Origin of the sequence: Pantanalinema rosaneae CENA516, assembly GCF_050753385.1 — a bacterium.
GTDB lineage: Bacteria > Cyanobacteriota > Cyanobacteriia > Leptolyngbyales > Leptolyngbyaceae > Pantanalinema > Pantanalinema rosaneae.
The window spans coordinates 1-103,142 of the sequence record NZ_JBLZFZ010000022.1 but is presented as its reverse complement, the minus strand read 5'-3'; the positions used below and the strand labels follow the sequence as shown (position 1 = coordinate 103,142).

87 protein-coding genes are annotated in these 103,142 nt (G+C 49.5%); 51 read left to right on the top strand and 36 right to left on the bottom strand.

Going from position 1 to position 103,142, the window contains the following annotated elements; genetic code table 11:
- The 3 genes from minE to minC form a co-directional block, all read right to left on the bottom strand.
- Positions 1-550 (bottom strand): cell division topological specificity factor MinE (gene minE, locus ACN4EK_RS14785; protein WP_431658735.1); only part of this gene is annotated, 550 nt, incomplete at its 3' end.
- Between the two features lie 23 nt (positions 551-573).
- Positions 574-1,380: a septum site-determining protein MinD gene (minD, locus tag ACN4EK_RS14780; RefSeq protein WP_431658734.1), complete on the bottom strand. Its 807-nt coding sequence runs from the start codon at positions 1,378-1,380 to the stop codon at positions 574-576.
- A 176-nt stretch (positions 1,381-1,556) separates the two neighbouring features.
- Positions 1,557-2,390 carry a septum site-determining protein MinC gene (gene minC / locus ACN4EK_RS14775; RefSeq protein ID WP_431658733.1) on the bottom strand — a complete coding sequence of 278 codons (834 nt, stop codon included), beginning with the start codon at positions 2,388-2,390 and terminating at the stop codon, positions 1,557-1,559.
- A 260-nt stretch (positions 2,391-2,650) separates the two neighbouring features.
- Here minC and ACN4EK_RS14770 point away from each other — a divergent pair, with 260 nt between their 5' ends.
- The 8 genes from ACN4EK_RS14770 (at position 2,651) to ACN4EK_RS14735 (ending at position 9,698) form a co-directional block, all read left to right on the top strand.
- A complete protein-coding gene (locus tag ACN4EK_RS14770) occupies positions 2,651-3,694 on the top strand; it encodes a glycerate kinase (protein WP_431658732.1) in 1,044 nt (347 codons plus the stop codon).
- Between the two features lie 86 nt (positions 3,695-3,780).
- A complete protein-coding gene (locus ACN4EK_RS14765; RefSeq protein ID WP_431658731.1) occupies positions 3,781-4,509 on the top strand; it encodes a MotA/TolQ/ExbB proton channel family protein in 729 nt (242 codons plus the stop codon).
- 13 nt (positions 4,510-4,522) lie between these two features.
- Positions 4,523-5,110, top strand: a complete 588-nt coding sequence (locus tag ACN4EK_RS14760) for an ExbD/TolR family protein (protein WP_431658729.1) — start codon at positions 4,523-4,525, stop codon at positions 5,108-5,110.
- Between the two features lie 129 nt (positions 5,111-5,239).
- Positions 5,240-5,842, top strand: a complete 603-nt coding sequence (locus ACN4EK_RS14755; protein ID WP_431658728.1) for a vWA domain-containing protein — start codon at positions 5,240-5,242, stop codon at positions 5,840-5,842.
- 164 nt (positions 5,843-6,006) lie between these two features.
- A complete protein-coding gene (locus tag ACN4EK_RS14750) occupies positions 6,007-6,609 on the top strand; it encodes a vWA domain-containing protein (protein WP_431658727.1) in 603 nt (200 codons plus the stop codon).
- Positions 6,610-6,612: 3 nt separating this feature from the next.
- Positions 6,613-7,221: a salt stress protein, Slr1339 family gene (locus ACN4EK_RS14745; protein WP_431658726.1), complete on the top strand. Its 609-nt coding sequence runs from the start codon at positions 6,613-6,615 to the stop codon at positions 7,219-7,221.
- A gap of 91 nt (positions 7,222-7,312) precedes the next feature.
- Positions 7,313-8,659 carry a helix-hairpin-helix domain-containing protein gene (locus ACN4EK_RS14740; RefSeq protein WP_431658725.1) on the top strand — a complete coding sequence of 449 codons (1,347 nt, stop codon included), beginning with the start codon at positions 7,313-7,315 and terminating at the stop codon, positions 8,657-8,659.
- 43 nt (positions 8,660-8,702) lie between these two features.
- Positions 8,703-9,698, top strand: coding sequence for an NAD-dependent epimerase (locus ACN4EK_RS14735; protein WP_431658724.1), 996 nt, complete (start codon positions 8,703-8,705; stop codon positions 9,696-9,698).
- A 14-nt stretch (positions 9,699-9,712) separates the two neighbouring features.
- Here the strand turns inward: ACN4EK_RS14735 and ACN4EK_RS14730 are convergent, their stop codons facing one another.
- From ACN4EK_RS14730 to ACN4EK_RS14715, 4 genes are all read right to left on the bottom strand, one after another.
- Entirely contained in the window at positions 9,713-9,943 is a 231-nt protein-coding gene (locus ACN4EK_RS14730; protein WP_431658722.1) for a hypothetical protein, read from the bottom strand.
- Positions 9,944-10,082: 139 nt separating this feature from the next.
- Positions 10,083-11,048, bottom strand: coding sequence for an RsmB/NOP family class I SAM-dependent RNA methyltransferase (locus ACN4EK_RS14725; RefSeq protein WP_431658721.1), 966 nt, complete (start codon positions 11,046-11,048; stop codon positions 10,083-10,085).
- 21 nt (positions 11,049-11,069) lie between these two features.
- On the bottom strand, positions 11,070-12,107 hold the full coding sequence (mnmH, locus tag ACN4EK_RS14720; RefSeq protein WP_431658720.1) for a tRNA 2-selenouridine(34) synthase MnmH: 1,038 nt from the start codon (positions 12,105-12,107) through the stop codon (positions 11,070-11,072).
- A gap of 163 nt (positions 12,108-12,270) precedes the next feature.
- Positions 12,271-13,338 (bottom strand): 3-deoxy-7-phosphoheptulonate synthase, encoded by a 1,068-nt coding sequence (locus ACN4EK_RS14715; RefSeq protein ID WP_431658719.1) that lies wholly within the window; start codon positions 13,336-13,338, stop codon positions 12,271-12,273.
- 207 nt (positions 13,339-13,545) lie between these two features.
- Between ACN4EK_RS14715 and ACN4EK_RS14710 the strand changes: the two genes are divergently transcribed.
- A complete protein-coding gene (locus ACN4EK_RS14710; protein WP_431658718.1) occupies positions 13,546-14,853 on the top strand; it encodes an FAD-dependent oxidoreductase in 1,308 nt (435 codons plus the stop codon).
- 23 nt (positions 14,854-14,876) lie between these two features.
- Here the strand turns inward: ACN4EK_RS14710 and ACN4EK_RS14705 are convergent, their stop codons facing one another.
- Positions 14,877-15,323: a DUF4112 domain-containing protein gene (locus ACN4EK_RS14705; RefSeq protein WP_431658717.1), complete on the bottom strand. Its 447-nt coding sequence runs from the start codon at positions 15,321-15,323 to the stop codon at positions 14,877-14,879.
- Positions 15,324-15,478: 155 nt separating this feature from the next.
- Between ACN4EK_RS14705 and ACN4EK_RS14700 the strand changes: the two genes are divergently transcribed.
- Together ACN4EK_RS14700 and ACN4EK_RS14695 are read left to right on the top strand one after the other, a co-directional pair.
- Positions 15,479-16,081 (top strand): hypothetical protein, encoded by a 603-nt coding sequence (locus ACN4EK_RS14700; protein ID WP_431658716.1) that lies wholly within the window; start codon positions 15,479-15,481, stop codon positions 16,079-16,081.
- A gap of 29 nt (positions 16,082-16,110) precedes the next feature.
- Positions 16,111-18,450, top strand: coding sequence for a hypothetical protein (locus ACN4EK_RS14695; RefSeq protein WP_431658715.1), 2,340 nt, complete (start codon positions 16,111-16,113; stop codon positions 18,448-18,450).
- Here the strand turns inward: ACN4EK_RS14695 and ACN4EK_RS14690 are convergent.
- From ACN4EK_RS14690 to ACN4EK_RS14680, 3 genes are all read right to left on the bottom strand, one after another.
- On the bottom strand, positions 18,428-19,189 hold the full coding sequence (locus ACN4EK_RS14690) for a Mut7-C RNAse domain-containing protein (RefSeq protein ID WP_431658714.1): 762 nt from the start codon (positions 19,187-19,189) through the stop codon (positions 18,428-18,430). The two genes, ACN4EK_RS14695 and ACN4EK_RS14690, sit on opposite strands and share 23 nt — an antisense overlap.
- A 6-nt stretch (positions 19,190-19,195) precedes the next feature.
- Positions 19,196-20,707, bottom strand: a complete 1,512-nt coding sequence (malQ, locus tag ACN4EK_RS14685; protein ID WP_431658712.1) for a 4-alpha-glucanotransferase — start codon at positions 20,705-20,707, stop codon at positions 19,196-19,198.
- A 107-nt stretch (positions 20,708-20,814) separates the two neighbouring features.
- Complete coding sequence (locus ACN4EK_RS14680) at positions 20,815-21,384, bottom strand: signal transduction histidine kinase (STHK), LytS (protein ID WP_431658711.1); 570 nt, start codon at positions 21,382-21,384, stop codon at positions 20,815-20,817.
- A gap of 212 nt (positions 21,385-21,596) precedes the next feature.
- Here ACN4EK_RS14680 and treS point away from each other — a divergent pair, with 212 nt between their 5' ends.
- Entirely contained in the window at positions 21,597-25,010 is a 3,414-nt protein-coding gene (gene treS / locus ACN4EK_RS14675) for a maltose alpha-D-glucosyltransferase (RefSeq protein ID WP_431658710.1), read from the top strand.
- Here treS and ACN4EK_RS14670 read toward each other — a convergent pair.
- Positions 25,007-25,942 carry a hypothetical protein gene (locus ACN4EK_RS14670; RefSeq protein ID WP_431658709.1) on the bottom strand — a complete coding sequence of 312 codons (936 nt, stop codon included), beginning with the start codon at positions 25,940-25,942 and terminating at the stop codon, positions 25,007-25,009. The genes treS and ACN4EK_RS14670 overlap by 4 nt on opposite strands.
- 297 nt (positions 25,943-26,239) lie before the next feature.
- On the opposite strand from ACN4EK_RS14670, the gene ACN4EK_RS14665 reads away from it, so the two are divergent.
- Positions 26,240-27,181, top strand: coding sequence for a hypothetical protein (locus tag ACN4EK_RS14665; protein ID WP_431658708.1), 942 nt, complete (start codon positions 26,240-26,242; stop codon positions 27,179-27,181).
- Positions 27,182-27,210: 29 nt separating this feature from the next.
- Here the strand turns inward: ACN4EK_RS14665 and ACN4EK_RS14660 are convergent, their stop codons facing one another.
- The 4 genes from ACN4EK_RS14660 to ACN4EK_RS14645 form a co-directional block, all read right to left on the bottom strand.
- Positions 27,211-28,890, bottom strand: a complete 1,680-nt coding sequence (locus ACN4EK_RS14660) for an alpha-amylase family glycosyl hydrolase (RefSeq protein WP_431658707.1) — start codon at positions 28,888-28,890, stop codon at positions 27,211-27,213.
- A 377-nt stretch (positions 28,891-29,267) separates the two neighbouring features.
- On the bottom strand, positions 29,268-29,846 hold the full coding sequence (locus ACN4EK_RS14655; protein WP_431658706.1) for a DUF6658 family protein: 579 nt from the start codon (positions 29,844-29,846) through the stop codon (positions 29,268-29,270).
- Positions 29,847-30,104: 258 nt separating this feature from the next.
- Positions 30,105-30,746: a hypothetical protein gene (locus tag ACN4EK_RS14650; RefSeq protein WP_431658705.1), complete on the bottom strand. Its 642-nt coding sequence runs from the start codon at positions 30,744-30,746 to the stop codon at positions 30,105-30,107.
- A gap of 122 nt (positions 30,747-30,868) precedes the next feature.
- Complete coding sequence (locus ACN4EK_RS14645; RefSeq protein ID WP_431658704.1) at positions 30,869-31,081, bottom strand: hypothetical protein; 213 nt, start codon at positions 31,079-31,081, stop codon at positions 30,869-30,871.
- A 619-nt stretch (positions 31,082-31,700) separates the two neighbouring features.
- On the opposite strand from ACN4EK_RS14645, the gene ACN4EK_RS14640 reads away from it, so the two are divergent.
- The 6 genes from ACN4EK_RS14640 to ACN4EK_RS14615 are packed head-to-tail and all read left to right on the top strand — an operon-like array spanning position 31,701 to position 38,446.
- Positions 31,701-33,434, top strand: a complete 1,734-nt coding sequence (locus ACN4EK_RS14640; RefSeq protein WP_431658703.1) for a carbamoyltransferase family protein — start codon at positions 31,701-31,703, stop codon at positions 33,432-33,434.
- Positions 33,431-34,672: a glycosyltransferase family 2 protein gene (locus ACN4EK_RS14635; RefSeq protein WP_431658702.1), complete on the top strand. Its 1,242-nt coding sequence runs from the start codon at positions 33,431-33,433 to the stop codon at positions 34,670-34,672. Before ACN4EK_RS14640 ends, ACN4EK_RS14635 begins: the two co-directional genes overlap by 4 nt.
- 21 nt (positions 34,673-34,693) lie before the next feature.
- The gene (locus ACN4EK_RS14630) at positions 34,694-35,701 is read left to right on the top strand and encodes a radical SAM protein (protein ID WP_431658701.1); all 1,008 of its coding nucleotides are present in this window, start codon (positions 34,694-34,696) and stop codon (positions 35,699-35,701) included.
- Positions 35,702-35,704: 3 nt separating this feature from the next.
- Positions 35,705-36,547, top strand: coding sequence for a class I SAM-dependent methyltransferase (locus tag ACN4EK_RS14625; protein ID WP_431658700.1), 843 nt, complete (start codon positions 35,705-35,707; stop codon positions 36,545-36,547).
- Positions 36,534-37,376 carry a glycosyltransferase family 2 protein gene (locus ACN4EK_RS14620; RefSeq protein ID WP_431658698.1) on the top strand — a complete coding sequence of 281 codons (843 nt, stop codon included), beginning with the start codon at positions 36,534-36,536 and terminating at the stop codon, positions 37,374-37,376. Before ACN4EK_RS14625 ends, ACN4EK_RS14620 begins: the two co-directional genes overlap by 14 nt.
- 2 nt (positions 37,377-37,378) lie before the next feature.
- Entirely contained in the window at positions 37,379-38,446 is a 1,068-nt protein-coding gene (locus ACN4EK_RS14615) for a glycosyltransferase family 9 protein (RefSeq protein WP_431658697.1), read from the top strand.
- A gap of 71 nt (positions 38,447-38,517) precedes the next feature.
- Here ACN4EK_RS14615 and ACN4EK_RS14610 read toward each other — a convergent pair whose 3' ends face one another.
- The 4 genes from ACN4EK_RS14610 to ACN4EK_RS14595 form a co-directional block, all read right to left on the bottom strand.
- Positions 38,518-38,805: a hypothetical protein gene (locus tag ACN4EK_RS14610; protein WP_431658695.1), complete on the bottom strand. Its 288-nt coding sequence runs from the start codon at positions 38,803-38,805 to the stop codon at positions 38,518-38,520.
- Positions 38,806-38,996: 191 nt separating this feature from the next.
- Positions 38,997-39,566 (bottom strand): WGxxGxxG-CTERM domain-containing protein, encoded by a 570-nt coding sequence (locus ACN4EK_RS14605; RefSeq protein WP_431658693.1) that lies wholly within the window; start codon positions 39,564-39,566, stop codon positions 38,997-38,999.
- Between the two features lie 312 nt (positions 39,567-39,878).
- Positions 39,879-41,516, bottom strand: coding sequence for an aromatic ring-hydroxylating dioxygenase subunit alpha (locus ACN4EK_RS14600; protein ID WP_431658692.1), 1,638 nt, complete (start codon positions 41,514-41,516; stop codon positions 39,879-39,881).
- A 46-nt stretch (positions 41,517-41,562) separates the two neighbouring features.
- The gene (locus ACN4EK_RS14595) at positions 41,563-41,772 is read right to left on the bottom strand and encodes a hypothetical protein (protein ID WP_431658691.1); all 210 of its coding nucleotides are present in this window, start codon (positions 41,770-41,772) and stop codon (positions 41,563-41,565) included.
- A 343-nt stretch (positions 41,773-42,115) separates the two neighbouring features.
- Here ACN4EK_RS14595 and ACN4EK_RS14590 point away from each other — a divergent pair, with 343 nt between their 5' ends.
- Both ACN4EK_RS14590 and fghA read left to right on the top strand, forming a co-directional pair.
- On the top strand, positions 42,116-42,931 hold the full coding sequence (locus ACN4EK_RS14590) for a tetratricopeptide repeat protein (protein ID WP_431658690.1): 816 nt from the start codon (positions 42,116-42,118) through the stop codon (positions 42,929-42,931).
- A 104-nt stretch (positions 42,932-43,035) separates the two neighbouring features.
- On the top strand, positions 43,036-43,917 hold the full coding sequence (fghA, locus tag ACN4EK_RS14585; RefSeq protein WP_431658688.1) for an S-formylglutathione hydrolase: 882 nt from the start codon (positions 43,036-43,038) through the stop codon (positions 43,915-43,917).
- Position 43,918: 1 nt separating this feature from the next.
- On the opposite strand, the gene gloA2 is transcribed toward fghA, so the two are convergent.
- The gene (gloA2, locus tag ACN4EK_RS14580; RefSeq protein WP_431658687.1) at positions 43,919-44,308 is read right to left on the bottom strand and encodes an SMU1112c/YaeR family gloxylase I-like metalloprotein; all 390 of its coding nucleotides are present in this window, start codon (positions 44,306-44,308) and stop codon (positions 43,919-43,921) included.
- Positions 44,305-44,898 carry a hypothetical protein gene (locus tag ACN4EK_RS14575; protein ID WP_431658686.1) on the bottom strand — a complete coding sequence of 198 codons (594 nt, stop codon included), beginning with the start codon at positions 44,896-44,898 and terminating at the stop codon, positions 44,305-44,307. The genes gloA2 and ACN4EK_RS14575 overlap by 4 nt, the downstream gene beginning before the upstream one ends.
- A gap of 193 nt (positions 44,899-45,091) precedes the next feature.
- On the opposite strand from ACN4EK_RS14575, the gene ACN4EK_RS14570 reads away from it, so the two are divergent.
- Positions 45,092-46,261, top strand: a complete 1,170-nt coding sequence (locus ACN4EK_RS14570; protein ID WP_431658685.1) for a ferrochelatase — start codon at positions 45,092-45,094, stop codon at positions 46,259-46,261.
- A 203-nt stretch (positions 46,262-46,464) separates the two neighbouring features.
- Here the strand turns inward: ACN4EK_RS14570 and ACN4EK_RS14565 are convergent, their stop codons facing one another.
- Positions 46,465-47,484 (bottom strand): AraC family transcriptional regulator ligand-binding domain-containing protein, encoded by a 1,020-nt coding sequence (locus ACN4EK_RS14565; protein WP_431658684.1) that lies wholly within the window; start codon positions 47,482-47,484, stop codon positions 46,465-46,467.
- Between the two features lie 66 nt (positions 47,485-47,550).
- Entirely contained in the window at positions 47,551-48,060 is a 510-nt protein-coding gene (locus ACN4EK_RS14560) for a helix-turn-helix transcriptional regulator (protein ID WP_431658683.1), read from the bottom strand.
- A 610-nt stretch (positions 48,061-48,670) separates the two neighbouring features.
- Here ACN4EK_RS14560 and ACN4EK_RS14555 point away from each other — a divergent pair.
- The 10 genes from ACN4EK_RS14555 to ACN4EK_RS14510 all read left to right on the top strand — a co-directional run bounded on the left by ACN4EK_RS14555 (position 48,671) and on the right by ACN4EK_RS14510 (position 61,944).
- Positions 48,671-50,134 (top strand): bile acid:sodium symporter family protein, encoded by a 1,464-nt coding sequence (locus ACN4EK_RS14555; RefSeq protein ID WP_431658682.1) that lies wholly within the window; start codon positions 48,671-48,673, stop codon positions 50,132-50,134.
- Between the two features lie 76 nt (positions 50,135-50,210).
- Entirely contained in the window at positions 50,211-52,580 is a 2,370-nt protein-coding gene (locus ACN4EK_RS14550) for an arylsulfatase (protein WP_431658681.1), read from the top strand.
- Positions 52,581-52,800: 220 nt separating this feature from the next.
- Positions 52,801-54,135 (top strand): DUF1254 domain-containing protein, encoded by a 1,335-nt coding sequence (locus tag ACN4EK_RS14545; protein ID WP_431658680.1) that lies wholly within the window; start codon positions 52,801-52,803, stop codon positions 54,133-54,135.
- A 176-nt stretch (positions 54,136-54,311) separates the two neighbouring features.
- Positions 54,312-55,103 carry a DUF2092 domain-containing protein gene (locus tag ACN4EK_RS14540; protein WP_431658679.1) on the top strand — a complete coding sequence of 264 codons (792 nt, stop codon included), beginning with the start codon at positions 54,312-54,314 and terminating at the stop codon, positions 55,101-55,103.
- 197 nt (positions 55,104-55,300) lie between these two features.
- A complete protein-coding gene (locus ACN4EK_RS14535) occupies positions 55,301-55,612 on the top strand; it encodes a hypothetical protein (protein ID WP_431658677.1) in 312 nt (103 codons plus the stop codon).
- 84 nt (positions 55,613-55,696) lie between these two features.
- A complete protein-coding gene (locus tag ACN4EK_RS14530) occupies positions 55,697-56,284 on the top strand; it encodes a hypothetical protein (protein ID WP_431658676.1) in 588 nt (195 codons plus the stop codon).
- A 68-nt stretch (positions 56,285-56,352) separates the two neighbouring features.
- Positions 56,353-57,516 (top strand): guanitoxin biosynthesis MBL fold metallo-hydrolase GntH, encoded by a 1,164-nt coding sequence (gene gntH / locus ACN4EK_RS14525; protein ID WP_431658675.1) that lies wholly within the window; start codon positions 56,353-56,355, stop codon positions 57,514-57,516.
- Between the two features lie 180 nt (positions 57,517-57,696).
- A complete protein-coding gene (locus ACN4EK_RS14520) occupies positions 57,697-59,514 on the top strand; it encodes an iron uptake porin (protein ID WP_431658674.1) in 1,818 nt (605 codons plus the stop codon).
- A gap of 112 nt (positions 59,515-59,626) precedes the next feature.
- Entirely contained in the window at positions 59,627-60,043 is a 417-nt protein-coding gene (locus tag ACN4EK_RS14515; protein WP_431658673.1) for a YidH family protein, read from the top strand.
- Between the two features lie 281 nt (positions 60,044-60,324).
- Positions 60,325-61,944 (top strand): alpha/beta hydrolase, encoded by a 1,620-nt coding sequence (locus ACN4EK_RS14510; RefSeq protein ID WP_431658672.1) that lies wholly within the window; start codon positions 60,325-60,327, stop codon positions 61,942-61,944.
- Positions 61,945-62,042: 98 nt separating this feature from the next.
- Here ACN4EK_RS14510 and ACN4EK_RS14505 read toward each other — a convergent pair whose 3' ends face one another.
- Entirely contained in the window at positions 62,043-62,588 is a 546-nt protein-coding gene (locus tag ACN4EK_RS14505) for an NADPH-dependent FMN reductase (protein ID WP_431658670.1), read from the bottom strand.
- A gap of 416 nt (positions 62,589-63,004) precedes the next feature.
- On the opposite strand from ACN4EK_RS14505, the gene ftsH reads away from it, so the two are divergent.
- Positions 63,005-64,924 carry an ATP-dependent zinc metalloprotease FtsH gene (ftsH, locus tag ACN4EK_RS14500; protein ID WP_431658669.1) on the top strand — a complete coding sequence of 640 codons (1,920 nt, stop codon included), beginning with the start codon at positions 63,005-63,007 and terminating at the stop codon, positions 64,922-64,924.
- Between the two features lie 63 nt (positions 64,925-64,987).
- Here the strand turns inward: ftsH and ACN4EK_RS14495 are convergent, their stop codons facing one another.
- Entirely contained in the window at positions 64,988-65,698 is a 711-nt protein-coding gene (locus tag ACN4EK_RS14495) for a M23 family metallopeptidase (RefSeq protein WP_431658668.1), read from the bottom strand.
- Between the two features lie 171 nt (positions 65,699-65,869).
- Here ACN4EK_RS14495 and ACN4EK_RS14490 point away from each other — a divergent pair, with 171 nt between their 5' ends.
- Both ACN4EK_RS14490 and ACN4EK_RS14485 read left to right on the top strand, forming a co-directional pair.
- Entirely contained in the window at positions 65,870-66,664 is a 795-nt protein-coding gene (locus ACN4EK_RS14490) for a DsbA family protein (protein WP_431658667.1), read from the top strand.
- 86 nt (positions 66,665-66,750) lie between these two features.
- Positions 66,751-67,206, top strand: coding sequence for a PPC domain-containing protein (locus tag ACN4EK_RS14485; RefSeq protein ID WP_431658666.1), 456 nt, complete (start codon positions 66,751-66,753; stop codon positions 67,204-67,206).
- 4 nt (positions 67,207-67,210) lie between these two features.
- On the opposite strand, the gene ACN4EK_RS14480 is transcribed toward ACN4EK_RS14485, so the two are convergent.
- The 4 genes from ACN4EK_RS14480 to ACN4EK_RS14465 all read right to left on the bottom strand — a co-directional run bounded on the left by ACN4EK_RS14480 (position 67,211) and on the right by ACN4EK_RS14465 (position 70,224).
- Positions 67,211-67,453, bottom strand: coding sequence for a hypothetical protein (locus ACN4EK_RS14480; RefSeq protein ID WP_431658665.1), 243 nt, complete (start codon positions 67,451-67,453; stop codon positions 67,211-67,213).
- A 115-nt stretch (positions 67,454-67,568) separates the two neighbouring features.
- A complete protein-coding gene (locus tag ACN4EK_RS14475) occupies positions 67,569-68,516 on the bottom strand; it encodes an RluA family pseudouridine synthase (protein ID WP_431658663.1) in 948 nt (315 codons plus the stop codon).
- An 8-nt stretch (positions 68,517-68,524) separates the two neighbouring features.
- Complete coding sequence (gene cobA / locus ACN4EK_RS14470; protein WP_431658662.1) at positions 68,525-69,301, bottom strand: uroporphyrinogen-III C-methyltransferase; 777 nt, start codon at positions 69,299-69,301, stop codon at positions 68,525-68,527.
- Between the two features lie 98 nt (positions 69,302-69,399).
- Positions 69,400-70,224: a sirohydrochlorin chelatase gene (locus ACN4EK_RS14465; RefSeq protein WP_431658661.1), complete on the bottom strand. Its 825-nt coding sequence runs from the start codon at positions 70,222-70,224 to the stop codon at positions 69,400-69,402.
- 296 nt (positions 70,225-70,520) lie between these two features.
- Here ACN4EK_RS14465 and ilvB point away from each other — a divergent pair, with 296 nt between their 5' ends.
- The gene (ilvB, locus tag ACN4EK_RS14460) at positions 70,521-72,356 is read left to right on the top strand and encodes a biosynthetic-type acetolactate synthase large subunit (RefSeq protein WP_431658660.1); all 1,836 of its coding nucleotides are present in this window, start codon (positions 70,521-70,523) and stop codon (positions 72,354-72,356) included.
- A gap of 67 nt (positions 72,357-72,423) precedes the next feature.
- Here ilvB and ACN4EK_RS14455 read toward each other — a convergent pair whose 3' ends face one another.
- Positions 72,424-73,749: a PhoH family protein gene (locus ACN4EK_RS14455; RefSeq protein ID WP_431658659.1), complete on the bottom strand. Its 1,326-nt coding sequence runs from the start codon at positions 73,747-73,749 to the stop codon at positions 72,424-72,426.
- A 107-nt stretch (positions 73,750-73,856) separates the two neighbouring features.
- Entirely contained in the window at positions 73,857-76,436 is a 2,580-nt protein-coding gene (locus ACN4EK_RS14450) for a sensor histidine kinase (RefSeq protein ID WP_431658658.1), read from the bottom strand.
- A 981-nt stretch (positions 76,437-77,417) separates the two neighbouring features.
- Here ACN4EK_RS14450 and ACN4EK_RS14445 point away from each other — a divergent pair.
- The 4 genes from ACN4EK_RS14445 to ACN4EK_RS14430 all read left to right on the top strand — a co-directional run bounded on the left by ACN4EK_RS14445 (position 77,418) and on the right by ACN4EK_RS14430 (position 82,278).
- Complete coding sequence (locus tag ACN4EK_RS14445; protein ID WP_431658657.1) at positions 77,418-79,694, top strand: hybrid sensor histidine kinase/response regulator; 2,277 nt, start codon at positions 77,418-77,420, stop codon at positions 79,692-79,694.
- A gap of 286 nt (positions 79,695-79,980) precedes the next feature.
- Positions 79,981-80,613: an alpha/beta hydrolase gene (locus ACN4EK_RS14440; RefSeq protein ID WP_431658656.1), complete on the top strand. Its 633-nt coding sequence runs from the start codon at positions 79,981-79,983 to the stop codon at positions 80,611-80,613.
- Positions 80,614-80,737: 124 nt separating this feature from the next.
- Complete coding sequence (locus tag ACN4EK_RS14435; RefSeq protein ID WP_431658655.1) at positions 80,738-81,487, top strand: alpha/beta hydrolase; 750 nt, start codon at positions 80,738-80,740, stop codon at positions 81,485-81,487.
- A 158-nt stretch (positions 81,488-81,645) separates the two neighbouring features.
- On the top strand, positions 81,646-82,278 hold the full coding sequence (locus ACN4EK_RS14430; protein ID WP_431658654.1) for an acetoacetate decarboxylase family protein: 633 nt from the start codon (positions 81,646-81,648) through the stop codon (positions 82,276-82,278).
- Positions 82,279-82,283: 5 nt separating this feature from the next.
- Here ACN4EK_RS14430 and ACN4EK_RS14425 read toward each other — a convergent pair whose 3' ends face one another.
- The gene (locus tag ACN4EK_RS14425; RefSeq protein ID WP_431658653.1) at positions 82,284-83,075 is read right to left on the bottom strand and encodes a CsgG/HfaB family protein; all 792 of its coding nucleotides are present in this window, start codon (positions 83,073-83,075) and stop codon (positions 82,284-82,286) included.
- Between the two features lie 209 nt (positions 83,076-83,284).
- Between ACN4EK_RS14425 and ACN4EK_RS14420 the strand changes: the two genes are divergently transcribed.
- The 4 genes from ACN4EK_RS14420 to ACN4EK_RS14405 all read left to right on the top strand — a co-directional run bounded on the left by ACN4EK_RS14420 (position 83,285) and on the right by ACN4EK_RS14405 (position 87,054).
- Positions 83,285-84,277 (top strand): coiled-coil domain-containing protein, encoded by a 993-nt coding sequence (locus tag ACN4EK_RS14420; protein WP_431658652.1) that lies wholly within the window; start codon positions 83,285-83,287, stop codon positions 84,275-84,277.
- A gap of 37 nt (positions 84,278-84,314) precedes the next feature.
- Positions 84,315-85,394: a coiled-coil domain-containing protein gene (locus tag ACN4EK_RS14415; RefSeq protein WP_431658651.1), complete on the top strand. Its 1,080-nt coding sequence runs from the start codon at positions 84,315-84,317 to the stop codon at positions 85,392-85,394.
- A gap of 12 nt (positions 85,395-85,406) precedes the next feature.
- On the top strand, positions 85,407-85,706 hold the full coding sequence (locus tag ACN4EK_RS14410) for a hypothetical protein (RefSeq protein ID WP_431658650.1): 300 nt from the start codon (positions 85,407-85,409) through the stop codon (positions 85,704-85,706).
- Positions 85,707-85,953: 247 nt separating this feature from the next.
- On the top strand, positions 85,954-87,054 hold the full coding sequence (locus tag ACN4EK_RS14405; protein WP_431658648.1) for a DUF6745 domain-containing protein: 1,101 nt from the start codon (positions 85,954-85,956) through the stop codon (positions 87,052-87,054).
- 57 nt (positions 87,055-87,111) lie between these two features.
- Here the strand turns inward: ACN4EK_RS14405 and ACN4EK_RS14400 are convergent, their stop codons facing one another.
- Positions 87,112-87,615 carry a chemotaxis protein CheW gene (locus tag ACN4EK_RS14400; protein ID WP_431658647.1) on the bottom strand — a complete coding sequence of 168 codons (504 nt, stop codon included), beginning with the start codon at positions 87,613-87,615 and terminating at the stop codon, positions 87,112-87,114.
- A gap of 296 nt (positions 87,616-87,911) precedes the next feature.
- On the opposite strand from ACN4EK_RS14400, the gene ACN4EK_RS14395 reads away from it, so the two are divergent.
- From ACN4EK_RS14395 to ACN4EK_RS14365, 7 genes are all read left to right on the top strand, one after another.
- Positions 87,912-89,597 (top strand): methyl-accepting chemotaxis protein, encoded by a 1,686-nt coding sequence (locus ACN4EK_RS14395; RefSeq protein WP_431658646.1) that lies wholly within the window; start codon positions 87,912-87,914, stop codon positions 89,595-89,597.
- Between the two features lie 17 nt (positions 89,598-89,614).
- The gene (locus ACN4EK_RS14390) at positions 89,615-90,307 is read left to right on the top strand and encodes a chemotaxis protein CheW (protein WP_431658645.1); all 693 of its coding nucleotides are present in this window, start codon (positions 89,615-89,617) and stop codon (positions 90,305-90,307) included.
- Entirely contained in the window at positions 90,308-92,605 is a 2,298-nt protein-coding gene (locus tag ACN4EK_RS14385) for a hybrid sensor histidine kinase/response regulator (RefSeq protein WP_431658643.1), read from the top strand. It abuts the gene before it with no gap.
- An 11-nt stretch (positions 92,606-92,616) separates the two neighbouring features.
- Positions 92,617-93,639 (top strand): chemotaxis response regulator protein-glutamate methylesterase, encoded by a 1,023-nt coding sequence (cheB, locus tag ACN4EK_RS14380; RefSeq protein WP_431658642.1) that lies wholly within the window; start codon positions 92,617-92,619, stop codon positions 93,637-93,639.
- A gap of 306 nt (positions 93,640-93,945) precedes the next feature.
- Positions 93,946-94,662: a DUF928 domain-containing protein gene (locus ACN4EK_RS14375; RefSeq protein ID WP_431658641.1), complete on the top strand. Its 717-nt coding sequence runs from the start codon at positions 93,946-93,948 to the stop codon at positions 94,660-94,662.
- A 42-nt stretch (positions 94,663-94,704) separates the two neighbouring features.
- On the top strand, positions 94,705-96,954 hold the full coding sequence (locus tag ACN4EK_RS14370) for a CHASE2 domain-containing protein (RefSeq protein WP_431658639.1): 2,250 nt from the start codon (positions 94,705-94,707) through the stop codon (positions 96,952-96,954).
- Positions 96,955-96,993: 39 nt separating this feature from the next.
- Positions 96,994-97,800 carry an MBL fold metallo-hydrolase gene (locus ACN4EK_RS14365; protein WP_431658638.1) on the top strand — a complete coding sequence of 269 codons (807 nt, stop codon included), beginning with the start codon at positions 96,994-96,996 and terminating at the stop codon, positions 97,798-97,800.
- Positions 97,801-97,814: 14 nt separating this feature from the next.
- On the opposite strand, the gene ACN4EK_RS14360 is transcribed toward ACN4EK_RS14365, so the two are convergent.
- Positions 97,815-100,301, bottom strand: a complete 2,487-nt coding sequence (locus ACN4EK_RS14360; protein WP_431658637.1) for an endonuclease MutS2 — start codon at positions 100,299-100,301, stop codon at positions 97,815-97,817.
- A 103-nt stretch (positions 100,302-100,404) separates the two neighbouring features.
- Positions 100,405-102,873 carry a tetratricopeptide repeat protein gene (locus ACN4EK_RS14355; RefSeq protein ID WP_431658636.1) on the bottom strand — a complete coding sequence of 823 codons (2,469 nt, stop codon included), beginning with the start codon at positions 102,871-102,873 and terminating at the stop codon, positions 100,405-100,407.
- Positions 102,874-103,142 lie beyond the last annotated feature (269 nt).

The following is a 103,142-nucleotide window of genomic DNA, read 5'->3' as shown; positions in this document are numbered from 1 at the left end:
AGATGTGTATAAGAGACAGGTTGGTGGAGGCATCAACCGAGGGGGGAGGTGAGGAAGACGTTGGGTGGGAGTCAGGCTCTAGAGCCACGGCATCATTCAACCCTGGAGTCGGAGATTCAGGGGTAGGGAAATGGTTTAAAGTTTCGGGAGGTGGGTCGATCGCAGCCGCTTCTGTAACGTCAGTCGTGGCGGCTGGAATCTCCGAGTCGATCTCATCCAGAGAAAGATCCAGGACGACAACATCTGCCAGGGTGTCATCCGCTGGCTCTGCCGGTAAAATTTCTTCTGGGGTTAATACCCGACGAATGGGCAGGTTGGCAATCAGCGCCGTAGCCCGTTGGGAACTTTCGAGGGAGAACTCCATGCCATCGTCATCTAGCTCCACGTAGCGAGACACCACTTCTAGAATCTCTTTTCGCATCGATTCCACCAGAGAAGCCGTCAGGTCAGCCCGATCGTGCGCCAGGACGATCTTCAGACGATTCTTCACTTGTTGGCGGCTAGTATCGCTCGATCGGAAAAATAAACGTTCTAGAAGTTCAATCAACATGGAGCATGGGGGAATGAAGGAGGCTAGAAAATCTTAGTAGAAAACATTTTGCGTAGACGGCTAAAGAAGCCTTCATTATTCGCAGATAAATCAGGGAACTCGATCGTTTCGCCTTCCAGTCTGCGGGCAATATGATCGAACGCCATTCCCGCCATTGAAGGCTCTTCGGATAACACCAGGGGTTCGCCACGGTTTGTAGACACGATCACCCGCTCATCATCCGGCACAATGCCAATTAATGGAATTGCCAGAATCTCCTGCACATCTTCCACCGACATCATGTCGTTTGCCTGCACCATTGCCGGACGCAAGCGATTGACAATCAGGTTAATTTTTTTAATATTGTTGGCTTCCAGTAACCCAATCACGCGATCGGCATCTCGAACCGCCGCAATTTCGGGTGTCGTCACAATCAGCGCTTCCTGAGCGGCAGAAATGGCATTTTGGAAGCCCATCTCAATGCCTGCCGGACAGTCTACCAGCACATAATTATAGGCTCGGGCTAACACGGTCACCAGCTTTTTCATCTGATCCGGTTTCACCGCATCTTTTGTCCGATTTTGAGCCGCCGGGAGCAGTGCTAAATTGGCATGGCGTTTATCTTTGACCAGGGCTTGTTCCAAACGACATTGCCCTGCCAGGACATCGACCGCCGTATACACCACTCGGTTTTCCAGACCCAGCAACAAATCCAGATTCCGGAGACCAAAATCGGCATCAATGACCACGACTTTACGACCGCGACGCGCTAAAGCCATGCCCAAATTAGCTGTAGTGGTGGTTTTGCCCACCCCTCCTTTTCCAGATGTAATAACAATAATGCGATTCATGAAGTCAGGAGATGGATCACTAAACGACTGACCGACTCTTGGAATGAGCGTTCCCTGTGCCTAATTCTAATTCTTATACTCCATATCCTTTCAGTTGAGACAGGAAAGAATATGGATCAAGGAACAAAGATTAAAAACCTATCAGAGTTTATTAAATATAAGTCTGAGTCTCTTTGTTAGCCTCGGCTGGCAAGTTGCGATCGATAGAAGTCGATCGCTCTGGCAATCCGAATATTGCCTTGTGCGGTGACATAGGCGACTTCCGGGAAATATTGTGCGGGGGGAGTTTCCGGTGCTCTTGCCACAAAATCGGCAATGCGGATCTGGGTCGGTTCCATTTGCAATGCCATGATTAAACAGCGAGCATTTCCTTTGGCTCCAGCATGGGCAATACCGCGTAGACGACCCCAAATCAGAATATCGCCATCTGCCACGATCGAACTCCCGGGATTCAAGTCACCCAGAATGATCACAGTGCCATTGTGGTGAATATCGCCGCCCGATCGCAGCGTGGTTTGTAGATATAACGGTTCGGCTAATGCCTGGGTGGCTTCGGGTGGAGCTTGGTTTAACTGGGCGACTTGGGACTGTTGTTCCACGGAATACCCGGCTGTAGCGGCTGCAACGGCTGTTTGACGACGACTGGTATACACCCGCTTCAGGCGGAGTTGGGCTTCACTCAGGGCATCGGCGATCGCTTGCAACTGCCTGCCGTCCAACAGTCGATCTCTAGCATGTAAATACACAACGGTATCGGGTTGCCAGAAGCGTTCTCCCGCATCCAAACGTTGCCGAATCTGTTGCCAAATATCTGTCCAACTCAGGGCGGTTGCTGGATTTTCGACCTCCGCGTCTCCGGCGGGTGGCAACATCAGCAGCAACTTGCCGCCTTCGCTCTTGAGGCGTACCTGCTGGTCGCGGTGGTGGTCACGCGATGGATCAGGTTCCCCGTCCGGCATATTGTCTACTGGAGCCAGAGGTACAGAGGACGAAGCAGCATCAGAAGTCATAAGCCAAATGTTTCAGGAACTATCTTCCTTGTGATTTTATGCTAGCCAGGGCAATTTGTGGAGTGAAGACTAATACAAATAGACTACCGTGAACTATCGACATCAACACCACCAGTGATTGCCTGCATCTAGGATAACTGTAAGTATCTGGCGATTATAACCGTGATCGTCAGAACTCAACGATCGCCCAAACACCCCAAACTAGCCTTATTATTCTCCTCACCTCCCCATCTCCCCATCTCCCCATCTCCCCATCTCCCGTGTCCTCCCTCCTCTACCCTCTCCTCCAAAACCAACCCATCCCTGATGCGATCTGGCAACAACTAGCCGCCCAAGTGTTGAGCGATCGCGATCGTGCCAGCGCCTTGGGGATCCATGCGGAGAATGTGATAGAGCAGGTACGGCAACGGGCAGAGTTGCTGCAAGCGGTTTACCCAGCCTTTAGCGAATTCAGTCGGCGGTTAGGCGGTCAGCCGGAGGATTACCTGGATACGCTCTGGAACCTATGGCTACCCCTGGGATTGGATCTGGCAACGCAACGGCAACGGGTACAGCGTCCCTTAGTGCAGGGAATTTTAGGGGGGCAGGGAACCGGGAAGACGACTTTGGGAGCGGTGTTGACCTTAATCTTGCAACAGTTGGGCTATACCACCCTGAGTTTGTCGCTGGATGATCTATACAAAACCTATCGCGATCGCCAACAACTGCAACTCCAAGAGCCACGATTAATTTGGCGGGGCCCACCGGGAACCCATGATGTTGAGTTGGGGATACAGGTCTTAGATCAACTTCGTCAACCTGTACCTGGACAACCAATCTTAATTCCCCGATTTGATAAATCGCTGCATCAAGGGGCAGGCGATCGCATCGCGCCAGAAGCCGTGAGGGATGTAGATATCATTTTGTTTGAAGGGTGGTTTGTGAGAGTGCGACCGATCGCTCCAGAGTTATTTGAGACAGCGCCACCGCCGATTATGACGGAGGACGATCGCGCCTTTGCCCGTGATATGAATATCAACCTACATGCCTACTTACCTCTGTGGGAACGGTTAGACCGCTTCATGGTACTGTTGCCGATCGATTATCGACTGAGTAAACAATGGCGACAGCAGGCAGAACAACAGATGATTGCCAGTGGCAGATCCGGCATGACTGAGGCGGAAATTGACGCGTTTGTCGATTACTTCTGGCGAGCGCTCCATCCAGAATTATTTATCCCGCCTTTACTCCAGCAGGCTGACCTGGTGATTGAGGTTCAACCGGATCATTCTCCCAGCGCCGTGTATGGAAGAAAAGTTGAATGACACCTGAAGTCACTAAAATTGAAATGCCTTGATCGGCGATCGCTGATGTTAAGGTGTACCGAATGTCTACGGGGGGTAAACAGACTGTGAACGTCGTGGAACTCTTAGTCAGAGGTGGAGTAACGATTATTCCGTTGTTGCTCCTATCCCTACTGTCGCTCTCAATTATCTTTGAGCGTTTATGGTTCTGGTTTGGCGTGTTTAACAAAGAACGAGAAACTGTAAATCGGGTGCTGGATACGGCTCGGCATGATTGGCAGGCGGCAGCGGAAGTTGCGAGACGCGCCTATGATCAACCGATCGGACGCATGTTATATAGTCCTTTGCAACTGAAGAACTCTGATCCGGAATTATTTCGGTTAGCCCTGGAAGCTAGAGCCGATGACGAGTTAGCTGCCATGCGACGGGGAGACAAGATTCTGGAAGCGGTGATTGCCCTGGCTCCCTTGTTGGGCTTGTTGGGAACCGTAATTGGGTTAATTATTTCGCTGGGATCGATCGATATTGGCAGAATTGCTACCGAATCGACTCGGGGGGTGACAACTGGGATTGGTGAAGCGCTGATTAGTACGGCAACTGGGCTCATTGTGGCAATTTTCACCCTTGCCTTTTACCGCTTGTTTCAAGCCTTTTTGTTTAACCAGATCAAGATTTTCCGCAAAGCGGGTAACGATCTAGAACTGCTGTATCGCCAACATTGGCTGCATGAACGCCAACTGCTTGATCAGGATCATCAGTTGCCGAAGCCAGAATCGGATTATTTAGAACCGCCAGACCTGCGATCGGACAGTTTCGTTGACAAACCTGAGGAGTAGGACGGCTTTTGTCATGAAAATTCATCTTGATACTCCGGCAGAGGATGTGCAAATTCAAATTGTGCCGTTGATCGATATCATCTTCTGTATCCTCACCTTCTTCATTTTGGCGGCGTTGCAGTTGACGCGACAGCCTGCGATCCAGGTTGATCTGCCCAAAGCCAGTACCGGCACGACCCAGACCCGCAACACCTTACTGGTAACGATCGACCAGGCAGGACGCACGTTTATTGATAAACAACCGATCGATCGCGGTCAACTGGCTCAAGTTGTACAGACCTATTTGCAGGAGAACCCGGAGGGTATTCTGGTGCTGAATGCGTCGCAAATGGCGTTTTACAATGATGTGGTGCAGGTGTTAGATACGCTGCGATCGGTGGGCGGCGATCGGGTGGCTCTGGCAACCACTACATCATCGACGGTGACTCCCTCCCCAACCCCAGGTAGCTCGATCTTCAATCCCTTAAATCCGTTTGGAAATGGGACTTCGACCTCCCCCCTCAATCCGGAGCAACCCTATCAATTTCCTCTACCGACTAATCCGGATGCTGGGGGCAGTAGTCCGGCTGTGCCAACGGCTCCGGCTGATTCTGAGCCGTAATTCAAACTCAGTTTCAGAAAACGCGATCGCCGTAACTGTATGTAACGATAGCCTCCAATTGTCGGACGCAAACGCTGGTTTTCGTTTACGTTGGAGGCAATTATACAGTGGCTTATAGGAGCTTTCTCCGTGAAAGACCGAGACTATACCTTGATTATCGATCGTAGTGGCAGTATGTCTACTCCCGATCAAGCTGGAGGCAGAACTCGTTGGATCGCTGCCCAGGAATCAACGTTGGCACTTGCCCGAAAATGTGAACAATTTGATCCCGATGGCATTACCGTATATGTGTTTGCAGGTCGCTTCAAGCGCTACGACGATGTGACCTCTAGCAAAGTTGAACAAATCTTTATGGAAAACGATCCCAATGGCACCACCAATTTGGCTAGTGTCTTGCAGGATGCCATCAACCATTATTTCCAACGGAAGGCGGCAGGTAAGACTAAGCCTGCGGGTGAAACGATTCTAGTGATTACCGATGGCGAACCCGACGATCGTCGAGCTGTGATGGAAGTGATTATTGCCGCGACTCGCCAGATGGAGCGAGATGAAGAACTAGCGATTTCCTTCATCCAGGTGGGTAATGATGCGGCGGCGACGAAGTTCTTAACTGCCCTGGATGACCAACTGGAAGGCGTAGGAGCCAAGTTTGACATTTGTGACACGGTGACAATTCAAGACATGGAAGATATGAGTCTGACGGATGTGTTGCTGAATGCGATCGCAGATTAGGTGGGGAGATGGGGAGATCTTCTGCTTACCTGACCTCTTTACTTCCTCATTTCCTCACTTCTTCACTCTCTTTACTTCCTCATCCTCCTCACCTTCCCCATGCTCCTCACCCTCCCAACTCTTCCTCTAACCGTAAATTTAACTAACTAAGAGAGTTTTTCGTCATGCAAAACCGGGACTACACCTTAATCATTGATAAGAGCGGTAGCATGTCTACGCCGGATCAGCCTGGGAATAAGAGCCGCTGGTTTACCGCCCAGGAATCGACGTTGGCAGTAGCTCGTAAATGTGAACAATTTGATCCCGATGGGATTACGGTGTATGTGTTTTCGGGACGGTTTAAGCGCTACGACAACGTTACTGCCAGTAAGGTCGAACAGGTGTTTATGGAAAATGATCCATCTGGTACGACTAATCTGGCAGGGGTGTTGCAAGATGCTGTAACCCAATACTTTCAACGTAAAGCGGCGGGACAAACTAAACCAGAAGGGGAAACGATTCTGGTGATTACAGATGGCGAACCCGACGATCGCAAAGCCGTGATGGAAGTGATTATTGATGCCACTCGTCGGATGGAACGGGATGAGGAACTGGCAATTTCCTTTATCCAGGTCGGTAATGATGCCAGCGCTACCAAATTCCTTAAAGCGTTGGATGACCAGTTGCAAGGAGTGGGTGCCCAGTTTGATATCTGCGACACGATTACAATTGAAGATATGGGAGACCTGAGCTTGAGCGAAGTGCTGCTCAATGCCATCAGTGATTAAGCTATGGATCCGCTCGATCGACTCTTGTCTGATTTGGAAGGCAAACCACCCCAGGCGATACCATCCTCACCACCACCGGCTGTGGTTCCCCCCGGTAATTCTCCTCCGGCGGCTTCGGGGTCGGTCGATGATCTGTTAGCCCAACTGGAACCGAAGTCTAATCATCATACCGATTCAACCCCTCGCTCCCCATCTTCCCGCCCTGCCTCATCTTCCCCATCCGCTCTGCCGCCGTTGCCTTCCCCCACCCAACCGCCTGCCCACATTGCCCGATCGCAGCCTGCCCCACCTCTGCAACCAAAACCGCTTCCTCTAGAACCGATCGAGCGATCGTCTACCGATCCGTTGTTAGCTCAACTAAAAGCGGACTATGCCGAACGCGATCGACTTGAGGCGCAGCAACGGCAGCAGCAACAACGGGAAGCTCAACGGCAGCAGGAACAGTTAACTCGGCAACGGCGGGCGGCATTGGCGGAGCAAGCCAAGCAGTGGTTAGCACAACTGGCTCCCAATTCCGATGAGTGGTTGTGGTTTGAGGAGTTTTCCCAACGGTATCCCTCTAAACTGGAAGCCGCGATCGATTATCTGGATGCAGTTTATCGTCAGAGTTAAGGCGATCGCTTTTTACCAACTATATGTAGACTGTAAGGGCAGGTTTTGCCTGACTATCTACTATATATAGTTATCTGTCCTGTCTATCCCTATGGTTAAGATCATTCACCGCACTTCTCTAGGTATGCAGCCGGTTTACGACATCGGTGTTGCCTCAGATGACCACAACTTCCTACTGGCAAATGGATTAATTGCCTCTAATTGTTTTAATAAATCCCACTCGACCGCCTACGGGTATGTTACCTATCAGACCGCCTACCTGAAGGCGAACTATCCCGTCGAATACATGGCAGCGCTGCTAACTGCCAATAGTGGCGATCAGGATAAGGTGCAACGCTACATTAGTACCTGTCTGGCAATGGGCATTGAAGTGGAACCGCCGGACATTAACCGATCGCGGATTGACTTCACCTCGATGGGCAATAGCATTTTGTTTGGCTTGTCCGCTGTGCGGAATGTGGGCATGGGGGCGATCGAGGCGATTCTAGCTACACGGGAGGCGGCGGGATCATTTAAGTCGTTGGCGGATTTATGCGATCGGGTGGACTCGCGTACCGTCAACCGGCGAGCCTTGGAAGCGTTGATTCACTGTGGAGCGTTTGATCAATTAGAACCCAACCGCAACCAATTGATTCACGATCTGGAATTAGTGTTGGATTGGGCACAATCTCGGGCTAAAGATCGGGCAACAGGGCAGGGGAATTTGTTCGATTTATTCATGGATCCGACGGCAAGCACAGCAACTCCCAGCTTTGAGTCTGCGCCTAAAGCCCCCCCTGTGCCTGACTTCCCCCAGCAAGAAAAGCTGCGGTTGGAAAAGGAGATGTTGGGCTTTTATATTTCCGACCATCCCCTCAAACCGTTACGAGAATCGGCACGCATTCTGGCTCCAATCAATCTCGGTGATCTAGAGCAGTACAGTGAAGATGCGACGATTAGTGCGATCGTGCTTGTCACCAGCCTCAAACCCGTCACCACCAAAAAAGGCGATCGCATGGCGATCGTGCAGATCGAAGATTTGACAGGTTCTGTAGAAGCGATCGTGTTTCCCAAAAGCTACGAACGGGTTAAGGATACCCTGCAAGCCGATGCCCGGTTGATGCTGTGGGGCAAGGTCGATCGGCGGGATGATCAGGTGCAATTCATTATTGATGATGCCGAACCGATCGAAGAAATTCGCATGGTGATGGTGGAACTGGAACCCAAAGTTGCTGGCGATATCCAGAAACGGCAGCACTTGAAGGAAGTATTACTCAGTCAACAGGGGGAGAGGGACAAAGCGAAAGTGCCAGTGGTGGCGATCGTCAGTGCCCACGAAAAACGCCATTTCGTCCGGTTTGGGGCGCAGTTTCGGGTACAGGATGACCAGGCTGCCGCCAATGCGTTGTTAAAAGCTGGCTTTCAAGCCCGAGTTTCCTCTTTAGTGGGGACAAATTAAGCTTAGATGGATCAGGTATAGATCGACAGCATTCAACGAGCGCATGAAAATTTTGGTGACTGGGGTGGCTGGTTTCATTGGGTTTCACCTGGCGAACCGCCTGTTACGAGATGGCTTTCAGGTTTACGGCATTGATAATTTAAATCCGTATTACGAGGTCAGCTTGAAGCAAGCCCGGTTAGCCCAACTGCAACCACAGGCTGAATTTACCTTTCAAGCGTTAGATTTAAGCGATCGCGCGGGTATTGCCCAACTATTTCAAACCCATGCCTTTGATTATGTCGTGAATCTAGCGGCACAGGCAGGTGTGCGGTATTCGCTAGAAAATCCCTGGGCGTATGTGGATAGCAACATTGCTGGTTTTATCAATGTGCTGGAAGGATGTCGTCAGACCCAGGTAAAACATCTGGTGTTTGCGTCTTCTAGCTCCATTTATGGGGCAAATCCCAAAGTCCCATTTGCCGTCAGTGATCAGGTCGATCACCCGATTTCGCTATATGCGGCTACCAAGAAAGCCAATGAATTGATGGCGCATACCTACAGTCATCTCTACCAGTTGCCGACCACTGGATTACGTTTTTTTACGGTCTATGGGCCCTGGGGACGACCGGATATGGCGTATTTCAAGTTTGTTAAGGCGATCGTCGAAGGTAAGCCGATCGACATTTATAACTACGGCAAAATGAAACGGGACTTTACCTATGTGGATGATGTGATTGAAGGGATTGTGCGGGTGTTATCCCATGTGCCTGCTGCCAACTCCAGTCCGGATCTGCCAACGGCGGCTCCCTACAAGCTGTATAACATTGGCAACCACAGTCCGGTGGAATTGATGGAGTTCATCACCGTGATCGAACAGATCTTAGGCAAGACGGCCGAGAAGCGCTTACTGCCGATGCAACCGGGAGATGTGCCAGCTACCTACGCCGATGTGGATGATTTGATGCGGGAAGTGGGCTTTAAACCCAGTACCCCGATCGAAGTCGGCATTCAACGCTTTGTCGATTGGTATTGCCAGTATTATCAGGTGACAATTTGAGGCGATCGCTCAATTTAGCAACCAATGCGTCCACCCTGGCTGAGAACGATGGCATAAAACCGGGCTAATTCCGGTTGCCGGAAATGCTGGAAATCCTGAGTGGGCAAAGCATCGTTGGCAATGGACTTGGGCATAAGTGGTCGTACAACGGTGGATCGGCGACGCTGGAGTGACCAAGACGGCTGATCAGCGATCGATGGAGCCGCAGGAATCACGGCATTGGAGAACTGAGAAGGGGTAAACACGGCAAAACTCCTAGACTCTAGCTAAGTAATCTACTTAAACCCTACCGACTTACCGGATTAAATTCCGATACGTTGAGTATGCCACAAATTTGCGGATTTGTTGCCGGAAAACAACTGTTTGTCGATAGAGATTGTGGGTTTAATTAGAAGAATTGATTAAGCTGGTTCCCGGGTGAGTGAGGAAGCTGTCCGGTAGTGCCTGGGGCTGCCCGATCGTTGTGTTCTGCAACAACATGGTGAATGCTCCGGCTCCCAATCCTTGCTGGGGAAACATGCGGTAGCAAGGCAGGGTAGTGAGCTGGGATTGATAATCGGTTAAATGGGGGACTGTTACCGCCTGGAATTGGGGAAATCGTTCCAGAAACCACTCTGCAACCTGTTCATTTTCCTCGGGCGAGTAGGCGCAGGTCATATAGGCTAAGTAGCCCTGGGGCGCGACTACCTGGGCAGAGTTGGCGAGAATGCGTTTCTGCCGATTGGCATTGTTGTTAATCGTGACCGGATGAAAGCAACCGGGCGCTTTTCCCCCTTTGGCGATTAACGATTGTCCAGTACAGGGGGCATCGACTAAGACAAGGGATGCCGTTTGGGGAATTTCGGCTGCCAGGATTTTAGAATCACAGCGAGTCACTAAAGTAGGCTGAATCCGACAGCGTTTGAGATTACTGATTAATGCCGCCGATCGCTTCCCAATCACTTCATTACTAATCAATAGCTGGGGTTGCAGAGCCGTCCAGGCAAAAATACTTTTCCCACCCGGAGAGGCACACATATCGACGATCGCCGTCCGTTGCAACTGAGAAATGGCTAACAGGACGGAAACCGCAAATACAGAGGAGAAATCCAGACAATAAAAGGCTCCCTGGTCATGTAAAGGATGTTGTCCTGGCTTTTGTCCGAGGGTCAGACGATCGATAAACTCAGGTTGCCAGGATAGGGGAGACTCTAGCTGAAATGGTGGGGTTTCTGGCTTCTCCTGACACCATAAAATACAGGGATTAAACGGTTTTGGAGCAACCAAACTATGAATGAATTGATCACAGTCTACCGAGTTGGTAAATAGTCGTTGACCTAGTTTCGTTAATAACCGAGAGGGTTGTTCCATAACTAGAAAACAAATTATCAATTAAGCCGTTAAGGGATTTTGGGTTCGCTGTTTGGCATGTTCAATCAACATTTGAGCGCTAGCCATAGCGGTTAGCCCAGCTACATTAATCGATGCGATCGCGACCTGGCGACGGTTTAGATCATATAAATAAGTCTTGTCGTAATAATCCAAAACGATCGCGATCGCGGCGGCTAAATCGCCCTGACGAATCGCGGCAACCGCTTGTTGAGTGCGTTCGTGCCCTAATCGTTTGTTTAAGCGTTCCGTTGCCAGAATTAATTGATCGGGATCAGATGCCCCGTATCCGTTCAGCAATAATTTAATCCGTTCAGAGCGCGATCGCTCAATCTGAAAAATCGGGGCAGCAAGCATCTGGTGAAACAGTTCGTTGGGAATCCGGCAGGTTCCTACCATCCGACCTTCAGCTTCGATCCAAATTGGACGAGCGGGATCAAAGTTTGCCCAGGCGATCGCGAGCAAATTTTCAAAATGTTCGGTAGAGGGTTGGGGCGGCAGACCTAATGCCCCGTAACTACTACCCCGATGGTTTGCCAGCGCTTCCAGATCGAGAATTTGCTCACCCTGAGCGGCTAGAACTGCCAGAATTTCGGTTTTGCCCGTTCCAGTCATGCCGCCAAGCGTCCAGATTGGACGAGGGATTGCCAGGGTATCGCGCACCCATTGCCGAAAGCCTTTGTAGCCCCGATCGAGCAGTGTCACCTGAAACCCTGCCGTTTCCAGTAACCATGCCATGCTGCCACTCCGCATCCCACCGCGCCAGCAGTGAATTCGCAATTGGCGATCGGGAGCCAGGTGTTTGGCTTGTCGCACAAAGGTTGCCAGCTTCGGGCCAACCAGATCTAGACCCAGTTCGATCGCGGCTTCCCGCCCCTGCTGCTTATAACAGGTGCCTACCTTTGCCCGCTCGTCATTGTCAAATAAGGGAAAACTGGTGGCTCCAGGGATATGACCTTGCTGATACTCGGCGGGACTGCGGACATCCAAGATTAATCCTGAGGTCTGCAAAAAATCAGATGTGGCTAGACTGACGGACATGCGTTCCTACTTGCGAGCCTGGTTGACTAGGATCTAATAGACTCAGGCTCACGACTTTGAGTGTGATCAAATGCTGCTACCAACAAGGGGATCTGTCCCCAATTTCAGATCTACGAATCTCTTGAACAATTGGGGACAACATGGCGGTAATGACGGCGGAGAATTAGGGGATCAGTTGTAAGCGATCGCTACTGACTGCTGCCGCCAGGGTGTGTAACATGTCCGTGGTGGTCGCAAAATCCACACAACCATCGGTAATGCTTTGTCCGTAGGTCAGTTGGCTCAGATCCTTGGGAATGCGTTGATTGCCAGCGACCAAATGACTTTCAATCATCACGCCCATAATATGGGGTGAACCTTCCGCAATCTGTTTGGCAATATTTTGCAAAACCACAGGTTGTTGGCGATAGTCCTTACCAGAGTTGTCGTGGCTGCAATCGACCATGACGCGAGAATTTAATTCATGTTGATTCAGTTCAACGACCGCTTTTTCAATATAGGCGGCTGTGAAATTCGCTCCCTGTTTGCCTCCCCGCAGAACTAAATGACCATCTGGATTTCCGGTCGTAGTGACAATACTGGCAAGCCCGTGGGCATTAATCCCTAAAAAGCGGTGAGGATGGCTGGCGGACAACATGGCATTAATCGCAATGCCAAAGCTGCCATCGGTGCCATTTTTGAAGCCAACCGGCATGGATAACCCGGATGCCATTTCGCGGTGAGTTTGGCTTTCGGTGGTGCGTGCCCCGATCGCCGTCCACGATACTACGTCAGCGATGTACTGAGGAATAATGGGGTCAAGCAATTCCGTGGCGGCAGGTAATCCCATGTGAGCCAGATCCAGCAGCAATTCACGGGCGCGGCGCAGTCCCGTATTAATGTCGTAGCTGCCATCTAAGTGGGGATCATTGATTAATCCTTTCCAGCCCGTGGTGGTTCGAGGTTTCTCAAAATAAACCCGCATGACGATCTCAAGCTGATCTGCCAGTTCGGAGCGTAACCGCGCTAGTTTCTCTCCATACTCATGCGCTGCCCCCACATCATGAATGGAACAAGGTCCAACAATCACTAACACTCGACGATCTTGCCCTTGCAGAATTTGGCGGATGCGATCGCGGGTGGCAGCGACCAGATCCGAGGCGGCATCGGTCATGGGTAGCTCACTGTGAATAAACGCCGGACTCAGTAAGGGGCGGGTTTCAACAACATGGAGATCAGAGGTCTTGTGCATACGGTTTCAGATGGAGGACTGGACAGGTGACGTTCCCACAGTAAATGGCAAAAAGTCTGCCCCTTGCAATTTTAGCTGGAAGCGATTTTGTTCGCATTCCTCTATCACTATTTACCCATGCTGGTCGGCTAATGCCACCGATCTTTTATCGCTGATGGCAGTATTCTAGAATCGATCGCGTCGGACTCTAGCAGCAGGAACACCCTAATGAAGCGAGTGGTCATTGTCGGTGCGGGTCCCAGTGGTGTATTACTGGCACATTACCTGCTGCGGCAGGGAGAACAATATCAGGTGGCGTTATACGATCGTCGCCCTGATCCCCGGCAGACAGACTTTTCTACGGCAAGAACCTTTCCGATCTCGCTCAACGATCGCGGGATGGATGCCTTAAAGCCAATCCCCAGTGTGGCAGCAGAGATTGATGCAGTGAGTGTGAAAATGGTCGGGACGGTGTTTCACCAGACGAATGGAAAACGCCGGGAAACCAAGCGGAAGCAGCCATTAATTACCCTCGATCGCACTCGTTTAGTGATTGTGTTATTGGAACAGTTAGCGCAATTACAACCCGATCCCCGCCTGACGATCCGGTTTAACTGTCAGTGTACTGAGTTAGATCTAGCCGCTAAAGTCGCTACCTTTCAAACTGTTCATACCGAGTCGCCTGAGACCTTTACGGTCGAGTATGACTTATTAATTGGGGCAGATGGGGCGAATTCCACGGTACGAGAACAACTGGTTGCCGCCCATCAGGTTGAAGTGGAACAGAAGTACGTCCCAAATGCCTATAAATCGATCGTCTTGCCGCCACCCGATCCTAAATTAGGCATTGAGTTGGAACCAAACAAAATTCAGACCTGGCGCACATCAGATGGCACATTAGTCATGTTGTTGTCTCAACGAGATAGTTCGCTCAGTGGAGTGATTCTATTTCCCTATCATCGCAATCCCCTGAGCGATCGCACCACTCCAGAAGCCTTGCTTGAATTCTTTCAACAGCGGTTTGCCGAAGTGGGACAGATGATGTCTGTTGATGATGCAGCAATGATTTTGGAACATCCGGTTGCCCGAGTTCTAACCATCCGATGCAACCGTTATCACTATGGTGACAGTGTGTTAATTATTGGCGATGCGGCTCATGCGGTATCCCCAGCGTTGGGGCAAGGGTGCAATTCGGCGTTGGAAGATGTGGTGATTCTGGATAATTTGCTACGAGAATATGGTGATGATTCGGGACAGGCGATCGCCCAATTTACGGAACGGCGACTGACCGATGCCCATGCCTTAACGGAAATCAGTGATTATGCCTTTCCAACTACAACGCGGTTATTTATTGAGTTTATTTTGCGAGAACAATTGGCAAAGGTGTTGCACCCATTATTTCCGAAAATTTTCCCTCCACCCCTGGCGGAATTAGTGTTTGATAGCACTGTTCCCTACTCACAAATCCTCAACTCCTACAAAGACTGGATTGCCCGAGTCAAGCGATCGAATGAACAGTTCTTTAGTCAATCGTAGGTAGTTAATTCTGGCGATCGAGTCTAACGAATCCCGACCTCTTCTAATTTCTTAGAGTGATCAACTGAATTGACCACATTCGCACTTGTGAGATCAAGGGGATCTGCCTTACCCAGTTCTGGCGCTACGGTTTGGAGATGCTGTTCTAGAAGGGCTAAGTTACGAATATTAGACTTAAAAAAGGCATCAAATAGGTCGCCAATTAACGGGACAGTTCCGACAACGGCTTCTAAACCAATATTAAAAATCATCCAGGCTAGAACGCTGGTTGGCAACTTAAATCGAGCCGCTAAGAAAATTAAGTAAGTTGAGAAACCGGCACTAATTAAATCCCCAGCCCCCGGAACTAAACTAATAATCGGGTCTAGCCCAATCCGAAACTTGGTACCCGGAATCCGAATGGCTGCGTCCATGAACCGACTCAGCCTGCGAATGCGATTGAGAGTAGCTAATCGTTCAACAGTATTCATAATGGAATATTGTCAGAAATCTGATTCGGAATCCTGTACCTGAAGGAAGGAAAAAGTTCCTTCCTAATACAGACGTTTTTCTAGTGACTGAGCTTTATATTAGGAAACTCCAGAATCAAAGGTTTTTCAAAGATTTGGAGTAGGAGCCAATTTTTATGGCAAAGAAGAAAAAAGGGAAGAAAAAGCGGTCTAAAAAGCAGAAACAAAACTCTGGTCAGATGAATATTTTGGGAACTGAAGCGGGTCAGTTAGGCACTGCTTTAGTGGGAGCGGCAGTTGGAGAAATTGTTCAGGCGGCGATCGCCAAAATTGCTGAATCTGCTCAAACTGATGGCAGGTTAGATAACTTGGGTGATTCGGTCAAACAGGCGGTCGCTACAGTGAAACACGCTCTGGCTGATGGTAAGCCTTCGGTGCAGGGGACAGTGGATGCGGTGAAGGAAGTAGCTGAAGAGTTACAGCCTGCCGTGGCTCAAGTCTTTAATGGGATGACGGATCGCGTTGATGAGGCAAAAGACGCTGTAGAACAAGTGACAGCAAACACGATCGATACGGCGAAACAGACAGTCCAGCACAATCCAGTTCAAGGAGTAGTTGAGGAGTTACAACCAGTGATGACGAACGTGATTGATGTCATCAGCGATCGTGCCACTGATACCAAAGAAGCTGTCGAATCAACGTCTGTAGACACGATCGACGTTGCCAGGAAAGCCTTGAAAAAAGCGAAGCTCGGTAAGAAAAAGCATAAGAAGTCTTAATCATGCTCGACTCCCATCCTTCCCTAATTATGACGTTAGTTGTAGGGTTACTAATCGCCTTTGCCCTGCAACTGCTGCTGGCGAATCTAGGCATTGCGACTGGCATCACTTTATTAAGTGCGGCATCCTCCGATCGTGCCAATCAGGATGATGATCCGAATAAAACCGAGTCTGGTCGTCCAATTGGGTTGGTTCTGGGTGGTGCTACGTTGCTCAGCGTGAATCTAGCGTTATTTGTCGCCTGTTTCTTGGCAGTCAAGCTGAGTATGGCGACGAGTGCTTGGCTGGGAGCAGTATTAGGGGTCGTGATTTGGTCAGCTTACCTGTTGTTATTGGGTTGGTTAGGGGTATCTGCGATCGGGTTTCTACTCGGTTCGGTGGGAGAAGTGATTGGCTTAGGCTGGCAGGGGCTCAAGACGATGACTCAGTTTGTGGTTGGGCGACAACCCGATGCGATCGAGGAACGCTTACAGCAACAAATTACGGCTGAACTGGCGATGATTCGAGAGACGCAACAGGCTTTGAATGCTGCGAATCTGGAGAGTTTACAGACGTTGTTGCAACCTGCCTTAGCTGCCGGACAAGTGGCTCAACCAGCGCCATCTAATTTGGATACGGATATCCTGAATTTCCTCAAATCTGCCCAGGCGAATGAATTAACATTGGAGGAACTCGATCGACGATTACAGCGTTTAGAACAACCCCAGAATCCTGAGCCATCTAAATCATGGGCGATCGATGTCAAGCCACTGCTACAGGCAGTGCGTAGTCGGATTGATTTGTCTGATCTGGATGTGCAACGAGTGATCGATTATTTGCGGGTTTTCCCCGATCAGATTGGTGAAACATGGGAAAAAATTAGTGCATTCGTGCTACCAACCAGCACTATTCAGGATGATGTCGAAGAGTTTTTACTGAATGCAGATTTAACCCAGCTCAGTCGTAAAACAATTAAATCGGAGTTTAGAGCCGTCATTTATGATGTCGATGCGAATCCCCATTTGATCCACCAACAATTATCTCAACTCACCTCTGATCAGTTGACGACCATCCTGGAACAACGCCAGGATTTATCGGCTCGGAAGATCGCTAAAATCGTCGATCGCTTAGAGGCAGTCCGGCAAGAAGTGTTAGCGGCTGTCACTCACACGATCGCCCAGGCTCGCTTCCAGCAAATGAATCAGCCGATCCTGGATTATCTTAGAACAACCACGATCACAGCGCTAAAGCCAAAGCTGATTTACAAGCAGTTCCGGCGTAGTTTAGAGCAATCTGGTACGACGATTCGGGAGTGGACACCGCAATTACAATCCCTCGATCGTGATTGTTTACGTCAGCCCTTGTTAGAACGGGAAGACCTGGATCAAGCCATAGTCGCATCCCTACTCGACCAACTGGAAACTAGCCGCGATCGGTTGATCAGCGAAATTCAGGATTTGCAAATCCAGGTGCAAGCTCAGGCGGAAACCCTCTGGCAGGACTGGTCAGATTACTTCAAGCACAGTTCGGAAAAGCTCAATACTCGTAATATCAAGCGGCAATTAAAAACATCGCTGAAAACTGCGAAAGTAGACCCTAACCTGCTGAAGCCCTATTTACCGGACTACGATCGCGAAGCAATGCAGCAGTGGCTCAGCGATCGGGGTGATTTGACAGAACAGCAAATTCACCGAGTTTGCGATCGAGCAGAAAAGGTGTGGCAGTCTATATTTGAGCCAGCAGAATCATCATCTCAGTGGTCGATCGCCAACCTGACTGAGCAGGTGACTCAGGCTCTCACCCATTATCTGCAACAGACCTTACAACAGAGTGAACTAGCGGCATTAGATGTGAATGCTATTCAACAGGATTTTCTGAAGGTCTTGCAGTCCCTCTCGGTTCCGGCAGGGGTTTCTTCCTTGATTACGTTGGTTGATTGGCAACAGGTGATTCATCACCTCATACAGCAGCATAGTCTGCCAGCCACCAGTGTTACCGCCTTAATACGTCCACTTCAGCAGGCTGTTTATACAATTAGCAAACCACCGCGACGCTGGGCTGTCAGAGCGGCAGCCACCTTACCAGAGACCGCCGTAGATACAGTGCGGCAATTGGGAACTGAACTACCAGAAGCGGTGATGCAGCCGGTCATCCAAAAGTTTGATCAAACCCGATCGCAACTAATTCAGCAAGTAGAACAGTTGCAACAGCAGGCACAGCAACGAGTGGAAGCACTGAAGCTGCAAGCCCGACAGCAAATGGCAGTAGCCCGGAAAACGGCGGTAACGGCGACCTGGTGGTTATTTGGTACGGCGGTAACTTCGTTGATTACCTCCGCGATCGCCGGATTTCTAGCTGTCACGCAATTTATACCAATGCTGGTGCATTAGCGGCTTGCCGGACGCGATCAACAAAGTTTTGTAATCGTTGATAGTGTGTACCTTGCCAATAGATCTGACTACAGGTTTGACATTGGGAAAATTCGTCGTAATACTGTTGGGTCAGAGGTTCCAGTTGCGACTGAATCGTGGCTTTATCCACCAGGTTTAATTCCCCACTACAGCGTAAACAACGGGTCATGGGAGCGATCGCATCAAATAGCTCAAACCGTTGCAGTACCTCAACCACCTGACTATAGACTTCATGGTGTCGCACCAGATAGCCACGGGTGACAATCCGGCGTTTGAGTAATCCGCGATCCTGGGTTAACAAGATGCGATCCTCTTGGCTAGAAATCTCAGCGAGGAGGGGATCATCTGCCTGATTGTGATACCAGGTATCAAATCCCAACAACCGCAGGGAGGTAGCCAGTTTGCCTAAATGGACATCCGCCACAAACCGCAATGGATGGGAGAACGTGGGTCGAACTCGTGTCACCGTGGACACATCTAAGGCGGTAAAGGCGGGATACACACTAATGCGATCGTTCGCTTGCACTAAATAATCAAAATCAATCGATTCGCCATTGACGAGAATCAAATCCACTTCTGGGTGGGGCACACCTAAGGATTCGATCGCGTCTTTAATGGAGCCAGCGTCTTTGAATTGATAAACAATAGTGGTTTGTCGTCTATCTGGGGACAGAAAATCTTTTAGGGAGCCATAAAACCGGAAATAAGCTTGGTTCATGGTGAATCAACGACTATAGAGTTTGGTGAGATGTAATAGTCTCTGGCTTAAGGTCTCAGTCAGGAGATTAGCATGTTGATAGCGCCAGCGCCAGTTTCCGGCATATTGGCTGGGGTCATTCATCCGGGCTTGACCATCTAATCCTAAAATATCTTGCAATGGGATGATTGCCAGGTTAGCAACGGATGCTAAAGCAGTACGAATTAACACCCAGTTAATCTCCTGAATCTGGTCTGCCTGGTCGTAGCCTAAGTAATGGGCGAGAAATTGCCGCTCGGCTACACTGGCGGTTGCCCACCACCCGATCGCCGTATCGTTGTCATGGGTTCCCGAATACACGACAGAATTCCTGGGGTAATGGTGCGGCAAATGAATGCTGCTGGCATCCTCGCTAAAGGCAAACATGAGGATTCGCATACCAGGGAACTCAAACCGATCGCGGAGGGCTTCCACTTCCGGCGTAATAATCCCCAAATCCTCTGCCAGAATTGGTAGGCTACCGAGGGTATTCCCTAGGGTGGTAAAAAACTCTTCACCCGGCGCTTTCACCCATTCGCCATTAATCGCTGTCGTTTCCCCCGCCGGAACTTGCCAATAGGCTTCAAACCCCCGAAAATGATCGACTCGCACCAAATCGACATATTGTAGAGTCGCTTTAAATCGTTTAATCCACCAATCAAAATTGGTTGCCTGCGATCGTTCCCAGGCATAGACAGGATTACCCCAAAGTTGACCCGTGGCACTAAAGTAATCGGGTGGCACACCGGCGATATAGGCAGGTTCTAAGGTTTGGGGATCGAGTTTAAATAAATCGGGATTTGCCCAAACATCGGCGCTATTGTGACAAACGTAAATAGAGACATCGCCAATAATTTTGATGTTTTTCTGATTGGCATAAGCCCGTAAATTCGACCATTGTTGAAAGAATTTAAATTGTAAAAATTGCTGGAACTGGATTTGCTCCCGTAACGCGATCGTTTGCGCCTGTAAAGCAGCAGGTTCCCGCCGCGCGATCGCGGGTTCCCAGTGATTCCAGCTTTCGCCAGCATTAGCTTCCAGCAGTGCCATAAATAACACAAAGTCATCTAGCCACCAGGCTTGTTCCTGACAAAACTGCTCAAATTGAGTTTGCTGTTCACCCGTTAAAAAAGAGGTTTGAAAGCGTTTAAAGGCAACGTGTAAAAGTTGATATTTGTAAGGAATTACGCGATCGAATTCTACGCGATCAGGATTGCTATTCAGTAAGGGAGAGAATTCCTCTGGTTGAATGAATCCTTCTTCTATCAGTTGTTCCAGGCTAATTAATAATGGATTGCCCGCAAAGGCACTGAAATTCATCGTGTAGGGCGAGTGTTCGTACCCGGTTGGGCCCAAGGGTAACACCTGCCAGGCGGTTTGACCACTACGGGTTAAAAAGTCAACAAATTGATAAGCGGTCTGACCCAAATCCCCGATACCACCCGTACCCGGTAATGAGGTTGGATGTAATAGCACTCCACTAGCACGTTGAAAACTCATAGGCATGAATGAATTTAGTTTTGTTTACATGAAAAGGTTGGCGATCGTTCTTTAGAATAACCGCCAACACCCCATACTCAACCGTAGAAAATTGAACTTAGCAATGCTTAAGCTGATGCCAAATTGTAAACTCCCCAATCTTGAATCCCCCGTTGACTTAATACGTCAGCCGCTCGATGAATGTCGTCGTCATTGCCTTCGATCATGACCAAGTCGTTACCGTTCTGTAAGCGATCGCTGTAGGTCGAGGCGTTGCTTTCTGGAATCCCCATGTCTTTCAAGGTATTGACCAGATTCGCGGTTGCCGCTGCACTCACCCCTGTACTCGCTGCACTCGCTACCATAGCGGTTGCGACACTACCAGCCGTGAGAATTGGTCCAATTCCGGGTAATGCTAGAGCCGTCAGTCCAACTAAGACGGTGCCCCAGGCACTATGCGCCAGTGTATCTTTTACGACCCCGGTTGGGACTTTCGCGTTCTCTTCCCCAATCCGATCGGTGACTGTTGCCCCACCCACGTCCGTTTGCTGCCCGTCGCTGTGCTTGGCAACGATCGACACCTGTGTCATGGGAAACCCAGAATTTTTTAAGTCAACCAGGGCTTGTTCTGAAGCCGTCCGGGTGGAAAAGACTCCCATCGCCCGTTTATGGTGACTAACTTGTTGACTGACAACCATGCTATCTCCTTGCGCTACCTGCACCGATGCTGAACCGAGAGCAATGTGTGTCGATCGAGATTCAACAGCTTTAGTATGAGCAAACCTTGACTGAATGTACTTCTCCCTAAGTAGGAATTTAGTGCCTATTCAGTCCTGCCCAAAGACAGAGCTGATTGCGATTAAGTCATGTATATAAGCTATGCAGATGCAAGGACTCTTACCTGCGTTGGATGGTAAGTCAGCAGATTTCCGCTATTTTGTTAGCGGAACAAAATCTCGCGTGGGTAGGATTGATTTTGAAAGACGATTCCCTCTGGTTTAAGAACGCCATTATCTACGAAGTTCCGGTACGTGCCTTTGCCGATAGTAACGGAGATGGCATTGGTGACTTCCGTGGCTTAACTGAAAAACTAGACTATTTGCAAGAGTTAGGGGTAACGGCAATCTGGATTTTGCCGTTCTTTCCGTCGCCTTTGCGGGATGATGGCTATGATATTGCCGACTACACGAATGTCAATCCGATCTATGGCACTCTAGAAGACTTTAAGGATTTGCTAGAGGCGGCCCACCAGCGAGATATTCGGGTAATTATTGAATTAATTGTTAATCACACTTCTGATCAGCATCCCTGGTTTCAACGGGCGCGTCGTGCTCCTAAAGGCAGTTCGGAGCGGGATTTCTATGTCTGGAGTGATACGCCAGAAAAATATCAGGAAGCCCGCATTATTTTTCAGGATTTTGAGTCATCTAACTGGTCATGGGATCCGATCGCGAAAGCCTATTACTGGCATCGCTTCTATTCCCACCAACCGGATTTGAATTATGACAACCCGGCGGTGCAGCAGGCGGTGTTTGGGGTATTAGATTTCTGGCTGAGTATGGGCGTTGATGGGCTACGCATGGATGCTGTGCCCTATTTATACGAACGGGAAGGGACAAACTGCGAAAACTTACCCGAAACCCATGATTTCCTTAAGCAACTGCGGCAGCATGTCGATACTTATTTTCCGAATCGTATGTTACTGGCGGAGGCAAATCAGTGGCCCGAGGATGCAGCAGCTTATTATGGGGATGGCGATGAGTGTCACATGAATTTCCATTTTCCGTTAATGCCTCGGTTATTTATGGCATTACGAATGGAAGATAACTTCCCAATTATGGATATCTTGCAACAGACTCCCGAAATTCCAGATAACTGTCAGTGGGGGCTGTTTTTGCGGAACCACGATGAATTGACGCTGGAAATGGTGACGGATGAAGATCGGGATTACATGTACCGGGTCTATGCCCAAGATCCAGAGATGCGATTGAACTTGGGTATTCGGCGGCGATTAGCCCCATTGTTAGGGAACGATCGTCGTCAAATTGAATTACTCAATAGTTTACTGTTATCCCTACCAGGAACTCCCGTCTTGTACTACGGTGATGAAATTGGCATGGGCGATAACATTTACGTTGGCGATCGTAATGGGGTGCGAACTCCGATGCAGTGGAGTGCCGATCGGAATGCTGGCTTTAGTCGGGCGAATCCCCATCGCTTGTATTTACCGTTAATTGTGGAATCGGAATATCACTATGCCACGGTGAATGTGGAAGCACAACGAGCTAATCCCAACTCGTTGCTGAATGCGATGAAGCGGCTGATCGCGACTCGGAAACGGTTTCAAGCCTTGGGTGAAGGGGACTTTCAGCTCCTGCACCCCGCGAATCGGCGGGTATTAGCCTTTACTCGTACCTTTGACGATGAGCCAATCCTGGTTGTTGCCAACCTGTCGCGGTTTGTGCAGACCGTTGAACTGGATCTGACGGTGTTTCAAGGACGGATTCCCGTGGAGATTTTCGGACGCACCGAATTCCCGGAAATTAAAGGATCATCCTACTTCCTGAGTCTCAGTCCCTATGCCTTTTATTGGTTTACACTCAAGCCCCAACCCAGTTCGCTGCAAGTTCAACCCCAGGCTGATCTACCGACGTTAGTCGTGACTGGACACTGGCAAACGATCGTCACTCAAGCAAACTTAAGGGGTCAGCTAGAATCGCTGTTACCTAACTACCTATCACATTATCAGTGGTTTGGGGGCAGAGTGCGATCGATTCGGAGCACACAAATCACCCACACGATCGCAATGCCTTACCAGAATCAGCAAGCCTGCTTGCTACATCTCCAGGTGGATTACATGGATGGTGATCCCAAAACCTATTTGCTGGGTTTGGGGTATGCCGAGGGTGAGCAGGCACTGCGATTATTAAGTGATCAGCCGCAAGCGATAATTGCGCGATTACAAACCTCCGATCGCACTGTAGTTGCAGTGTTATTTGATGCTCTGGTTGATCAGTCATTTGCCATTACTTTGCTAGAGGCAATTGCCTATAACCACGCCTATACAGGGGCAACGGGAAAACTGGTTGCGACTGCCACTCCTTTATTTGATTTACTGAGTCAGCGTAATCTCCAACTGGATACCACGCTCTTAAAAGGCGAACATAGTAACACTTCAATTTTGTATAGTGATGCAACAACCACGGGGGCAACGCCGCAACTAATTCTCAAACTGTTCCGTAAAGTAGAAGCGGGTATTAACCCCGATTTGGAAATGCGACGCTTCTTAGATCGCCATCGGTTTGAGCCTATTCCCTCAATCGCGGGTTGGTTGGAATATCAACAGGTAGAATCGGGGGAAACTGTGACGATCGGGATGCTTCAGGAATATATTCCAGATGCCTGGAACACCTGGGATTACACCCTGGATCAATTACGGAATTACTTTGAACAGGTCGCGGTTCTGGATATTGCTGAAGTACCGCTACCGACGGAACCACTATTGCGATTACAGGTAGAGGATATCCCCTCTCTCGCCCGCGAAACGATCAGTTCCTATTTGGCGAATGTGCAACTGTTAGGACAACGTACCGCCGAATTGCATTTAGTGCTGGCATCCGATTCCGATCATCCCGACTTTGCCCCCGAACCGTTTACCTCGTTGTACCAGCGATCGATCTATCAATATGCCCGTAACCTGATTGGACGTGTCTTTCCAGTATTGAAGGATCGCCTGCATACCTTACCCGATGCGGCTCAACCCCTGGCGAAAACGGTTCTAGAGCATCAACAGAATTATTTAGATCAGTTTCGCTTGATTCTGGAGCAAAAGATTACTGCCTTGCGAACTCGTTATCATGGGGATTATCATTTGGGTCAGGTATTATATACCGGCAAAGATTTCATTATTATTGATTTTGAAGGTGAAACAACGCGTAATTTGAGTGAACGACGAATTAAGCGATCGCCCTTACGAGATGTAGCTGAAATGTTGCAATCGTTCCACTATGCCGCCAATTACGCGTTACGCAGTGAGGTGGAGAGTGGCATGATTCATGCGGAACAATATGCCCGGATGCAATCATGGGTGCAATTCTGGGAGTATTGGGTCAGCGCTGCCTTCTTCAGTACTTATCTAACTGTGGCGAGTCAAGATAATTTTCTGCCCAAGACCCATCAGGAACTGCAAGCGTTGCTAGATAACTATCTGCTAGAGAAAGCGGTCTATGATCTGGGCTATGAACTAAACCATCATTCCGATCGGGTAGAAATTGCTCTGCGTCGCATTCTTCAGCTTCAGCCATTAACGGCTGGAATCGTTTAAGCGTGTTCCAGGCAGAAGCTTAATCGCCGTTGTTGGATACTTTGGGGGGGAAGTAGGGCGGCCGTTCCCTGTTGACAAGCCGTTTCTAAATTGGCAGGCATGGTTGTAGCGGGTTCCATCACCAGGACATAATGATCCTGCCACCCCCCATAGCTTTGAAAGACCCAAACAAACGGAAAATCGGTCGGATCAAAGCGCATTATCAATGCAGAGTACGATCGATGGTGTCGAATGCCACACTCACCAACGGCTAAATCAGAACTGTAGTAAAACTCTTGCAAGTTTGAGGCTGGGGCTGGCGTATACTGCACTTGAATTTCTCGTCCGTCAGCGGTAAAAGCGTTAGGAAAACGAGTTTTGCCAGCCCGACCAATGATTTTACTGAACTCTAAAAACGCAGGTTCAATCCAACAATCTGGCAGGAGAATTTCGTCCCCAGCTTCAATCGCGATCGCGGCATGTTGTTTTAACAGAAATGGTATGGTTCGAGTGGATTGATTATGGAATTGATAGAGAATACTCGCTTCCGGTCGTTTAGGGTCTAGTTGAATAATTTTTTCTACACAAACAGGGATATTTTGACATTGATACTGAAGTTTAATACTGAAGGTCGTTGTGGCAATGACTTGCCATCTTTGTGACCATAATTCACCATGATCAACTAAGTGATAACCCTGAAATTCTCCGGCAATATCATTAGGGAAAACCTCATCCCAGCCTCCCGTCCAATATTGATCAAAGCTAGTTCCAATCGGGAGCGATCGTGTGTTTGCCGGGTTATAGCCTGAGGGATGCCAAAGCCATTCCCGTCCAGTTTTTAAATCTTGAAGTTGATCAATGCGTCCCCCTAAATCAGGTCGAATCGTTAGCTTAATTTCTTCGTTTTCCAGGATAAAGATTTTTTCTGAGCGCTCAATAATCCCGAGTACCATGCGTTAATCTAAGCCTAAAATTTCATACCTGGGTAGTAGAATACGCTATCAAAAAGCAAAAAACTCTACTCCCTAAGTGATATTTTTGTGTTGAGATTGTACTGAGTTTAGTTAACTTCGACACGTAACGAAACCAAAATGGGCAAAATTAGTTAGCCTGATGAAGGTTGACATGAGTTGTGCAGGATTTAGGTGTGTGGAAATAAATGGTAACTTAGCTTTAACAGCATAGAATTTTGCTTGAAAGCGGATATCTGCCAACTAATAGACTCTTAGCGAACAGTAAGGTTTTTACCAATGCCAACGCCTGATGCGGGAATGCCAGATTGGTATTCTTCTAATAATGCTGCGTCTCAAACGGGTGCTAATCCGATTAAGCCTATCGCGGAAATGTCGGAACTACAAATTATTGAGACACCATTTCCAGTTAATTTCTCTGGACAATCAACGCTGACAACCAAGCAGAGTCGGCGACATCATCCTAGAGGCTTTTATTTTTGGTGGGGATTATTGTTCAGTATTGGTTTGGCTCTCTTCCTAAGTCCAGAATTTATTCAGTCTGCGCTCAAGGGGAAGTTTGATATGCCCTTATTCTCGGAGGGTGTAGAAAAGCGCTGGCAGGAGACAAAAGCGCTGTGGCAGGACAAAATTATTGAAGTATCCTCCCCGGAATATTCCGTTAATCGCTTATTTGGTCAGGCGGGGCAGCTAGGCCCTGGGGCGATCGCGATCGGTAATGCTGAAGGTACGCTCAATCCCAATGGCTCACCGACGCGGTTTTACTACGGTCATCGCGATCCAGGCAACTATGCGACGAATCGGGGATTTGCGAGTTGGCAAGCTTCACCCGTCAAAACGGTGCTGGAAGCGGATCAAAAAGCAATTCATCGAATCAAAAATCAATGTGTGCCCTACACGATCAAGAGTTTTGAACAGCAGGGATTAACGTTAACCTCCCGCTTGTTAGTCGAGAGCTGTGATATTTGGATTCAAGCTCCCAGAGCCGCTGTTGATTTTGCTAAAAATCTCGATCGTTGTCAAAGTAATGGACAATTTGGTGACAATGCGATCCTGTGTGCCAGGGTCAGAAACTTTATCAATCCCGCTACTGGTAAGTTTGAAGTTGCCGCTATTTTTCGTCCTCCTGGGGCGTTAGAAGCGGATCAATATCGCCGGATGTCAGAAATCAGCGCCACGTTACGCCGCTTTTCTGTCTCCGAATCACAGGTGGTTCAGTAATTTATCTTGGAACAGTGGCAGTCATGGGGTTATAAATCTGATTGCCAAACGTATACTTGAGCCTGGTATGGGTTTAAATCAATGTGCAATTGGCGATCGCGAGATGTCACTTGCACATTGGTGATCCATTCACGCCAGATCCCATCATCGGGAATATGCGGAATCCAATAGTTTTGGAGATGTTGATCTGACCAGTGGGTAATCACGAGCACCCGCGCACCAGCATCATGCCAGCGATCGTAAACAAAGACTTTGTTAGTGAGGTCTTCATGAAGAAACTGAATATTACTCGTTTGCAACGCTGAGTTCTGTGTTCGTAATGCAATCAAGTGTTTGTAATACTCCAGCAAGTCGTGATTTAGGGGTTGTTGTAATAATGACCAATCGAGGTTGGCAGGTTGATTCGGCTGGCTTTGGGTAAATGAGCCGAACTCTTCACCCATCCAAATCAACGGAGTCCCTGGTGCGGTTAGGAGAATGGCAACACCAAGTTTGACTCGTTGAAAAGCGGCTTGGGCAAAAATGCCCTGTTCACCTAGCTCTGCCAGTAGATAATTATGATCATGATTACTGAGATAGTTAACAACTTTTGTTACTCCTTCAGGATAGCCCTGGCGGTTGACTTCGAGGATAGTTTTGAGTTGTTCTACGTCAAAGGTTTGTCCGGTTAAGTGGGGAATCAGGAAGTGATAAAAGCTGTCATGCCAGCACCCATCCATGGCTCCATTGGGGCTAACAATGTTAGGAGTTTCTGGAATATGTTCACCAATGTTGAAGAATGGCTTGCCACCAGCCGTTTGTTTCGCTGTTTCAGCGATGTGATATAAAAAATCATCATTGGCTAGTTCTTTCAGAGCATCATAACGAATGCCATCAATGTGATAATTCTGAATCCAGAACTGCACCACATCTGTCATTAATTTCCAGGCAGGACGAACTCCTAAAATTTCATCCTCATATTCATAGTTAAACTCTGGGCCCCAATAATCATTCGGGTCGGCATCGGGATGGTGACGATCGTGATAGTACCAATAATCCCGATCGATCTGAAGTAAAGGGGATGCCTCAGAGGAATGATTATACAATTGATCAAGAATGACGCGAATGCTTCTAGCATGGCATTGATCAATGAGTTCTTTGAGGGCTTTAGTCGAACCAAATCGAGGTTTTGGTGCAAACAAGTAGCTAGGAGTGTAGCCCCAGTCATATTCACCTGGCGCTTCATTGACAGGCATCAGTTCGATCGCGTTAATGCCTAATTCCTTCAGGTAGTCGAGTTTGGCGATCGTATGGTGATATTGACTACTGTTGGTTGCTTCTCCAGAATGATCTGCAAAATCAGAAATAAATAGTTCGTAGATGACTAGCTCATGATCTTGAGGTAAGGGAATATGATCATATTGCCAAACATAGTCATCGATGATTTTTTGTTTATCCTTAACACGGATGATACTGTTGCCAGTGTCAGCGTCAATTTCCGTGGCATAGGGATCGTTAATTTCTACCCACTCGGATGGCTGTTCAGAGTCATGATAGGATTGCACCCGAAATTGATATTGGTAAGTTCCATCTTGAAGATCAACGGTTGTCCGAAAGTAGCCTTGTTGGTCTTTTTCTAGATGAATTGCTTCCCAGTTAGAAAAATTCCCAATCAAATCTACTGCTTGATTGCGAGGAGCAAATAACTGAAACTCAATTTTAGCGGTCATACAGTGAGTTAATTGATTAAATCAAGATACAAATTTAATTGAATGGCACTGACTTAAGAACACGCTTAACTCTGATCGCCCCTTTTTTGATATGCCCGTAGGGCTTTAAGCCCCCAACTTTGGGGGACTTTGAGGTTCGGCTCCCCCAGAATATAGCCTGACGGCATTGTAGAAAGGGGGTTGGGGGGCAGTTCGGATTGTTATTTCAGTGACATTCAGCTTTAATTGATTTTTTCTTATTGTTGGCGCTAAATGCTGACGGTTAGCTGCTGCGATCGAATAAAACAGATTTTGATGAATTCACATTCCTAAGAGTTTGGCTAACTAAAAGGGAGCGGTAATTACCCACTCCCTAGTTACGCTTGACGTTAAGCTGTTTAGCGATTGCTACCTTGACGATAGGGGTTAACCTGCTCCAGTTCGGAATGATTGCGAGTATCTTTGGCAGGCTGATTTAAGAAGCCAGAGGCATCCTTAAAGGTCTGTCCCGTTTTTTCCAACAGCCTGGCATCAGGATTAGTCCGATCGACGATCGGTTGCCGTTGGGCTGGAATTTGACCGGGATTCATCAATCGTTTCTGTTCTCCAGGGCTAGCAAACTCATTCCTACTGTTAGCAGATTCCACCCGACTCGAACCGGGATATTGAATGCGGCTGGAGTTTTCATTGGTATAACTTGCTGCCAGCAGTTGGCTGGATGGTTGCATTAAACTTGCCCGATCGCCCGATTTTTTTGCCTTGGCATCTGTGCTCATTTTGTATTGGCTGTAGGTGTCACCACCCATTTTATGGGGATTATTTTGTCCCCCCATTTGTACCGGAGGATTGTTAGGGCGTGCTCCCAATTCATTACCGCTACTACAAGCTGTGGCAATTAGTAATACCGCCCCCATCATAAAAGCGGTTACCAGTTTGCCAAAGTGCAATTGCTGAAAGGCAGCCATTAATTGTCTCATCAGATACTCCTTGATTGTCTGCTCAACTAAGCAGCAGTGAGATGCTGACAAAAGCAGAGTTTAACGTCAAAAAACATCCCACAAGGAGGCTTTTGTCTAATCCCAATTGCTACTTAGAGATAAATAAGCGGATATTTTCTTGACGCTTATAGCTTACAGACGAATACTATGGCTTCCCTCTTGCATAAGTTGCATCCTATTCTTACAGCAGCTTGTTGTTTACCCTACCTATAGGTAGAGCAGAAGATATTGCCGTTATTACTCTTCTCGAATCCATAATGCTAAACCACCTCCCCGACCCCGGGCGGCAATTAAGTCAGGGGTGACTAGAAAAAATGCGAAGAATGGGAGTTTAGCGATCGATTGTTGCTCAAATGTCTCCGGTTTAGATTTACCCCCTCGAATGTCGCTGGAATAAAGTGATCGTCCTAATAGTGTGATGTGCAAATGAGTAAAATCAAATGCCAAAATATTCTTTTTACCTAAGTAATTAGCAGGTCCCGTGAAGCGTATCTTCAAGGCACCCAACTGAATTTGATTGCTGATAGTGATGGAATTAGACAGAGGAGCGGAGGCGTTGGAGCGATCGCTAAACCCAATGTAAGCAGGAGTAAAACGCGGCAAATAAAAACCTTTACCAAGAGCAATTCCCCCGCGTTGGCGTAGCTTACGGGTGCCCGTAGCCAAGCAGAGTCGCCACTGCCCTAATAAGGGCGCTAACGGATAGCTTAATCGCTGTTGTTTTGCTGCCTTCTCTGCCTGAAGTAGTGCTTCTACCACACTGGCTGCCTTAGGACGTTGGGAAGTAGGTTCAGAAGGATGGGTAACTCGATAGGCGATCGCCGTTTGCTGAAGTATTTCGAGATAGTCTACGGTGGTTCGAGTAACATCGGTAGTCATTGCCCAGGCTCCCAATCATCTATCAGCGATGCTCATCTCAATAGTCTAACAACTATTCTACGAACTGATAGAAAATTCGAGCGAAGGGGGCAAGCCGTTGCAAAATTTAGCCCCGGATGCGATTAAACATTCAGGCTGTATTCTGACAATTTTTTGACCTGTAGAGGTAAATTTCGACAAGCCGCTGCCATTTGAGCGAACTCATAGGCTAACTCAAATGACTTACAACTATGGAGGGCTTGGCGATAAGGATAGTCCTCACAACCAGGATGTAATTCAATCCCTTGGCTGGTTAAATAAACTGTAAAAATTGGTTGGTGTACAGACGCTTGCACAGCATTAACTCCTAGCATACCCAGTCGTGTTTTAAGGTGAATCATAACGAGAAACTTTTATCTGTCAAAAAAGTGTATTGCCTGCTACAAAATTCGCTTTATTTTCCTCACAATTCAAATTAATTAGGCTCTCCATTTCCATACCAATTTATTGGTGAACCCAATATAACTGAGGCTATTTAATTGCACCTCTACCCCTTGAGAGAAGCATGATAAGAAAAACAATTCCCTACGGTTAGGAGTTAAAGAGATGCGAATGGAATAAATTGCTCCAATGGCTTCTATCAAAAAGGTTGATGCCAATTCTGCCGAGACATAAGGCAGGTTTTGAAAGTGTTTTCAGAAAGTAAATTATTTGTAATTTAGGCAACTCTAAATTACTAATTTGAATCTGCCGTAGATCTCGCTTTCAAAAAAGTAAATTTCTCACAATTTGCCCAGTCGATTCTATAAAACACTACAAAAAGAGACTACTTCCAGGGATAGAGAGCAAATCCTTAATTTATAGAGATACTAAATCCTATACAAGAGCCGATCGATGCTTGATAACTGACGCATTGGTTAAGTTGTCTATCTCTTGAGCGGCTAATTTTCTCGTTCTATCAACGGTAGTGTCCCCGTGTATACATTAGGTATTAATGCAGCCTACCATGATCCCGCCGCTTGCCTGATTCACAATGGGCAGATCATCGCAGCGGCTGAAGAGGAACGATTTACCCATATCAAGCATGGTAAGCGACCCATTCCATTTTCCACCTATGAGCTACCTTTCCATGCGATCGCCTACTGTTTGCAAGCCGCCAATATTCATTTAACGGATGTGGATCACCTGGCTTATTCCTATGATCCGTTTCTTTTGTTGGGCAAATATCGGCAGGATGCGACGCTGACTCTACCCCTAGAACCGAGTGCCCATCCAATTCCAGCAGAGTGGGAAGCGGCTTGGGATCCGTTATTTCTCTCGTCGATCGTGAATGCACCGCGCCATTTGGTGGGTGGCTTTCCCCATCATTTACAACCTGGATTTCAAGGTGCAACACTAACACAGTCCGATCGCTGGCACTTTATTCCGCATCATCTGGCTCATGCGGCGAGTGCTTTCTTGGTTTCACCCTTTGAGCAAGCCGCCGTTTTAACCCTGGATGGACGGGGCGAACAGGCGACGACTAGCTACTGGTTAGGGGACGGTCATCGCTTAAAGGCGCTGGGGCAGGTGAATATGCCCCATTCCCTGGGGTTGCTGTATGAGCGAGTCACCGAGTATTTAGGCTTTCTGTCATCTTCTGATGAGTATAAGGTGATGGCATTGGCTTCATTTGGGCAGCCGACCTATGTGAACCAGTTCCATGATCTGATTGAACTGGGCAAAGACGGACAATATCAGATCCGATCGCACTCTTTAATTGAGCAATTTGGGTCGCCGCGACGACGAGGAGAGCCGTTAGAACAACGTCATTTTGATCTGGCTCACTCCCTGCAAGTTGTCCTGGAAAAGACCGTATTAGAGATTGCTCACTGGCTGCATGAAGCCACGGGTTCAGATAACCTCTGTTTAGCCGGAGGAGTTGCCCTCAATTGTGTGATGAATGCTCGTTTACGCGATCGCAGTCCGTTTCGTCAGATTTGGGTACAACCTGCCGCCGGAGACTCTGGAACCGCCTTAGGCGCAGCCCTATGGATTGATGCCAAACTGCGATCGCCATCATCGCCGCACTCCCAAATGCACCATGCTTTCCTGGGGCCTGCCTACTCAGATGATGAAATTGTAGCCTTTCTCCAGTGGTCGAAGTTGCCCTATCGGCGGTTGAATGACATTGCAACTGAAACGGCGGCTATTTTGGCACAGGATAAGGTGATTGGTTGGTTTCAGGGACGGATGGAGTTCGGGCCGCGGGCACTGGGAGGGCGATCGATTCTAGCATCTCCGATTTCCCCCACCATGCAAGCTCGATTGAATGAGATTAAAGACCGAGAAGATTTTCGTCCTGTCGCGCCGGTAGTCTTAGAAGAAGCGGCAGCCGATTGGTTTGTTAACGCGGGGGTGTCTCCGTTTATGTTGTTTGTCTATGATGTGCAGCCAGATAAAGCCGCCAGAATTCCCGCCGTCCGACATACGGATGGAACGGCTCGAATTCAAACGATTAATCGGCAGCAAAATCCCCTGTATTACGACTTGATCAAGGCGTTTCAGGAACGGACTGGAGTTCCCGTTTTAGTCAATACTTCCTTCAATACGCGGGGAGAACCGATCGTTTGCTCTCCCAGAGATGCGATCGAGTGTTTTTGGACATCACCATTAGATGCTCTGGTTATTGGTTCATTTCTGCTGGAAAAACCGGAGCATCGGGTATGACGATTCAAGTGTCTGTGATTGTGCCAACCTGTAATCGTCTAGAGTTACTGAATCGGTGTTTAGCCGCGTTAGTTGAACAGACGTTTGATCCATCGGCGTATGAAATTATTGTGGTGGATGATGCGGCAAGTCAGGCGACCCAACGGCTGGTGAACGATTGGGCGGAACGGGCGGGGAATGTCCCTGGAACCCATAAAGGATATCCGGCTCTCCAGTACATTCCGGTTACGGCAACTCATGGCCCGGCAGCAGCGCGAAACCTGGGGTGGCGATCGGCGATCGGGGAAATTATTGCCTTTACCGATGATGATTGTATTCCCGATCGACAGTGGTTGAGGGCTGGAGTCGAGAAATTTCAGCCTGACGTGATCGGGGTGTCGGGGCGATTAATCATGCCGCTCATGACTGTCCCTACCGACTATGAACGGAATGCTTTAGCCCTGGAACGCTCTGCCTTTATCACCGCTAATTGTTTCTATCGGCGGGAAGCGATCGCCCAAGTTAATGGATTTGATCAACGATTTACCCTACCCTGGCGGGAGGATAGCGATTTATTATTTACGCTATTAAAACAATTCGATATTGATACGCGATCAGATGATCACCTGAGTCAATTTCCCTTTGTGCCGGGGCAGGGTTGGATCACTGAATCACCGCAAGACCAACGGGTGCAGCCTACAGCAGTTTTCGCCCCCCTAGCCTCCCAATTCTGGGGGGAACAGGAGCCAACGTCTCCCCGAATTGGGGGATTTAGGGATCTGGCAGAATTGACAAGTGTGGTGCATTCATTTAAGAACGGTTGTAAATTAGTGTACGCTCCAGATGCGATCGTGGTGCATCCAATTCGTCCTGCTGCTTGGGGGGTGAGTCTGAAGCAACAGCGTAAAAGTTTTTTTAATGCCCTGCTCTACAAAAAACATCCAGAATTGTATCGCCGTTGGTTAGCTCCAGTCACTCCCTGGCATTACTATGGCATTGTCGGCGCATTAAGTTTGACATTGGCAGCGCTATTATTTATTGGACTAAATCCTGCTAATCAGGTTGCGATCGGGATTGCGATCCTTGCCTCACTGATCTGGTTAATCTTGACGACTCGCTTTTGTCTCCGTCGGTTACAGGGAACTTCCCATAACTTTTCTCATGCGGCTGAAATGGTTGTGACTTCGGTATTGATTCCACCTTTATCTCTGTTCTGGCGACTATTGGGAGCGATCTCATTTCGCGTGGTCTTCTTCTGACGCTGATTATAGTAAACGACTATGGTAAATATTCCGCTTCCGAGCTATGTGCAAATTGAACCCGTTGGGCAATGTAATCTACGTTGTCGTATGTGTGCAATTCAGTTTCGAGATGATGAACCTGTAGATGGTTCACTGGCTTTGATGCCTTTCACAACCTTTACTCAACTGATTGATCAATTTACGACTTTAAAGACCTTGCATCTACAAGGACTGGGGGAACCAATGATGCATCCCCAGTTTTTTGACATGGTGGAATATGCGGTAGGTAAGGGCATTCAGGTGACAACCAACTCGAATCTGACCTTGCTGGGAGAAAAGCAGGCAGAGCGGTGTATTACCAGTGGTTTACATAGCCTGCATGTGTCGATCGATGGGGCAACTTCTGCCACCTATGAGCGGATTCGGGTGGGGTCTAACTTCGATCGCGTGATTAGTAATCTAGAGCGATTGCAATTAATTCGCCAATGCCAACAGAGTAACTATCCTCAAGTGCAGTTAATCATGGTGTTAATGCGGCAAAATTTGCATGAATTATCTGATTTAGTCAGATTAGCCCATCGGTACTCGGTAGAACGTTTATTTGTTCAACATCTATGTCATGACTTTGGTGAATCCACTTTGCCTGATCACTACCAACCCATGCGGCAGTTTGTCCAGTCAGAAACTTTATTGGAAGCTGATCTACAGCAGATTGAAGCTGAATTTGCCCAGGCACGATCGCTGGCGCAAGCGTTAGATGTAGATTTACGCTTACCTCGGCTGCAACCACGATTACACTCCCCCGAAACCCCCGGACGCGATCGCTGTGATTGGGCATGGAAGGGGGCTTACATTAGCTATCAGGGATTGGCGATGCCCTGCTGTATGATCTCTACTCCCGATCGCCTGAATTTTGGCAATTTGCTTCAGCAAGGCGTAGAACCAACCTGGAATGGCGAAGGGTATCAAGCGTTTCGGCAGCAGTTGGACTCTGATATGCCGCCGGAGGTTTGCCGCTCTTGCTCGATTTATTCCGGCACATTTTGACCTATGACTAAAAGGTCTATTGAGAAGTCAACGGCGATCCTAGGTGTAAAACAAACTAGGGATGCGCGATCACCCTTGTATCTGGATGAACTCACACTTCAGACTCTACTCGCTCAACAGGGACCTTCTCTGGGGCTATGGCGGGCGGCTGAAATTGCCGCGTTACGAGAACAACACTTTGAACCGCCAGTGTTAGATCTAGGATGTGGCGATGGGTTAGTTATGGCAATGGTACTACCCCGAGTAGAGCTAGCGGTTGAACCGGATCAAGTTGCCTTAGAACGAGCGATGCAACAGGGACTTTATTGTCAGTCCCTCGCCTATCCCATTGAACTGGCTCCCATTCCAGCGGCAAGTATCAGTACCGTTGTCAGTAATTCGGTGTTAGAACACATTCCTAACCTGGATGCAGCATTAGAAGCGATCGAGCGGGTGTTAAAACCCGGTGGTAGATTGATCTTTACGACTCCAACAGCGGCATTTAGCCAGTGGTTAGCCTTGCCATCTAGCCACTATGCCGACTGGCGCAATCGGCAGTTATGTCATCTTAATCTCTGGTCTAGCGATCGCTGGCAGGCAGAGTTGACGCGGGTGGGGTTGCAGGTGGAACTAATTCGTCCCTATCTACGGCGAGAATGGGTGAGTATTTGGGATGGCTTAGAGTTATTGCAACAAATTCATCTAGGGCAACGACGAGTTTTTGGTCAAGTTTGGCGACGACTACCCACCTCAGTGATTCAGGCGTTGGCTGCTCGTCTAGCTCGCTTAGATCTTGCGGCTCCCGCACCCGGAGGCGGACAGTTAATTGTGGCTCGTAAGCCTGGAGGGACGGATGGCGATCGTTGATATTTTGTTGCCCACCTGTGAGCGCTTATCTTCCCTGATCTTGACACTGGCGGGAGTCGTCAGTCAAACCGTGACCGATCGACATGTGATTCTGGCAGATCAGAGCTTGGAGCCAGTCATTAATTCTCCCGTAATTCAAACCCTACTCCGTTTGATTGAAAGCCGGGGTGGTTCCTATACCTATCATCATCGCTTACCCTCTCAGGGTATTGCTGAACAGCGAGAGTTTTTGCTCCAGCAAGCCTGTGCGGATGTCGTGCTGTATCTGGATGATGATGTGTTCATGGAACCCTGGGTAGTTGAGCGTCTTCTAGCCACCCTGCAAGCAGAACAATGTGGATTTGTTGGTGCATTTCCCACGGGGCTATCCTATCGCGATGATATTCGTCCTGAGCAACAGCAGGTGGAGTTTTGGCAGGGAGCGGTGACTCCAGAGATTGTGCAGCCGAAGTCGCCAGCCTGGGAACGGTTTCATCTCCATCGAGCGGCAAATTTATATCATGTGAGCCAGACCCTGCCACCGGGAGAATTCCGACGTTACAAAGTTGCCTGGGTTGCCTGCTGTATTTTGTACGATCGCGCAAAACTCTTGCAGGTGGGAGGCTTTTCCTTTTGGGATCGTCTACCCCGTTATCACTCGGGCGAAGAGGTGTTAGTCCAAAATCTGTTAATGCGACGCTGGGGAGGCTGTGCGATCGTGCCGTCCGGTACTTACCATGCTGAAGTTGCCTCGACGGTGTTAAATCCTCAAGGAACAGTGGATGGTCATGCGCTGGAGCTATTACCAGAAATGGTGGCTCGTTATGTGCCGGAGACACTGGAAGTCTGAGAATGACTGATCCATTGCTGCCAGGGTTACTCGATCACTTGCCTCAAGTTCCCAAGAAAGTCGTCTTGGTCAGAGCCTCCCGCATTGGGGATTTTGTTTGTGCCACTCCGGCATTTCGCGCCTTACGACATGCCCTCCCTACTGCCGAAATTAGCTTAGTTGCCATGCCATTTATGGCGGAATTAGTCGAGCGATCGCCCCATCTCGATCGCTTGATTGCATTTCCTGGGTTTCCGGGTATGGCAGAGCAGTTTTTTGCCGCCGATCGTGTTCTTACGTTCTTACAACAGATGCAAGCAGAGCGCTTTGATCTGGCGATTCAACTGCATGGCTCAGGAGTATATTCCAACCCCTTCACTCTGATGATGGGAGCGCAAACCACGGCAGGATTTATTCGCCCTGGTGATGCGGCGGGCTGCCTGGATGCGGCGTTTCCCATGCCCGAGCATTGGCATGAAATTCGTCGAGTTTTAGCGATCGTCAACTTTCTGGGAATACCAAGCTGTGGTGAAGAATTGGAATTTCCATTAGCGTCAACCGATCGCCAAGTGGCAGCGCAGTTATTAACGAATTTGGCGGATCCCTTGATTGGGTTACATCCCACGGCGGGAGATGTCAGTAAACAATGGTCAGTCGATCGCTTTATCCAGGTAGGACGACGCTTACAGCAACGATGTGGTGGCACAGTGGTGACGATCGGGAGTCAAGCTTCATGGCAGTTAGCCGAACAGGTGACTCAAGGTATTGGTCAGACCGCCGTAAACCTGGCTGGCAAAACATCTTTGTCCGTGTTAGGAGCCGTTCTTGATCATTTGTCAGTTTTAATCACTAACGATTCTGGCCCAGCTCATATTGCCTATGCTCGCCAGATCCCAACCGTGACATTATTTGGTCACACTCAGCCAGAAGTTTGGGGCGCACTCCGCTCAACTCCTCAAGTTAGGCATTGTCATCTTAAAGCAACACCCTCTACTCCTCCTGATTCTTGTCCCCATAGTAGTAATACTACTAGCTTAGATCGAATCACAGTACAGCAGGTTTTGGAAAGTGCTTTAGCAGTAATGCTTTAGTCCTTTAAGGCGGGAATTAACCTCCCTTTCTTGCTCAGCACCAGCACTGTCAACTGGAATGCTTACCGGATTTAACCGTGATTTGCCGCATTCGGATTGGCGGGATTGGCAGCATGAGGATCGGGAGTGTTTGCCGAGGGAATATCCGTCGCAACTGGCTCGGAGGTACTGGGAATATGGAATTCTGTATCGCTGGGAGCCGAACCACCCGAAGCATTGGGTTCTTCTCCGGCTGCGGCATTCTCGGCTTCCGCTAAGGAGATTTTAGGATTGGCATTGGTGGCTGCCGTTCTCGCCCCAGCATTATCAGCAACCGCTTCTAGTTCGGTTTTAGTTTCAGTTGATGATTTATCTGTCACATCGGTTCTCCTATAAACTATTTGTTATACAAATGCCCAACAAATCTATGTGGCTACGGTGAACAACAGATTTTGCATTGCCTCAAGATCTTCATGTTGTGATCAAATCAGGATAAATCTCTAACGCTTGAGATGTTGTCCACCGTAGGTAAATAAGGATTCGGAGCGGGGTTGCCGGATAGCTAACGAACTTATCGAATGCCAGTGCGAGTCGTTACATCCGGGTTCTCATAAACAGGACGCTGTTCTGCTGGTTTGCGAGCCAGCCCAGCTAAACCGATTAAACCCAACAGACCCAGCCAACCCCAGTCAAAATCACGATCGCCCTGGGTTTCTGTGCCCTGGACGGTGGTTGTACCGGGAGTTGTCGTTGTGGTGCCAGTGGTACCAGTCGGGGCGGTTGTGGTACCACTGGCACCGGGCGCGGTCGTCGTGCCAGTCGTCCCAGGAGCCGTTGTGGTGTCAGTCGTGCCATAGGGAGAGGTGGTTGTCCCTGTGGTATCCCCAGGGGTAGTTGTGGTTCCCGTGGTAGCGCCAGGAGCCGTTGTTGTGCCAGTAGTCCCAGTGGTGTCAGTTGTCCCGGTTGTTCCAGTTGTATCTGTATCAGTTCCAATGGTTGCCGTACCACCGACTGTTGGTGAAGTTGTTGTATCCGTTGTGCCACCTGTTTGAGCAATAGATGCTAAAGTTGGTGACAAAACGGCGAAACTGACTGCACAGGCGCTTGTCCAAAGAATTTTCGTAACATTTAATGGCTTCATAGGTTTCCTCTTAAAGGCGATCGCTGTTAAGCAGAATAACCAGCCAATTTGGCGCTCACTTCCCCCTTAAGAAGCGATTCTTAATGAAGCGTACTTGTAGTCTGGAATACAATGTAAATCTATGGCTCACGCCCACAACGGGCTAAATTGAATGGCACTGACTTAAGGACATGCCTCACTCTAGTCGCCCCTTTTTCTGGTATACCCGTAGGGCTTTAAGCCCCCAATTCTGGAGGACTTTGAGGTTCGGCTCCCCCAGCATTGGGGGTTAGGGGTCGTTTGAATTATTATTTCAGTGACATTCGGCTAAATTTAATCATTCCGAGCATGTTCAAATTCGTACACATAAAAGAGCCGAATCAACCGTTTCAGCCCATAGCCAATGCTGACGCAGAAAATTGCTGCCCCGATCGCCCACCAGAATCCGGCGGGGGGAGCAGTCGCCAGCCGTGAAGCGTTCTCTGGCATTAATGGGCTTCGCATCGCGATCGCTCTGGCATCCAGCATGATTCCAAGCATAAAACAGCCGATCGCGGCTCCATAGGCAATGACTTGCCAGCGACGAATCGCCTTGAGGGCAGTTTGGCAACTGTGGCAATGTTGGGTATGGGTTGTCCAAACATCAAACAAGCGTTGTTTATCCATTTCGGCAGGGGGTAATTCTGGAGGACAACCAGCCCAGGGAATTCCACCACCCGCCCGATGCTTTAACCATTGGCGGAACGTAATCACCATCTTGTCCTGGGGATTCGGGGTAAAGACGGCATCGATCCAGTGATCGGGTTGGCGTTGCGCGAGAATCTTTTCCTGGTAATGGAGAAACACCATGTCTTGATGTAAGAATAGCGAAGCTAAAATATGTCCCAACCAGGCAGGCATTGGTAAGGTGAAGAACGCCAACCCTGGGGGTACTTTTCCCGCTTGGTTTTTGATTAAAACTTGACAGCCAATATGTCGGCACCAACCCGGACGGGTGGGCGTGGCATAGAGAACAAGAATTAACTTTCCTTCATCCGTATAGGTCGTCGTAATCCGCATTAAACAAGGGGGCTTGAAGTCGTGGATGGCAGCGGCGATCGCGGGTGGGGTAGGTGTAGTGACATAGGCAACGCCATCTTGGGTTGATAGATCTCCAATCCGCACCAGGTCAAAATATCGCGGATCCTGGTAACGGCTCCCCATAATGCCATGATGCGACACGGGCACATGGGCGGGATCGGCAACATTTTCCATGAACGAGTCCCAGCCATAGGGCAGATCACGGATATTCCAAAATAGTTTAACCACGCGATCGGACGGCTCTGCTAATTCGGGAATTAACCGGGGAGAGCGGGTACGACTCTCCTGAAGGGCTTGCTGTCCCGATTCTGCCCAGACCCAGAGGAGGCCCTGCCGTTCCTGGGTGGGGTAGACCCGAGCGCAGGATTTGGGATTGGCACAATGGCGGGCTTCCGTTTGGGCATCTTGACTTTGGGGAATGCGAACACACTGCCCCTGGGCATTAAATCGCCAAGCATGGTAAGCACAGAGTAATGTGCCATCGGGTTCCACGCGTCCTTCCGATAGGGGAGCCAGCCGATGGGGGCAGGCATCCTCAAAACAATGCCACTGCTGGGAACTATCGCGCCATACCACTAAGTTCTTACCTAATAATTGCAGGGCATGGGGACGGGAGGGATCGAGAAATTCAACAACGGCGATCGGATACCATTGTTTTGTCCATTGGAATTGATCGGCGACTGCCGTTTGCCATGCATCTGTTGCTACCTGTGGTAGAGGCTGGCTGGTTGGCGGTTCTCCAGACAAATTGACTTCAGTGGTCACAGCGATGTCTCCGAGTTGCAGACTTTGATGCCAAAAAATAGCAACTCTTTCACTATAAACGCGATCGTAGGCAACGTTGGTCAGTAGCCGACAAATAGCCAAATCCGCCGTAGCGGTAGACAGCACCCCTACAGACGGATAGGTTCAGGTGGGATTTTCTCTACCGTTAGAATTATTTCGGAGGTGGAGCCGCTTGGGGCAACACAGGTTTGTGATCGTCAGGAATCTGCGATGGAACACCGAGATATTTGCGGGCAGACTCTTCAGCAATCTGTTGATCGTTAGGATGGGTGAACTGCTCTTCATCCAACAGGTTATTACTGTGGGCTGCCTGATCACGCGTGGGAGGAGCGCCGTTTTTCCAACGGTATCTAAATGCCATGATTCTCTCCCTATCAATTAATAACAGCTTTGGCACCAGTCATCTAGTGCTATATATAGCTTATCTAAATTGCTTATTTGCACTATCTTGCTAGAGTGTGAACCAATCCTCAGTCATTAGTAAAATTATGTCTCAAACCAATGATTGATTTACTGTATTCTTAGAGTCCTTCCTAAGCTCAGTGCTAATTTCCGAAAGAAACTTTAAATTAATAGAAACTAAATAAATTTGATACTGCATTTGAATCAAATTTGGTTGTTCATGTCTTTCCTTGATGAGAGGAAAGAATTTAGAATCACCGCTTTAAACAAAGTTTATTGAGATATAGGGATGGCTGAGTCCTATGGATAATCATCACACTCACCTAAAAGATTTAGAAACCGTTCAGACATCGACCTCTGAACTGGAACATACTCAAACAGACCTTGCTTCGGAAGCAATAGATCTGACCCAAGAAACCTCTGCCTCCGAACCTGTCACCACTACCTTGACGACGGCTAGTGCCGGGATAACCGGGGCGGTCATTGGTCACTTAATTGGTAAACATACGGTTGGTGGTCGTGTGGGAGCCACGATCGGGGCTGTAGTGGGTAGTGTAGCAGGAGCCGCTTTAGGTAAAGAGGTGAGTCAGAATGACACGGTTGACTCTCTAGCTCATACCGCTAAGGAAGCTGTTGGAGATACGGTTGAGCAGGTTAAGACGGTGGCTGAAGATACCTGCGATCGCGCCAAGGATGTTGTACCAGGGATGAAAGCAACGGCTCCCGATCGGGATCAATCTGAGCCAGAGGCAGCGATCGGATCTACGGATTCTGCTAAACACGTTGAACCCTCGAGAGCCAGCATCATACCATCTGATCTTCTCTCAACCCATTCCGATGTCGTCGCGCAAACCCACTACCATGTTGGTTTAACCTTGGGGCGACAGGGAAAACTAGAGCAGGCAATTCAAGAGTTTCAGGAAGTGCTGGATGTGATGCCGGAATCTGCCGAAACCTATTACAACCTGGGAGTTGCCTTAAACAAGCAAGGGGATGTAGAACAAGCGTTGGATCACATGTATCAAGCCCGCGAGTTATGTGTAGAACAGGACAAAGTTCAAGGGGTGAGAATTGTTGACCAGGCGATCGCGGCAATCCGGCAACATTATCCTGTTTAACCAGCAACGATGGGAGCGAATAGGAGCCAGAGCAGTGATGGAATCTGGCTTCTGTGGTTGACCCGATCTGCTATGATTTCTAGGGTCGTTATCCGCGATCGCCCATGTCTAATTCGCCTCAGTTATTAACCGAATATGCTTGTTTTGGCGGCACATTAGGCTTTTATAGTCATCTCTCACAAGCCTGTAATAGTGAGATGAAGTTAGCGGTTTACTTGCCGCCACAAGCCGCGTCACAGCCCCTACCCGTTTTATATTTTTTGTCTGGGCTAACCTGTACTGAAGAGAACTTCATGGTGAAAGCGGGGGCACAACGCTATGCGGCTGAATATGGATTAATTCTAGTTGCACCGGATACTAGCCCTAGAGAGACTGGAATTCCCGGTGAAGCCCAAGACTGGGATTTAGGCAGCGGAGCGGGATTTTATGTGGACGCGACGATCGCGCCTTGGAATCAGTATTATCAGATGTATAGCTATGTCGTAAAAGAGCTACCTGAGTTGATTGCAGCACATTTTCCAGTGCGGCGCGATCGGATTAATGGCGTAGAGCAGTTATGTCAAGGCATCTTTGGTCATTCCATGGGTGGGCATGGGGCATTAGTGTGTGCCTTGCGGAATCCCCAACAGTATCGATCGGTCTCAGCATTTGCGCCGATCGTCGCTCCTAGTCGTTGTCCCTGGGGTCAAAAGGCGTTTACCCATTATCTGGGCACTGATGAAACTGCCTGGCAGAGCTATGATGCCAGTGAATTAGTATTACGCCAACAAATTCCCCAGCCCATCTTAATTGATCAAGGAACTGCCGACTCTTTCCTGGAATCACAACTAATGCCCCATCTGTTTCAGCAAGCCTGTGAGCAAGCCGGACAACCCTTAACGTTACGGATGCAGGCTGGTTATGACCATAGTTATTACTTCATTGCTACGTTTATTGCAGATCATATTCGGCACCATGCTGCCATCTTATCCAGGGCGGACTCGTAACCTACCCTGCCTCATATAGTTCTAACGGTAGACCATCAGGGTCTTTGAAGAAGGTGAAGCGTCTGCCAGTTAGTTCATCCAGCCGAATCGGTTCTACGGCAATCTCTTTGCGGGTCAGATCGGCTACGGTGGCATCTAGATCGCTTACAGCAAAGGCAAGATGCCTTAACCCACAGGCTTCGGGTGAGTTGGGGCGGGGGGGTGGAGCGGGGAAGGAAAAGAGTTCGATTTGAGTGCGATCGTTGACTTGCAAATCCAGTTTATAGGAATTACGCTCCGCCCGGTAGGTTTCCTGAATGATGGGAAATCCTAACAGGTCAACATAAAAGTGTTTAGAGTCCGCGTAGTTAGAACAAATGATCGCGATGTGATGGATGCCCAGGGTTTTCATAACGAAATGTCACTCAGTTCGCCATAATCATGGAGTAAGCTGATCAGCAATTGCGCCGCCGTTGTTTGTCCGGGATACCGGGATTGCTTCGGGGATAGTTGCCAGCCTAACGCAGTTTGCGGCGATCGCCACAGCTCCAGATGCTCGATCGCTGGATCGGCATAAAAACTAACACCCGTACTTTGTCCCAGGAGGTTAGAACTCCAATGGGTAAAGTGATCATGGCTGAACCGATGAATTGGAAACTGACCTGCCAACAGCACTCCCCAACCATCTATGGCGATCAGCGCTTTGACCTGTCCTCCGATCGCTTGCCAACCCCAGGCTGCCCCGATCGCCCCCACCACTCCGGCACTAAAGCTGATTATGACTAACGGTAGATGTTGCCTTACCCCATGAGTGGCTACACTAGCGCGATCGTGAAGAAATGCCAAAATATGGGGGCTAGAAAAGGCAGGAGTCGTCTGGGTCGGCACAATTAGGGGTGTTGTTCGCCAGGTTGTATGGGGCGGCAATTGACTTGTTAATCCCGCTAAAAAGGCTGAGGTGAAGGTCGGATCATGGATGCCGGGACAAAGAACGATCGTCATAAGGTCGCAATTTTTAAGATTGTCCTTGGGTTCTGGTACGGTTTATCTATCCCCCTAGAGGGGATATTGGTTTAGAATGGCAACAGTTATAGGGATGGGAATATTTCTCATTATTCGAGAAAATAGTTGCTTTTTCTAGCATTCCGTCCTTGAGGCAAACGAGCCGCAGACCTGATTAAGTGAGGGATCCAACGTGGTTGTTACTCCTGAAAGACTCCAACCCACTTCTGAAGCATCTACATCGTCCGATCGTGTGGCGGTCTTACTGATGGGGTATGGCGAAGTTGAAAGCTATGACGATTTTGCCAATTACAATGAACAAGCATTAAATTTATTAACGGCAAAATTTGCCCCTGTCCCTACCTGGATTTATCCGCCGTTAGCTAAATTACTGGCGGTGTTTGATCTGCATGAGTGGAGCCACCAACACGGTAATTTTATTTCTCCCCATAACGCCATTTTTGAACGGCAACGAGCCGGGATAGAAGCCTGTCTTAAAGAGCGATGGGGCGATCGGGTGCAGGTATTCAAAGCCTTTAACTTCTGTAAACCCTTTCTACCCGAACAAGTTATCGCTGAAATTAAAACGGCTGGGTTTGATAAACTCCTGATCTATCCCTTGCTGGTAGTCGATTCAATTTTTACCAGTGGCATCGCGGTAGAACAGGTTAACAAAGCTCTGGCGAATTTAAGTGATGGTGGTGAGCATTGGCTGAAGGGTACACGCTATATTCCTTCGTTCTACAACGAACCTGCCTATATTGACTTGATGGCGAAGTTAGTTGAAGAGAAAATTCAATCAGAACTGGCGGTAGCCCATTTACCATCGCAAACCGGCATTGTGCTGATGAATCACGGTTGCCCCCACAAAGCCAAAGGGTTTACCTCGGGAATTGATGAAAGCCAGAAGTTGTACGATTTAGTACGGGAACGCTTGATTCATAAATATCCCTTGATTTCGGTCGGTTGGCTGAATCACCAAACCCCTCTGATTGAATGGACACAGCCGAATGCCGATCTAGCGGCTCGTAACTTGATTGAACTGGGAGCGACCGCGATCGTTATGATGCCGATCGGCTTTGCCACCGAAAACCATGAAACGTTACTGGATGTGGATCACATCATTCATGGGCTGCAACAGCGCTATCCCCATGTGCGCTATGTGCAGATGGAATGTGTGAACGATCGTCCAGAATTTCTGCAAATGGTCGCAGATTGGGCGCACCCACAAATTGAAGTCTTGTTGTCAGAACAGGCACAGGTTGTCAATCCCAGTCTGGCTCACACGCACCATCACCACGACCATCACTCGCATGGTCATCACCATGATCACCATCATGGACATAGCCACCATCATCATTAATTCAGTTTTTGATGGTTAACGGGTCAATGACATCATCCCAGTGGTGTAGGACGTGTGTATACACAAGTTTGATTGAGGCTGGCTAGCCCCCTTTCTACTATGCTGTCAGGTTGTATTCTGGGAGACTTTGAAGGTTCTAATTCCCCCCAGAATTGGGGGGCTAGGGGGGCTAAATGCGATAAAATTTGTCGCCAACGTTTGCCTCAGAATAATGGTTTGAGATGACGAATCGAGTAGGTTTTAGGTGAAACTCCTGTCCAGCGTTTAAAGGCTCGGGCAAAATTGCCAGCATCCGTATAGCCAATTTCGGCAGCAATATCAGCGATCTTAGTAGTAGGGTCACGCAGGCGTTGAACGGAGTATTCTAACCGGACTTGTTCAATCAATTGGGAATAGGTCAAATTAGCGTGATTGAGTTGCCGTTGAAAACTCCGAACACTGACTCCAAGAATTTCAGCGATCGATTGGATACTGGGATACCCTTGTTTCAGATGAACTCCCAGAATTTGTCGCAAAGATGCTGGAAAATTTGTGGCTGGTGCTGATGAATATAAGGCTTGATAATCCTGATCCTGTTGGTGTTTTCCATACTGCTCAGAATTTCGTAACGGTAAACTCAAAAAGGTTTTAGGAACCGCGATCGCAGTTGCCTCTTGATTAAATAGAACTTTGGTATTGGCAAATACGGCAATCTGATCAAAGCCTGGAGTCGGGGCGATGGCTAGGTGAATCTCGATCGGTTGCCACTGAGAGTCTGCGGCTAATTGAATCAGATGAATTAAGCACACGACAGACCACTGTACGGCTTGGGGATAATGATGTTCTAGCCCGTTGGTAAAGTGGCGACATAACCAAATAATTTCTCCTTGTGGCTTTAACCAAATGCGATCGCCAGAATTGTAGCTGGGCATTAAACAGATGAGAGTGTTAATCGCCGATTGGAGGGTGAGTGAGTGACAGAGTAATCGTCCTAATGCACCTAAATTAGCAATGTGGGTTTGTTGTCCAGCTAATAAACCAAATGGTTCTACTTCCATTGTCAGAGCGGCATTTTCCATAAATTGCAGCACCTGTTTGAGGGGAAGTAGTGCTTCTGGCTCATGCAGTACAGAAAGTGGCAATTTTGCTTCTGCCAGTAAGCGGTCAGTGGGTGCATCTAGCTGCTGAAGCAGAGCCATCACTCCATGCATCACATTTGCCCGAATTAAGGGAATGTAGGTCATGGCAATTCTTAATCGGAAGAATTGACGGTCTAGTTTATTGCAGCAAAGATAGGCGATTTTTTCTTGTCATTGAATGCCAATCGCGTTTTCTAGTCTTCTATACGAGCCACGAAATTGACGAGGTGAAATGCCTGTCCAACGCTTAAATGCTCGGGAAAAGTTAGCAGCATCCATATAGCCTAAGTCAAAGGCAATATCAATTAACTGCCGGGTTGGGTCTTGTAGCAAACGGAGAGATTGCTCTAATCTGACTTGTTCAACTAATTGCGAGTAATTAAGATTGTGATCTTTCAATCGCCGTTGGAAAGTGCGAATGCTGAGCCCAGATGCTTCTGCGGCAATGGTGAGACTGGGATAACCTTCAGGTAAAAGGCGACGGATCAGTTGGCGAAGTGAATCAGCCACATGGGTAGCCGAGGCGCTTGATGGCGAAGTCTCTTCCGTATAGTCAAAAACAGCAGGTGTTGTTAAATAGCTGAAAGACCGCTTAGGAGTTGCTCCAATTCGATTTGGCTCAGAAAAATTGACGAATGGCAACACAGATGCATTCGCTTGCATAAGAGGGATGGTTTCCATTAGCAATATTTAAGAAATAGCTGATTTATCGATTTGCAAACAGCCGTTTAATTGGGTAGATCCTAAAAACCCTATTACATTTTCCTTTTTAAACTAAAAAACCAAAGTTGGCGCGAATGGACAAGAAGCTGCAACAACTCGTAAACATACCAAATTGGAATACCTGATTGGGCGCTGAAGCGACAATACATTTAAAGTATGATCTGAGTTTTGTAACTTATCTACATACTTGGAGATCTGCTTTATCCGGTTTCAATCAGGTATTTCTTTAATACTCAGACCCTAGATATCTGGAGAATTGAGCCATTCGCTTAAGTTTTGTGGTTTTGGCGTGAAATGACAAGAACTTAGGGAGTGCTTGTTCAAAAATTAAATAGGTTTTGGATATGAGTCAGTCTTGTTTCAACTCATTTGTCCTTGACCAGGAATGATATACTCCAACTTGAAAATCTATGATTTACTTGTAAGTCTAGCTAGTTTTATTGCTTTGATTAGCTATTTTAAGCCTAAGTCTAAGGCTCAATGGATCGGGCTAATCATGTATTTTAGGATTGACCAAAATCAGGTTGAAATTCTAAATTTTGATATTTGCTTTGCTTAACAAAAAATTATGTTGCCATTCAAATATCCGCTTATTTCTAAAAGAGTTGCTAGGAAAATCGCTTTTAGTTTTCTGGCAATTTTCACTCTGCTCGCGATCGAGATCTGGAATCTACTCGGAATCCCATCGTTTGCGATCGCTCATCCTGATTCTGCTATCAATCAGGCCCGTCACGCTCAGGAGTTAATCGCGCAATCTCCAGTTCCCAATGATGCTCAACCCGCCCCGATCGCGTCACCGACCATTTCTACCTCAGATACAGCGTTGTTATTTCAAAACGATCGCTATGCGGTGAGAATATTTCGGGAAGGGGGACAGGCTTATGTCAATGTCTATGACAAAACGAAGCAGGTTCAACCACTACAAAAAGTCCCTGTTTCGATTACGCCAGCAGGTGACCCTGAAAAAGATCCGACTAAATATGTGGCGACGATCGCAGACCAACAGTACATCGTCACTATTAACCCACTAGGAACTTCTGATCTAACTATTTTTAGGGGTGGACGCATTGCTTACCAACAGAGTAGTAATCAGGTCGAAGTAGCTCGCAAAATCCCCGGGATCTCTGAGCAAACGGAACCGACTAATCCTACCCGCGAGTTAGTCAGAAAAATATTCGTCAATTATGCCAAGTTAACTCTTTTTACATTGATGTTTTCGATGGGTCTGCACTGGACATTTAGGGATGTGGTTTGGTTATGGCAGCAACCCTCTCTGTTCGTGAGATCGCTCTTTTCGGTGTTAATTGCGGTGCCAATACTGGGTATGATCGTCGCGTTCATTCCTGGTTTAACGGTCGCCCAACGAATTGGCATTGGAGCCATGTTTAGCTGTCCTGGCGCGCCCATGATTCCGCTTAAAAGCCTTAAAGCTGGCGGACATCCTCAGTTTATTGGTAGCTTACAGTTCATGGTCAGCCTTCTAGCCATTATCACTGTGCCCGTAACGGCGTTAATTCTGGCGCAGTTTTTTCCCAATCAAGCCTGGTTATCACCGCAGGAGATTGCCAATCAAATCTTTTTTGCTCAGATCTTACCGATGGGACTAGGGGTTTTACTGGCTCAATATGCGCCCAAGCTGGCAGATGAGTTACTAGAACCTGCCAATAAGGTTGCCTCACTCTTGCTGCTACTGGTTGCGATCGTCCTGCTGGTCGTTACCCTGGATGACGTTCTTAATGCTGGATTCGCGGCTTACCTGGCGATCGTCCTCTTGAGTCTTGCCTCACTGGCATGTGGACATCTACTGGGTGGTCCCGAACCAGGGACTCGAACGGCTCTCGCCTATGCCACCGCCACTCGGAATGCGGGTCTAGCCATTCTCCTTGTCACCTTAAATTTCCCTAACCTGGACTACATTAAAGGCGGCATTATCAACACGCTCATTACCTATGCCCTGATTGCGGCAATTATTTCGATTCCCTACACCATCTGGCGAAAACGCAGCCTGGTTGTCATTGAAAGCGCTTCTTGAGGAGTGCAATCTCTGGATGATCTGTGGCTGATTTATCTTGCCAATTTCTCTAGCTTCATCACACAAGCGAGTTACTATGTCACAAAACAATCAAGTTCAACGGCACATCCTACCCATTCCCGATCAAACTCACTTCGGTTTAACCACCTACGATGCCAAAGATCCCGATACTCACTATCCACCAATTCGTGATTTACGTCCGCCAGTAGAGGCACCGAATGTTTTGATCGTCTTATTAGATGATGTGGGTTTTGGGGCATCCAGTGCTTTTGGGGGTCCCTGTAACACGCCAACATTTGAGAAACTAGCCTCAGCCGGACTGAAGTACACCCGCTTCCACACTACAGCTTTATGTGCCCCCACTCGACAGGCGCTACTGACTGGACGCAACCATCATTCTGTGGGGATGGGCAACATTACCGAAACGGCAACGGCTGCCCCTGGTCAATGCTCTGTGCGTCCTAATACCAAAGCGCCCCTAGCATTGACCCTGAAGCTAAATGGCTACTCCACTTCTATGTTTGGCAAGTGCCATGAAGTTCCAGTCTGGCAAAGCAGCCCAATGGGACCGTTTGATGCCTGGCCTACAGGTGGTGGAGGATTCGAATATTTCTATGGCTTTATTGGCGGTGAGAACAATCAGTGGGATCCGGCCTTGTATGAAGGGACAATTCCGATCGAACCTCCCGGCACTCCCGAAGAAGGTTATCACTTAACGGAAGACTTGGCGGATAAAGCGATCGCCTGGGTCAGCCAACAAAAAGCGCTGATGCCGGATAAGCCCTTCTTCATGTACTTTGCTCCTGGTGCCACCCATGCTCCTCACCATGTCCCGAAAGCATGGATCGAAAAGTACAAAGGCAAGTTTGCCCACGGTTGGGACAGACAGCGAGAAATCACCTTTGCCAAACAGAAAGAACTGGGTGTGATTGGTGCAGATGCCGAACTTACTCCCCGTCATGCTGAGATTCCAGCCTGGGATGAGATGGACCCTAAACTGAAGCCCGTGTTGGAACGGGAAATGGAAGTGTATGCGGCCTTCTTGGAACACACCGACTACCAGGTGGGACGACTGATTGAAACTCTGGAAGAACTAGAAATTCTTGACGACACTCTTGTTTACGTCATCATTGGCGATAATGGCGCATCAGCGGAAGGCACACTTCAGGGTGCTTTTAATGAAATGGCAAATTTCAACGGGATGGCGGCTCTAGAAACGCCTGAGTTCATGCTGTCGAAGATTGATGATTTTGGGGGACCTGACTCTTACAACCATTTCGCCGTTGGTTGGGCATGGGCAATGGATACTCCCTACCAGTGGACAAAGCAGGTGGCGTCTCACTGGGGTGGTACGCGCAATGGGACGATCGTTCGCTATCCCAAAGCCATTCAGGAAAAGGGCAGCATTCGGCACCAATTCAGCCATGTGATTGATGTGGCTCCCACGGTATTGGAAGTTGCCGGGATTCCGGAGCCCACGATGGTAAATGGTGTGCTACAAAGCCCCTACGAAGGCACCAGCATGGCGTATAGCTTCAATGATGCTAATGCTCCTGAACGGCATGATGTGCAGTACTTTGAGATGTTCGGCAACCGGGGTATTTACTACAAGGGCTGGAGCGCCATCACCAAACATCGTACACCGTGGGAAATGACCGGAATAACCCCTCCTGCCTTCGATGATGACGTTTGGGAACTTTACGACGGTAGCAAAGACTGGTCGCAAGCCCATGACCTCTCTAAGGAAATGCCGGAGAAGTTACGCGAATTGCAGCGCCAGTTTCTAATTGAGGCTGTCAAATTTAACGTATTGCCCCTGGACGATCGCGGAATTGAACGAGCTAATCCTGAAACGGCGGGTCGTTCCACATTAATTCACGGTAACTCGCAAATATTTTTTGCGGGGATGGGGCGATTGTCAGAAAACAGCGTCATCAACATCAAAAACAAGTCCTTCTCCATCACGGCGGAAATTGAAGTGAAAGACAAACCTGCCAATGGAGTGATCATCGCTCAAGGCGGCAAGTTTGGTGGTTGGAGTGTTTACACTAAAGAAGGCAAACTCAAGTTTACCTATAACGTCTTGGGCATCAAGGAGTTTCCCGTTGAAGCCACCGCTCCGATTCCTCAGGGCAAGCATCAGGTGCGCATGGAATTTGCCTACGATGGCGGCGGATTGGGCAAGGGGGGAACCGTTACCTTGTATTGTGATGGTCAATCCGTGGGCAATGGTCGCGTAGAAGCAACGCAAGCCATGATTTTTTCGGCGGACGAAACCACCGACATTGGTTATGAATCCGGGACTCCCGTTAGCCCGGATTACACTGCCCATAGCAGCAAGTTCACAGGCAAAATTCACTGGGTACAACTCGATGTAGGCAAAGATAGCCACGACCACATGATATCGCCGGAAGAACGCCTCAGAGTTGCTATGGCACGGCAATAAGTTACAGCAACTTTCAATTGAATCGGTCACACCGTTCCGTAGGGGCTTGGTATCGTCAAGCCCTCTACAGACCATTTGTGTTCTATCCATAGGAGAAGATCTGTAAGACTCAAATCCCACGTATGGAAATGCCTAGATTTTAAGGCGTGAGAATGCCACTCTAAAGCACCGCAACCAAGTCCATTGTTTGTTTTCAATAACATTTACCAGAGTTAGAACAATGAGCAATCAAACGCTGAGTCAAACAGAAGCTTACGAGATCGGCATTGAAGCCTACCACTACTTTTATTCGCTGATCTCAATGGATGTGACCCGTCGAATAACAACCAATTATGTCCCTGGCACTAAACCGGGCATGGGTCCGATGAATGCCTTTCATCACTTGCGAGCTTTTCCGCCTGCCGATTTTCGTGAAGTGGTGCGCCCAAACTTTGACACACTCTATTCCTCAGCATGGCTCGATCTGACCCAGGAACCAATGATTGTGTCTGCACCAGATACCCACGATCGCTACTACCTGTTACCTATGCTGGATCTGTGGTCTGATGTGTTCGCAGTTCCTGGCAAACGTACTACTGGAACGAATGCTGCCCATTTTGGAGTAGTCCTTAAAGGATGGCAAGGCACTCTACCCGAAGGAGTGCAAGCCATTGAGTCACCCACGTCCTACGTCTGGGTTATCGGTCGAACCCAAACCAATGGACCAAAAGATTATGCGGCAGTAAATCAGGTGCAGGACGGTTATCGAATTACCCCCCTGTCTGCATGGGGACAAGCCTGGGAACCGATCGCGGCGATCGATCCCACAGTGGATATGAAAACACCCCCCCTAGTTCAGGTCAACACCATGCCTGCGGCGCAGTACTTCAGCTATGGAGCAGAATTGCTCAAACTCAATCCACCCCACACCACGGATTGGTCTACAATCGCTCGTCTAAATCGCATTGGCATTGTACCAGGGCAGAGCTTCGATTTCGATCATGCTTCCCCTGTCATCAAAGCGGGGTTGGAGCAGGCAGTGGTCGATGGACTCAAGTTGATGCAAGCAAAGTTGCCAACTCTAGCGCGGGTGGTCAATGGCTGGCAAATGAACACCGACACAATGGGGGTTTATGGCAACTACTATCTCAAGCGAGCGATCGTGGCAATGGTCGGTCTGGGAGCTAACCAACCTCAAGATGCAATCTACCCGTTATGCTTAGCCGATGCCGATGGCAAACCGTTGGCAGGATCAAACAACTATGTGCTGCATTTCACCAAGGATGAACTCCCCCCTGTAGAAGCATTTTGGTCGATCACCATGTATGACGCTGAAGGGTTCCAGGTGGTGAACAAACTGAACCGCTTTGCGATCGGCGATCGTGATGACCTGAAATACAACGCCGACGGCTCCCTCGACATCTACATTCAAGCCAATTCACCCGGTAGCGATCAAGAATCGAACTGGCTACCATCTCCTGCTCAAGGGGTGCTGGGTGTCACCATGCGCCTGTATGCACCAAAAGCTGAAGCGTTGGATGGTCGATGGGTGACCCCCGCAGTTAAACGGGTATAGATTCACCTCTCACTGGAAGCCGCCAATCTGCGAGATGACGAAGTCTGGCTTACTACGAATGGCATCTTCCCACTGGGGTGGCACCCGCAACGGCACGATCGTTCGCGATCCCAAAGCCATATTCTCCGAGAACTCTGGAATCGAGTCCTCAAAATTCTGCTTGTATGAGACCTAATATGAACAACAATCATTTTCTAAACCAAATCGGCGGGGGAGTCCTTGCCCTTGGTATGACATTGGGGCTAGGCGCGATCGCCCCTATGCCCGCCCAGTCCCAAACATTAGACCCCGATGCCACGGAAGTCCTAAAGTCGATGTCGGACTACCTGGCTAAGACCTCAGCCTTCAGCGTTAACGCGGATGTAGATTCTGAGGTCATCGCCCGCACCGGGCAAAAGCTGCAATTTAGCAGCTACGCCAGCCTGGTGATGCAACGGTCTAAGGGACTTTATTTCCAGCGGCGAGGTGCGTTGGCGGATGTCGAGCTGTTCTTTGATGGGAGTCAGGTGGCGCTATTTGGGCGACGCATTAACTCCTATGCTCGGATTCCCCTGAAGGGCACCATTGACAATGCCATCCGCACTGTAGAAGCGCAGACGGGCTTACCGTTGCCGGGAGCCGATCTGCTCTTTGCCAATCCCTACGCCGTACTGTCTGAGGGGGTGGAGAGTAGCACCTATATGGGCACTGCCTACATTGACGGGGTGGAGGTGCACCACCTGGCGTTTCGCGAAGCCGAGGTCGATTGGCAAATCTGGGTACAGACGGGCGATCGTCCCCTGCCTATGAAGTATGTGATCACCACCAAGTGGCTGACGGGTGCGCCCCAGTACGAAATTCGCCTGCGCGACTGGAACACCGAGCCGCAAATTGGCGCTAACCGCTTTACCTTCACTGTCCCAGCGGGAGCCTTGCAGCTAGATGCCCTGCCCGCTAGCCAGATTGAAGACTTTCAAAAGGCGCAATAACGCCAAGGCAACCAATGCAATTGATCTCGATAGCCACTGAATGTTGCTGGGACTTGATCATGACCCCCGATCACAGGAAGACCCCGATCCCCCCCGCCATTGCCTCGCCCGATAGCGATCGGTTGGCTATGGTACGGCGTTTGAGGGAGAAGCGATCGCAGCCTCATCATTTATTCTCACGTTTGGAGATTTGAACCATGAACTTAATGCAGCGTCTGGCGATCGCCGCCTGTGGATTCCTCACCACAGGAGCCTTGATTGAGGTCGGGTTGAGCGGTCAGATCATGCAACCCGTAGCAGCGAGAGTGGGTAGACCGTTGACCCCGGTCAGCGCGGCGGGGGTGTCGCGGCGTACCACTCGGCGAGTAATTCGGCGATCGACCGTTTATGTCGCCAGTCTGCCAAGTAGCTGTTCGACCGTGATCATCGAAGGGACGAGCCTCTACTCCTGTAGTGGCACCTACTACCAGCCCTACGGCACCCAATATGTCGTGGTCTATGTGGACTAGGGTTTTGTCTCTCCTTGACCACCCTGCTGGCGACGGCTATATCTCGCGCCATCCATCCCTTGGCAGTTAGGAGCGATCGCACCGATGCAAAACTATCCCCAAATCACTGGTCCTCGACAATCGCTGTTGCTGCTGGCTGGCACCTTCGTTGGTGTCGCCCTGACTCTGGTGATCATCACTCAGTTGCCCCTGGAGCAGGCAGCAGTGGTGAGTTCCATGAGCTTGGCGAGTTTAATTGTGGCTTGTGCTTATCTCTCCAAGCCGCTGTACTGGTGGATGGGGGTGGGGGCGATCGCGGGCATGATCATCGGACTGGGCGGCATCATGGCTGAACATTTGGCCAGCGAAAAAGAACCTGTTGATTTACATCTGCGACTGATTCTGGTGAGCAGCCAATCCCTAGCGGGAGTCATCTCTGGGGTGCTGGTGGGTCGCCGCATTTCCCAAGCCCACCTCCCCACCCTCAAAGACTTTCTCTCTAGCCTGAGTGCTGTCACCGTGGGGTTGTTTGCGATCGTGGTCACCTGGCGTTTCATCGTAGATGGGCTAGAACCCGCCCGCACCCTCTCCAGCCGCCTGAGTGCATCGACCACCATTTTGATCACCCTGTTGGCAATGCCGGGGGCGTTGGGCTACCTCCTGAGCCAACGGCGTCAACCGCCCACACACTAATGACCCAGCGTTCAGCAGGGTAATTGCGATCGCCAACCTATCCCTTACTTTCATCAGGAGTTAATTTTATGGAAACCCAAACCAACATCAGCAACACCAACGCAGCAAATACGCTACCAGATCTGTCTTATCTGGGCGGCACCCAGGCGATGACCCTGACCCCTATCATCGGCAATTCCAAGCGGGAATACGCCGAGGTGTTCATTCCGGGGGAGGAGGAGCTTGAGGATGGTGAACTGCGGGTGACGGTACTGGGCAGTGGTAATCCGTGGCCGACTCGTGCCCAGGCTTCACCCAGTATCCTGGTGGAGGTCGGTAATCCCCAGCGCGACCTGCTGCTGTTTGACCTGGGAACCGGTTCCCTGATCAACTATGCCACCCTGAAGCTACCCGTAAACCTGCTCGACAAGCTGTTTATCACCCATCTGCACGCCGACCACATGGGCGATATTCTGACCCTGAGCGGCAGCTTCTCCAAGGTAGGGCGAGCCGATGGGCCGGTCTATGTCTGGGGTCCTAGTGGCACAGCACCCCACCTCGGCACGCAGCATTTCTGCGAGGCGATCGAGTCGGCACTGTCCTGGGATACGGAAGCCGGACTCGGTCCCATCAACCCGGAAAGCATGAAGATCGTGGGCACCGAGTTTGATTTCAGCAAAACTGAGGTGATCTACCAACAAAACGGCGTGACCGTGACCTCGTTCCCCGTCGTCCACTGCATCAGCGGGTCTGTTGGTTATCGACTTGACTTCGCGGGGTTATCCTTCGCTTTTTCCGGAGACACCCTCCCTGGCTGGCCCCTGGTGAATGCCTGCAAGGGGGTGGATGTGCTGATTCACGAATGCTTCCCGCCCGCAGCGGCGTTGGCAGAAGCATCGGGGCTTTCTATCGAACGGGCAACGATCGCCCTCGAAGCCGCGCACACCTCACCTAAGGCGGCTGGCAAGGTATTCAGCCTGGTGCAGCCGCGCCTCGCTTGTCTCTGGCACACGCTGCTGTCGCCGGACGTGGTCTCGATGCTCTTTGCCGAACTGGGCGAGGTGTACCAGGGGCCGGTGCTCCAGACCCAAGATTTGACCGTGATCAATATCACCAAAGAGGCGATCGTCTCGCGTCAGGCAAAGGTAGAGAGCCAATTGCCACCGATCGCGGGGGAACAACGCGCCAGCTTCACCCCTTTCCAGATTCCACCTCCCGACTGGTGGGCAGAGGCACTGATTCCGCTTGATTGAGCAGCCTGATCGGTTCATGGGTAGCGCGATTCCCCAGGAAGGCGGACATGAATAGACAACTCACTCCTTAGCAAAGGACGAACACTATGAGTGCCCCAAATCGCCAATACCGCTACCATCTCTCGATGCTGAACACCGCTTAAATATTTGCAACTTTAATTAGTGTGGAGAGGAGAGCCAATGAATCTTCAAAATCAATTCGTACTTAATAAAAACCAGCGATCGCACTGCATCGGATTGCTACAACTGAGCTTGTTATCAACCGTATGTTTGAATCTCGCAACGGTTCTACACGCAGTTCCAGGGTTGGCATCTCCGACTGCGCCCATGACTCCGGCAACAGCGGTTGAGGCTACAAAGGTTAACCCTCTTTTAGCCGAAACTCCTACAACGGTTCAGCCTGCACCCACGATTACGGCTAATGACCCACTTTCCTTTGCCGGTGAAGGGGAGAGCGATGTAGCCGATGGCTTTGATCAAGTCACATCGGTGTCCCAACTCACGGATGTCAAACCAAGTGATTGGGCATTTCAGGCATTGCAATCGCTGGTCGAACGCTATGGCTGCATTATTGGTTATCCCGATAAAACCTTCCGGGGCGATCGGGCGTTGAGCCGTTATGAGTTTGCTGCCGGACTCAATGCCTGTATGGATCGGATGAGTGAACTGCTAGCGGCGGCAACGGCTGATTTGGTAAAAAAAGAAGATTTGCTAGTAGTGCAAAAACTGCAAGAAGAATTTGCCGCAGAGTTGGCAGTGCTACGGGGGCGCGTCGATGCGCTGGAAGTGCGGACAGCGACGCTGGAAAAGCAACAGTTTTCTACCACAACAAAACTTTCAGGGAATGCCATTTTCTCGTTAGCGGGTCTATTTGGAGCCGATGGCAGCAAAAACCAAACCGTATTTCAAGATCGGTTTAATCTCAATCTAAACACCAGCTTCACGGGGCATGATCTGCTAGTTCTCTCATTGTTTGCTGGAAATGTTCCTCTGGTTCCGCTCGGTGGTTTTAAGCTGCCGACAACCACCGCTGGAGGAGAACCGGTTACATCGCCTGAAGGTGCTCTGGACTCTACTTTTGGAGCCAACACGAACAATACCCTGACCCTCCTGGGAGGCGTATACGCCTTTCCCATCGGAAAGCGAACACAAGTGTTTCTCCTGGCCGCTAATACTGCCCCTTTCATCTTCATGCCCACCCTAAATCCGTTGGATAGTAAGGCGACTGGGATTGGTGCCATCTCTTTGTTTGGTCAGCACAACGCCATTTATAGCCTAGGTGCATCAGGGGCAGGAGCCGGGATCAATTACCACTTAAATCCGCAATTCCTATTGAGCGGATTCTATGTCGCGGATGGCTTGAGAGCCAATGATCCATCCAGTGGAAACGGTTTATTCAACGGTGGGTATTCTATTCTGGGGCAGATTACCTGGATGCCCAGTCCCAAATTCAGTCTTGCCGCTACTTACAACAATACTTACTTTAGTCCGGGACGATTTGGGTTTAACTACAATGGTTTACCCATTGCAGGTACGGCGGTGGCGAATACCTTAGCGGGTCAAACTCGGCTGGCTCCCGGCCCGTTTTTTAATCCCGCTCCCGTGATCACCAATTCTTACGGGGTTCAAGCTTCCTACAAGTTAAATCCTGGGTTTGTGATTAGTGGTTGGTTTGGTGTCAGTTACGCCCGCTTAATTGGGGAAGGCGATGGCACGATTCTCAACTATGCTCTGACCTTTGCCTTCCCTGATCTGGGTAAGAAAGGGAATCTGCTCGGTTTCGTAGTGGGGGCAGAGCCTTACTTGACCAACTTTGATGGTGGTAATCCTCAACGTTTCAAGACAGATATTCCTTGGCATCTGGAGGGCTTCTACCGATATCAGGTGACTGATAACATCTCGATTACGCCCGGTGTCATCGTTCTCACAGCTCCCAACCAGGATGCCAGTAATGGGGTTGATGTAATTGGCACAATCCGAACCACGTTTACGTTCTAATCTGAATATCTTTCTTTGTAAGGAACTAGCTGAAGAAATGAAAGTGGCAGAGCAAAGTCATCCTCTAGCAATCACTAATCCCAACGAAAATTAATCAATCTAGATCGCGCCTATGCTACCCTCTTCTAACGTTCCTGAACCAGAACCCTATAACCTGAATAATGAGTTAGCCAAAGAACGGACACGTGCCGCCGCCGATCGCACTTTAATGGCATGGATTCGGACTTCTCTTTCCTTAATTGGCTTTGGCTTCGGTATTCCCACGATCGTCAGAACGCTGGAAGCAACTCGGGTAGGAGCATATTTTAACCCTCACCATGTTACCAACGCCGTTGGACTGGCTTTTATTAGCATTGGTATGTTTGCGATAGCGACTGCCCTGAAAGAACATCACTATATGCTGAAGCGAATTCAGAGCGATCGCTTTATGTATAGCAGTTCTAGAACTACGGAGATTGTGGGGTTCGCGTTGCTGTTGGTAGGGTTAGTTAGTTTCCTGGGTGTGTTAATCAAAGCCATTAATGTTTAACGATCCTGGCATGAAATGACAAGATAGATTCGAGCGCTTTGACGAGAATAAAGGGTATCCAGATAGGTAGCGAGCCTATGGAAATGATGGTTTCTACCTAACATTTACGTTCGCTGCTAAAATCTGAAAATTTCTTCAGGCAAAGTTTAAAGCTGAGTCTGTATAGCTATGCGATCGATGTTGGCACTATGGAAACTCCCTTGTTGAAGTCACTGGTTAAAGCTCAGATTATCTTCCGGCGGTTCTGTTGCTGGAAGCCATGCCGCTCCTTGCCATTGGGTATGCTTTCAGCACTATTGACAGCACTTCCAGGTCAAGCGGCTGAGAAACTCACGTTCTTTTACGGTTCATTCGTACAATCTGTGCAGGTGAGTTCATTAAATGTCTTTGCTCAAGATGGCACGATTAACTCAGATCTAGAGTTCTATTTCAAATTGGCAAAAGCCGATACCAAGACGCAGCAGGAATTTCGTAAAGCCTTAACAGCCCGGTTGAACCTGGATCCCGTTTTGCTCTCGCGCCTGTTTTATAGCGAGTTAGGTGAAACAATCCTAACTAGCATTGGGCGATACGTTCAAGTCCCTCAGCAAGGCAACGGGATGCATGCGTTGCGGTCAGCATTAATTATGTCTGCACTCGACCCTGACGGCTTAACCCTCCTGAATTTTATCAACAAGTATCCTACCAATCTCTACCTGGATATTGGGCTAGGTCTACAAGGGGTTAAGAAGCTGGAGAAAGTGCTTCAGGCAACCGACTTCTTTATCGGCAAGATGGCAAAAATTTCGGCGAACGAGGCAGCAAGCAGTACATTGGATTATGCCTCTATGCCCGATTTACGTCAGCCAGGTTCTTACCAAACTCGCCAACAACGCTGGGTGCTCCATGATCAAAGCCGCGATCGCCAGTTCTATGTGATTGTGGTGCAGCCGGAACCGTTACCGCTAGGAAAGATGCCGGTGATCATTTTGTCGCATGGGCTAGGTTCTAGACCGGAAGATTTTGTGGAAAAAGCCCAACAACTGGCATCCTATGGTTTTGTAGTGGCACTACCCCAACATCCAGGTAGCGATACCGAACAGGTACAAAAGCTTCAACAAGGGCTATCCAAGTCATACTTTCTGGACAGTGAGTTTATTGATCGACCCAAAGATCTGAGCTACGTGATTGATGAACTGGAACGCCGCCATCAGACAGAGTTTGGGGGTAACTTAGATCTGCAATCTGTGGGAGTAGCAGGACATTCCTTTGGGGGCTATGGGGTGTTAGCGGTGGCAGGTGCAACCATTGACTTTAAGCATCTACAGCAAGCCTGCGATCGTCCATTTGCCTATTTAGATACCGCCCTCCTGCTGGAATGTCGAGCGTTGCAGTTACCGCGAGAACACTATAATTTTCGGGATGAACGAGTGAAAGTTGTATTTGCCGCCAACCCGGTGAATTACGGCATTTTCGGCCCTCAAGGACTAGGGCAAATTCAAATTCCCACGTTTATTGTCGGTGGGAGTGATGACCCAGCTACCCCCACTGTGTTTGAGCAAGCTCGGTCATTTCCAGCACTGGCTTCACCAACGAAGTACCTGGCACTGGTGGAAGGGCAAGCCCATGTTAACTTGGCTCAATTAGATGCTGGGGTAACGAACATGCTGAATTCAATTCCGGGGCTTAAACTAGCCCATCCTGATTTGCTCCGCGACTATGCTGATGGCATGTTAGTGGCATTCTTTAAAACCCACTTAGTCAACGATCTCCGCTATCAGCCCTATATGCAATCCTCCTATGCCGCGTATTTAAGCCGTAATCAGCATTTCAAAGTATTTGTCATTAGCCACAAATCTAATGATGCGTTCAAGCAAGCGCTGACCGAATTCAGAGCCAAACACGGCAGTTTAATAGAGTAGGAAGACGACCATGAATCTGTTGGCATTGTGGAATCCGCTAGGTTAGTTGGCTGGGGGCAGGTTGAGCCAGCCTAAATAACCTAACCCCACAAACAGCATTAAGCCGCTTCTCGTAACCGTTGGGTGGTTTGGAGCAAGCTTTCAACAAAGCGATCGAGGCGTTGGGATAGTTTTTCATCCCGCAAATCACCCTCGGGGGTAAAGGCTTGCCATGCCTGCCCGATCGCAATCTGGTCAGGGATCACCCAGGCATGTACCCACCGCATAATCGTGCGTAAATCATTTAAAGCATTGCTGTTGGATTGTCCGCCCAGAATGCTGATCAGTCCGGCAACTTTATCAGATAACTGATCAAAACTCATCAGATCTAAGGCATTTTTCAGCACTCCACTGACACTACCGTGGTATTCCGGTGTTACCAAGATCAAGCCATCTGCCTGCTGAAACGCCGATCGTAACCGGGTGACATCAGGATAATCGGGATATTCGTCGCTACCATCACAAAACGGCAGTTGCAATTCTCGCAAATCCAAAATTTCTACCGATGCGCCTAATGCCTCTAGCCGGCGAGCGGTCAGGTGTAAGGCTTGTTGGCTATGGGAGTCAGGTCGCAGGCTACCGGCAATCCCTACAAATTTAACCATGATTAGAAGTCCTATTTGTTCTACAGCCGTTCTTGAATGAATGCACTACATGTTCTCCCCAGAATTGGGGGCGAGGGGGCGAACACTGCTGTCAGTGAGGGTCATTCCTGGTAATTTCTACCATCACAATCCGAAACTGTGATCCGTTAAAGCAAACTCGTAACGACTACGTTTAGTCTAACGAAGTAAATTAATTTTTGTCAATTCCTCGATCGGTAGAACGGGCGTGTTGGAATTGTGAAGTCAATAGGCATCATTTCCACCGCGATCAGTTAATTCCTCCGCATTGTCAACGGTCAACTCCCAGAGAAGAAAGTTACACTAGATTTCTAGATACCCTTCCCGCTCCTTGCCAGGTTAGTCTAGAACACCTGAGATGAGTGGTCGGGTCGGACAGCAGGCGACAAACAATTACTATGAAACGGTTCTGGACAAAAGCATTGATGAAGCAACAACCACTGCGGGTTTCTGCAACCAAAGGATTAATCACCACCATCTGTGTGATTGCTCAAGGAGTCATGCTGAGTTTGCCAGTGATGGCGAACAGCCCCACCAAAATGAGTTACAGTGACCTGCTGTTAAAAATTAATGCGGGTGAGGTGACTAGCATTAAGGTCGATCCAGTGCAGCATAGCGCCAGAATTACTCTGGAAGGGCAGAATCCTGGCGATCCGACTCGGGAAGAAGAAATTTTACTGTTTAACAACTACGAGGAGATTACCAAAGCCGCTGTTGCCAATGATGTGCCGTTGGAAGTTAGACCCACGGCAGATAACAGCATGGTGATGGGGCTGCTGGCAAACCTGTTGTTGTTTTTATTGTTGATTGGTGGTTTGTTACTGATTATTCGGCGATCGACGAATGCTCCCGGTGGGCCCGGTCAGGCATTGAGCTTTGGCAAGTCTCGCGCTCGGTTCCAAATGGAAGCTAAAACGGGCGTGATGTTTGATGATGTGGCCGGGATTGAGGAAGCCAAGGAAGAACTGCAAGAAGTTGTCACTTTTCTGAAAAAGCCAGAGAAATTTACGGCAGTGGGTGCCCGGATTCCCAAAGGTGTACTGCTGGTGGGTTCACCCGGCACTGGGAAAACGCTGTTAGCCAAAGCGATCGCGGGTGAAGCGGGTGTTCCCTTCTTTAGCATCTCTGGGTCTGAGTTTGTCGAGATGTTTGTCGGGGTAGGGGCATCTCGTGTTCGGGATTTGTTCAAGAAAGCCAAAGAAAATGCGCCCTGTATTGTCTTTATTGATGAAATTGATGCGGTTGGTCGGCAACGGGGCGTTGGGATTGGTGGCGGTAACGATGAGCGGGAACAAACCCTGAACCAATTGCTGACGGAAATGGATGGGTTCGAGGGTAATACTGGGATTATCATTATTGCCGCAACCAACCGTCCGGATGTGCTGGACTCGGCATTATTGCGCCCCGGTCGCTTCGATCGCCAGGTGATGGTGGATCTGCCTACCTACAAAGGGCGACTACAAATTTTGGAAGTCCATGCTCGGAATAAGCGCTTAGATCCAGAAGTATCGCTGGAAGCTGTGGCTCGTCGGACTCCGGGCTTCTCGGGAGCGGAGTTGGCGAACCTGCTCAATGAAGCGGCAATTCTCACCGCCCGTCGCCGCAAGGAAGCGATCGGGATGCTGGAAATTGATGATGCGATCGATCGGGTGACGATCGGGTTAACGCTGACTCCCTTACTGGATAGCAAGAAGAAACGGCTGATTGCCTATCATGAAGTGGGTCACGCGCTGTTAATGACCCTGTTGAAGCATTGTGATCCACTGGATAAAGTCACGATTATTCCCCGTTCCGGTGGCTTGGGTGGCTTTGCTAAATCCCTGCCGAATGAGGAAAGTTTGGATGATGGGTTGCTGAGTCGGGCACAGTTAGTCGATCGGATTACCATGTCCCTGGGTGGCAGAGCGGCGGAAGAGGAAGTGTTCGGTCACGATGAGGTGACGAAAGGCGCATCAGGAGATATTCAGGCGGTCGCCTACTACACCCGGGAAATGGTGACACGCTACGGCATGTCCGATCTGGGGCCCTTAGCCCTGGAAACTTCCGGTGGTGAAGTTTACCTGGGACGGGATTGGATGCCGCGTCCCGCCGAATATTCGGAAGAAGTGGCTACTAAAATTGACCACCAAATTCGGGCGATCGTTTTCCGTTGCCATGAAGAAGCGCGGCGGATCATTCGCGAACACCGTCCCTTAATCGATCGCCTGGTCGAAATGTTGCTGGATCAGGAAACGATCGATGGGGATGTGTTCCGCAACCTCGTAGCCGAATACCAGGCACAGCACCCCGCGATCGAAGTGTCATCTTCACCTTCTTGATAAAGCTGGGAGAGGGCGTAATCCTGTCTAGGGCGATTGGCGAATCGCCCCTACTATCCATAGTTACTTACGGCTGACTCGACCCTGCCCGGTTTGTTCGGCATACATCGCTCGCAGTACCAGGGCAGGATCAACCCATTGACCGCCATACTTCAAGCCCCAATGTAAATGGGGCCCCGTGGTGCGTCCGGTCATGCCGACTCGCCCAATCCGCACCCCAGCCTGCACTGTTTGACCTTCCCAGATTTGGATGCCGCCGTCGCGATCGATCATGTACCGTCCCCCATTGGCACTTTCGACATGACCGCGCATGTGGCAGTATATATGTTCCCACTGTCCCGACTCCACCACGACGGAAGTGCCGCAGGCAGAATCATCCGAAACTTCAACGACTTTACCAGTCCACCAGTTGCGGATATAGCTGCCTTCCGGAGCCGCCATATCCAGACCACGATGGTATTCCTGGGTATAGGAACCGTCCGGAGCTTGCCGCAAGCCAAAGGGAGAGGTATAAAGCTGGAAGTTTTCTACGGGAAAGGAGGCTCCCTGCCAATTACCTAAAGCGATTGGTTGGGGGTGGGATTCGGTGGCGACGACGAAGGTTTGCCGGGTACTAAAGGTGAACAAACTGAGCAAGCTCATCCCTACAACTACCAATTGTCCAATCCGTAAGCTTGCTTTTGGTCGTTGCAGGGGTCGGCAGGGGAACCTGCGATCGCAGGCAAACGACTGGATAATCTGAGGCAGCTTCTGAATCAGTTTTTGATATGGCATGGGCGAAAGATCAATCCAAATGACTGTCCAAATGGCAATTCACTGGCTGTATGGTACTCCAGCTTCCTGGCAGCGAAACCAAATTTTTTCGGGGTAGTCAATGGGTAGGATGAATGGGTGGGACAGGAGAGATCTATTATCAAAAGGCAACCTAACAGGAGAGAACCAGGCATGAGACGATCGGGGTTTGGGCAACAGGTACGGGCACTCGCTACTCCGGGCAAATTGATTGGGATTGTGGTGACGATCGTCTGTGTGCTGTTGGGCATCTGGTTATTTCCCTTGCGGGCAAGTAGTCAAATTAATCCGCAGTTGAAGGAACAGGTATTACAGATCATTCGAGAAAATCCCGAGGTGATTCTGGAGTCGGTACGCTCCTATCAGCGAAAACAGCAACAAGCTCAGGAACAAGCGCGGCAGGCATTTTTGCAAAACCTGAAAACGAACCCCCAGGCGGTAATTGCTCAATCACCGACGACGGGGGCTAAACCGGCTAAGACGGTACTGCTGGAGTTTTCCGATTTCCAATGTCCCTTCTGTGCTAAAGCTCAGCCGACCTTGAAAGACTTCATGGCGAAACATCAGGATCGCGTGACATTGGTGTTTAAACACTTCCCGTTAGTGTCGATTCATCCTGAGGCAATGCCAGCAGCGAAAGCATCCTGGGCGGCAGGTCAACAGGGCAAATTCTGGGAATATCACAATGCGTTATTTGAGCAACAATCCCGGCTGGGGGATGCTCTCTATGGCGAAATTGCCCGATCCCTTAAACTCGATATAGCCAAGTTTGACCGCGATCGCGCTAGTGCGGCGGCAACGGCTGCGATCGAGCAAGATATCGCCCTGGCAGAGCAACTCGGGGTCGATGGCACTCCCTTCTTTGTCATGAACGGACAAGCCTTTTCTGGTGCGGTACAGGTGTCTGAATTAGAAGCCGCCTTGGCGGGGACTGGGCAAGAGCGTTAACAGCACCACTATTCCTCAAGCTTTCGTTCTGGAGCATTCGCCTTCATAATGTGACGGAGTGTTGCTGATGAGGATGTGCTTCGTTCATGACTCAATTTGTGGCTGCCAGATGGTCTTCGTTAGTTTGGGCTGTGCCATTGACTCTCTTGCTCTGGGGAACGGATGCGCTGGCAGCGATCGCGCAATCCCGGTTTTATAATCCCATTCCCCTGACTCCAGGCAAGCCAGTTTCTGACAAACTCTCAAATCAGGATATGCCGACGGGGCAGGGGGGATTTGCCAGGGATTATGTGATGCAATTAACGGCTGGTAGCCAATTGGCGATCGACCTGGCTTCGGATAACTTCGATAGCATTGTTAGTTTGATTGCGGGAGATGGGTCTACCATTGCCGAAAATGATGATGGGCCGGATGGTAGCACCAATTCGTTGTTATTTATTCGGATTACCAAAACGGGCACGTACTATATTCGGGTGCGATCGTTTGGGGAAGTGGCAGGTGGCTCGTTTACGTTGAAAGTTACTCTCCTCAAACCCCTGTAAGCCGTTATGAAGACAGGGAACAGTTGGGGAATCGTCCGGCTTTATTCGCGGCAACGATCGCATTCCGGCATTCCCACAAACTGCTGCCCGTTTTCCGGGATAACTCATGCAAACAAATCATCGGGCTGCTGGCTTGGGGAGCCTGGAGATATAGCTCGTAGGCGGTTTCTAAAACGCGATCGTTTAATGGCACTGACGGTTCCAATACCTTTGCCAATGACCCAAAATTAGCGAATGCTTCAAACATGACAACCTCCTTACTAAATCGGTTTGATATAAATTTCTTGCCTACAAACTATCAGGGGAGCCAGAACCATAACCTCCATCAGGAGATAGTAATGCCTATCCATCTCCAGAGTGGTTTAGCGCGATCGTTTACGGAGGATTTCTAACAAGGTCAAAAATGTCTGAGGTAAGGGAGCTTCTACCGCGATCGCCACTCCCGACACCGGATGCTGCAAGCGTAAGCGCCAGGCATGGAGTACCTGTCCAGTCAGATTAACACCGAGCGATCGCCCGGAACCATAGACCGGATCACCGACGATCGGATGTCCAATATGAGCGGTATGTACGCGAATTTGATGGGTGCGTCCAGTTTCCAGGTCAAAGTTAATCAGGGTGAAATTGCCTAACCGCTCCCGAATTTGCCAATGGGTCACGGCTGGTCGTCCGCCTTTCGTCTCCGGAACGATCGCCATTTTCTTGCGATCGACAGGATGCCGTCCAATTGGGGCTTCGATCGTACCCTGTTCGGTAGTGGGCGCACCATACACTACTGCCAGGTAACTGCGTCGGGCGGTTTTGGTTTGAAACTGATGTTGCAGGTGTTGGTGAGCCAGATCGGTTTTAGCGATCGCGATCGCGCCACTGGTATCTTTGTCTAAGCGATGCACAATGCCGGGACGCTGCACTCCGCCAATGCCCGACAGGGTACTCTCGCCGGTTGGAGTCCGACAATGCCAGAGTAGTGCATTCACTAACGTGCCGCTGGTATGTCCAGGAGCGGGATGCACGACCAATCCGGCAGGTTTATTCAGAATCAATACTTGGTCATCTTCATACAGGATATCCAGAGGAATCGGTTCCGGTTGAATATCGAGGGGAGTGGCATCGGGTAACGTCACTTGCAGCCGATCGCCGCTATGAACGGCAGCCTTTTTCGAGGTACAAATGGCTCCATTCAGCCAAACCTGCTGTTCACTAATCAGTTTTTGAATTCGCGATCGCGAAATTTCTGGTAACTGATCGGCTAAATAGGCATCCAGGCGATCGCCATCTTCTTCTACCCACAAATCAATCGTTACAGACACACGCTATCCTAAAAGCTAATCTGGTCGGGAAGGACAGGACGGCAATTTGCCAGTTGTCCATGCAGATTAACGACTGTACCAATAATCGCGATCGCGGGAGCGCCAAAGTTGGTGGTTTCGACCTGTTGCCCGATCGTGGCTAAGGTGCCCGTGAGTTCCGCCTGCTCTGGACGGGTGCCCCATCGGACTAAGGCAACGGGAGTGTCGGGCGGCAATCCTGCTGTTTGTAGTTGCTCCACAATATACGCCAAATTGTGAATGCCCATATAAACGACGATCGTCTCCGAACCATGGGCTAAGGCTTGCCAGTTGACGGCGGGACGATATTTTCCGGCTCCTTCATGTCCCGTGACAAACGTAACCGAGGAACTATGCGATCGATGGGTTAACGGAATTCCAGCATAGGCGGGTGCGGCAATGCCAGAGGTGATGCCGGGGACAACTTCTACCGGGACTCCGGCAGCGACCAGATCGAGCATTTCTTCGCCCCCTCGTCCAAAAATGAACGGATCGCCCCCTTTCAAGCGCACGACGATCGTAGCCGTTTGGGCTTTCTCAATCAGGAGTTGGGTAATTTCCTCCTGCATCATCGAGTGCATGCCCTTACGCTTACCCGCATTGATTTGCTCGGCGGCAGGATTAATCATGGCTAAAATCGGCGCACTTACCAGGGCATCGTAGACCACGACATCAGCACACTCTAATAGCGCTTTACCTTTCAACGTCAATAACCCTGGATCACCGGGACCTGCACCAACCAAGTAAACCTTACCAATTTGTGTCATAAATGCGCGGCGGGAAACTAATTCAATGGTCAACCACTCACCCCAGCATAGTTGGGCAGTTGAGGGGCAACTGTTAATGGATAACGTTGCGGTGGCGATTAAAGCTGGCGAACGGCTAGCTCTATCAGTAAGTCTGCCAATTCTGGGCTTGCTTCTAACGGGGGAGTCAGGTGCAGGTGCAAATCGGGAAATTGCGGCGAAAGTTGGGTCAGCATCGTTGCGATCGCATCCGTTGTGCCGCCGGGAAACAGAAAATACGGCAAGATCCCAATAGTACGGCATCCCACCTGCTGGAGTTCTTCTAAGCGAGATTGCAAACTAGGGGGGGTGAGCCAGTAGGCAGCCACCGCGCCCAGATGCTCTGTGATCGTGGCGATTGCGGCATTCGCTCCCGGACGACGACTGCCATGGGCCATCAGAATCCAGGCTTGCATTGGGAGTAAGGACATGCGTTCAGTTAACAGGCGACGTAATCTGGCATGGGTGCCCAGATAAGGCGCAATGGTGATTGTTACCGTGTCTGCCAGGGTTGGTTGAGCGATCGCCACTTCGGTGGGAATATCCTCCATCACATGCACACCGGGGGATAGAAAGACAGGCAGAACCCGCAGATGAGCCACTTCCTGGTTTTGGACAAATTCGGCAATCTGCTGATGGAGAGGAATTGGCGTACATTCCAGAAAGGCAGTACCCACAAGCGGCAATCTGGACTGTTCTGGGGCGGCTAAGGTTGGCGCTCCAAAACTACTGGAGGTGAGGGCAGCATAACTTGATGACGATCGTTCTACGCCACCCATGCCCATCGGATGCCCTGCATAGTGAATGCGTTGCCGGAACAATTCCGTTAAGGCGATCGCCGCTGCCTGAGAACGCGGGTCACGGCTACCATGAAAAACCAACAAATAGGCGGGAGAATGTGGCAAGGCGACGAAAACCTTAAAAAAATCAGTGTGTTTTTCTGATCCTAACGCCTGATATGGCTGGGCGCAGACTAATCCCATGTTAACTAATGGACTGAAAATGCCTGACTAGTGTTAGCAGATGTTGACCTGTTTAACCCGAGAATGTCCCCTAATGCCGGTAGGATAAGGGATCGAAGGCACTTCATTTTCGTTTAAATCCTCTCGACAGGGATCGCGATCGGGTCTAGACTTAAGTTCTGGGCTCTGATGCATCATTGGATACAAAAACTCTAGTTAAGGTTTGGTGAGGGTCTCCTGTGCAACTCCAACGTGTGGCTGTAAAACGGGCGTCGGGTGGTTTCGCATTGATTGATAGCTTGAAGCGTCATGGTGTGAAACATATTTTTGGTTATCCCGGCGGAGCAATTCTGCCGATTTATGATGAACTCTACAAGGCGGAAGCCGAAGGTGGGATTCAACATATTCTGGTGCGGCACGAACAAGGGGCTGCCCATGCTGCCGATGGTTATGCTCGGGCGACGGGGCAAGTCGGGGTCTGCTTTGGCACTTCCGGCCCGGGTGCGACTAATTTAGTCACGGGAATTGCTACGGCACACATGGACTCGATTCCCATGGTGGTGATTACCGGGCAGGTGGCTAGAGGCGCGATCGGCACAGATGCCTTTCAGGAAACCGATATTTACGGGATTACGCTGCCGATCGTCAAGCATTCCTATGTGGTTCGCGATCCCCGCGATATGGCTCGGATTGTGGCAGAAGCCTTTTATATCGCTAGTACGGGTCGTCCGGGGCCTGTGTTAATTGATGTGCCTAAGGATGTAGCGCTGGAAGAGTTTGATTATGAGCCCGTGGAACCGGGTAGTGTGAAGCTGCCGGGCTATCGTCCAACGGTGAAGGGCAATCCCCGCCAGATTGCCAATGCTCTGAAGCTGATTCACGAATCGACCCAACCGTTGCTGTATGTTGGCGGCGGCGCGATCGCAGCCAATGCCCATGCGGAAGTGCAGGAATTAGCCGAGCGCTTTAATCTGCCTGTAACGACGACATTGATGGGGATTGGGGCGTTTGATGAGCACCATCGGCTCTCGGTTGGCATGTTGGGAATGCATGGGACGGCTTATGCTAACTTCGCGGTGATGGAATGCGACCTCTTGATTGCCGTAGGGGCGCGGTTTGACGATCGGGTTACCGGCAAACTGGATGAATTTGCTTCCCGCGCTAAAGTAATTCACATTGATGTCGATCCCGCCGAGGTTGGTAAAAATCGGGCTCCCGATGTGCCGATCGTCGGGGATGTGAAAAATGTCTTGCAGGAATTGCTCAAGCGCAGTGTTGATGATGGCGATGTCGTAGATCCCCACCGGAATGCGGCATGGGTAAAGCGGATCGATCGCTGGCGGGAGGAATACCCGCTGGAAGTGCCCCACTATGCCGATAGCCTGTCGCCCCAGGAAGTGATCGTGGAATTGGCAACCCAAGCCCCCCATGCCTATTACACAACCGATGTGGGTCAGCATCAAATGTGGGCAGCCCAGTTCCTCAAAAATGCTCCCCGTCGGTGGATCTCCAGTGCGGGGTTAGGCACAATGGGCTTTGGGGTTCCCGCCGCCATGGGGGCAAAAATGGCGGTTGGCGATGAGCCCGTGATCTGTGTCAGTGGCGATGCCAGTTTCCAAATGAACTTACAGGAATTGGGAACCCTGGCACAGTACAACATCAAAGTCAAAACCGTAATTATCAACAACGGTTGGCAAGGGATGGTGCGCCAGTGGCAGCAGGCTTTCTATGGGGAACGCTACTCGTCCTCGAATATGCAATCTGGGATGCCGGATATTCCCAAACTTGCCGAAGCCTATGGCTTAAAGGGGATCGTGATTCAATCGCGGGATGAACTGACGGCAGGAATTGCCGAAATGCTGGCACACGATGGGCCGGTAATTGTAGAGGTGCGGGTGCGGAAAGATGAAAACTGCTACCCGATGGTGGCTCCCGGAAAGAGCAATGCTCAGATGGTGGGTCTACCGGAACATAAGAAGCTAGAGAAGCTGCCGGAAGTGGTGCAATGTAGCCATTGTGGGGCAAAGAATATGTCTACCAACAAATTCTGTCCCGAGTGCGGCACAAAGTTGTAGAAATCGCTTGGCGATTCTAGTGGTTCATGGGGTGGGCAAGTGGCTCACCCTTTATTATGAACAGGGATTACAACAGCAACGCTGCCCGCTCGGCCAGGGGCGATCGTTCGCCTTTAACTAAGGTGATATGTCCGGCTAAAGGCTCTGACTTAAACCGTTCCACCACATAGGTTAAGCCATTGCTGGCAGCATCCACATAGGGATTATCAATTTGATCTAAATCGCCAGTCAAAACAATCTTGGTGCCTTCTCCGGCTCGGGTCAAAATGGTTTTAACTTCGTGCGGTGTGAGATTTTGGGCTTCATCCACAATCAGAAATTGCTTGGGAATGGTACGACCCCGAATGTAGGTTAATGGCTCGATCTGAATTAAGCCATGTTCCATTAATTCCTCGTAGCCGCGTCGGCGGTAACTGGGTTTGTCTGATCGATCCTGAGTTCCCAAAATTAAATCGAAGTTGTCATAAAGAGGCTGCATCCAGGGAGTCAGTTTTTCGTTGACATCTCCAGGCAAAAATCCCAAATCGCGACCCATCGGTACGACCGGACGGGAGATTAATAGCCGACTATAGAGCCGTTCATCCGCAACCTTGTGTAAGCCTGCCGCGATCGCCAGCAGGGTTTTTCCAGTACCGGCTCGACCCACCAGGGTGACGAGTTGAATGGAATCCCGCAGTAACAACTCAAAGGCAAATTTCTGTTCCCGGTTGCGGGCATGAATCCGGGATACGCCGCTGTGGGGGAGCTTGAATAAGGGGACAATTTGCTGGCTGGCGGCATCCACAATGCCCAAAGCGGTATGGGTAGGATTGGCGGTATCTACCAGGGTTAATGCTTCATTGGAAAAAAATTCACCGTCGAGGGTGAGGCTACTCTGTTGATAAAATTGCTCGATCGCCGCAGAGTCTACTAATACCTCCGCTGTACCGGTATATAGTTCATCTACATCAACTTTATCAGTTTCATAATCCTCGGCAGCTAACTCTAAGGCATCGGCTTTAATCCGCAGATTGGTGTCCTTACTGACGACAACCACCGGACAGTCACAGTGCCGTTTCAACTCTAACGCTAATGCCAAAATGGCGTTGTCTCCGCGATCGCCCTCCAGTTCTGCCGGAAGTTCTGCCAGGGTTTCCCGATGACAGAGGGCAACTCGTAACATCCCACCCGACTTTAAGGCAATGCCATTGGTTAAGCTGCCCTGTTGACGGAGGGTATCTAAGCTGCGGGAAACCTGACGGGCATTGCGTCCGGTCACTTCGGGTTGTTTTTTAAACCGATCCAATTCCTCAATCACCGTGATGGGCAAGACCACATCGTTGTCCTTAAACCGCAGGATTGCCGTGGGATCATGCAACAATACATTGGTATCAAGAACAAAGACTTTCTTCATAACCCGCTCCTCAGCGAACCAGCGTCACATCAGGTTTTTAGCATGATAAATCGACTCTACATCGCCGTTGTCGGTTTTGGGCGGTATGTTGCAGGAGTGCAACGATTCTACGAAATGGTATCACTCAGTTCCACCACAAACCTAACTTCCTGATTGGCACTCTCGACGTAAATAGCTCCCCCCAACTGTTCTACTAACCGTCGTACCAACGCTAAGCCCAGTCCCGTACCACCATGTTTCCAGGGATCATGATTGGGAATCCGGTAGAATTTATCAAAAATCCGATCGCGCTCATCGGCTGGAAGTTCTACGCCAGTGTTACTGACCTGCAATTGGATGACAGCGTTGGGTTGGGTTCTGGCAAGAATGCGAATCGTTTCTCCTGCCGGAGTATATTTGCAGGCATTATTCAGTAATTCCATCAGAATGCGTTCGAGATGGGAGCGATCGCTGACTAAGATGGGCAGATCCTCTGAAACATCAAGTTCTAAGCGTTGCTGCTGTTGGGCAATTCGTCCTTCAAAGGGTCTGGCAATCTCGGCTAACCACTGGGTTAAATCAATCTCAACCAGGATTAACGGATCTGTCCCGGATTCCAGGCGGGTTAAGTCCAGTAGATCATTGATCAAGCTAATTTCGCGTTCACATTCATCTTTGAGGATTTGAAAGTAACGATCGACCTTGATCGCGTTCAAGCCTGATCGTAGTTGCCGGGGGCTGTCGGACGGGGCAGGTCGATCGCCAGTTGCTGGCTCAGTCAGGGATGATGCTGCGCCATCCTGACGGCGAGCTTGAAATAAGGTCAGTTCTAACATTTGAATCGCCATTTTGACATTAGAAATTGGTGTGCGTAATTCATGGGAAACCGTACTGAGAAAGTCATCCTTTAAGTGATTTAATCGCTCTAATTCCAGCACTTGAGTTTGCGCCGTTTGATACAACCTTGCCTGCCGAATGGCGATCGCACATTGGTTGGCAATTTGTTGGATTAACCGAATTTCTAAATGATTAAAACTGATGTGCGGCTGTTTAAATAGCCATAAATCTCCTAACACCCCCTGATCATCCAAAAGTGGACAGGCCAACACCGCATAACGCTCGGCTTGCAACCGCACCTGATCCACAGCAGTAAAACAAAATTGGGTACATTGCCCCTGAAATAATTGCTGATAGACTTCAGGGCAAGGGTTATCCTCTAGAGTGAATTGTTGTCCCTGGATCGAAGGCAGCGATAGATTGTATTCATGGGCAACTGTAAAGATGGTTAGTTCTGAGTTATAGATGCCTGTATCGCAACACTCTACTTGCAACCCAGTTCCCAACTCGTTGACGACTGTATGCAAAATTTGATGTTCATCTAAACTATCGCGAACTTTATCGGTAATTCGCTTGAGGAGGGCTTCAAATTCCAAGGACTGCTGTAATTCGGCGGTGCGATCGCGGACTTGTTGTTCCAGGGTAGTGTTAATGGCTCGCTCGGCGGCGGCTTGTTGTCGAAGTAATTCTTCTGCTTGCTTGCGGTCACTAATATCGTGGGCGACCCATACCACTTCCTGGGCTGAGAGCGGTGACACATTGGCAGAAAACCAGACCGTTCGACCGTTAATCGCCAAATCATACTCCAGATGAATGGTTTGCTGTGTATCCAGCGCTTGTTGAATTACTTTTATCATCTGAGTTGCTGTGGCAATTGGCAACATATCCATCATTGCCTTGCCCATTAATTGCTCAGAGGGATGACATAACAACAGGGGGTTGTTCGCAACTACCTTGAGATAACGCCCCTCGCGATCTAACTTGAGTACCGTGTCATTCATGGCATTGAACAGGGCTTGCAACTCAGAATTGGTTTGAGATAATTCCAACTGAGTTTGTTTCAAGTCAGTAATATCGAGCGTCGTCCCAAATACCCGAATGAGTTCCCCCCGATCGTTGCAAATGGGTCGTCCCTGTCCCAGGGTGTAGCGAATCGAGCCATCAGGGCGCACAATGCGACACTGGAAGTCATAGGGTTGCTTGGTAGCTATTCCTGTCTGGACAACGCGATCGCGGTACTCCCGATCGTCCGGATGCACCAGATCACTGAGCTGTTCAAATGTGGGCGCAGGTTGCTCGGAAGGTAAGCCAAAAATCCGAAACATTTCGGCTGACCAAGTGACCTGGCGTGTGGTGACATCAAACTCCCAACAGCCCACATGGGCAATCTCCTGCGCCTGTGCCAGAGCGGTTTCACTTTTCCGGAGTTGTTCCTCTACCTGTTTGCGTTCCCTTACCTCTCGTTCCAGTTCTTGGTTAGTGGCCTTTAGCTGACTTGGGTTGGGCAGGGCTAAGGCTTGGGGCATTAACTGGATCAATAGAATTGCTGTATAGATGGAAATGGCGGCTGTAATCGCTTTTACAGTTCCTGATAACCCATAGGTGGGATACCAAAGCGTCCATGCGTCTAGTAAATAAGTTGTACTACAAGCGGTAATCACTAAGCTGAATAAGAGCAATATCCAGACAAAGGGTAGGTCAGGACGACGGCGGACAAAATAGAGCAGGACGATCGCGATCGTATAGTAGGCAAGGGCGATTAGACTATCGGCACCAAGATCCAGCCAGACCAGGAGTGATTGCCTAAGGGGATAGGTATGCGGCATGAAGAAGCCTGCCATGCTTAAGGGATTGCCGCTGTGCTCTAGCATAATCCAGCCTCCCATGTCCAGCAGAATCCAGTGGAGTGATGCTTAGGGGTCATCCTGCCCTACAATCTAAATGACTGTATAAAATTTATACAAAGCAAATTATATCCTGCCTATCTTTAGGTAATGCGACTTCTGGCGTTAGCCTCAGTCCCGTTCCTGGATGCTACCTGCTAAACCTATATTTTTCACAGACAAAGATAGAAGGGTATCATTTATTACAAATCGTTATGCAGAGAGATTGATCCACCCCCATTCACCTGAACTGGTTATGTATAGAGAAATTGTTTAAGAGGATGTTTTAAAGGTTCTTTTGCGAGTCGCAACAGACACGCTCCCCCTAAATCCCCGCGCTCCGCGCCGCTAACGCTAGAAAAAAAGGGGGACTATGAGAATGATTCCCCCTTGAAAAGGAGGGTTAGGGGGGATCTCTGAGTGCTTAACACTTTTCAAATACCTTCCAAGACCTTGCCTTTAGAAGTTCTCCACTTTTCCCGTTAAGCTAGGAATTGGAGGTTACCTTGGCTAACGATCGTCACTGGTTAGGAGATTTCCAGAATAGAAATTACCGGACAATTAGCGATATTTGGTAGGGGCGAATGGTGGTATAGCCTGATGGCATAGCGACACTATCGTCCTTACAAAGGTAAAAATTTTCCTGAAAATCTCCTTAGATGCTTGTCATCTGATGCAATTTTCCAGCTAAATTATTGCGATAACCAAGGCTTTCAAGTATTTTTATTTAGCCAATGATGTCAATGTTAATCGAGGAGGAGCCCACTGAGTTGTAACATACCTAACCCTGCCCATGAGTAGATAGAATCCTGCTTTGATGCCATAAAGCGCTAGCATAGCAAAGCATCTTTAATTGTGTCAGGAGCCCTGATTTTTCCGCCTCGATCAGATTTATGATTTTAGTCCAAATTCATCTAAATTCTTACTGTTATGAAGTGCAATTAACTTCTCCTGTTCAGATTTCGGATCATGGCAGCAATCACTCTTCAGATCATGGTAAATCGTAATCCTCAGAGCGCCGCTAATTCTCTTGAAAGCTGCTTGATCTTGATTGCTGATGATGATCGATCTACGCGGATGCTGCTCAGCCAGATTATGCAACAGGAAGGATACCAGGTTGTTGAAGCTGTCAATGGGGAGGATTGTCTGACTGCCTATCAACAGTTTCAGCCGCAAATTATTCTGCTGGATGCCATGATGCCTGTGGTGGATGGGTTTACCTGCTGTGAGCGGATTCGTACATTACCCAATAGTGAATCTGTGCCCATTCTACTGATTACCGCTTTAGATGATGATGAGTCCGTCGATCGCGCCTTTGCCGCCGGGGCAACTGATTACATCACGAAACCGATCCATTGGGCGGTATTACGTCAGCGAGTCCGACGACTCCTGCAAACCCAGCAAACGGCGATCGAGCTAGAGCGGCGCAATGAACAAGAGCGCTTGATCTGGAGAATTGCTCAACGGATGCGGCAATCATTAAACCTGAATGACATTTTGAAAACGGCAGTCTGGGAGATGCGGCAATTGCTGCACTCCGATCGAGTGCTGATCTACCGGGTTCAGGATGATCGGATGGGACGGGTGATTATGGAGTCGGCAGCAGCCGGATTGACCTCGATTTTGGGGCAGTGCTACTCGTCTGAGATGATTTCTGATGATGATTTTCAGTTGTACTGTCAAGGGCAGATTCGGACGATTAATCACATTGATTCAGAATTATCTTCTCCAGTGTTAATTCAATTTCTTCAGCGCTTAGGGGTTCGTGCCAAAATTGTGGTGCCAATTCTTCAGGACGATCGATTGTGGGGGTTATTAATTGCCCACTACTCGGAAACCCCTCGGCTCTGGCAAATCTGGGAACTGAATCTGTTACAACAACTCTCGACTCATCTCGCGATCGCGATTCGCCAATCTCAGTTTTACCAGCAGGTACAGCAATTTAATGCTGACTTAGAAACGATTTTAGAAGAACGTATGGTGGAACTGAGACAACGTACTATTACCCTTCAGCGATCGCTAGACTTTGGGGCAACCCTAATGCGGATTACTGAGCGGGTGCGCGATAGTTTAGATGAACGCCAAATTTTGCAAACGGCGGTTCAGGAAGTGGTGTGGGCATTAGATGCCGGGTGCTGTAATTTAGCACTGTATGACCTGGAGCAGCATGTGTCTAATGTGGTGCAGGAATATAGTGCTTCGATTCCGGGCTATCAGGGGCGAGTGTTGGAAATGTCTGGTTATCCTGAGATCTATCAACAGCTACAACAGGGGCAGAGTTTTCAATTTTGTTCGATCTCACCCAGTACCGAACGGGGACAGGTTGCCATGTTTGCCTGCCCGATTATGTATGGGGAGCAACCGACGGGAGATCTGTGGTTAATCAATCCTGCCGATCGCGTGTTAACTGATCTGGAAATTCAGCTTGTGCAACAGGTGGCGAATCAATGTGCGATCGCCATTCGACAGGCAAGGTTGTATCAAACGGCGCAAACTCAAGTGCTGGAATTAGAGCGATTAAATCACTTAAAGGATGACTTTCTCAGTACAGTTTCCCATGAATTGCGATCGCCAATTTCAAATATGCGGCTGGCGATTCAAATGCTAGAACGCTTTATGGGTGAAGGTCGGGATCAACGCGATCGCTCGGGTGTCAATAATGCTGATGCCACCAAAGGCTTTACCTACCTGAAAATCTTACGGAATGAATGTGAACGGGAAATCGGCTTGATTAATGATTTATTGGATTTGCAACGCTTAGAGGCTGGTTATCAACGCTCCAACCAAGATTTGATTCAACCATCGGAACTGATTACAGAAGTGGCTGAACTCTATCAACAACGGGCACAGGAACGACAACAGCAGTTAGTGATTACGATCCCGCCTGATTTACCTGAAATTATTTCTGATCTAAGCAGTCTAAAACGGGTGCTGTCAGAACTCTTAACCAACGCCTGTAAATATAGCCCGCCTGGTGGGACGATTACCATTCATGCTCAAATGCAATTTCCCCATCTACAAATTAGTGTCAGTAATTCTGGCGTAGAGATTCCGACTCAGGAACTGGCGCGAATTTTTGATAAGTTTTACCGGATTCCCAGTGGCGATCCCTGGAAGCAAGGCGGTACAGGATTAGGGTTGGCACTCGTTCAACGCTTAGTCAACCATTTGCATGGCACGATTCAAGTCAGCAGTAGTGCCGGACAAACCTGTTTTAGGGTGGATTTAGACATAAATTGTCAATAGTTAGCGTAGCGCTCCTTGAGGGTAAGGCGATCGCGAGGGATGCTTGCTGGTAGTCGATGATCCGGGTGGGGTTAGCCGCTCCATTGCCACGATCTGAGGAATTCTGGACAAAACTGTCCCTACCGCATCTATGGTCTGATTTAGTTCCTGTTCCTTAACATAATGACGCGTTAACTTGACACATTCAGCGATATAAGGGATACAGGAACCAATGCGGATTACCGCTTAATAGTGACAGCGATTGCTTCGATAAGAACTTAATCGTGTGACCGGGAGGAGTTGAATTATGTCTTTTGCGTCTCAATCAGCACAACCTACCTTAGCCTTTGCCTCTCAGCCATTTCGCCTCAAACGCTGGCTCCGTAGCTGTTTAATCGGTGTCGGTGCTAGTGTGCTTTTAGGCACCAGTGCCCATGCCGCCGATCGCATTATCCTGACTTACCAGGATGTGCAGACAACCGTTCCTGTTTCAGCGATCGCTAACTTTGCTACGACGGGTCAGGTCAGTGGTGATCTGCAAGAACTATTCCAGAAGTATCCCCGAATCCAACAAGTGATTCGAGATTTGCTAACGAGAGAAATTCGGGTTAGTCCTTCCTTTGTTGAACGCACTTTAAAGAGTTCTACGGGTGAGTTTGTCCTGATCCAATTGGATAAGCTAATTAATACCTCTAGTGCCGGAGCGGACATTGAGATGCTTCGTAATACATTGGTTGAGGCTTATCAGGATAACAATGCGTTCTCCCTATTAGAGGTGCTAGAACGATTCCCCGTCAATGATATTCGGGTTGATCTAACCAGCCTGGAGCGGGTTTATACCGATGTCAGCACATTCGTAGAACGGATTCAGCCAGCTTTAGAAGTGGCACGCGAGTTCTTGCAAAACTATATTTGTGATTGCAAAACCCCTAACCGCTAGGCAGGGTTTGATTCCAGTTGCAGTAGTGGGTAAGCGGGGTATGGCGATGGCTAACCTGAATGCTTAACCTACTGATCACAAATGACTTAGTTTTTCTGCTGACATCACTTCATACCAATTAATTATGACGTTATTATCTGCATCTCTTGACGATCGCCGCCGTCAGAGGATCGCTAAAGCGATCGGGATTAGTGCGGCTCTGGTATTGGGAGTCAGTGCTGGCTTCGGTACAGCTAAACCTGTAGCAGCGGCAGAACAGTTTGTCTTGACCTATGGGCCGTTTGCCCGATCGATCTCAATTAGTGATCTGCAAACCTTAGCGGATACAGGTGTAGCACCGTCATCGCTCCAACCCTATCTGCGTCTGGCTAGAATTAGCCCTGAGGCACTACGGACAGTTTTAACCAGAGATCTAGGAGTTAGTCTACGATTTCTCGATCGTTCGCTTAATTCGCTCCCTGGAGAGTTTGCTCTGTTTCATCTGGGTAAACTGATTCATTCGCCGGAACGGGTAGCCAATATTCAGGCCTTGCGATCGGCCTTTGTGCTGTCTGCGGCTCCCGACAATCGCTTAACCCTGCTGGAATTTCTGGAGAATTACCCGACGCGATCGGTCTATTTGGATGGGGTGAGACTGGCATCCGTTGCCCGTCAAGTTAGCCGAGTGGTGGGTGATGTGCGGGCTCGTCTGGAACCCATCATCGAAGGAGCCAAGGAATTTCTGGGCGGCTTTATCTGTGATTGTGAAGGAGATAACCAAAGCTCTCTCATTCCTGCTGAGGATCAGCAAGCCATGACCACGGGGTTTGCGGAAACCGATGCCTTTCTCAAAGCCCTCAGTTGTCCCAGTTCATTGCCAGAGACATTGCCCTGAGCCTCGGAAGCTAATAGCACTTAAACACCGCCTGTAACCCTAATGATATTGAGGTTACGGGCGCTTGTAGTGGCTATGGTCGCTTTGCTGCTTCCCAAGTCAGAGGCGAACTGAAGTGGGTGTTGTTATGGTGTGAGTGTTGATTGTCAAGACTGGCGATGCATTACCCTTCAGCCCCCTGGCATTTGCAAGGCTACGCGATGCAAACCCTGCACTGGTTGGATATCGATCGGGTTCGATCGACGATTCCGGCTGATCTTAAGATTGTGTCCCTATTGCCTGGGAAGACGCTGGGCAGCATGTATCTTGCTAACTATGGTCAAGGCTCCTGCCTGGAATACAACGAGTTAATTGTTGTCAGTGGGTTGGTGTATCAAGGTTGGCAATGGGGAGCCTGGATTTCTCACATTTATGTGGATAATCCTGCCTCGGTAGCGGGAGGACGAGAGATTTGGGGGTTGCCGAAACAGTTAGCGCAGTTTACCTGGCAGGGCGGCGATCGACCGACCGTAGAGGTCAAGCAAGGGGAGCGTCTGCTTTGCTCACTCCAAGGACAACCGCGATCGGTGAGAATTCGGGTTCCGATCGCCGCTCCAATTATCAGTCAAATTCAGACGCAGTTCTGCACATTTAGGGGACAGGGAACACTGAACTGGCAGTGGATGGACAGTCATTTGACCGTTCCAAAGGATAGTCCGTTTAGTTCATTGGGGTGCGATCAAGCCTGGTTAGCCTGGTATAGCCAGCCATTATCATTGACTATTCACGCCCCAATGACTCATGCTGGCTAGATGATTTACAACTTTGTTTTCATTTGAGCGACAACTTTCGTCACCGCGTCATCGGCAGCTTTGCTGAGAATTTCGTCCGTATCGCTACTACTGCTGCCACCACTCACCCCGCGAATGGAACCACTCGCGCTATTCGTTTCCGCTTCTCCTAAGCCTTCCATCGCGGCAATAATGTTTTGGCTATTGGTGTCGATCGCTCGCGCCGTTACTTGCACTACGGCTTTAGTTTTCTCAGAACTACCGCCAATACCTAAAAAGCTACCACCTGCCCGCTTGCGTTCCACATTAAAGCGAGTGACAGAGCCAACAATCACCGCATCTACCCCTAACGCCTTACCAATTTTCACAGCAGTCGCTTCATCAATATTGCCACTAATCCCGTGATCTCGCATATAGTTTTCCAGGGCGCTGCGAGAGGTGATCACAAACGTGCCATCATTCACCAGTTTGTTGGTCAGCAGTTCGCTCATTCCTCGTGAGGCACCACCACCCCGGTAGGCATACCAATAGCTGGGATCACTGGTGTTCGCAAAGTCAAAATCCACGATCGCAATCTTCTTCTTAGTTGCCGGTTGGGCGATCGCGCTTTCCGATACAAACAACGGTATCAAAGTGGGGGTAGCGGCACCTATAAGCAGGAGTAACCCTAAAGATAGATGAGTAAAGGTGGTTAGGAGGCTGGGCTTTCTCATGGTTTGGTTTCTCGTCATGATGGTTAACACGATCGGAAATATAGCTCTATCAGGTGGCAGGGAATTAGGTCGAACCAGGTGATCCTGCCATTCAAACCGCAACATCTATAACATACGGGTTGACCCTGACTTAAAAACAACGCCTGACCGGGTGATTCCTGATTGTTCAGCAAAACCGACTTTGCTGTACCGCTTACTAGCTAGACTTGACAACTACAGTTTGCAAATTTAGTTTATCTATGTTGCATTTTCGTCCAATGGATGTTACTATAGTACGCATGAACTGAAGCTTGCATTAGTAATGAGGAATCTTCATGATCCAGGTTGCTGTAACCGATAGTAAAGCGAAGCTACTGGAAGCCTTTCAACAACTCCTGGCAGACCGACGTAAGATCGAATCAAAAGTGGCGACAAAGGCAGAGGAAGCTCGCCAACTGGAAGACCAACGTATCTTAGCGATCGCGTCGCAATATACGGCAGATAGTATTGTCCGGGGTTTGGCAGATCTCAGATTAGAGTTTAGTCAGGTGGTGAGTCAGCTATCGACTCAGCTATCGACTGAGAACACTAAACTGGAGGAATTACACCGGGCGATTGCGGTCGAAACAGACCATCTCGATACCCTGCGTCAAGTGCGGATTGTGGCAGATGCGCTTCATATTCTGACCCAGGAACACCAGGAGAAACTCGATGCTCTACACCATCAAGCAGAGAGCGATCGAGAACAACTGGAAAAAGAGATGGCTGAAACACGCAAATCCTGGCAACAGGAACAGGCAGAGTTCGAGGCGATTCAATTGGAGCATCAATCATTGCTTCAGCAGGAACGGACTCGCCAGGAAGCAGACTATCACTACGATACGGAGCGATCGCGCAAATTGGCGATCGATGAATACGCAGCCAAGCAACGGCAGGTGGAACGAGAATTGGCAGAAACTGAGCAAGCTAAAGCCAAGCAATGGGCAGAACGAGAACAGCGTTTGGCAAGTCAGCAAACCTTGTTGGCAGAGTACCAGCAACGAGTGGCAGCCTTTCCCGCCGAACAGGAAGAAGCGGTTAAAAAAGCTCGGGAAGAAGGAATTCGAGATATTCACCAGGATGCGAAAGTCAAAGCGGATCTGCTGGAAAAAGAATGGGAATCAACCAAGCAGGGCTACGAACTGCAAATTCAAGCGTTGGAAGCCAAAGTTCATCAACAAACGACCCAGATTGCCGAAATTTCTACTCAACTGCAAACTGTTATGCAGCAAGCTCAGGAATTAGCCATGCGAGCTTTTGAAACGTCTACTCATCGCAGTGCTACCTAAATGCTTCCGCAACGTCTTCACCATGCAGGACTAATTTATGGCTGTCAAACGACCCAGTGAGAAGAATACCAAGGCGGAAATTCTCACCGCTTTTAATAATTTATGGAAAGAAAAGAAGGAATTGGAAGCTCAATTCCAGGCGGCGAAACAGGCTGAATCTAAGGTAACAAGTGCTAAAAACACACCTGATGTAACTCCTATGGCAACGGTCACTACAACACAACAACCGAAGATGGAGTCAATGATTGATGAGTTAACTCAGTTACAACTAAAATTCGGGGGAGCCATTAGTGATCTATCCGAAAAGCTAACTCGGGAAGCCCTGCAACTTCAGGAAGTCCGGCAGGCAGTTGCTACAGAGGTGGAACAGTTAGAAACACTGCATCAGCTTCAGATACAGGATGATAGTTTGGATACGCTGATTCAAGAATATGGCGATAGTTTCAAGACCTTTAATGATGAATTAACCCAGCGTCGAGAGACGTTAGAACAGGAATTCACCCAAGCCAAAAAAACCTGGGCAAAAGCGCAGGAAGACCATCGCCGATCGCTAAAAGATCGGAATGAAACTGCCCACAAAACCCAGCAACGGGAGGGCAAAGAATATGTCTATGATTTAACGCTACAACGTCAACTCTCAACGGATCAATTTGACCAGGAGCAAAAACGTCTGTACCAGGAGTTGGAAGAGTTGCAGCAAGCTCAAGCGAAACAATGGGCAGAACGGGAGAAAGCGATCGCCGATCGAGAAGCCCAATTGGCTGAACTGAAAGCCAAGGTAGAAGCCTATCCTCAAGAATTAGAAGCGGCAATTAAACGTGCCAAAGAAGAAGGCAAAGGGATTGCCCACCATCAGGCGAAGATTAAAGCGGATTTAGTTGCCAAAGAAATTGAAGGGCAGAAACATACCTATCAACTCCGAATTCAATCGCTATTGGATACCATCCAGCATCAGGACGCTCGGCTTCAGCACCTGGCTCACCAACTGGATGCGGCGTTGAAACAAGTGCAAGATTTGGCAGTAAAAGCGATCGAAGGGTCTGCCAATGTCAGTTCCGCTCAAATGCTGAAAGAGATCGCGTTGGAACAAGCGAAAACCCAGGCAAAAAGTAAGTAAGGAGATTAAACTATGCAACCCATGCGTCAAGGTGATGTGATTCTAATGCCAATTCCAGCCAATAGTGCCACAGGTGAATTGCTGCCTCATTTAACGTTGGCCGAAGGAGAAGTCACGGGGCATCGTCATCGCATTAGTCAGGGAAATGCAGAATTGCGCGAACAGGAGGGTGTGCTGTATTTAATGGTAGATTCTGATACGGCAACGCTGACCCATGAGGAGCATAAGCCAATTCAGATTCCGCAAGGCACATGGATTGTCCGAATTCAGCGACAGTATGAGCCCGGTGAGTGGGGCTATGTAGAAGATTAAGGATCGCAGATTTATTAAGGTGTAATTTTGCGTAGGGGCGTGGCATTCGGTAAAAAGTCCTTGCCATTGACCCAGAAATCCCTGCCGTAGCTTGCTTCCCGGAGGGTATGCCGCGCCCGTACAGAGAGATGTGGAGTTATTGAATTCCTAGCCCTAAGCGATCAATTCATGAGCGGAACCGCCTGTAGAGATGGGATTTGCTCTATCTCTACAAGCGATCATAGACTTTCTTTCAGCGACTACCTGTATGACACACATAATTACAAGATTGACTCCGGAGCAAGTGGCGTTAATTCCTGAGTATTGGGCAAAATGGCAGGCGATCGCGCTATCTACCCAACCGCTTGATCACGAATTAGCTCGATCAGCGGTGAATGCTGCCTATCAAGCGATCGGTAAATCTACTCCAGAAATCGTGTTTTGTGAGAGTCCCAATGCAGTTGCAGCTACACTGAATCATTTATTGAAGCGCACCTTAAGTCGAGAAACTAAGTGGTTAGTCGATAGTTACTCCCCGGAGCAACACTCACGGGAACTGCATCAAACCTTTGGTTCGCCAATCAATCGGGTGTTAGATGAGCAACTCCATAGCTCTCTTTGGAAACAACTGAATCAACAACTCTCGGGACAGGTACAACTACAATTAGCCCTATCCCCGGCACAAGCTCGGCACTATGAACCCCAATTGTGGGAGCAACTGGCTTTGCAACCCCAACTGCGATCGTATCTTTCAACCTGTTTACGACGGGAGCCGCCCCTGTTTAATAGTATGTGGATGGATTTTGCCATCTCGGTGCTGAACTGTACCCACGATCGCGTCAAGGGCACTGCGTTCCTGGCACTTTTGCAACATTGCGGTTGGCTGTTTCCCTACGAAAAGTTATGCCTGGTGTGCGATCGCCCTCGGTTGCTATCGTTTGATGCGGAAAATCGCCTCCATGCCGAAGGGCTACCAGCGATTCAGTTTGCGGATGGCTTTAGCGTCTATGCCTATGCGGGAGTGCGACTACCTGAACAATATGGCAGACTGCATCCCCAACAATGGCGATCGCACTGGTTGCTCCAGGAAGCCAATGCCGAACTGCGACGGGTGCTTATTCAAGGCATTGGCTATGGTCGGATCTGTCAGGAATTAGAAGTGACGGAACTGGATTCCTGGCAAGAATATACGCTGCTAGAAGTCGATGTGGAGGAGGATGACGAACCCATTCTCCTGCTGAAGATGACCTGTCCCAGTACAGGCTTTATTCATGTTGCCCGCGTTCCCCCGGATAGTCTGTCTGCTAAAGAGGCAATTAGTTGGATGAATTGGGATATTGACCCAGAGGAATTTGCGGTGCAAACCTGAATACTAAATGGAAGATTGAATTATGAAGCGGACGATCGTGAGTTAGCGATCGTCCGTTCAAGCTTTAAATGGCGGTAAGAGTGGTACGGCTTGGATATAGGGCAAAAGTGGCTCAATTTCCAGGCATTGAATCATCCCTTGCGGATCAATGATTAAATCACCGAGGTAGGCAGCGGCTTGACTATGAAGGGGTGGCTCCACAAGGGTTGATGCTGACCAGGAAAACGTTTCCGTGACCCGTTCTGCAATCAAGCCAAACAGCGGCGGTGATACTGGATTGCTTGTTTCTGTTGTAACTGCTAATGGTTGGGGATCTTGGCGATCGCCCATAGGACGAACCACGATGATGCGAGTGCTGAGATGTGTTGTACAGGGTTGACCTCGAATCAGTTCTCCCAGGTCAATGACTGGTACGATCTGACCCCGATAATTAAACATGCCAGCAAGATAGCTTGGGGCATGAGCCAGCTTTTTTAGTGCTACCAGGGGGGTAATTTCGACAATATATCGGCTATCTAACGCTAAACGTTCTTCACCGACATGAACCAGAAGTAACAGCATGATTAAGCCCCATCGGCAGATCGATATTAGAGTGTGAAATCACCTTTCTAACATCAATCGTGATAACACTGAATCTTTTGACAGTAAAACTACTGATTTAACCCTACTTTACCTCGGTTTTTACTGATTACACAGTATTGATATTTCAACATGATCCAAAAGATAGCATGGATCTGCTTCGGTTCTAATGAGTTAATTGAGTATTGTTAGACAGAACGACAACTATCTTTTATGTATTTATGAAAATACTTTTTTAATTTTGAAACGTTTTAGTAAGAACTAAAAAGGAGGCAGGCATGAAGCGAGGCATTAAGATTACTCATCTCGTCCCTTTGGGATGTACGACGATCGTGCTTTTAGCGGGACTCTCTAACCTACTGGCTCAGTCAACCAATAATATGTTGATTGATTCAGTCGGCTGGGTAACGCATACTTATCAAGGTAAGTACCGATTGAAGGAATTGGAAAAACTTCTGGTTGATGCTGAAACCGGACAAAGGGGATTTATTTATACCGGGGCTGATAATTTTCTGGAGCCTTATCATCGTTCTAAAGAACAACTGGATGATAGTTTTTCGACTTTAAAGGATCAATTTGATGATCATTCAGCCCAACTTGAGCGATTACTGGTTGTGCAGAATCTGGCTAATCGAAAAATGAGTAAATTAGCCGAAATAATTCGCCTCAAACAGGCAGGTCGGGAGCAAGAAATCAGAACATTGATATTAGCTGGCGATGGTAACAAGCTGATGGATGATATTCGGAAACAGTTAGATGTCATTGCTCAGATTGAGCAGGATTTACTGGATGAACGTCAGAAAGTTGTCTCGCAAGCTCAAACCCTTTCTAACCTGGCAAGCTGGGGTAGCCTTGTGGTGGTGATTGTTGTTGGTGTAGCAATTTCGTTCGCGATCGCTCGAATTTTGCGGCGCTCATTAAATCAAGCGGTTCAGGTTGCCGAACAAGTGGCAGAGGGAGATTTGACGGCTGAAGTCGAGGTGAATTCTGAGGATGAGATTGGGAAAGTGATGGTGGCATTGCAAACGATGTCACGTAGTTTGAATACCTTAATTCGTCAGGTGCAGCAATCGGGAATTTTAGTCACCACCTCAGCGACTCAAATTGCGGCTTCTGGCAAACAATTAGATGGCACGATGACGGAGCAAGTTGCTGCTACCAATGAAGTGGTCGCGACCGCGAAACAAATTTCTGTTACCTCGGGTGAACTGGTGCGATCGATGGAAGCAGTAGCAGCCCTGTCGCAATCTACCGCCGATGTCGCCGCCAGTGGCCGCCAAGGATTGCAGCAACTTGAAGCAACCATGCGGCAATTGGCAGTCGCGACTGATGCGATCGCGGCTCGGCTGGGCACAATTAGTGAAAAGGCAAACAACATTAACAATATTGTTGTCACGATTACAAAAGTGGCGGATCAAACAAACCTATTGTCTCTCAATGCCGCGATCGAAGCCGAAAAGGCGGGAGAGTATGGCTTAGGCTTTGCGGTGGTGGCGCGGGAAATTCGGCGTTTGGCGGATCAAACGGCAATCTCTACCCTGGATATTGAACAAATGGTGAAGGAAATGCAATCTTCAGTATCCACTGGGGTAATGGAAATGGATAAGTTCTCGCGGGAGGTCGATCGCAGTGTGCAAGATGTGAATACTGTGAGCCAACAGGTGGGACAAATCATTCATCAGGTGCAGCAACTAACTCCACAGTTTGACGCGACGAATCAAGGCATGGAGGCACAGGCACAGGGGGCACAGCAGATTAGTGAAGCAATGATGCAGTTGAGTACGATCTCAAGCCAAACCGCCGATTCCTTACGGGAAATTAATCGCGCGATCGAGCAATTGAATCAAGCCGCGCAAACCCTGCGACGGGAAATCTCTCGATTTAAAGTGAGCAGTCACCCGGATGCTATGCTGCCTGCTGCACTAGAACAACCTGCTAATCTGCCCCTATTGTATCAAGCATGACTTAGAGCCAGCATCAAATGAGTTTATCCACAAACATTGATACCTGTTGGCATACGATCGGGATTACGGGCGATCGTTCCTGTCCCGAGTTATCTACCGCGATTCACTGCCGGAATTGTCCTGTCTATGCCGCGAGTGGGCGGAAGTTGTTGGAACGAGAGGCTCCAGTCGCCTATCAGCAGGAATGGACAGACTTACTCACGAGTTCCGCCTCCGGGTTGGTGGCAGGGGCACAGCAGGTCACGGATGCCACGATCGCGGTTGTGTTGTTTCGGTTGCGCCAGGAGTGGTTAGCCCTGACGGCAACTTTGTTTCAAGAAGTGACGACAGTTAGCACAATTCATACCTTGCCCCATCGCAGCAATCAGGTGCTATTGGGACTGGTGAATATTCGGGGGGAACTCCAACTCTGTGTGTCATTAGCTAATTTGTTGGGATTAGAGACGACAACCCGTTCCGAGCAAATTGTTAGTCCAGTGGTGTATCCCCGGATGGTGGTTGTGCAACGGGGCAGCGATCGCTGGGTGTTTCCAGTGGATGAATTGTATGGAGTTCATCGGATGACCTCAGCCGATCTGTATGATCCTCCGGCAAGTGTGACGAAAGCCCTGGGAACCTATACGAAACAGTTAATTCGCTGGCAGCATCATTCGGTCAGCTTTTTGGATGAGGAGTGCGTGTTTCAGGCATTGAGTCGGAGGGTTGTATAAATGGAACGACCAGATCTGAGTCAATTTTCTTTGCTGGATCTGTTTTGCCTGGAAGTGAAGGCTCAGGTGGCTACTTTAAATCAGGCGCTGTTAGCATTAGAAACCCATGTGGATCCCGTTGAACCTCTGGCATCCCTGATGCGGGCAGCCCATTCCATTAAGGGAGCCGCCCGGATCGTGCAGGTGGAAGCGGCGGTCAAAGTAGCACATTTAATGGAAGAGTGTTTTGTCGCGGTGCAGGCAGGCACGATCGAGTTGCAAGCTGATGATATTGATGCGTTGCTGCAAGGGGCTGATCTATTGTTGGCTCTGGCAGATAGCTTGACGCTCAATCCGGATGCTGTGTTTTCAGACCATGATCCGCGTATTCAGGCGTTTGTTCAGGCGATGACTGGGATTCTTACCGCTCCCCCGGTCAGGGCGGCTGACTCGATCGTTGTTCCCTCCCCCGACCCCGTTGATCCGGTGGTGGTAGCTCCTACCGTGGCAACCCTCCCCGTGGAATCGGCTCTGTTGTCATCGACCCCATTAGCATCAAGTTCTCTGCCATCGGTGACGGAACGAGTGGTGCGGGTCAGTGCAGATAATCTCAATCGGTTAATGGGGTTGGCAGGCGAATCATTGGTTGAAGCCAATTGGTTGCAACCGTTTGCCGACTCTTTATTAAAACTAAAAACTCGCCAAACGGAACTGACTCATCTATTAGAAAAACTTCAGGAATCATTATCTCAGCAATCATTGACTCAACAATCGACTGAGTTATTTAGCGCTATACAGTTAAAAGCCAATGAATGTCGGCAGGTACTGGGTGAGCGCCAAAGTGAACTCGAACAATTTTCGCGACGATCGGCAAATTTAGCGGATCGGTTGTATCGGGAAGTGATTGCCAGTCACATGCGTCCCTTTGGGGATGGGGTACAGGGATTCCCCCGTATGGTGCGTGATTTGGCGAAACAATTGGGCAAACAGGTCAAATTAGAAATTGTGGGGAAAGGGACTTCGGTCGATCGCGACATTTTAGAACGTCTGGAAAGTCCTCTAACCCACTTACTTCGTAACGCGATCGATCACGGGATTGAAACCCCAGAGGTACGATTAGCGGCGGGTAAACCCGCAATCGGCACAATTCGCTTAGAAGCCAGTCATCGGGCGGGGATGTTGTTGATTACCGTAAATGATGATGGGCGCGGCATTGATTTAGAGTTGTTGCGGCAGGATGTGGTTCGGAAACAACTGACGACCGCCGCAATGGCAGCGCAATTGACAGAACTAGAACTATTTGATTTTCTCTATCTACCGGGATTTTCGACCGCCGCGCAGGTGACAGAGATTTCAGGTCGTGGGGTAGGTCTGGATGTGGTACATAGCATTGTGCAGGAAATGGGCGGGACGCTGCGTACCCAGGCTCAAGCTGGTCAAGGTATGAGCTTTCATTTACAACTGCCGCTCACCCTGTCGGTGATTCGGACGTTGTTAGTGGAAATTGCGGGGGAACCCTACGCCTTTCCGTTGACGCGCATTGATCAGGTGGTTGTATTACCGCAAACGGACATTCAGGTTGCCGAAAATTGCCCCTATTTTCTGCTGGATCAACAGGCGATCGGGTTAGTGACGGCTGATCAAGTTCTGGGGTTGAATGCTATCCCATCTCGATCGGAACATCTGTTTGTAGTGGTGATTAGCGATCGCTTGAGTCGCTATGGGGTGATTGTCGATCGCAGTTTGGGGGAACAACGTTTAGTCGTGCGTCCGCTTGATCCACGTCTGGGCAAAGTCCCCAATATCAGTGCTGCCGCGTTAATGGACAATGCGGCTCCGGTACTGATTGTGGATGTGGAAGATTTGGTGCGATCGATCGATAATTTGCTGGCGAGTGGACAATTTAGCCAGATGGCTCCTCAAGTCGATGCGGCGATCGTCTTAGCCCACAAGCACATTCTGGTGGTCGATGATTCAATTACGGTGCGGGAGATGGAGCGTAAACTCCTGGAAAATCGAGGTTATAAAGTCGATGTGGCGGTCAATGGCATTGATGGTTGGAATGCGTTACGCACAGGCTCCTATAATTTAGTTATCACCGATATTGATATGCCCCGGATGAACGGAATCGAATTAATTAGTCAAATTCGGGCACATCCGGAGTTAAAAACCTTGCCGACTATCATCGTTTCTTACAAAGATCGAGAAACCGATCGCTTGCAAGGGCTAGAAGTGGGCGCTGACTACTACCTGACCAAAAGTAGTTTCCACGATGACACCTTCCTGCAAGCTGTGATTGATTTGATTGGAACCGCCTAATTCATCATGCTATGAGAATTGCCATTGCCAATGACGGATTAGTTGCTGCGGAAGCGTTACGCCGTGTCGTAGCAACGGTTCCAGACTATGAGTTGGCATGGATTGCCTATGATGGTATGGAAGCGGTCGTAAAGTGTGCGATCGATCCCCCGGATCTGATTTTGATGGATTTAGTCATGCCGACGCTGGATGGAGTAGAAGCGACTCGGCGGATTATGGCACAGTCTCCCTGTGCGGTATTAATGGTGACGGCAGGGGTGCATCGGCTGCGGTCAGAAATCTTTGCGGCAATGGGCTATGGGGCGTTGGATGTGGTGCATACGCCAATCCTGGGGAGCGATCGAGAGTCTGAGGGTAGTTTGAGGTTACTGGCAAAAATCGCCACGATCCGCAAGCTGTTGGGCAAGTCGCGCTGTAAGGTGACTCAATCCCCCCCACCGCCCGTTCCCTTAAGTCGCGGTTCTCGCTCATCTTCTTTAGTCGTGATCGGAGCTTCCACGGGAGGGCCCCAGGCGATCGCCACGATTCTGGCGGCACTACCAACCCATTTCCCAGCCGCGATCGTGATTGTGCAACATATTGATGCTCAGTTTGCTCCCGGATTAGCGGACTGGTTAAACCAGCAGTCTCGCTTGCCGGTACAACTGGTGACTCCGGGCTATCCGCCTCAACCGGGAAGAGTGTGGTTAGCCGGAACCGATCAACACTTGATGATGCGATCGCAGCAATTACTCAGCTATACTCCCCCCCCGCAGCACAGCATTTACCATCCGTCGATCGATGTGTTTTTTCAAAGTGTGGCACAACATTGGATCGGGCAGGGCATCGGGGTTCTCCTAACCGGAATGGGCAAAGATGGGGCAGTGGGATTAGGAGCGTTGCGATCGGCGGGTTGGCTGACGATCGCTCAGGATCAGCGAAGCTCGGTGGTCTATGGCATGCCCAAAGTTGCAGCAGAGTTGGGATCTGCATCACAGGTTTTGCCGATCCAGAACATTGGTGCCGTCTTAACTCAACGGTTAAGCTTGTCTTAAGTTAATGCAAAAATGCCTAGATTTTCATAGCCAATGCGAAAATCAGGGTAATTTGTCGGGTTGCTCTACTCAACGGGTACTTTAAAGCAATATCGTTGCCAGCGATCTACCAGACTGGGTGTACCATCAATTTTCCATGCAGATTTACAGAGTGCTAATGGGTATCAATCCGCCATCCCGATGATGATGTGAACAAATGATCTGCATTGCCAGTCTTCTGCTCTAGTGCAGTACCCGCCTTAGGTCTGTACGCTTCCTACTGTAACGCTTAGGTTGGAATTTTTAAATCAAGGAGATCTTAGCTCTATGCCGTTTCATCAGACTCATCGTTCAGCCAAACTCGTGGGTGTCCTGTGTGCCGCTGCCGCTATGCTGACCACATTGACCGTAGCGCTGCCCAGCCATGCCTTAGAATTTCCGAAAACCAGCGATCGCGGTGCTCCTGCCAGAACGGGTGGTGGTGGAGTGCGGGGAGGTGGTTGTACGGCGGCCGATCGCACGATCCTGACAGCATTAATGCCCAATAACAATATCGGCACAACAACGGCGGATAGCCCCACCTTGTTTTTCTATATCCCCAAGTTCCCCAGTAAGAATGCTGAATTGTTACTGGTGGATGAGAATGGGGATGACGTTTATCAAACCAAGGTGAAGTTACCAGAGTCCTCCGGGGTGATGCGGATTAGCTTGCCGGAGCAAACCAGTGATGGCAAACCCCTGTTAGAGGCAGGTAAGAACTATTCCTGGGCTTTTTCGATCGTCTGTGATGCCAAGGATCGGACGCGGGATCTGATTACCGAAGGACGGGTGCGGCGAGTGCCACTGAATACCGAACTGGCAACGGCACTCAAAACAGCAAATACAGATGCCTTAAAGCAAGCGGAACTGTATGCCAAGGCTGGGATCTGGCAGGAAACATTGGAACTGGCGGCTTCAATCCGGCAATCCAATCCGCAAGTCTGGCGTGATCTCCTCAAATCCGTGGGGTTAGAAAAAGTCGCGCAAGCTCAATTTGTCAAATAGTCTTCAGCAAATTGTTCCTTGATCCTGCCGGGAGGGCGTACTGTGTGGAAAACGGTTAAGCACCTGTTCTGGGAATGGCGGGGAGTGGCGATCGCGGCTCCTACTGTGACTGGAATCGTGCTGTTACTGCGAATGACTGGGCTACTGCAAGCCTGGGAATGGTCTGCCTATGACCAGTACATGCGCCTACGCCCTCAAGATCCGGTGGACGATCGCGTAGTAATCGTGGGCATTAATGAGGCAGATGTGAAAGCGATCGGGCAAGCCATTATTCCCGATCGGATTTATGCCGAACTGATCACCAAACTGAAAACGAGGGAACCTCGGGCGATCGGATTAGATGTTTATCGAGATTTGCCAGTAGAACCGGGACATGCCGCCTTAGTAGACGTATTTGAATCAACTCCCAATCTGATCGGAATTCAGAAAGTGGTGGGTGAACGCGGATGGGATGCCGTTGCCCCACCGCCTGCCCTCAAGGCGAAAGGTCAGGTAGCCGCCAATGACCTGGTTTATGATGCGGATGACCGGGTGCGACGTGGTTTTGTCTCAGTTAGCGGTGATGATGGAGAAAAGGTATATAGTTTCAGTCTATATGCGGCACTGCTGTATTTGAAACAGGAGGAGATTGCCCCTCGCAATATTGAGGATCAAGTCGATACCTGGCAATTAGGACAAACTATGTTTACGCCCTTTACCAGTTATGACGGCGGTTATGTTGCTGCCGATGCAGGGGGCTATCAACTGTTGATTAACTATCGGGGTGGCAGACGCAAGTTCCAAACGGTGTCCCTGATGGATGTGTTGGAGGATCGACTACCCGCAGATTGGGGTCGCGATCGCGTCATTCTGATTGGAGCGGTGGGTGAAAGCTTTCGGGATGTCATGTTGACTCCCTACAGTGGCAGCTTCCTCGGCTTGAGTGAGTTTATGGCGGGGGTGGAAGTTCATGCGAACCTGACCAGCCAGTTTATTAGTGCGGCGATGGATGGTCGTCCGTTGATCAAAAGTTGGTCGGAGCCGTGGGAATGGTTGTGGATTTTGGGCTGGGCAGGAGTTGGGGCAACATTGGCATGGCAAATGCGGCATGTCACCCATGCCCGGAAATACTTGATCCTGCGGATCTCCATTCCGATTCTGGCCGCGGCGGTACTTCTCAGCAGTACGTTTGCCGCGTTTGTCGCTGGTTGGTGGATTCCGATCGTGCCCGCGATGTTGGCAATGGCAGGAACGGCGGTATCGATTACGAGTTTTCTGGCTTACAGTGCTGGGAAAATTCGCAAAACCTTTGGACGCTATCTCACGGATGAAATCGTCGCTAACTTGTTAGAAAGTCCTAAAGGACTCTCGCTAGGCGGTGAACGGCGAGAAATTACGATTCTGACCTCTGATCTGCGGGGATTTACCGCCACATCAGAACGCTTGCCCCCGGAGGAAGTGATTAAGGTGATCAATTTTTATCTGGGGCACATGGCAGATATCATTACCCAATATCAGGGGACGATCGATGAGTTTATGGGGGATGGTATTCTGGTGTTGTTTGGTGCGCCGACTCAGCGATCGGATGATGCCGAACGGGCGATTGCCTGTGCCGTTGCCATGCAGTTAGCCATGACTGAGGTGAATCAGACGGTGAAAGCCTGGGGATTGGCTCCTCTGGAAATGGGGATTGGCATTAATACGGGAGAAGTGGTGGTCGGGAATATCGGTTCCGAAAAACGCACCAAGTATGGCGTGATGGGGAGTCAGGTAAACCTGACCTATCGCATTGAGTCCTACACTACTCCTGGTCAAGTGCTGATCTCGGAATCCACCTTGAAGGCAGCAGGTGCGATCGTCCAAGTGATTGACCAGAAGGAAGTCAAACCTAAAGGGGTGCAGAATCCGTTGCAAATTTATGATGTTGGTGGGATTACTGGAGCCTATAATCTTTATCTGCCCCAGGAAGAAGAAGTGTTTGTGCCCCTCCCAACGACGATTCCTGTGATCTATACCGAATTATCTGGCAAGCATGTGGGTGAAGTGATGTTGCAAGGCTGGTTAGTGCAACTATCGGCTAAAGGGGCGCTACTGAAGCTTGACGACCCTAATTCAGCAGCGCTTCCAGAGCCATTAAGTAATCTGAAACTGAATTTTTTACCCTGGGGCGATCAAACGACGAATAGTGATGATGTATATGCCAAGGTGCTCGATCGTCCCGCCGACCCGGGAGGGTGTTACATCCTCTTTACGGCAAAGCCCCCTGCTGTAGCAACGCAACTCGAAACACTGTATCAGACACTTACGGGGTGAATTTGCCAATGCTCAACTCCACTCCCTCTTAGAAACACTATGACCACACTGCTGTTTTTAGGCTCAGGTTCTGCATTTACGGTTGGTGTTGATAACTTTCACTCCAACATGCTACTGACCACTGATCAGGGCAAATCGCTGTTGATTGATTGTGGTTCCGATATTCGGTTCTCGTTACATGCGGCGGGGATGTCCTATCTGGATGTGACAGATATTTATATCAGTCATCTCCATTCCGATCATGTGGGTGGACTGGAATATGTCGGCTTTACCCGCAAATTTGACCCGCGTTGCGATCGTCCCCGGTTATACTTAAACGCTAAAATTGCGGCTGAACTGTGGGACAGGACGTTATCGGGAGGAATGCGATCGCTCCATCAAGAGATCGCCGAACTCGATACCTTTTTTGATGTCAGACCGGTAGAACAACAGGGCAGCTTTGTTTGGGAAGGGATTCGCTTCCAACTGGTGCAAATGATTCATGTCCATAATGGGGTCGATCTGATGCCCACCTATGGGCTATGGTTTGAACTGCATGGTCGCAAGATTTTTATTTCTACCGATACGCAATTATGTCTGGATCAAAATCAAGCTATTTATGAAGCGGCAGATTTGATCTTCCATGATTGTGAGATTTCCCAATTCCCCACGCCAGTTCATAGTCACTATCAGGAATTGGTGACGCTCGCCGATCACCTGCGTCAGAAAATGTGGCTCTATGGCTATCAACCAGGGGAGCTGCCGGATGCCGTTGCCGATGGATTTCAAGGGTTTGTCAAACGGGGACAGGTATTTGAGTTCTGTCCCCATTCTACGGTAGAGCCCCATCCCGCCTTAACGGTTTAGCGAACGGCAGGGAATTAACGCACATAGGCGATCGTCACGCCAGATCCTCCTTCTTCCCGGGGAGCCAATTCATAGCGATCGATCAAGGGATGCTGTTGCAGGAAGGCATGGACACCTTGCCGCAATTTGCCGGTGCCGTGACCATGAATAATCCAAACGGCTCCACCCAACGCTTCCGAGATCGCTTTTTCGATCACAGGTTCCGCATCGGCAACCCGACTCCCTCGAATATCGATCGTATTATGGGCAGTTCGCACAATTACAGGTGACGCAGGCGGAGGCGACGTTGTTCCAGCCTCTTTATGGGTGCGCTTATCCGGTTCTCCACTCACTTTACTTTTAGGTTCTGGTTTAACGGGCTTTTCTCCAGTCAACGATTCGATGTCATCCAGGGATATGGTCATTTTCATCAGCCCAAACCGCACCGTCAGTTCATGATCCTGATCGGGAGCCGTCAGCACTTCTGCCGTTTGTCCTAACCGGGGAATACGGACACGATCGCCCACTTGGGGACGAAAGCCTTTTGGTACTTGGGGTTTGGCTTGACGCGAGGGCAAATGTTGTGCCGCCAGTTGATTGATCTGCTCGGTTGCCTGTTGCGCCTCCTGGGCAGTCGGTGATCCCTTTTGTAAGTGCCGAATCACTTTAGCAATTTCGGCTTTGGCTTGGGCGATCGCCGCTTGTACTGCCTGCTCCTGTGCCACTTGCAGATCCCGTTCACGCTGCTGCAAGGTTTCGGCTTTCCGGGATACCTGCTGATGTAAGCGTTCGGCTTGTTCCAACAGTTTCGCGGCTTCCTGAGATTTGGTTTCCTGCCGACGACGTTGGGCTTCCAACCCCTCAATTACCTGATTCACCTCCTGGGAGGCTCCGCCAACATAGGTTTGCGCCTGCTCCACGATCGCCGGATCTAATCCCAGTCGTTGAGCGATCGTCAAGGCATTCGAGCGTCCCGGAATGCCCCAAAGTAAGCGATAGGTAGGACCTAGAGAAACATCATCAAATTCCACCGAGGCGTTCTCAAATCGCGGATCCTGATACTTCAATGCCTTCAGTTCGCCAAAGTGAGTCGTGGCGATCGTTAACCCGGCATGATCCGCTAGATAGTTCAATAAGGCGATCGCTAAAGCACTACCTTCCGAGGGATCCGTTCCCGCTCCGACCTCATCCAACAACACCAACGATAACGGCGACGAGCCTGGAGGAACTAAACTCACCTCCCCCATCTCCCGTCCCACCGACTCCGGTTGCAACGCCCCGAGAATCCGACTAATCCGCCGAATGTGACCCGAAAAGGTAGATAGACTTTGCTGAAGGGATTGTTCGTCTCCAATGTCTGCCAGGATTTGCTCGAACCAGGGCAATTCTACGGGTTCACGGGCAGGGACGAATAATCCCACCTTTGCCATCAGGACGGCTAAACCCAGCGTTTTGAGTGTTACCGTTTTGCCGCCGGTGTTCGGCCCCGTGATGGCTACAACGCGGATGGTGGGTTGAATCACCAGATCGATCGGAATCACCGATCGCCCCTGTTCGTGCTGTTGCTGCCAGACTAATAAGGGATGGCGAAGTTGCCGCAGGGTAATAGGTTCAGGGGCGTGATCCTCTGAGCCACCCCAGGGAATAAAGCGGGGGGGATTGGCTTCTAACCACAGGCTATAGCGAGCTCGCGCCGTTGCCAGATCGAGTGTGGTCGAGATCGCCAACAAGCGTTCCAAGTCGGTTTGAATCGCCGCGATCTTTTCCGTTAAGCCCCGCAGAATAATTTCAATTTCTGCCTGTTCCTGGCGTTCCAGTTGCCGTAACTGGTTATTTAGACTCACGGTGTTGTGAGGTTCCACGTATAAGGTGGCACCACTCATGGAAGTGTCATGCACAATGCCCGGAACGGCATCTTTTTGGGGGGCTTTAACTGGTAACACAAAGCGTCCGGCGCGTTGGGTAATCAGATGTTCCTGAATGGCATTGCCTTTTCGTTGCAAAATGCTTTGCAGCATCGTATAGATGCGATCGCGGACATGCCGTTGTTGCTCGCGAATTCCACCCAGTTTGGCACTGGCGCGATCGGTGACATCCCCTCGCTCATCAATACAGTGGTGAATTTCCTGCTCCAGTTCGGGATAAGTACGCAGGTCAGCGACTAATTCATTCAAAACCACTAATTCGGGCTGACTATCAATCACCCGCCGCAGGTGCCGCATCCCCGCCAGTGTCGTGGCAATCTCTAGTAATTCCTTACCGGACAATAAGCCCTGCCGTCCAGCCCGATCCAGGGATTCCCCAATGTCGCTAATGCCCTCAAAACTCAAGCCAGAAGACAGGCGGCTTTCCAGGTCATAGACTTCCTGGGTCTGGGCTAATAATGTCAGACTTTCCTCCGGAGCGGTGGGAATTTTTACATGTTGTGCGGCGATCGCTCCGAGTTTCGTTGCCGCAAAGGTCGAAAGATGTTGACACAACCGCGACCATTCTAAAAGTTCGAGCGTCTCTGCCTGAATCAACTTGCCCCTGCTGGTTTGACTACTCTTCTATTCTAGAAGGCGGGAGGATGAAGCAGATGGGGAGGTGGGGAGATCAGGGAGATGGGGCGGTGGGGGCGGTGGGTTAGGCACCGTTGGATACCATTGGTTTGCCGGAGCCAGCAATGACCAGGGTTTTGTGCAATTTTTTGATGGCTTGAACGGTTTGTTTGTAGTTGGCGGTATCTCCTTGCTCTTTAAATAGTTGGGCGGCTTGGCGTAAATCTTTGATTGCTTCTAACCGATGTCCAATTTTGATGCAGGCTAGTCCGCGATAGAAGTAGGCACTGGCATCCTGGGGGTTGAGGCGAATCACCTGGGTATAGTCTTGAATGGCACCCAGTTTATTCTGCATCCGGGTTCGAGCCAGCCCCCGATAAAAGTAAGCGGTCGTGTAGTCGGGATTCAGATGGATCGCGGCGGTATAGTCCTCGATCGCCCCCAGCTTATCTCCTAACTCAGACCGGATCACGCCCCGATTACAGTAAGCGATGAAGTTCTCTGGGTTGGCTTGAATCGCTAGAGTCAGGTCAGCGATCGCGGCTTGGCGATCGGCTAGATCATAATGCGCCAGTCCCCGATTGTTATAGGCAATATCGTCATTCGGGGTAATCCGTAGCACTTCGGTATAGTCAGCGATCGCGCCGGGACGATCGCCCAGATCATAACGAGTGGCGGCTCGGTGGAAATAGGCAGTTGTATCCTCGGCATCTAATTCGGGATCGTCAAACCGTTGGATTAAACCCTGAATCACTGTGGCATCGGTCGTTTTTAAGCCCACAACGGCTTCGGGAAACACCACGCTAGCGGTGGCAACGGACTGGGAACCTAAAATGGCAAAGCTGCGATCGCAGACTAAAAAGTTTTCATCCGTCCCCAGCACTTTGAACCGGAAGCGATCGGGATATTGCTTTTTCAGTTGGGTCAGTTGATTCAGGGTGGTATACAGAAAACCTTTTTCGGCGGGATCAATGGCGCGGCGGCGATCGATCGGTCGAGCGGTATGGCGACTGGTGACATCGCCCAGGTGTCCCCAACCAATATCCAGACAGCCCTGGCGATCCAAAAATTGGCGGAACTTCTGGATCATGGCATCATCTAGAGTCGCTGGACTGGGATAGGGATAAACCACGACTAAGCGAGCCTGGGTGCGATCGAGGGCTTCCTCTAACATGGCGCGGCTACCGCATCCCGTCGGAGCTGGTAGAGCAGGTGATGTCGATCGCGATCTTGCCTGCACATCAAACACTAACTCATACTTGGGCACAGGTTGGTTTGTCTGTAGCTGCTGCATCACCTCATCTAAGCGAGTCTCGATGGCAGTATCCACCTGAGTTTGCAGATCCATCAAGGCACTTTCTGTCCATTCCACTCGACCTGCCAGATATTTGACCTCATTCTGCAATGCCGCCGAGTCTAAGAGTTGCGGCAGACGGTTGACCCAATCGCGTAACTCCTGTTGCTGGCGATCGATCGTTTGATTCACCTGGTGAACGGCTGAAAGCTGCTGTTGCAGGGGCGTAAGATGGGCGGATACGATCCCTTGAATCTCGGTCTGTAACTGAGTGGGGGTGGTAGCGGTTGCTAGTTGCTCTAATCGTTGTTCCAGCGAGGCGATCGTGGCTTTTAACTCTTCAACCACCTGAGTTTCTATCGGTGACTCGGCGATCGTTTCTGTGTCCTGCCCTTCATGGGTTAGCTTGGCAGAGACGGTATCCACTTGTTTTCTCAGAATTGTGGTAGCGACTTTGAGCGGTGTCACCGATTGTTCTAAGGCACTATTTTGTTGATTCAGCTTCAAAAGTTGGGACTCTACCCGAGATAAATCTCGGCGGGAGGCGAGATCCCCAATCACACGAATTAAAGAATCGATATCCTGCTTTAACGTGGTGGCATCAAAGGGTGGGGGCAGTTTATTAAACCGCCGATTCAGTTGATCAATTTGAGCTTGCAAATCTTTGTGGTAATGCTGTTGTTGCTGGCGATCCAAAGTTTGCAGCGTGTTGCGTACCTGTGCCAGATCCGTTCTCAGGTGGGTCAGTTCATCTTCCAGGCTGCCTAACCGGGCTGCGGCTCCTAACCGATTCAGCGATTCAGTAATGCCAGCCACCGTTGCCGATAGGTGCGTGTAATGATCTTGAACCTGCTTGACCTCCTGATGCAGCAGTCGCCATTCTGGACGTGCAAATTCCCGTTGCAGATCACCCACACTTTGAGCCAGTTCTGCTAGAGCCTCTTGATTTTTAGCTAATACCGACTTGCGTAGACTTGCCAGGTCAAACACACTGGGCATTGCCTGGACTTGTTGCTGAAGGGCATTAATGTCACTCGACAACTTTTGGTTCAGTTGGGAGACTGAATTGGCGGTGGTTTCCTGGGCAGTTTCCTCAATTTGCTGGCGACTGATCAGATTTAACAGGAGTAACAAGACTGACACCGGAGCGGCAGTATATAGAAGCAAGATCTGCTGGGAAGCCAGTGCCGCTAACGAACCAATCCCTGAGCCAACTAATAAACAATACTCTGCAACATTCAACCACTTACGCTTTTTCACGGCTTCCCTTCACCACTGATGATGTAGTAGGTTCATCGGTCTATGCTTCAGGGTTTGATCGGGAGCGATCGCGCCTGTTATGACAATTTCGCCGCTAAGATGCTCCACAATACTATAGGCAGTCCGGCATAGACCTCTTTTCCCTTCTTCCAGATTTCTGGTGACGGATCAGGAAAGCCACCAAATCGGGCTACTAGCCCCCCGCGATCGCTGCTCACAGACCTCCATATCTACCCCCCCATCCCCTATCCTGTCTCTTATACACATCT

What these genes read in the sequence shown, in the direction of transcription:
- minD (WP_431658734.1), bottom strand. Translation starts at nt 1,380, where the DNA reads ATGAATCGCATTATTGTTATTACATCTGGAAAAGGAGGGGTGGGCAAA.
- minC (WP_431658733.1), bottom strand. Translation starts at nt 2,390, where the DNA reads ATGACTTCTGATGCTGCTTCGTCCTCTGTACCTCTGGCTCCAGTAGAC.
- ACN4EK_RS14760 (WP_431658729.1), top strand. Translation starts at nt 4,523, where the DNA reads ATGAAAATTCATCTTGATACTCCGGCAGAGGATGTGCAAATTCAAATT.
- ACN4EK_RS14750 (WP_431658727.1), top strand. Translation starts at nt 6,007, where the DNA reads ATGCAAAACCGGGACTACACCTTAATCATTGATAAGAGCGGTAGCATG.
- ACN4EK_RS14745 (WP_431658726.1), top strand. Translation starts at nt 6,613, where the DNA reads ATGGATCCGCTCGATCGACTCTTGTCTGATTTGGAAGGCAAACCACCC.
- ACN4EK_RS14740 (WP_431658725.1), top strand. Translation starts at nt 7,313, where the DNA reads ATGGTTAAGATCATTCACCGCACTTCTCTAGGTATGCAGCCGGTTTAC.
- ACN4EK_RS14735 (WP_431658724.1), top strand. Translation starts at nt 8,703, where the DNA reads ATGAAAATTTTGGTGACTGGGGTGGCTGGTTTCATTGGGTTTCACCTG.
- ACN4EK_RS14725 (WP_431658721.1), bottom strand. Translation starts at nt 11,048, where the DNA reads ATGGAACAACCCTCTCGGTTATTAACGAAACTAGGTCAACGACTATTT.
- mnmH (WP_431658720.1), bottom strand. Translation starts at nt 12,107, where the DNA reads ATGTCCGTCAGTCTAGCCACATCTGATTTTTTGCAGACCTCAGGATTA.
- ACN4EK_RS14715 (WP_431658719.1), bottom strand. Translation starts at nt 13,338, where the DNA reads ATGCACAAGACCTCTGATCTCCATGTTGTTGAAACCCGCCCCTTACTG.
- ACN4EK_RS14710 (WP_431658718.1), top strand. Translation starts at nt 13,546, where the DNA reads ATGAAGCGAGTGGTCATTGTCGGTGCGGGTCCCAGTGGTGTATTACTG.
- ACN4EK_RS14705 (WP_431658717.1), bottom strand. Translation starts at nt 15,323, where the DNA reads ATGAATACTGTTGAACGATTAGCTACTCTCAATCGCATTCGCAGGCTG.
- ACN4EK_RS14700 (WP_431658716.1), top strand. Translation starts at nt 15,479, where the DNA reads ATGGCAAAGAAGAAAAAAGGGAAGAAAAAGCGGTCTAAAAAGCAGAAA.
- ACN4EK_RS14695 (WP_431658715.1), top strand. Translation starts at nt 16,111, where the DNA reads ATGACGTTAGTTGTAGGGTTACTAATCGCCTTTGCCCTGCAACTGCTG.
- ACN4EK_RS14690 (WP_431658714.1), bottom strand. Translation starts at nt 19,189, where the DNA reads ATGAACCAAGCTTATTTCCGGTTTTATGGCTCCCTAAAAGATTTTCTG.
- malQ (WP_431658712.1), bottom strand. Translation starts at nt 20,707, where the DNA reads ATGAGTTTTCAACGTGCTAGTGGAGTGCTATTACATCCAACCTCATTA.
- ACN4EK_RS14680 (WP_431658711.1), bottom strand. Translation starts at nt 21,384, where the DNA reads ATGGTTGTCAGTCAACAAGTTAGTCACCATAAACGGGCGATGGGAGTC.
- treS (WP_431658710.1), top strand. Translation starts at nt 21,597, where the DNA reads ATGGTAAGTCAGCAGATTTCCGCTATTTTGTTAGCGGAACAAAATCTC.
- ACN4EK_RS14670 (WP_431658709.1), bottom strand. Translation starts at nt 25,942, where the DNA reads ATGGTACTCGGGATTATTGAGCGCTCAGAAAAAATCTTTATCCTGGAA.
- ACN4EK_RS14665 (WP_431658708.1), top strand. Translation starts at nt 26,240, where the DNA reads ATGCCAACGCCTGATGCGGGAATGCCAGATTGGTATTCTTCTAATAAT.
- ACN4EK_RS14660 (WP_431658707.1), bottom strand. Translation starts at nt 28,890, where the DNA reads ATGACCGCTAAAATTGAGTTTCAGTTATTTGCTCCTCGCAATCAAGCA.
- ACN4EK_RS14655 (WP_431658706.1), bottom strand. Translation starts at nt 29,846, where the DNA reads ATGAGACAATTAATGGCTGCCTTTCAGCAATTGCACTTTGGCAAACTG.
- ACN4EK_RS14650 (WP_431658705.1), bottom strand. Translation starts at nt 30,746, where the DNA reads ATGACTACCGATGTTACTCGAACCACCGTAGACTATCTCGAAATACTT.
- ACN4EK_RS14635 (WP_431658702.1), top strand. Translation starts at nt 33,431, where the DNA reads ATGACGATTCAAGTGTCTGTGATTGTGCCAACCTGTAATCGTCTAGAG.
- ACN4EK_RS14630 (WP_431658701.1), top strand. Translation starts at nt 34,694, where the DNA reads ATGGTAAATATTCCGCTTCCGAGCTATGTGCAAATTGAACCCGTTGGG.
- ACN4EK_RS14625 (WP_431658700.1), top strand. Translation starts at nt 35,705, where the DNA reads ATGACTAAAAGGTCTATTGAGAAGTCAACGGCGATCCTAGGTGTAAAA.
- ACN4EK_RS14620 (WP_431658698.1), top strand. Translation starts at nt 36,534, where the DNA reads ATGGCGATCGTTGATATTTTGTTGCCCACCTGTGAGCGCTTATCTTCC.
- ACN4EK_RS14615 (WP_431658697.1), top strand. Translation starts at nt 37,379, where the DNA reads ATGACTGATCCATTGCTGCCAGGGTTACTCGATCACTTGCCTCAAGTT.
- ACN4EK_RS14605 (WP_431658693.1), bottom strand. Translation starts at nt 39,566, where the DNA reads ATGAAGCCATTAAATGTTACGAAAATTCTTTGGACAAGCGCCTGTGCA.
- ACN4EK_RS14595 (WP_431658691.1), bottom strand. Translation starts at nt 41,772, where the DNA reads ATGGCATTTAGATACCGTTGGAAAAACGGCGCTCCTCCCACGCGTGAT.
- ACN4EK_RS14590 (WP_431658690.1), top strand. Translation starts at nt 42,116, where the DNA reads ATGGATAATCATCACACTCACCTAAAAGATTTAGAAACCGTTCAGACA.
- fghA (WP_431658688.1), top strand. Translation starts at nt 43,036, where the DNA reads ATGTCTAATTCGCCTCAGTTATTAACCGAATATGCTTGTTTTGGCGGC.
- gloA2 (WP_431658687.1), bottom strand. Translation starts at nt 44,308, where the DNA reads ATGAAAACCCTGGGCATCCATCACATCGCGATCATTTGTTCTAACTAC.
- ACN4EK_RS14575 (WP_431658686.1), bottom strand. Translation starts at nt 44,898, where the DNA reads ATGACGATCGTTCTTTGTCCCGGCATCCATGATCCGACCTTCACCTCA.
- ACN4EK_RS14565 (WP_431658684.1), bottom strand. Translation starts at nt 47,484, where the DNA reads ATGACCTACATTCCCTTAATTCGGGCAAATGTGATGCATGGAGTGATG.
- ACN4EK_RS14560 (WP_431658683.1), bottom strand. Translation starts at nt 48,060, where the DNA reads ATGGAAACCATCCCTCTTATGCAAGCGAATGCATCTGTGTTGCCATTC.
- ACN4EK_RS14555 (WP_431658682.1), top strand. Translation starts at nt 48,671, where the DNA reads ATGTTGCCATTCAAATATCCGCTTATTTCTAAAAGAGTTGCTAGGAAA.
- ACN4EK_RS14550 (WP_431658681.1), top strand. Translation starts at nt 50,211, where the DNA reads ATGTCACAAAACAATCAAGTTCAACGGCACATCCTACCCATTCCCGAT.
- ACN4EK_RS14545 (WP_431658680.1), top strand. Translation starts at nt 52,801, where the DNA reads ATGAGCAATCAAACGCTGAGTCAAACAGAAGCTTACGAGATCGGCATT.
- ACN4EK_RS14540 (WP_431658679.1), top strand. Translation starts at nt 54,312, where the DNA reads ATGAACAACAATCATTTTCTAAACCAAATCGGCGGGGGAGTCCTTGCC.
- ACN4EK_RS14535 (WP_431658677.1), top strand. Translation starts at nt 55,301, where the DNA reads ATGAACTTAATGCAGCGTCTGGCGATCGCCGCCTGTGGATTCCTCACC.
- ACN4EK_RS14530 (WP_431658676.1), top strand. Translation starts at nt 55,697, where the DNA reads ATGCAAAACTATCCCCAAATCACTGGTCCTCGACAATCGCTGTTGCTG.
- gntH (WP_431658675.1), top strand. Translation starts at nt 56,353, where the DNA reads ATGGAAACCCAAACCAACATCAGCAACACCAACGCAGCAAATACGCTA.
- ACN4EK_RS14520 (WP_431658674.1), top strand. Translation starts at nt 57,697, where the DNA reads ATGAATCTTCAAAATCAATTCGTACTTAATAAAAACCAGCGATCGCAC.
- ACN4EK_RS14515 (WP_431658673.1), top strand. Translation starts at nt 59,627, where the DNA reads ATGCTACCCTCTTCTAACGTTCCTGAACCAGAACCCTATAACCTGAAT.
- ACN4EK_RS14510 (WP_431658672.1), top strand. Translation starts at nt 60,325, where the DNA reads ATGCTTTCAGCACTATTGACAGCACTTCCAGGTCAAGCGGCTGAGAAA.
- ACN4EK_RS14505 (WP_431658670.1), bottom strand. Translation starts at nt 62,588, where the DNA reads ATGGTTAAATTTGTAGGGATTGCCGGTAGCCTGCGACCTGACTCCCAT.
- ftsH (WP_431658669.1), top strand. Translation starts at nt 63,005, where the DNA reads ATGAAACGGTTCTGGACAAAAGCATTGATGAAGCAACAACCACTGCGG.
- ACN4EK_RS14495 (WP_431658668.1), bottom strand. Translation starts at nt 65,698, where the DNA reads ATGCCATATCAAAAACTGATTCAGAAGCTGCCTCAGATTATCCAGTCG.
- ACN4EK_RS14490 (WP_431658667.1), top strand. Translation starts at nt 65,870, where the DNA reads ATGAGACGATCGGGGTTTGGGCAACAGGTACGGGCACTCGCTACTCCG.
- ACN4EK_RS14485 (WP_431658666.1), top strand. Translation starts at nt 66,751, where the DNA reads ATGACTCAATTTGTGGCTGCCAGATGGTCTTCGTTAGTTTGGGCTGTG.
- ACN4EK_RS14480 (WP_431658665.1), bottom strand. Translation starts at nt 67,453, where the DNA reads ATGTTTGAAGCATTCGCTAATTTTGGGTCATTGGCAAAGGTATTGGAA.
- cobA (WP_431658662.1), bottom strand. Translation starts at nt 69,301, where the DNA reads ATGACACAAATTGGTAAGGTTTACTTGGTTGGTGCAGGTCCCGGTGAT.
- ACN4EK_RS14455 (WP_431658659.1), bottom strand. Translation starts at nt 73,749, where the DNA reads ATGAAGAAAGTCTTTGTTCTTGATACCAATGTATTGTTGCATGATCCC.
- ACN4EK_RS14450 (WP_431658658.1), bottom strand. Translation starts at nt 76,436, where the DNA reads ATGCTAGAGCACAGCGGCAATCCCTTAAGCATGGCAGGCTTCTTCATG.
- ACN4EK_RS14445 (WP_431658657.1), top strand. Translation starts at nt 77,418, where the DNA reads ATGGCAGCAATCACTCTTCAGATCATGGTAAATCGTAATCCTCAGAGC.
- ACN4EK_RS14440 (WP_431658656.1), top strand. Translation starts at nt 79,981, where the DNA reads ATGTCTTTTGCGTCTCAATCAGCACAACCTACCTTAGCCTTTGCCTCT.
- ACN4EK_RS14435 (WP_431658655.1), top strand. Translation starts at nt 80,738, where the DNA reads ATGACGTTATTATCTGCATCTCTTGACGATCGCCGCCGTCAGAGGATC.
- ACN4EK_RS14430 (WP_431658654.1), top strand. Translation starts at nt 81,646, where the DNA reads ATGCATTACCCTTCAGCCCCCTGGCATTTGCAAGGCTACGCGATGCAA.
- ACN4EK_RS14425 (WP_431658653.1), bottom strand. Translation starts at nt 83,075, where the DNA reads ATGTTGCGGTTTGAATGGCAGGATCACCTGGTTCGACCTAATTCCCTG.
- ACN4EK_RS14420 (WP_431658652.1), top strand. Translation starts at nt 83,285, where the DNA reads ATGATCCAGGTTGCTGTAACCGATAGTAAAGCGAAGCTACTGGAAGCC.
- ACN4EK_RS14415 (WP_431658651.1), top strand. Translation starts at nt 84,315, where the DNA reads ATGGCTGTCAAACGACCCAGTGAGAAGAATACCAAGGCGGAAATTCTC.
- ACN4EK_RS14410 (WP_431658650.1), top strand. Translation starts at nt 85,407, where the DNA reads ATGCAACCCATGCGTCAAGGTGATGTGATTCTAATGCCAATTCCAGCC.
- ACN4EK_RS14405 (WP_431658648.1), top strand. Translation starts at nt 85,954, where the DNA reads ATGACACACATAATTACAAGATTGACTCCGGAGCAAGTGGCGTTAATT.
- ACN4EK_RS14400 (WP_431658647.1), bottom strand. Translation starts at nt 87,615, where the DNA reads ATGCTGTTACTTCTGGTTCATGTCGGTGAAGAACGTTTAGCGTTAGAT.
- ACN4EK_RS14395 (WP_431658646.1), top strand. Translation starts at nt 87,912, where the DNA reads ATGAAGCGAGGCATTAAGATTACTCATCTCGTCCCTTTGGGATGTACG.
- ACN4EK_RS14390 (WP_431658645.1), top strand. Translation starts at nt 89,615, where the DNA reads ATGAGTTTATCCACAAACATTGATACCTGTTGGCATACGATCGGGATT.
- ACN4EK_RS14385 (WP_431658643.1), top strand. Translation starts at nt 90,308, where the DNA reads ATGGAACGACCAGATCTGAGTCAATTTTCTTTGCTGGATCTGTTTTGC.
- cheB (WP_431658642.1), top strand. Translation starts at nt 92,617, where the DNA reads ATGAGAATTGCCATTGCCAATGACGGATTAGTTGCTGCGGAAGCGTTA.
- ACN4EK_RS14375 (WP_431658641.1), top strand. Translation starts at nt 93,946, where the DNA reads ATGCCGTTTCATCAGACTCATCGTTCAGCCAAACTCGTGGGTGTCCTG.
- ACN4EK_RS14365 (WP_431658638.1), top strand. Translation starts at nt 96,994, where the DNA reads ATGACCACACTGCTGTTTTTAGGCTCAGGTTCTGCATTTACGGTTGGT.